Origin of the sequence: Enterococcus caccae ATCC BAA-1240 (genome assembly GCF_000407145.1) — a bacterium.
GTDB lineage: Bacteria > Bacillota > Bacilli > Lactobacillales > Enterococcaceae > Enterococcus_L > Enterococcus_L caccae.
On sequence record NZ_KE136474.1, the window covers coordinates 57,672 to 173,014 of the forward strand.

Below are 115,343 nucleotides of genomic sequence, written 5' to 3' on the forward strand. Positions count from 1 at the left end.
ATACGGTGCTGCTTGTAAATAAACCGCCGGAATTGATGAAATCACTGGTAAGTTTGATCCAGCAATACTGATATTTTGAGCAAAACCGAAGAATAAAGCTGCGCCCATCGCACCTAGTGGATTCCATTTACCAAAAATCATCGCTGCCATCGAAATAAATCCTTGTCCAGCAATTGTTGTAACAGCAAAACGTCCAGCAATCGTTTGTGCAAAGACCGCTCCTCCGATTCCGCCTAAAAATCCAGAAATCAAAACGCCAGCGTAGCGCATTAGATACACATTGATTCCTAACGTATCCGCTGCTTGAGGATTTTCCCCCACTGAACGAAGACGTAACCCAAAGCGCGTTTTAAACAACACAAACCATGAAAGAATCGCGACTAATATTGCTACAAATGCAGGTAATGTTGTTTGTTTGAAGAATAAATCTCCTAAAATTGGAATATCCTTCAAAATTGGAAATGAAAAATAACCAAACGATTCAGTGATTGTATCTGTTTGACCTTTTCCATAAATGACTTTGATCAAGAAAATGCCTAAAGCTGGTGCCATCAAATTGACAACCGTTCCACTGATAATATGATCCGCTCTTAAATTGATCGTTGCTACTGCATGAAGCAGTGAAAACAACATGCCCACTACACCACCGACTAAACAAGCTAGCCAAGGCGTTGCTGCACCAAATGTTTCAGCAAACGTCAAATTAAATACGACTGAACTAAAAGCACCCATAACCATGATACCTTCTAGTCCTACGTTTACAATACCACTACGCTCAGAAAATGTCCCGCCCAAAGCCGTGAAGACCAAAGGAGTGGAATAAACCAACGTTTGTGTAATAATCGGCGCTAATACAGCGATTAATGCAATATTCATTAGATTTTTCCTCCTTCTTGACTTGTTTGGTCTGATTTTCCATCTAATTCTTCAACGATTGCCACTTCTTTTTTATTGCCTGAAGCTTTCGCTAACACAAATCGGATAAGATAACTGATTGCCACAAAGAAAATAATCGCAGCAATGACAACATCCACTAATTCGATTGGAACACCTGCACGAAGCGGCATTCCTTGACCACCAAGTTTCAGTACACTGAAGAGGATCGCCGATAAGAATATTCCGACCGAACTTCCTGCCCCCAGCAAGGAAATCGCCATTCCATCAAATCCAATACTCAAGGAAGATCCTTGAACAAAGAAGTTGCCGAATGTTCCTAAACCTAGAACAACGCCACCAAGACCAGCTAGTGTTCCAGAGATCACCATTGACATCACGATTGTCCGTTTACTACTCATCCCAGCATATTCTGAAGCGAATGGATTCAAACCAACTGAACGAATCTCGTAGCCCAATGTTGTCTTCTTCATAAGGAACCAAATCAACACTAAGAAAATAAGGGCCATAAAAATCCCGATATTCAAACGAGAGCCACTACTCAACTCTTTCAAAAACCCTGTCCGCAAACTAGCATTTTCTCCAATTACTTTTGTTATCCCTTTATTAGTCATCAAATCTTTTGACATCACATTATTCACAATATGCGTACTTGTATAAAGAAAAACATAATTCAACATGATCGTAACAATTACTTCACTTGTCCCAAAGAAGGCGCGCAATAATCCCGGAATTGCAGCTGCCAAGGCACCAGCTAAAGCACCAGCGAGAACAGCTAACGGCAAAACAACCATCCGAGGAGCATCTGGCATAGATAAAGCCACCCAAATACTTGTCACCCAGCCACACAACGCTTGACCTGAAAGTCCGATATTAAAGAATCCAGCTGAATTTGCTACTGCAAATCCTAAAGCTGTAAAAATCAGTGGTCCAGCTGTTACGAAAATTTCACCAATACTCTTGGGGCTTTGAAAAGCAGTCTTAAGCATCGCTTGATAGCCCGTAATCGGATCTTGCCCTGAAATTAACATAATAATTGCACCAAGAATAAAACCCATCAACACTGATAATATAGGAACTAAAATATTCCGTAGTTTTTCTGATTGATTATTCAACTGCCTCACCTGCCTTTTGATTCAATTCGGCTCTAGCTTCTTCTAAAGAATAACCAGCCATCAATAATCCTAACTCATTTTCACTTGTTTCTTTTGGATCAACGATGCCGACGATCTTTCCTGCATGAATAACAGCAATACGATCCGAAACATTTAAAATTTCATCTAATTCAAAACTAACGACTAATACCGCTTTATCTTTATCTCGTTGTTCAATCAAACGTTTATGGATGTATTCAATCGCTCCAACATCCAATCCACGGGTTGGTTGAGAAACAATCAATAAATCTGGATTACGATCGATTTCTCGAGCAATGATTGCTTTTTGCTGATTTCCTCCTGATAATGCTTTAGCAGGAACCACTTCATTTACTGTTCGTACATCGTATTCTTCGATCAATCTACGTGCATATGAATTGATTTGATTATAATTCAATACACCATTTTTACTTAACGGTTTTTTATAGTATGTTTGTAATGCAATATTTTCAGCTAATGTCATATCCAGAACTAATCCGTATTTGTGACGGTCTTCTGGCACATGTCCAACACCTGCCTCTGTGATTGTACGAGGATTTTTATTCGTGATCGCTTCCCCTTTAAGTTCAACCGATCCGCTTTCTGCTTTCCGCAATCCTGTCAAAGCTTGGATCAATTCGGTTTGACCATTACCATCGATCCCGGCAATCCCAACTACTTCACCTGCACGTACATCTAAGCTTAAACTTTTGACCGCTTCTAACCCACGACTTTCTTTAACGACTAGATCTTTAATTGAAAGAACCACTTCTTTAGGTTCGGCCGCCTTCTTTTCTGTTTTAAATGAGACAGAACGCCCTACCATCATATCTGCTAACTGTTGCGAAGATACGTCTTTAACATTCACTGTATCGATACTTTGCCCTCGACGAATCACGGTACAACGATCGGCTACCTTTTTGATTTCATCTAATTTATGCGTAATCAAGATGATCGATTTGCCCTCTTGAACAAGCCCACGCATAATGTCAATCAATTCATCGATTTCCTGAGGTGTTAAAACTGCAGTCGGTTCATCAAAAATCAATACGTCCGCCCCACGATACAACGTTTTCAAAATTTCCACACGTTGCTGTGCACCAACCGAGATATCACGAATGTAAGCACTTGGATCTACTGACAACCCATATTGCTCAGAAACCCGTTTGATCTCTGCTGTTGCTTTTTTGCGATCTAACACACCAGCATTCGTCGGTTCGCTACCGAGAATAATGTTTTCTGTTACCGTAAAGGCATCTACCAACATAAAGTGCTGATGGACCATTCCGATTCCTAAACGATTTGCTGCAGTTGGTCCATTGATCGATACTTTTGAACCATTCATAAAAATTTCACCTGATGTTGGTTCCAGTAAACCTGATAAGATATTCATCAAGGTTGATTTACCTGCACCATTTTCTCCAAGCAATGCGTGGATTTCTCCTGGCCGGACAGTTAAATTAATATTATCATTGGCCTTAAAAGTTCCGAACTGCTTCGTGATATTGCGCATCTCAATTACATAGTTTTCCTGAGCCACATTTTTCACTTCCTAACAATTTAATCACTTACATTTACATCATCTATTAATACGGGACTTCTAAAAAAATTAAAGTAGCTTTTAGGCTCTTAAAGAAAGAAAATGAGTGATTTGATCATTCGTTTTCTTTCTTTAAAGGCTTAATAAAATCTTAGCGCTGCTACAAACGCAGCGCTAAGCAGTAAGTTCTATTCTTTTACGTCTTTTGGTACTTCTGGAACAGTGATTTTTTCAGCGATGATTTCTTCTTTCGCTGCATCAACAGCTTTTTGTGCTTCTTCTGACAAATATCCTTTTGTCAAATCAACACCGCCGTCTTTCAAACCGTATACTAAGTGTTCGCCACCAGGGAATTTATCTTCTAATGCACGATTAGAGATATCTTGTACCGCAGCTCCTACACCTTTAAGAGTTGATGTTAAAGTGAAGTTATCTTCTTTACCGTCTTTTGTTTTGTATTTACCTTCTTTGTCTTGGTCACTATCTACACCAATAACCCAGACTTTGTCTTTCGAACCAGTTTCATTCAAGTCTTTTGCTTCTTGGAAGACACCTTGTCCTGTACCGCCTGAAGCGTGGAAAATAATGTCTGCACCTTTTTGATACATAGAAGCAGCTAATGCTTTCCCTTTAGCAGGATCACCAAATGAAGCAGCATATTCGATTTCAACTTTGATTTCTTTGTTCAATTTTTTCGCAGTATCGACAACACCTTGGTGGAAACCAGCTTCAAAACGGTCAATAACCGCGCCTTCTTCACCACCGATAAATCCTACAGTGTTTGTTTTTGTTGTATGTGCTGCTGCTACACCAGCTAAGTAAGAAGCTTCTTGGTCTTTAAATGTAGCAGATACTACGTTGTCTTTTCCTTCTATAACACTATCTATGATACCGAATTGTGTATCTGGGTTCGCATCTGCTGCTGTACTGATAGAATCAGCTAATAGATAGCCAATACCAAAAACTGTTTTAAATCCGTTAGAAACTGCTGTATCAATGTTTGTTACATATTCTGAAGCATCGTTTGATTGAATATAATCAAATCCTTCTGCTCCTTTTTTAAGATCATGTTCTTTCCCCCAAGCTTGTAAACCTTCCCAAGCTGATTGGTTGAACGAACGGTCATCTACCCCACCAATATCAGTAACGATAACAACGCTATGATCAGCGTCCCCACCTGCTGATTTTCCACCTGTTGAATCTTTTTTACCTCCACCACATGCCGCTAATGCAACTGTTAATGCTAGTGCAGTCAAGCCAAAACCAAATAATTTTGCTTTTTTCATCTCTGTAAAGCCCCCTAAAATAGTTTTATATTTTCAACAGCCGGATGACTGAATGAAACAAGATAATAGTGAAACAACTCTCTCTTCGGTCGTCTTGTAGTTTTCAACATCAAATCACTTTGTTCATTGTGTTTCTAAGCAAAGCGGAATGAACCGCTCAGACCTCGAACAACCAAAGTAGGTACCTTTTTACATCAACTCTTTTCATTCGTTGTGTATCAAGGCAATTAGGAAAATGATAGAAAGATGTTTTTTATCTTTCTAGCATTTTGTCTATTTGCTGAGAGGTTTGGTTCATGTAGCTGGATCTTGCAATGCCACATGTACAGTAGTGTAGCTAGATCTTATAAATCTTTTTCCGTAAATGCATACGGCAATAACTCACCGACAGTCGTCTCTTTCGTTACGCCATGTTCGCCAACTAAAGTAACTGGCATTTCAGGCGCGCAAAATTCAGCCATCACTTGGCGGCATGCGCCGCACGGAGAGATCGGATCAGGTGTATTTCCTGCAATTACTAAATGATGGAATTCACGTTCACCTTCTGAAACAGCCTTGAATATGGCCGTTCGTTCTGCGCAATTTGTCAATCCATAGGATGCATTTTCGATATTGACGCCTTGATAGGTTTTGCCTTCTTTGGTAACCAGACACGCTCCCACTGGAAAGTGAGAGTACGGCACATAAGCTTTTGTTAATGCATTATCTGCGATAGCTAACCATTCTTGTTTTGCTGTCATTTGTCCGCCACTTTCTTCTTTAGATTAATAGCCTACTCCTGTCGATCCTTCCATGATCGCAACCCCAGCACTTGTTCCGATACGTGTTGCTCCTGCATCGATCATCGCTTTAGCTTCAGCCTCATTATGAATACCACCTGATGCTTTAACGCCCATATCTGGTCCCACAGTTTCACGCATTAATTTAACATCTGCAACAGTGGCTCCACCAGTTGAAAAGCCAGTTGATGTTTTCACAAAATCTGCACCTGCTTCTTTCGCTAGTTCACACACTTTGATTTTTTCATCGTCTGTTAACAGCGCTGTCTCAATAATCACTTTGACTAAAGCTTTCCCTTTAGCTGCTTCAACAACTGCTTGAATATCTTTCAATACTTTTTTGTATTGCTTAGATTTCAACGCACCTACATTGATGACCATGTCAACTTCTGTTGCACCATTATTGATTGCATCTGTCGCTTCGTATGCTTTTACTTCCGACGTGTTGGCTCCTAAAGGAAATCCAATTACTGTACAAACATCAACTGATGTTTCCGCCAAATGTTCTTTTGCTAGAGCAACCCAGCAAGGATTGATACAAACTGAAAAGAATTCATATTTTTTAGCTTCTTCAATAATCCGTAAAACATCCTCTTCTTTCGCGTCTGCTTTTAAAATAGTGTGGTCAATCATTTGATTTAATTCCATTATTTTTTACACGTCCTTTATGCTGTTATTATATCATGAATCAGCTCAGGTTCAGTCCCAGAACTGCCGATTTCGATATTTTTATATAAAAGTTCTTTTACATTCTCAATTGATTCTGAATTGGCATAAATAGTTAGCAATGATTCTCCCGCTTCTACTGGCATACCAACCTTTTTATGCAACTTAATGCCTACTGCATGATCGATTGAATCTTCTTTCGTTGCTCGTCCTGCTCCTAAAAGCATCGCTGCAATTCCAATTTCATTTGCTACAAGCTTTTGAACAACTCCAGATGTTTTTGCAGGTAGCTCTATCTGATAGTTCGCAGTCAGTAAACGCTCTGGTGTGTCGATGATACTGTCGTCACCACCTTGATTACGAATCATTTCTCTGAATTTTTCCAACGCTTTGCCGGATTCTAGCGCTTCTTTTAACATTGCTCGAGCTTCATCTAATGTCTCGGCTTTTTTAGCTAAAACAACCATCTGGCTCCCTAAGATATAGCACATCTCCATTAAGTCTTCCGGCCCTTTACCTTGAAGAGTTTCAATCGCTTCAACAACTTCTAAACTGTTTCCAATTGCTTCCCCTAATGGTTGGGACATATCTGAAATCACTGCCATTGTTTGACGATTGGCTAAACGTCCGATCCGCACCATCGTTTCAGCTAAGCGACGTGCTTCATCAATATTTTTCATGAAAGCACCTTCACCTGTTGTTACATCTAATACGATTGCATCAGCGCCTGCTGCAATTTTCTTACTCATAATCGAACTTGCGATCAACGGAATTGAATTGACTGTGGCCGTAACATCACGCAATGCATATAGTTTTTTATCGGCCGGAGCTAAATCACCAGATTGACCAATGACTGCTACATGACTTTCATTTACTAAACGAATAAACTCTTCATCTGGAATTTCAACATGAAATCCTGGTATCGCTTCTAACTTATCAAGTGTACCGCCTGTATAGCCAAGCCCTCTACCAGACATCTTAGCCACGCTAGCACCAACACTTGCAACAAGAGGTGCTAAAATCAATGTCGTTGTATCGCCAACTCCGCCAGTAGAATGCTTGTCTACTTTGATTCCTTGAATCGACGAAAGATCGATCATCTCACCAGAATTGGCCATCGCCAACGTCAACGTTGTAATTTCTTCATCCGTCATATCTTTGTAAAAAACAGTCATCAAGAACGCACTCATTTGATAATCCGGAATATCGCCTTTCGTGTAACCAGAAATAATAAATTGAATTTCTTCGTCTGTTAATACCTGTCCATCTCGTTTTTTCTCAATCAAATCGACCATTCTCATGCTTTTCTTCCTCCGAATCAATCCCCAAGGATGTATTATACACTAAAATCATTCAGGTTAAAACCTTTTAGTAAAACAGTTTACTAACGCTTTCATATTTTGAAAACGCTTATAACACGAACATTAAATCAAATTACTCCGATTGTCAATCGATTTCGTACTATTTCTTAAAATAAATGTTGTATCAAAAATTTTATTCGGTACTTTTTTCTCTGGATCGTTGATTGACTCTACCAAAAATTGTGCTGCATAAAAGCCAATATCAAAGCTTGGTTGATAAACGGTCGTTAAGCCTGGAACTAAATATTCCGATATTTCTAACCCATCAAAACCGATAACTGAAATATCTTCTGGGATTTTCTTACCGCACTCTTCTATTGCTTGATAAGCCCCCATTGCCATTTCATCATTTCCACAAAAAATAGCAGTAAGTTCTGGATTTTTCAGCACATTTTTAGCCGCTGTATACCCACCGCCTAAATTCAGATCGCCATTACTCATATATTCTTCTCTGACTGGGATACCATGATCCTTTAGTGCATGCTGATACGCAGTCACTCGCTCTGTCAACTGATAATAACCATCATTTTCTTTCAGCATAGCAATGTGCCTATGCCCTTGTTCAATCAGCGAACAAACAGCTTGGTAAGCGCCCTCATATTCTTTGACAATCAAACGACCATTTTCCCGAGGGTTGATCCCACGATCGACCAAAATCACTGGAACTTTACGTTTTTTCTTATTCCGCAGAATGTGATCCTCGGGTAAAATATTCGGTGTTGCAAATATAATCCCATCAACGGAACGATGAACTAGCTCTGTGACGTATTGCGTCGCCTTGTCTTCATCATGCTTAGAATTACATAGCAAAATCATATACCCCAAGGAATTCAAATACGTTTCCACTCCTTCAATCACTTTGGCAAAGAAAAAATCGGTCACATCAGGCACGACCATGCCAATTGTTTTCGAGTGTCGAGTGATAATGTTGGATGCAAAATAATCCGGTTTATAATCATATTCTTCTACCACGGCTAAAACCTTATTTCTTGTTTCCTCACTAAAACGACTACCTTTATCATTGATGATCTGCGACACTGTTGTTACTGAAACTCCTGCCATATCTGCAATTTCTTTAATCGTCAATTTCATCCTTCATTCTCCCTTTATTGACAAGACCTACCAAAAAATGTCAACGTTTTCAAAATAGATTTTGAATGACTCTAGTTTAGCAGAAATTTATAGAATAGAATAGCTTAACCAAAAAATCCCCACTACTTCGCGACAAAACAGCCTGATCACCCACCCATTCTCGACATCCACTCAACCTTTGTCAGCAAGCGAGTTAAACTATTTTTACCAGTTATTTGTCAACATTAAAAACCCCGGAATCCAACAAGTGACAACTCCTTCAAAAATCGCAAAATACAACACTGGTTTGCCTATTTTCTTTTTCAACACATACTCAATAAATCCTGTCAGCCATAAAATCCCCCAGGATAACCAAATCAAGGCAAAACGCCAATCACCATCTACAGCATAGGAAATATAAGCTGCCGGAATTGTATTTACTGCAACAAACAAGGCAAATATTCCATAGATACGCATATCCAAATCAAAGACATAGATCAAACCGACCATCAAATAAGTAAAGGCAAATAAATAGCCTGTTCCAGCATCATAATAAGCACCTCTGAACAAATAAATCGTATTAATGATAAATGATAAACTCCCTGTCATCAAATTGATCAAGCCTGTCGATTTTTTGTCTACCCCAGCCAATCCGCAATACCCATTACTGATCAACGTGATTGCGACGAACAATAACCCTACTCCTAACACAGCATTCCCTCCAATAATTTATCAAAAAGACAATTTACTACTGGATCATTTTACTTTAAAACATTGAAAAAAACCACCTTATTTGATAGATAGTTACTCTTTTATTGACAGAGCCTAACGCACATGTTAAAGTCTTCAAAATACTTACTGAACCTCGTCAAACTAGAAAGGATGATAATGTGAAACGGGAACTTGTTAAAACTCTCCCTAAAATTGAACTGCACTGCCATTTAGATGGCTCTATCCGACCTGAAACGTTACGAAAGATAGCTGAACAGCAAGAGATTTTACTACCTGTAGATGATGCAGCGTTAAAAGAGTTATTAATCGCACCCAAGGATTGCCAAAGTTTAAATGACTATTTAGAACGCTTTGATTTAGTTTTAACTTGTCTGCAAACCGAAGAAGCACTAAAAACAGCTGCTATCGATATCATCAGTCAAGCGGCAGAAGAAAATATCCAGTATATCGAAGTCCGATTCGCACCTTCTCTTCACACCGAAAAAGGACTCTCTTTGCCTCAAGTCATTTCTGCTGTTTTATCTGGGCTAGAATATGGCCAACAAGCATTTGGTGTAAAAAGCAACGCCTTATTGTGCGGTATGCGCCATGAAGAATTAAAAGATATCGAAAAGATCGTTCACTTGGCTGAAGAATTCAAAACAAACGGGATAGTCGGATTCGATTTGGCTGGCAATGAAATTGATTTCCCTCCTTACACTTTTGAAGAGACGTTAACTTTAGTGGATCACTTAAATATCCCGTTAACGCTTCACGCTGGGGAATGTGGTTGCGGCAAAAATGTTGCCGATGCAATCCATTTAGGCGCTAAACGGATTGGGCACGGGATCGCTTTAAAAGACACACCCGAATATTTTTCGCTGTTGCATGAAAAAGGGACTTTGATCGAAATGTGCCCTACGAGCAATTTCCAAACAAAAACTGTTACTCATTTAGAGGATTACCCTTTTCAAACATTTCTAGATAACGGTATTAACATTTGCATCAACACAGATAACCGAACAGTGTCTGATACAACCTTAACGGATGAATTTATGAAACTCCACGAATGGTACGGTATTACCTATGCCGATATGGAACAATTGAATCACAATGCAATCAATGGTGCTTTTATCTCTGATAGTGAAAAACAGATACTTCATGATCAATTGACGAATAGCTATTGAGTCAACTAAAAAAGGTAGAATGACGCGTAACTCGATCATTCTACCTTTTTGTTAAACCTTAAATCTACTAAGGTTTGACAATTCCCGTTTGATTCACTCCAATAATTTGCCAATCGTATATTCTAGCTGTTTTTCCATTTTGTTCTGCTTTTTCTAGCGATAGTTTGGCATATCTAGCTTCAACCAAACCGATTGCATCTTTACTACTATTGGATGTATTCCCTCGATGTTGAACAACTGTTAGCCAATTTTTTCCGTCACTACTCACAGAAATATCATAATCTCTGGTATTCCATTCTGGACTTTCACCGCCTGCTCCTGCATGAAATAGCTCAAAACCAGAGATGGTTTTTACTGCACCTAAATCAGCGATCATCCATGGTTTATCGTTGGCATTATCACACCACTTCGTTTTGATGTCTCCATCTAAAGCAAAGCGATAACTTTCTTGATCATTTGTATAACCAGAACCTTGAGTAGCAGTTGTTGTTGGTAATGTAGAGAGATTTTCTATTTTGATGCCAACATTTGGTTCATAGACATGGAGATAGTTTTCCTTGATCACCACAGTTTCCCCAGAAGCATTTGCAGCAGTTGCTTTTACGGTATAAACACCTGGTTCACTAAAAGAAAATGTGACTTCTTTACCTGATGCCGTTTGCGGCGTTGCTCCAATCACTTCCCAATTGACGGTTTCTGTTGATTTAGAAACAGTCGCTGACAAGTTGATTGTTTCCCCTACTGGAATCAACGTACTGCTGGCATTAACTGCTATTTCTGGTCTTTTCAATGCTTCAAATGTATAGACTGCTGAAACTCCTTTATGTTGCTCTTCTCGACCATAATAATCGACTGGAATTACCCGATAGATGGCATCCCCTCCCATTCTCTCTTGATTTAATACAGTATAAGAATGGTTGGCTGTTTCTCCTTCAAACTGTAATTGACCGTTGATTTCCCGATAAATACGATAAGAAGCTGTATTTTTCCCTTTCGTATCCCAAGTCATTCGAATGCTTTCAGTTAAATCATCTACCACTGTTTTTCCAGAAAAAACAAGATTATTAATAGCACTTACTGGTGTTGCCTTTTCCTTGCCAAGCTTTAATTGTCCTAAATAGATCGTAGCAGACCCACTTTCATTTTTTTTCACATTCAGCCCTACGGATGTCACGGTTTGACAGGCTGCAGGTTTTAGCGAGTAAGTTGTTTGTACCCAACCGTTCACTAAAGCTTGTTGCTGACCTTGAATGATTAGAGGTTGTTCTTTCCCTTTTAATTCTAAGACCAACGAAGCTTCATCGGCGCCTTTGGTCACCACTGTTGCTGTATCGGATGCGCTAGCTTTCAATTGGGACGCATATAATTTAACAAAGGTTTGTTGTTCCGCTGTCATTTCTCCAGATAACTTGATTGATGAACCGCCGTTAAAAGCATCCTCATGACTAATTGCGGCTTCAAGTTTGTTGCCCTCTTCATTATCGATGACCCAACGGTATGTCGGCAAAACATCTTGAATACTACGATTATTAAAAGTTCCTTCTTTCACTTTAGCTCCGCTTTGATAAACAGCATCCCCATTGCCCACATTAAAATTCGTTACAAAGGGTAGGCTTGTTACAGGTGTTTTTTCTACGTAATAGCGGGAAACCCCTTGCCACTCATTTTTAGGACTTTCCACAGCACGAGGATCGCCTTGAGGATTTATCCAAAGTAGTTTTTCATTCTCCCAGTATCGTTCAATATCATATTGACCACCATCGCGTAATGTCCAATCTGGACAATAAAGACCTAAAGAAACTAATGGCTGTCCGTTCTCCCCTAAAATACTGCTTGGTTTCCGTCGACTATTTACACCATTTGCTTGCACATCAATTCCAGCAAACAGATCATAAGGATCACGCTTCAATTGAACCGCTTTTTCTCTAGATGAAGTGAGTTCCTGCCAACGAAAATCAATAAACATCTTATCAGAAACTCGTTTTTTTCCTTCTTGGAAGTATCCTTGATTTTTGTCATTCAATGCACCTTGCCAGTTGACCTGTCCATTCGGAAGCATAGAATCATACCAAATAATTTGTTGATTTTTAGGTTTACGCGTTTGTAAGTAGCTCATGAATTCTTTCATTGCAGTAGCAGTTTGCGAATCAACATTGGTTTCTTGATTAATAAACCAGCCATCAAAACCATAAGCCGCCGACATTTCCAACAATTTATCGGCCATTGGAAATGCACCCTTTTGATCCTTTTGTACAAATTGCGTTACCCATTCCGCTTTACCACCATAAGCTTCAGGCGGAAAGAAAACCGTCCCAACTACTGGCACACCATTACGATGGGCTGAATCGGTAACATCACCACTCGGCGGAACAATAATTCCTTCCCCAGAAGACCCTGCCCAAGCCACCAATGTGTCTACATATTGCCAATTAGTAAAATTATAAACAGCTTTGTCTGTTCCTCCTTGAGACGGCGTTCCTTTCGTATGTCGGTTCACAATTGCAATCGATAGTACTTTGGCCTCCGTACTTTGATTAGCATTCATTTTTTTCCCTTGCACCCGAGCAGCTAAAGGAACAGTAGATACATTGAATGGCGCATCCGGATCGCTTTTGGGACTCCATTTTAACAATGTTTCTGGGAATAAAGCTGTAGATTCTGGTACCTGATCAAACAACGGTATGTTCGCTTCCCGGCTCGTCTTCAGCTCGACTGACTCTGCATACCCCTTTGGCATAAAAAGCACATTTGCTCCAAACGTAAGAGCAAGCACAGTACTCGATAAGCCAATCACACTTTTCCACGTTTTTCTTTTCAATGAATGAACCTCCTTAGTCATTTGCTCAAAAATTTCAGCATTTTTTATTCTCCTACAAAATGTTAACGCTTTCTTTCTGTTTTATAAATAGACAAACTATAGCATTTATATCAAAAAGTATAGATTTTCTTTGCACATTACCAACAACAGTTGAAGTACAAGTAGCTATTCAGCCTCACTCTATTTATTTAATTTCATGAAAATGAGAAGAAAATCCTTCCATTAATTTGGTAAGCTCTACTACAATGTCTTTTTCAGTTTTCGCCGCAGGCTTATCACACCAGACCGCTAAAGCGGCACCTTTCATTTGTGTTTGGTTTTCTAGTGGAACTTGCTGACCTGAAGAAAAAAGGTTTGGGTGCCATTGTTGCTTTATTTTTGCTGCAGTTGGATACGTATAGCCAGCATTTTCCCCCAACACATAATATAGATAATTATCGTTGAAATTAATTACTGAATAACCTTCATCCAAAAATATTTGCAGCGGTGCCATTTCTTTTTGCCACTTCGTCCAATACGTAATCTCGACTTCCTTCGTTAAAGTGGAGGTTTTACCCTTTCTGAAAAAAGCGTCATTCCAAACTCTGGGTGTAAAACCACGTGCTTTAACAAAATTGGCAATTGTGTTGACATAAGATTCAACTTTTTTAATTCCTTCATCCGCTAAGCTTGGGTACTGTTTAATTTGATTGAAATCAATAAATTCATCTGCACCGATATGAAAGTAACGACTATCCTCAAAAAGTGTCAAATATTCGTCGTATAATGAAAGCACAAATGCTACAGCTTCTTCATTTGTGATATCTAATGCAGAAGGAACTTTGGCTATTTCCATCTGAGACTTTTCTATTGTCAACTGCCACTCTGGATACTCTTTTAATAGCTGATCCATATGTCCAGGTGTATCAATATCTGGAATAATCTCAATCGATAAAAATGTAGCATAGGCAATCAACTCTTTTATTTCATTTTTTGTCAGAAAATTTTCCGAAACAAGTTGAGGATATTTTTCTGATTCAATCCGAAATCCTTCATTTTCCGAAAAATGTAACTGTAAAAAGTTAAAACCATATAAAGCCATTTGCTCCAAAATCTGGCATAGCGTTGGAAGGGAAAAGTATTTCCTGCCGATATCCAACATGATGATCCGATCGGTCAAACGCTCACAGAATTTACCGGATTGGATTTTCCTTCCTATTTTTACTTGCTGCACAACATACATCATCCCACGAAAAGCAATCAATGGATTATCCGCTGAAATCACAATTTTTTCAGCGGATTCAATCACAAATGTATCATCTAGCTCTGATAAAAATTTCAAACGAATATCTGCGAACTCAGTTTTCTCAACAAAACAAATCTGTTTACCGAACAACTTCATGTAAATATGCGCTATTCTTTTTTTTTCACCAAGAAAAGCTTCATCTAGAAAAATGTAGAGATCGTTTATGTCCGTTAAAGACACAGTGTTACGTGCTGCCCAATCACGCATATTGTTCCTGTGCCAATAACAGACACCCAAACGTTCCGCTATTATCGCCTAAATCACAACCGACAATGTACTCCTCCAACGCAGGCAATGCCACGTAGTTGCCTAATTGCTGTTCTAAAGATTCGCGAATTTTCGGTAAAAGGTGGGTCTGTTTCATTACGCCTCCGCCTAAAATAATTTTTCCAGGAGAAAGAACTAACGTATAGTTCATCAAGGCTTGTGCTAAATAAAAAGCTTCCACCGCCCAAACATCGTGATCCGGCTCCAGCAACTGCCCCTTAAGACCCGTTCTTTTTTCTAAAGCGGGGCCTGCCGCAAGCCCTTCTAAACAATGATCATGATACGGGCAAGTGCTTTCCAAAGTATCTTCTGGGTGACGTTGAACAGAAATATGCCCCATTTCAGGATGACTAAACCCTTGTAGAACAGTCCCATTTACCACGGCACCACCACCTACACCCGTACCAACAGTTAAATAGATACAACTTTGCGTATCTTTCCCAGCACCTAGATGCATCTCACCATATGCTGCCGCATTGACATCCGTGGTCCAAGCAATCGGGATATCATAACGTTCTTTTAATGCGCCCAGAAGGTTTACGTTTTTCCAACCTGGTTTTGGTGTGGACGTAATATAACCATACGTACTTGATTTGCGATTCACATCGATTGGTCCAAATGATCCTACACCCAAAGCCTTTAATTCATACGCATCAAAAAAAGTAAAAACTTGTGCTAATGTCGCTTCTGGTAATGTCGTCGGCAAACTGATTCGTTCAATGATTTTCAGTTCTTCATCTGCAACAGCACAAACGAATTTTGTGCCACCCGCTTCGATCGATCCATAATAAGCCATTTCAATCACATCTCCTTCTTATCGTTCAAATCCTATCGTGTGAATTTCATAAGCCTTCATTTTTTTCGGTATCTGCTCTTTCTGTTTTTCTTCCAGCAAATTCAATAAGTCAGGTTCATTACTATCCAGTTTCTCAATTTTCACTTCAGCTGATTTTCCGCTCATGTTAAACCCTCTAACAACCAGAGTTCGATTGTCTTCACTGTTTTTTAACGCCGTTACAGCAAATGTTTCTCCTGCAATCATTAGGTATGCATCTTTGGCTTTCAACGATCCTGAATGTCTACTTGTTGCTTTCACGCTAAACGGGATTTGTGCTGCATATGCTCGTTGATACGTAACATAGCGTTGCGCTTTTTCACCATGGAAATCAACACCATAGTTGAACGTATGTGTCCCTAAACATTGTGCTTCTGGTGTTGGGAAATAGCCCCAATCCCCCATTTCTCCTACAGCTCGTAAGAGCGTTAACGCAATTGTATTTGTTTCAGGTAGAATTTCGTATTCATTCAATCCAAAATTGGAAACAGTGATTCCTGACGCATCATCATGTATATTGACAAAGGCATGTTGATGTTGAGGGTTTGTTGGATTCTCCCAGCTTTTACTAACTTGATTCGGCCTTGTAACTACTTCATAAATACTATCAGCTTCGTGCGTTTCAGCTTGAATTCCAGTTGGAAATAGCATACGCAACCGGTGATCCTTCATTTGATTGTCTAGCGTTGTTTCAAAACGTAAATGAGTAGAATCTTTTTCCATTGTCACTATGGTTTCAATTGTTAGTTCTTGTAATTTTTCTGAACGTCCAGCGTTACGATAACGGAAATCCACTACTGCTTTTTGCTCTTTTTCTAATAAATCATCTGCTGATTTTGGAATCATCATGCGTTGAATGATTTTGATTTGTGCCATGAACGCTTCATCTTTTATAACGGATATTTCCGCTGGGCATCCGCTAGATAGAATAGGGCGTGCTCCTTCTGGTTGTTTAAAAATATATTCATTGCCAATATCACCTGTATTTTCAATCGTTAGCAGCTTGTTATAGATTCTACCTGTTGCTTTGTCTAACACGGCTAAAGTTCCATCTTCATTGATCGTTACATTCAAACAACTATTTTCTAATCGATATTTCTTCAAATCCTTGATCATTGATACGTTCTCTTTCGCTTTGGATCGCGTTTCTTGTAATGCAAAAGTATTCCATGAAAAGGCTGGCATATTTGCGATCCGCATTTCAATATCAATATATTTAGCCATATAAGGAATTCTAAAACGGTCTTTTGGTAAATCATAACCGAAATGAACTTCTGGTGTTGATATACTCGCGGGAATGACCTGCCCATGTGTATCGATCACTTCAAATATTGGTGTCTCACTTTCAGCCAGCGCTTCCCACAGTTCGTGAGGGGTTCCTTCTTTAAATGGTTTCCGCTCGATTTCTACTTTGACTTTTACAATTTCTGACTTTTCATAGCCAGATGTATTAAACACGACAAATGGATGACTTGTTTCAGGAAATATTTCTGTATCGATTGCTTCAACTAAATGCGTCAAGGCTTCTTCTGCTAAAAACTTCCCGACTTCATTTGCTTTTTCAAATCTCGGCATCATTTCTCGATGAACTTCATCCACGGAACAACCACAAATGCTATCATGAGGATGATTTTGTAGTAATAGTTTCCAAGCATAATCTAGTTGATCATGTGGATACTTTTGCGTTAAATCATACGCCATCGCAACTAGTGGTTCCGTTATATTTTCTAATTGCCGTTCCACTTTAGTATTCCATTGTTTTAAATAAACTCTTGCTGACGCTGTATTCGCTAAAGTAAACCAGCCATCAGTTTCTTGACTTGTCAGCTCTCCATGAACCATGCCAACTTTTTCTGGCAAGTCCTGTTGCATTTGTTTCAAATACTCATCAAAATTTGAGTGGATAAATTCATACTCAGGAAACAACTCATTCGCTAGCGCGATTGCTTTTGTAATGTTTTTTTGAACAGGTTGGTGATCTACGCCGTTCATCATCAGCAAATGATTTGTAGAAGCAAATTTTTCAGCTTCTGCTAATTTTTGTGTCCAAAAAGCTATAGCCGCTTCTTTTTCAGCTGGTATTTCATTACCATTACTATACCAATTAGCAAATAATAAGCCTAAAACGGTACTTCCGTCTGGACCTTGCCACCACATTTCAGAGTATTGAGATGTATAATTTTCATCATCCAACACTTCATTATTAAAGCCGACTGGTTTTACGCCACGACCAAATGCCGCTGCATCCAAACCAGCTTGTTGCATCATTTGCGGTGTTTGTCCCATGTTGCCAAATGTATCAGGAAAATACCCCAATTGAACTGCTGATCCCCACTTATCCGTCTCTTTTTTTCCAATCAGCATGTTGCGAACATTGGATTCGGAACTAATCAAAAAATCATCTTGAAGGATATAAAATGGACCGATTCTCAACTTTCCAGCCGTGATTGCTTTTTGAACGGCCGATTTTTGCTCCGGTCTAACTTGTAGATAATCATCTAAAATAATCGTTTGTCCATCCAAATGAAAGCTATCAAAATCTGGATCATTTTCAGCTAATTCCAGTACATCATCCATCAGTTCAACTAAACGCATATGGTGTTGTTCATAAGGCATGTACCATTCACGATCCCAGTGAGAATGGGAAATGATATAAACTTTTTTCTTCATGATTTTATACTCCATTTCATTTTTTATCGTGCTACTCGAATATCAAAGTAATCCATTACTAGCTCACAGAACATCATGTTTGCCCAAGAAAACCACTCACGTGTATAGTTTGAAGGATCGTCTACATCAAAGCCTTCGTGCATTAAGTGTGTCCCACCATCATTTGCCACTAAGGAATCCAAAATGCGGGCTTTCTCCGCCTTGTCTTGTGTCGTCATCCCTTCCATTGCAAGTGCAATCGGCCAAATATAATTTTCAGGGGTGTGGGAGCTACCAATTCCTTTCGCATATTTACCTTCGTAAAAATAAGGATTCTCTTTACTTAAAACCGTTTTGCGTGTCGCCTGATATACGGCGTCATCGATCGTCGTATATCCTAAATAAGGTGCAGAAAGTAAATTAGGAATATTGCTGTCGTCCATGATACTACTGTTCCCTAACCCATCTACTTCATAGGCATAAACCGTTACGCCTTGTTGATTATCCGTTTTTCCATACTTTTGGATGCCATCATTGATTTGATTTTTCAGGGAAACCGCTTGTTTAACCACTTCTGGATCAGACAAAATTTCTGTAAATAGTTCTTCAATATACCCTAAAATAACCACTGCAAACATATTCGACGGCACTAAATAACCGTAACAACAAGCATCATCACTAGGACGGAAACCAGACCAAGTCATCCCAGTTTTACCAACCACACTCCCTCTCCCTTCATTTGGAAGAGTATCTTCTAATCGAGTGGTATCGCGTTCAAACGTATACAGCGAAGACTGATGTTCTTGCTCCGTGGTAAAAACTGTCAAGATCTTTTTAACCCCTTCAATAAAATTGGTATCGAATTGTTTCGTGTACCCTGTATTTTTATATAATAAATACGCGAGTTGAACAGGATAGCAAAGTGAATCGATTTCATATTTCCGCTCCCAGATCCACGGGTCCATTTTCGTATGATCTGTTTGATGTCCCGCACTATTTGGTGTTTCATTAAACGCATTTGCGTAAGGATCGATCGTGATATAGAAAAATTGCCGTTGCACTAAGCCGCAGATCATCTCTCTAAGTTCTTCATCTTCTTTTGCAATCACTAAGTAAGGTCGAACTTGTGCAGTCGAATCTCTCAACCACATAGCAGGAATATCACCTGTTAGTAAAAACGTCGTACCATCCTCTTGTTTTTTTACAGTCGTAGTCAATGTATTCGCAAAGGCAGCATTGAAATTTTCAGCCCATCCAGCGTGATCTTCTCCGCATAAGTGTGTGATTTTATCCATAAACTGCTGTACAGAATTCGGTATTTTAGTATAAGTCATGATTTCCTCCTAAATAGTTGATATATCATTTCACAACGAAAGTATATGCTAATGAAAGCGTTTTGTCTACTGTTTTTATTATTTTTTTTAAATTGAACTCTTTTTCTTTCTATGGTAAACTACTAATAATGATATATCATTTTATGATTAGGAGAATGACAATGTCCAAACCACTATATAAAAAAATCATTGAGGACTTATTAGACGCAATCGAATCTGGTCAGTTACCAATAAATGCTCAACTTCCTACTGAAAAAGAACTCTCTCAAACATACAATGTTAGCCGCATCACCTCTAAACGAGCCTTAACAGAGTTAGAGAGTCAAGGGTTGATTTACCGTATCCAAGGAAAAGGAAGTTATGTCCAAAAACAGACGGCCAAAAATAAAAAAGTTTCCCGTATTTTGTTCTTGATTCCATTTGCAAACGATCTTTCACTTGGAAATTTTAACGAGGGCCTAGCCCCAGTAACAAGTCAACGTCATTATGAAGTTATTATGTCCTCGGCAGAATTTTTGATCAACAAACAGGCCACCGATATCATTGAAGATTTCGACGGTATGATTTACTATGCGCATAATACCGAAGACTTTTTAGATACTCTATTTGAGCTGTCTATTCAGCAATTTCCAGTAATTATTTTAGATAAAAAAATCCATGATCTACCTTATCCAACGGTTCAATCCGATAACTTTTCAGGTGGCGCCATGGCAACTAATTATTTAGCTGCCCAAGGTCACCAGCGAATCGCTTATATTTTTGGTGAATCAACCTTACCCCAATCAGTACGTCAACGTTATTTAGGCTATATCCATGCAACAAAAGAGCAGCACTTATCTTTTCATACAGCATTAACAGACAGGAATGCTTTTTTAAATGCCGATGTCATGACTTATCTCAAAGAAAATGATATTACAGGTGTTGTCTGTGAAAATGACCTCGTTGCTATTTCCCTAATGAATCAGGCCAAACGAGCAAACATTGATATACCAACTCAACTTTCCGTTATCGGCTTTGATAACATCCAAGCTGCATCCTTGATCGACCCAGCACTAACGACGATTGCTCAAGATTTTAAAGGGATGGGAAAACTTGCCGGTACAATGCTAATTGAATGGATTGAAAAGCAAGTGATTCCAACAGACCAACAAATACCAGTCAAACAAATTATTCGACACTCAACAAAGGAGAATTAATGCATGAACTCAACATTGATCGATACTAGACACGGAACTGATAACCAACACTCTTTTTCAAATGGCAACTGTTTACCATATACTGGTGTGCCATTCGGCATGAATTATTTCGCCCCACAAACCAACGGGGACAACGGCAGTTGGTGGTTCAATCCTCGTGATCGAATCTTTCAGGGCTTCCGTTTAACTCATCAGCCTAGTCCATGGATGGGCGATTTTAGTTATCTCGTTATGCTGCCTTTTAATGGCAATCTAAATGAGACAAACGTTTTTCACGCGCAGTCTTCTTACCGACCAGATGAAAGCGTTTTTAACCCTAGTTATTTAGAAATCACTGCACAACGCTATCAGCTAACCACTCGGATGATCCCTAGTATGTACGGTGGTGTATTGACGACAAGATACACACACAAAGATGCTAAGCTTTTACTCTCATTACCAGGAAAATACCAACTGACGATTGAAGATGCCCATACCGTTTCTGGCTCTATCATCAACTATGCAGGGTGTGAGGACAAAGAGTTTTCGTTTTATTTCACTATGTATTTCAAACAACCGCTAACGACTGAAACATCTTCAGAACAAGCAGGAACAGAGGATTGCCTCGCCTTTTCATTTGGAGATATCAAGGAACAAATAATCCAGTTCGGCACTTCTTTTGTCAGTTTAGAACAAGCCAAGTTGAATTTATCACGAGAACTTGACTGGCAACCAGAAGATTACCTTACACACTCACAAGAACAATGGGCATATTATTTAAATAAAATCGAGATTCAAGATAAAAACCAGCAACGTCGCTCAACGTTTTACCATAATTTCTATCGCGCCTTTTTATTTCCACAAACATTTTATGAGAAAAATTCTGATAATCAAATTATTCATTATGATACGTTAGCAAAGGAAGTAAAACCTGGATTTCTTTATACAAATAACGGATTTTGGGATACTTATAAAACAGTTTATCCATTGTATTCCTTGATTGCTCAAGAAAAATACGCTGAAATGCTGGAAGGTTTTTTGAATAGTTATCGAGAAAGTGGCTACTTACCTAAATGGCTCTCGCCAGATGAACGAGGGTTGATGCCTGGAACATTGATCGATGCAGTGATCGCTGATGCTGCTGTGAAAAATATTCGACCTGATTTGATACCTGAATTTTTAGATGCCATGATCAAAGGTGCAACGATCCAAAGTGAAAATCCTAATTACGGTAGACAAGGAACAAATGACTACTTAACTTACGGCTATGTTCCTACTACTTATCATGAGTCCGTCAATCATACATTGGACTATTGTTACAGTGACTTTTGCATCAGCCAAGTGGCAAAAGTTTTAGAAAAAAAGACAACTGCTGAACACTATGAAAAACAAGCAAAGAATTATTTAACTATTTTTGATCCCGATAGTGGCTTTATGCGCGCAAAGCAAACAGATGGCGCCTTTAAAGATGCTTTTGACTCGCATCGATGGGGTGGTGATTACGCTGAGGGAAGTGCTTGGCAGAGTAGTTTTGCTGTTTATCACGACTTTAAAGGCTTAATTACAGCTTATGGAGGACCAGATAAATTCTTAGAAAAATTGATTGATTTATGTAACCAACCACCTAGTTTTAACGTCGACGGATACGGATTTGAAATCCACGAAATGAGCGAAATGGCTGCGACTGAATTTGGACAACTGGCAATTTCTAATCAACCAAGTTTCCATCTGCCATACCTGTTCAGTTATCTTGGAAAACCTGAATTCGCACAGCCTTTGTTAAAACAATTAATGATTCAAGAATTTAATGATAGTCCCACTGGGTTCCCTGGTGATGAAGATAATGGTAGTATGGCTAGCTGGTATATTTTTAACTCGTTAGGATTTTACCCTGTCTGTCCTGGTTCAGGTGAATACGTGATTGGAATACCTTTGTTTGATAAAACCGTTCTTCATTTATCTAACGGAGAAACGTTGACGATTTCAACTAGTCCGAATCAGGACCAACAACAATTTATTGATCATATTCGTTATAACGATGCTTTACACGAAAGCTTAGTTTTTGAGCATGACTCATTAATGAACGGCGGTACAATCGACTTTACTTTAGGAACCGTGCCTAGACCTAGAAAACGCAAAGAAGAACAGCTTCCGTTTAGTATTTAACAGCGTAAAGAGACCTAGAAACGTACTTCTGGTCTCTTTTTTTCATCTGTCTATCATCATTATTCTTCTCCTACTGAATCATAATGATGTTTGTATTTTTCCCGAAATTCTTTTGGTGTTAAATCGTTCATTTTTTTAAAGATTTGAGAGAAATAAGTGCTATTATTAAAACCGATTTTATCAGCAATTTCATTAACATTATCATCTGTATAAAGCAATAAATTTTGTGCTTTTTTCATGCGATATTGATTTAAATATTGTGAAAAACTCTTCTTGGTTTCTTTTTTAAACAACTGTCCCAAGTACATCACATTGAGATGCAGTGATTGTGCTACACATTTCAATGTCAGTTCACTTGTATAGTCCGTACGTATCTTATCAATCACTTTTTGAACATTTTCTGAATAATCATAAGCGATTTTTTCTCGAGTAATTTGCTTAACCGTCGTGGATAAAATCTCTCGTAATTTATCAGCATTCGAAGAATGATTGATATCATCTAAAACTTGTTGATATTCCCCTTCATCCAAGTGATTAAAGCGACGGTAAATATCCATAAAAAGCATAAACGTAATATGGCGAACATCTTCAGGACGTGCACCTATTTTTTGTGTTTTAGTAAAAATCTCAGCGATCGTAGTCTCAATCGTAGTAAAATCACCCACCATCAATGTTTTGTTAAAATTGATGATATCTGCTGACAAATCGAAGTCATCTGAAAAGACAGAATATAGCAGATTTTTCCCAGTAGCTTCATAAAACTTGTAGCGCTGCAATGTTTGATTCGCTTTCTCATAACTATCTGGAACATCCTCCCAGTCACTAACCGTTTCGCCCACACTAATCAGCCAACTATCATCTTCATCTGTTTGCAACGGATTTGCTGTTAAGAGTTGATTCAATTGATATTTACCGCCTTTAAAGATATGTACGAGCACACTCTTATCCCCTAAATTACGTGAAAAGAATAAAGATTGTTGTTGTTCTTCCAGCCACTTAACAACTTGAGCTTTTTTTTCACGTGTGACTTCTACTAACAATACTGTCCAATCTGATTTTTCTGCCGTATCAACTAGTTGATTCAGTTCTTCAAAGTTATCTTTATCAATTTCACCGTTGACCCATTGTGACAATAAAATTTCACTATATAAGCCGTTTCTTGTTTCTTGCTGATTACGATTATCCAAACGTTTTTTAGCTTTTCTCACGCTTTTTAACAGTTCCAGTTTATCTACAGGTTTCATCAAATAATTGATTGCGCCCAGTTGTAGTCCACCTTTTAAAAAATCAAATTTCTGGTAACCAGAAAGAATCATAAATTCAAACTGCTTTGCTTCATTTTGAGCAGCTTCAATAAATTCTAATCCTGTCATTTCCGGCATCGTAATATCGGTTATTACAAGATCGATCGACTCCATTTCCATCAAGGTTAATGCTTCTTTTGCATTTCGGGCTGTCCCTTTGATAGAGAATCCTTCTGCTTCCCATGAAATAATCCTTTTCAAGCCGTTAACGATCATATATTCATCATCGACTAACAAAACATTGTAATTCATTTTCTCACTCCCTTATTACGAACTACTGTGACTGTTTGTGTTGATCTGATTTAATTTTGAGAAATGGACTCGTCAAATGAAAGTTCGATAGCGATTCCTTTCGACTCATTTTGGGTAATCGTCATCAAAAATGTCGGCCCAAAATAGGCTCGCAAGCGTTCATTCACATTTTGTAACCCGATGGAATCATGTAATTCAATCTGCTGAGTCTTTAATTTGCTTTCAATCAAAGCCAATTTTTGCGGAGATATTCCCTTTCCGTTATCTCGAATCAATATTTTTACTTGCCCATCAATTAAATGAGCTTTCACGCTGATTGCATTGTCATTGCGAGAAAAATCGATCCCGTGAACAAAATAATTTTCAATCAATGGTTGAATCGAAAATTTGGGTAAAACCAGCCCTTTCAACGCTTCATCAATTTCAAAATGATACGCTACTCGATCTGGATACCTCATCTGATACAAATAGACATACTTTTCACAAAAACTCAGTTCTTTTTCCAATGTTGTAGTTTTAGCCTGATCCGTATTATTCCGCAATAGCGTTGAAAATGCATACACTACATCAGCTAGCTCTTCACTGCCTTCACTTAATGCATACATGCGGATATACTCCAATGTATTGTATAAAAAATGTGGGCTGATTTGGGACTGCAATGCGCGCATATGCGCATCTTGCTGCTTGATTTCTAATTTATAAATATCCGCAATATACTGCTCAATATTATCCAACATCGTGTTGATTCCTCTTGAAAGCTCTTTTAACTCAAACTGAGTCTCTTGCTCATTGATCCGTGTATTCAAGTCTCCTTCAGAAACAAGCGCCATCGATCCCATAATAATATCGACTTGCTGAGAATACTTCGTAAAGGTTCGATAAAGCAAATATAAAAGTAATAAAATCAGCACCAAACCGCCCAGCATCAGAATCCGTAAATCAAAAAGAACTTGCGTCAGGACCTTTTTCTTAGAGATCGTCACTAAAATATCAAAACCACTCGTCGTTTTCAGATGCTCCAGTATATTATTTTCTGCCAACTTCTGAATTGGCAAAGCAGATGTTTCTTTCATTTTTTGCTGAATTAGTTGTTGGTCTAATACGTTGTTTTGTTCCGTATAAGTCAATAATTGATACCCTGTGTTTGAAAATACATACGCTGATAATCCATCGAATGTCGTTAGATGAGTCAAACTATCGATAATGTCTTTTTGAGAAAATTCAATATAAAAACTGCCCAACACTTCTAAAGTCACTGGATTTGTGATTGGATAGGCCAAATAAAATTTATTATTTAGACGTGGCGTTCCCTCTATCTTCTTACCACTCTTATTTTCAGCACTAGAAAGATAATAATCATTATAACTGTTCAATACGATGATAATCGATTCGATATTATCATACATCGTATAGAAATTTTTTACTTGACCAGGCAAAAATAGATAGTTCCCTGTTTCTAACTGTTGATCATAAGAATAATTCAAGTAATCTGAAATCGAAGTATCCATATAACGATTTAAGTTGTTGATTTTATCTTGGTTTTCTGTCAAACCATTCATCATTGTTTTTCCTTGCAAATTCTTATCATTAATTGAACGGCTAATCGTGTCTACAGCTTCTTGCGCTGTAATTTTCCCTCTTCCCATCGATTGCCAATAGGTATTCATACCAATACTGACCATGCCAATCAAAATCAAAGATACAAGAATCAACGCATAATTTTTCAGCAAACGGTTCAGTAATGTTTTTTCATTAAGGAAAGAAGGTTTTTGTTTACGCATGGAGTTCCAATCGTTGATCGATTGTTTGTCTCCACGATTTTGTTGCAGTGAAGCTCCAAATTTGAATCATGGAAAACGTACCAAATAAAATCAATCCTTTAAACTTCCACGTGATGAATAGAATCAAACATATGCCAATCGCAATTTTTAAAAGATTGGTAAAATTTGATAATGTCGAAATAAATGCTAACTTCAATAAATTTTTTAAATCGATTTCATAATAACTGTCTAATAATAATGTGTATTGAAAAGTCACAACTGCATAGATCATTGCAAAGACTAAGAGGAAGTCAATCATCAAAAATGCCAATCCTTGGATTTGAACAGATAAAAATAAATTATAGGCTAAACCTGCTAATACCAAAATAGTGCCATAAAAGAGAATATTTCCTCTGACAAAATTCTGCTTAAAAGAACTCCAACCTTCTTTTAAGGTAATATCTTTGTAATTAAATTGATGACTGATAAATAATTCATTGATTGTTTTCAGCGCTGGACCAATCCCCGCTACAAGTAAACCGCAACAGCTGAATAACCAAAAAAATAAATTTAACTTTACAATGACCCAGATTTTAATGAACAATGTTTCCAACGCTTTTCCGACCATCTAACTCTTCCTTTCTACTTCTCTATTAGTATAATAAATAACTATTCAGGATATTCCAAATAAAAAACTACTGCCTAAAATAATAGTACGCAGTTTAAGTCAACTATTTTTTTAAAAGAACCAAGTAAAAACGATGTAGTATCGATTCACTTGGTTCCAAGGGTTTATACTTGTTTTATTTTTTCAAAAACTCATCGTATTGTTTTTGCATTTCAGCTAAAACTTTTTCGTAACCAGCGTTAACAAGCGCTTCTTTTAATTTAGGGACTGTTTCTTCTGGGTCAACGGTTCCTGTATTTAAACCATCCAAATATTGACTCATAACATTGGCGATATTACTCATTTCTGTTTTCACATTTGATGTCACGAAGTTAAAGCCTAAAATCGGAGATGTTTCTGCTTTCGCAATTGATTCATCACGCTCTTTGATCATATCATCTGTGATCGTATCTTGGGTGTATAAAATTTTGTTATTTCCTGTATTCCATGCAGGTAAATGAGTGTTAGGTTTATAACCATCTAACAACTTGATTTTTCCCTCTTTATCAGGAATTTTTTCCCAAGCTTCGCCTTCAATTCCCCAAACTAATCCATTCAGCAATTCTGGATCACTATTGATTTGACCTAATACTTCTACAGCTTTTTCTTTATTTTTAGACGTATTTGAGACTACAAAGTTGGCCATTCTTGCTTGATCACTTGATTTAAGTGGTGTAGTAAAGGCTTTAGATACTAATTCTTGGCCAGCAGCATTACTTAAAATCGTATCACCATAATCGTAAGGACCTTGTGTTTCTTGACGAATAAACCATGTGTTTCCTTCTAATGGAAACTCCGTATTACTTGTTGCTGCATCAGATGGAATATATCCTGCTTGATACCATTTGTGCATTGTTTTCAGCACGTCCATAAAGTCTTTGTTTTCGTATTGGTTGATGATTTTTTTAGTATCCCCATTTAGATCGACAGCAAATGGATAGTCATTTCCAATCGGGAAATCAAAATCCCCTTGCGCTTTAAACCCTTGACCAATCGCAAATGCTGCGATATTCGGTTCTTTTTCATGGAATGTTTTTAACACACTTTCAGCATCTTTATATGTTTTGATATCATCGATCGATAAATTATATTTATCTAAATATTGTTTGTTAAACGTCAACACTTGTTGCGAGTATACATTGCCGTTCACTGGAAAGGCATATAGTTTACCGTCTACTAAATTCCCTTTGATATAGGCTTCATCTAATTGATCATAGGCATCTTTCGCAAACTTAGGTGCTAGTTCAGTTAAATCCGCAAAGGCTCCTTTTTGTGCATTTGGTACATAACTATCTGCAAATGCAATATCATAATTTTCACCAGAGGACACAATAACGCTCATTTTTTTCTTGTAATCGCCCCACCCAATATACTGAATATTTAGTTTAACACCTGTTTTCTCTTCAATTTTCTTGTTGGCAACGTCCATCAATGCATCATAATTATCAGGTTTATCCCCGATTTGATACATCAATAACGTATTTTCATCTGTTTTTTTGCTGCTCCCGTCAGTTTTTTCTTTACTCCCTCCGCCACATGCTGTCAACGCACCTAAAAGAACAACTGCTGCACTTAAACCGACTACTTTTTTCCACGTCTTCATTCCTGTTCCTCCTCGTAATTTAAAATAGTAACAACGTTCCGCTTCGCTTCACCTTGTACTTTTCAATATCAGTTCATTTTATTCACGGTGTTTCAAAACAAAAGCTGAATGAGCTAATTTTTTATTCCTTCACTCCGCCAATCGTTAATCCTTTTACAAAATACTTTTGGAAAAACGGATAGCTGATTGCAATCGGTAATGTCGAAATAACCACGATCGCCATTCGAGCTGATTCTCCCGGTATTGCTGCCATCCCACCAGATAATTGACTGCTGGCTCCGGCATTTTGGGTCAAGTATTGAATATTATTTTGAATCTTCATCAACAAATATTGCAGTGGAACTAAACTATCTTTTTGAATATATAAGAGTGCATTAAACCAGTCATTCCAATACCCTAAAGCCGCAAACAAACTGATTGTTGCAATTCCTGGCACTGCTAACGGCAACACGATTTGAATAAAAATCCGCATCTCAGAAGCCCCATCGATTCGTGCTGACTCAATGATCGAATCAGACACTGAACGTTTGAAAAAGGTTCGCATCACAATAATATTAAACGGACTGACTGCCATTGGCAAAATCAACGCCCAAATCGTATCTTTCAACTGAAGTAAATTTGTCATCACTAAGTAATTCGCCACCATACCTGGTGAAAATAACATGGTGATCAAACAAAATACCGTAAAAAATCGGCGAAACGGAAAATTAGATCTTGAAATCACATAAGCGTATAGTGAAGTCGCTGTACTGTTGATCAACGTTCCGACTACGGTGACTAAAACAGTCACAAACAAGGCTTGGAAAATTTTATCCTGCATCTGATCGAATAAATAAGTATAACCAAAAAAACTAAATTCCTGAGGCCAAAAACTATAGCCGTGAGCTGCTAATGCTGTTTCATTACTAAGTGAGATTGCCACAACAAATAGAAACGGCAAAACACAAGATAGAGCGAAAACGGCAATCAGCACATTAAAAAATAAATTGACAGGTCTATTAAACGAACGAATTGTTACTTTTGAAACTGGCTTTTTCCTCAATGTTTTCACTCCTTCTTAGAATAATGCCGAATCATTGTCAAAACGACGAACGATTCCATTTGTGATCATTAGTAAGACAAATCCAACTGTTGATTGATACAAACCAGCAGCCGCTGTCATTCCGATATCTCCTGTGGCAGTCAAGCCATTAAAGATATACGTATCCAAAACTGACGTGACCTGATACAGTGAACCTGAATTTCTCGGAACATTATAGAACAGACCAAAATCCGCTCTAAAAATATTCCCAACAGCCAAAATCGTCATAATCGTCATCAATGGTAATAATTGAGGAATCGTCACATTCTTGATCTGTTGCCACTTGCTAGCACCATCCACCATCGCAGCCTCATAATAAGTCGGATCAATTCCCATAACAGAAGCAAAATAAATGATACTATTGTAGCCGATCCCTTTCCATGTTCCGATAAAGACTAAGATAAACGGCCAATATTTTGCTTCACTGTACCAATTGATTGGTGTGCCTCCACGACTTGAAATCCACTGATTGAAAATCCCTTTATCTGGACTTAAAAAGGCATACACAAAATACCCAATAATAACCCAAGATAAGAAATACGGTAACAGAGACATTGTTTGATAGACTTTTACCAAACGCTTATTCCGCAATTCACTCATCACGATTGCAAAAAATACAGAAATGACAAGGTTTAATGTAATAAACGTCACGTTGTACAACACTGTATTTTTCGTAATCAAGAAGGCATCATTAGAAGAAAACAAAAACTTGAAATTATCCAAACCAACCCAAGGGCTCTCTTTTAAACTAGCAATGAACCCATCTGGCGAAATATGGAAATCCTTAAAAGCTACCACATTGGTCAATACTGGAATGTAAAAGAAAAAAATCATCCAGATCATCGCTGGAATCGCCATTAAGATCAAGGCTTTATATCGCCATATGTTCGTAAAAAAAAGCGAGCTCTTTGACTTCTTCTTCATTTCCCCAACTCCTTTCATCAAATTGTCTACAACAGAATTGTAGCGCTTTCAACAAAGAATAAAAATAAACAAAATATAGATATTCTTATAGAAAATATAGATGTTACGAATAATAAGGCATATACTCTATTGACCCAATAGTTTCTCTTCAATATGATACAATCACCTTATCAACTCGAACGGAGGAAATAACATGCAAATTTATCAAAATACCAAAATTGCCGGCAACCAGACTTTATATATTTCTGGTCAAACACCAAACAAAGATGAGTACACACCTCAAAATATTGAAGATCAAACTGAGTTTGTTCTCGAAAAAATCACAACTGCTTTGCATGAACATAATTTAACCGTAGAAAACCTGGTTAAAATCACGATATATATTACCGACGTTTCCTATCTATCAGGTGTTAGAAGTAAATTGGCAGAATTTGTAGGCGAGTCAAAACCTACTTCTACGTTAGTTGTTGTCGCTGGATTGATCGATCCAGCTTTTAAAGTTGAAATTGATGGAATTGCTGCCTTTTAAGTATCCGATTCATGCTGTTTGACAAGAACGAAACAAGGATGGGACAGAAGCTTATTTCCGAAGGGATTACTTCTGCTTCCACCGTTTATTCGCATTTAGGGTGTGAAACAAAAGTGATTTTTACTTTTGTCCCACACCCACTTCGTTTATTTATGTTTTTTTTGATACACAATATATCCTAGTAAGCCAACTAAGATAATGCCCATTCCAGCTACCACCCACGGCCAATAATTGGTTGGTTGTTTTACCACCTCTACAGCTTCTTTGTTAAATTTCTCTGCCTCTTTTTTCTCGACATCAAACTCTTTTGTAAATGCCCACTTCTCTTCACCACTTGTAACAGTTAGCTTAAGAGTATACTCTCCAGCGCGTATTTCTTCATTTTCTAAAGAGATATTATAATCAAATACAGAATGAGGAGCCATTGCTAATTTTTCCTTTTTTGTTGTATAAATTAGTTTATCTTTTTGATACACATTCGCTTCAACAGTAGCCTTTTTTAAGGTTGTACTTTGAACATTTCGTAATGTGGCTAAAAAAGCTGTTCGACCATTTACCAGACCTGCCTGAACATCGCCCAATTTGACTTCTGGTTTTATTGCGTTGTCTGTTTCGCTTAACTTTACACCAATCGTATAAGAAAACCGATTTGACAATTGGACACCAGAAACACTTTTTTGTTCTTTATTCGCCTCATTTGAGTTCTCAGAAGTCTCTTTATCTTTCACTTCTTGAACGAAAAATCCACCTAAGATTTCTCCATCGAAAGAATCCTTTGGCATCTTTAAATGAAATATAATCTCTTTTTCTTCTTTCGCATTCAAGGTAACGATTTGTTTCTTCGAAACTAAATCGGTAAAACTATGTTTCATTGTTTTATCTAACACAGGATTATCAACACTATAATCGACCATTCCATTATTATTCGTGAAAGCATCTCTAGGAGTGACCGCAATAGTTGATGGTTGATCTGCGTAATTTATCAGTTTTAACTTTAACTCTTGCTCTTCTGATGGGTTCATATGTAAATCAAAATAGCTAACATCCGACTTTTGATTCTCTGGTAAAACTGCTTGAACTGAGTAAGACATTTCTTCAGCAAAAGCTGTGCTTCCACAAAATAATCCCGCAACAAAAATCACACTTAAAAATGCTATTATTTTTTTCATTATAATTATTCCTTCCTATGTTCTAACGTGACTGGTTTATGTATAGATAAATTCGAAACAAAAAGCTGCTCTTTGTTTCAAATTTACCCTGCTATTTTGATAACGAACACTTGCTATGTCTAATTAGACTCTCTTTTATTCTTGTCCTGTTTCTGCATCAACTAAGTTCCAGTTAATTTCGCCTGCGTAATCTCCTGCAACAATTTTCTTATTCATCGTATAAGCAAATGTCATTATTGTATTAGAAAGCCCAATCGTATTAACTCCTAACCCTGTTGTTTCTCCGTCAGAAACAATATTAGTTCCCACTTGATCGATGATTATTGAATCATCTGACAATGTTTTAGGTGTTTCTTGACCTAGAATTTTTGTTCCTTCAATTATTGGTGATGTAAGTTTTTGTTCTTTATTTTCTGTATTCACAAACTCTGATAATTTCACATTTACTGTCCATTTTTCATTAGAACCTAGCAAGTCTACTACTTGTCCAAAAATAAGTCTACTACTTTTCTTTGAAGACTTGATTACTGAATTGATCGCTGTCATCCCCGCATCATCTGTTGTTACGACATCATTTAAATCAAAATCAAAGTTCACATTGTCTGTAAAACCTGTTAAATACAAATCCCCACCTTTAACAGATGCTTCCGCTTTTGTTGTTGCTTGTTTTGAATGTGTGTCTTCTTCTGCATGTGCTGTTACTGCAAACATACTTCCTACTGCTAATAGAATCATTCCTGCTGTTAATTTACTTGTTTTCATAATATAATTCCTCCTAATGTGTTTAACTACTTAATTATTTTAGCGATAGACATTAATAGTTCTATCGTTTTAAAACGATAATAATGAACACTTGCATCTTAAGGTACATCCATCAGATTCCAAGAGATCGTTCCTTGATAATGACCTTTCGTCATGTTTGGAGAAAGCTCAGCATAAATTTTTTGCTCGCTTTTTTCTCCAAAAGTCAAGTCTTTCATTCCTTTGTTGGTAATAACGATCCCGTCTTCCAAAGATTGTTTTTGATTCCCTTCTTCAAAGAACAGAGGTAATACATCGCCAGATTCATTTTTAACTTGACTCGATATTTGCAACGACCATGAATTATTACCACTGCGTGTATCTTGAATTTTTATACCTAAATCTTCTGCATACCTTTTTTGTTTTTCTCGTTTTAGCATCCATTCTCCAAAATCCAATCCTTCAGTAACATCTACAATAGTCAACATTTCTTTTGGTTGAATCTTAGGCAGTTGGATTTCTTGCTCAACTTCAACACTTTCTTCTGTCTTGTCTGTTCCAAAAGCTGAAGTATGGACAATAATTGGTTTATCTAATTTAGATGAATCTTTAGCGGCTGTTGCTTTCACTCTTATTTGATATGCTTCTTGAGGTAAAATATCCTTTTTAAAACGAGCAATCGCCATTCTACGATAGTTTTGTTTGACTTGCTGACCATCCGTTTCCGAAACGATCCCACATTCCACTTCGCTATCAGGTAAAGGCTGATTATTTTTATCAAGAACCTGAATTTCTTCAAGGTCGAGCCCTTCTTCTTCTGGAAAAACATATTGTACTTGTTTCCATGTACCAGAATCAGTTTCTTTGGCTAATGCAGTGTTACCAATCTTGCCCTCAAAAATAAGTTCTTCTTCTTCTTTGATTTCTTTAGTTAGTAGCTGCCCTTCTAAGTATGGTTTTGGAAAATTAGTAACCGTTCCTTCATTCGCTAAACTGATTTCACTTTTTACTAGAGGTTTTGTGCTACTGCCTTTTTCATAAAAACTTGCTTTGTTCACAATCGATGCTAATTTCACACCTAAACTTTCTTCTTTTACAATGGCATCAAAGCTAAACGTGATCACTTCATTAAGAGCCATTGCCCCGTCATAGATCATTGTATTCTCTTTGATTTGAACATTCGGTTTAGGATCTCGTTTATTTTCGATATGCACTGATGTTTCGTCTAGTGTTAAGTACTTAGAAAATTCATTTTTCCATTGAAAGTAAATGTTCTTCCCTCTATTTTCTAGATATATTTCATAATGTAATCGATCGCCCGGATGAACTTTTGAGAGCAAGCCATTCGTATTCGTGACCGTAGAATCAAAAACATATTTTGTATCCTTTGATACGATTCTAAACGTACGTGTGATTTTTTCAGACAAGTTACCATTACTATCCTGAGCTAGAAAAGTCAGTGTATGTTTGCCCGTTTTGTATACTGACAAATCGATTTTATCGAGCGACCATTCCTGTTTTTCGCCAGGGTTCTTGTTTCCAATCTCTTCAAACTTTGTATAGGGTTCATCATCGATTGCATAAAGCATATCAACGGTACTACTTCTAGCAGCTTCTACCGTACCGATTACTTTTTCAATGTCTTTACCTTCAAGTAAGCTGGCAGGGATATCTGATTGTAGACTGATTTTAGGTTTGTCTATTTCATCCAAATGAATCGTATAAGCCATCGTGCGTGTTTCTTGCGGTTTCACTTTTTGTTTGTTCCACATCATAGCAATCGCAGCATCTGAATAATGATCGACGATTTCACCAGGCTGACCGTTATTCTCTTCTAATCCATGAACCTCGCCACCGATGATTGATCGGCTCTTAAAGAAATCCCCAGGTTCTGCATAACGATACCACCAATGAATTCCAATGCTCAAATCTAAATATGTTCCTTTGGCTGCCCCCCATTTGTCTGGATTAGCACCATCATTAGTTGCCTCTCCAACTTTAAACATCAGCTGATACGGAGCATTTTCAATTGAAAGCCCACGACCATTTCCAATATACGTAACCTCTCCACTGTCTCTACCATTCAACTTAGTATCGACGATTTCCGAAAACCCAACATTCATTGGTTGTGGATCGCCTAACAAAGGTTTGTCCACGCGTTTCATCTCGAATTTTTTTTGAATGTCTCCAGTTACAGGATTTGAACTTAGCGTCACACGGACGACAACCTTATAGGAGTAGATTAGATTGTGATCAAGCGTGAATTCTCCATACCCTCTGATTTGGTTGTCTTTGACTGAAACTGCAGTCAATGCAACCTTCTCAATAGCTGAATAATCTCCTGCTTTTTCAAAAGAGTAAAAACGAATTCCTCTACCATTCGAAGAGTTACTTTCATTTCGGTAATCAATTCGCTGACCATTTTCATTGGTTAAAAAAATATTAGTTAAAAACAAATCCTCTTCTGTTGCAAAACCGTAAGACAATTGACTCCCTGATAACAAAGTAGTAGATAATGTTGTTTGCTTATCAAGTTGGAGCTTCCAACCAGCATCTCGATCTGCCGCAATTTCGCTCATCAAATCACCTGATCGTGTTTCTGCTTTGCGTGCTTGTTCCGTTGTCGTTGAGGACTCTGAGCTTGAATCTGAATCTTCTTTAATACTGTTCGGCGATTCTAAACTGCTTTCAGTTTCTGACGATTCAGTTGTTTCAACTGTTGAAGATGTTTGCGAACTTGTTTGGTCAATAACTTCTGTTTCGCTGCTCGTCGCTTCTGTCGTACTTGCTTCAGTAAAACTTTCATCTAACTCTAGTTGATAAGCGACCGTTTCTTGATTTTGTTCTATTATAATTTCTTGCTCTTTTACTTGGTTAGCATCAAAGAATAATTGAAAAGGTACTGTTCCTTGATAGATAAATGAAATACTATGATTGTCTTCATCGCTAGTCAAATTTATGATTGTTTGTTCCTGTTCTAAAGTAACAACATCAATTACTGTATTCGCTTTAATGGTTACTTCTTGCCCCGAAACAACTTGAGGTAAGGTAACTACGGCTTGTTCTTTTTCATTTTTATGTATTTTGAAAATGTTTGTTTGCTCACCTAGTACTTCGGCGAAAACATTGATTGGACTTTGACATAAAGGACTGACGACTAAAAACATAACGACTATCCACAAATTAAAACGTTTCATGAATCTCACTTAACCACCTCTTATTTGTCAAAATTTATTCTGCTTACAAAATATAAAAGAATCCAGCCCCAACTGCAAGATATTCTCGTATTACAATAATTTGCTTATTTTTAATTTTTTAATATGAAAAATATTTAAACCCGTTTATAATGACTACTATAAAGGTGGGATCGCTATGTTAATGACTCAATTAATCAAAAAAAATGAACAGATAAAATTGGATCTATTTACTAGGATTGTAAATAGCCCAATGATTGAAGGCGAGACGTTACAAACACAGTTGTCTCTAGCAAAAAATCGCCTCTATCATTTTGTATTACAACTCAACAGAGATCTAGCAATCTATCAAATACCAATAACCATTCATTACAAAGAAAATAAATATATAGCAGAAAAAAACGAAGGTAGCCATCATCCCTCTCTCTTAATTTATGAATTGATTCAACATTACTTAAATGCTTCTGCTATGTTTCAACTGACTTATCTCTTTTTACACGAGGAGCAAATCCCGATCACTGATATTGCTCAAAAATTACTATTTTCTCAGTCACACACCTATTATGTGATTCGTCAGGTAAATCCTTTTTTGAAGCAATTCAGTTTAGAATTGACGGTTGCGAATAAGACCGTTTTTCTGAAGGGGCGTGCTTCTGATATTTTTATCTTTCGCTTTTTAGTCTTTAGTTTCCTATTCTTTTATCGTTCACCGTATCCTACAATAGAATTAGAACGTCAAAAAAGTATAGAGAACGAGAAAACGCTCCCTTATGCAAAAGAAATGACTTATTCTGAGCTTCATAGTCTAAATTCTTTTTTCTATGTTCTAGAGCATACACCCACCGATTTAGATCGGTTAACAACAGAGATTCAATCATCCTCTGTCTTTCCATTAACAACCATTTTTGAAGCAAAAGAAAATGAGCTTGATCATGCTTTTTTACTATTTTTCTTACGGATCTTTATTCCTAGACTATGTACCTTTGATGAAATGATTCGCTTAGGTGAACATTTAGAAAATATGATCGATTTTGATTTAGCGATGCTCGCTAAACAGATGTTAGATGCTGTATTCGATACTTTTACATTGGAATCCTTACCACGTCTTTATAAAAACTATTACGCTAGCCTTTATATTTTGACCTTGCATCTAAGTTATATTCAGTTTTTTGGTCATGATTTAAAAAATATCTTTTATTCACAAGCCTTGACTACTAAGAGCATTCAAACTCATGCTGCTTTGTATGAACAGTTGGTTGCTTTTTATGAGCAATTCCAACCGGCAGTTCCCTGGTCGAAAAAAGAAGAAAGCAAGCAAGTATTGATTGATACGCTTTATCTGATCGTTCTAGGAGAACATCAGCAAAAAGTTATGATTTATATCGACTTTGGTGGGAATATCGTTGCTGAATTAGCATTAAAACGAAAACTGATGAAAATCCTCAACCCTGATACCTTCATTTTCACAACAGATGACACGATTGCGAATGTGATCATTGCAAATTATGTGGCACCGATTGAAAGACCCGACACTGCTTTTTTACTCGTGGAAAACTTTAATGAAGCAGGAACTTGGAAAGCTATTTATACTCAACTTTTACAGCTCGTTAAAGAATAATACGCAAAAAATCGAGACAATCATTTCGACTGTCTCGATTTTTTATTTTTCTATTCAACACTACGCTTCTTTAACACTTTTTAAAATATAATAGCCTTTGTCTTTTGTCACAATTTCTACATTACCAAAAACTTCTGCCATTTTTTTCTCAGCACTTGGTGCACCTTGTTTTTTTTGGATCACGACTGTCAGGGTTCCGCCGACTAAAAGTCTTGGATAAGCTTCACTTAAAATTTCGTGAACGACTTTTTTCCCCGCTCGAATCGGCGGATTGCTAATAATTGCAGCGTATTCCTTTTCATGAACATCGGCATAAATATTTGAGGTATGGATATCGACATTTTCAACGTGATTTTTCTTTGCATTCTCTTGCGCTAAAGCCACCGCACGTTGATTGACATCGATCATTTCTACCGGTCTACCACTTAATGAAGCCAACGATAATCCGATTGGTCCATAGCCACAGCCAACATCAAGTAGCTTGCCTTCTGGTAACTCTTCCCAATCAAAAGCATCGATCAACACACGGGAGCCAAAGTCCACTGTATTACGGGAAAATACTCCGCTATCCGTTAAAAATTGAAACTTCTTCCCTCTTAATTCAAACGACCACTGCTCTAAATCATGCGCTAGATCTGGATTTTCTGTATAATAATGATTATTCATTTTCTTCTTCCTAACTATTTTCTTTTGTCATCAGTCTACCTTTTATTTCACGAACAATCAAGGCAGCAAGTAAGTCATAACCCGTTTTAGAAAAGTGAAGTCCATCTGCTTGTAAAAATTCATCTGTGCCGGGGTAAACAACCATTGCTTTGTATACATCGATGACAGGAATTTCATATTTTGCTCCGATCACTTTTACTCGTTCTACGTATTCCCGAATGCGCTCATCATCCCGAGTGGGTTTTCTAGCACAATCCACATAAGGCGGTGTGAGTAGAATAACTTTTTCTTTTCCGATTTTAGTGATCATTGTTTCGATATTTTCTGCGTATTGCTCTAAAGGAACTAAGTTATCCGCGTTTGTGTCATTAGCGCCGAAAAAGATTGTTACAATATCCGCTTGTTCTGCTAATACTTCCTTTTCCAAACGTTTCATGGCATCTTGTGTCGTGTCTCCTTGCATCCCAGCATTTACGATCATGACTTCTTCATAGTTTTGCGCTGCTAGGTCTTCTGTAATTAGGTTTTGTAAAATCGGTGTGATAGCTTCATCACCATATCCTGCTGTGATGCTATCTCCAAATAAAACGATTTTTTTCATCAGTTATTTTCCTTTCTCGACTTGTTTTCTTTGTTTATCATACCATTGAAAAGGGCCTTTTGCCGAGGCAAAGAATTATTTTAGCATTAAAAATAAAACAACCTCTCCCCCTATCCAATCATACTATTCACATTTAACTACTATCCTTAGAAATTGACTAATTGTCACAATCATATTGAAACAGTAATTTTTCCATTATACAATAAAGTTAAACGAAATAAGATAGGAAAACATAAGTATGAATAAAAGAAGAGTACTAGGACTCGCCTCGCTATTATTTTTAATTGCGCTTGGCGGATGCCAAAAGACAACTGCACTAAAAACAAAAGAATACGATCTAGCTATCATTGATTCAAAAAACATCACAACCTTTCTTGAAAAAGACGATAAACTAGAAAAAGTGGAACAACTTAAACGAACAGACGGAAATCTAAATTTTTGGCGCAACAATTTCTGGGAAATGGATAATCATTACTACACAAAAACCTCTGAAAATCCCAAACTTGACGTTTCCTTAGCAAAAATTGGTCGTGACTTATCCATTAACCTTGTCAAAGCAAAAGGAAATGATGCCTATACTTCAAATGTGGATGGAGAATTTTTTTATACTACTGCCTGTTTTAGTGATCGAACAGAATTTTATAAGTATGATAAGAACTTGAAACTTCAGCTAAAAAAGGAATTCCGTAAAAAGGAAAGTATCCTAACCAATCAACTAATTCCTCTAGGAGATTATCTCTATGTTTTATGTGGCTATACTAATCCTGACGATGGATCAAGTAAAAATATGTTAGTGAAAATGACGAAAGAATTTGAAGTGGTCGAAGAAACTGACCTAGGTGATGAAACGAGTGCCTATATGAGAATGGCTCATTTTCAAAATAAACTTTATATTACAGAAGCCAATGCCAGCGTGGGGGCAAATGGTGAACCAGGAGAAGCCAATCGAGTACTTGTATATGATCTAGCGACAAAAAATAAAGAGTATCTCACTTTGACTTATCCTTATCCGATGGAAATATATGTAGATGAGCCAAACGAAAACCTGATCATTCGCCACTATGAGCTATATGTAAAAAGCTATACATGGACCGTTTATAACTTGAAAGAACAATCTGAATCGTTCATTCATTTTCCTGAATATGAAAAATTGGAACAAGAAAAACATATAAATCCTCCATTTTTCACTCAAAAAAATGGTTATTACTATTTTATGTTCGATGATCAACTCACTAAATATGATCCTAAAACGAATACACCTACCAAACTAGACTTGTCAGCCTATGATTTTGAAGATACAAGTGCTTTGATTATGAATAAATAAGAATACACAACAAAACTCTACTTTAACCACTCAGTAGGGTTTTGTTGTTTTATGAAAGATGCTATAATAAGCACAGAAATAAATGTTGGCTTTGGTGGAGGAACCGATGGACGATAAAATGAATTATTACCCCATTTCACGGAAGGAATGGCAGGGCTTCTATCATAACGGCAAAGCGCCGCTGACAGAAGAAGAATTAGAAGATATTAAAGGCTTCAATGATCAAATTTCATTGCAGGATGTGCAGGACATTTACGTGCCGCTGACCCACCTGATTCATTTGTATATGAAAGAATTTGAGTCTTTAACTGTTAGCAAAGGGCTATTTTTGCATGAATATGTACCTGTTCCACCTTTTATCATCGGGATCGCTGGTAGTGTGGCTGTTGGGAAAAGTACCACCGCTCGCCTGTTGCAGCTGATTTTATCCAGAACCTTTAAGCGCCGCAATGTCCAACTGATCACGACGGATGGATTTTTGTATCCAAATAAAGTATTGGAAGCAAAAGGCATCATGGATCGTAAAGGATTTCCTGAAAGCTATGACATGGAAAAGTTGATCGACTTTTTAAATCAAGTCAAAAATTGCCAAGAAGAAATCAAAGCACCACTTTATTCTCACAGCGTTTATGATATCGTAGAGGGCGAATATGAAGTGATCCAACAACCAGATATTCTGATCGTTGAAGGAATCAATACACTACAATTGCCAGCCAATCAGCAAATTTACGTCAGCGACTTCTTTGACTTTTCCGTCTTTGTAGATGCAGAACCGAAGCTGATTGAAAAATGGTATCTTGAACGATTTGGCGCCTTACTTGATACGGCCTTTCTTGATCCAGATAATTACTATTATCAATATGCGATCGGCAATCGTGAAGATGCCTTTGCAATGGCTAAAGAAGTTTGGAAAACAGTGAATTTGAAGAACTTAGAGGAATATATCTTGCCAACTCGAGGCAGAGCGGATATTATACTTCATAAGACTGAAAATCATATTATTGATGAGATATTTATGCGTAAATACTAGTTCGTGAAGCTAAATCACAAAGTAACACTTAATTTGATTCTAAAAAGGTCAAAAATTCTTTTTGACCTTTTATTAGATAAATCTAAATGGATAGGGGTAATAAATGTGACCAATGTTGCCGATTTGACAACTGTCGAAAAAATTATTGTTTTAGACTTTGGTAGTCAATATAACCAATTGATTACTCGACGTATTCGTGAATTTGGCGTGTTTTCAGAATTATTGAGCCACCGAATCACAGCGGATGAAATTCGCGAAATGGCACCAAAAGGAATTATTTTCTCTGGTGGCCCAAATAGTGTTTATGATGAAAATGCGTTTAGTATCGATCCTGAAATTTATGAATTAGGCATTCCAATTCTAGGGATTTGTTACGGTATGCAACTGATGATGCATAATTTAGGTGGGAAAGTTGAGCCTGCTGGCAACCGTGAATACGGCAAGTCAGAGTTATCACTTTTGATTCCTGATTCACCTATTTTTAAAGGAACACCTGAAAAACAAATCGCTTGGATGAGTCATGGTGACTTAGTCGCTGCCATCCCTGATAGCTTTGAAACGGTGGCAACTAGCGCAGATTGTCCGTTTGCAGCAGTTCAAAATACAGACCGCAACTTGTACGGTGTGCAATTCCATCCAGAAGTACGTCATTCTGAATATGGTAACGACTTATTACGTCACTTTACCTTTGATATTTGTCATTGCGAAGGCGACTGGACAATGGGCAACTTCATCGAAATGGAAATCAACAAAATCCGTGAACAAGTCGGCGATAAAAAAGTTCTACTTGGCCTTTCAGGCGGCGTGGATTCAAGCGTTGTTGGTGTGCTTTTACAAAAAGCTATCGGCGATCAATTAACATGTATCTTTGTGGATCATGGTTTATTGCGTAAAGGTGAAGCAGAACAAGTAATGGATAGTTTAGCTGGTAAATTCGGCTTAAACATCATTAAAGTAGATGCGAAAAAACGTTTCTTAGATAAATTAACGGGTGTTTCTGACCCAGAAGAAAAACGTAAAATCATTGGAAATGAATTTGTGTATGTTTTCGATGATGAAGCGACAAAACTTGACGGCATCGACTTCCTAGCACAAGGTACCCTTTATACAGATATCGTAGAAAGCGGAACTGAAACAGCGCAAACGATCAAATCTCACCATAACGTGGGCGGATTGCCAGAAGATATGCAATTTGAATTGATCGAACCGTTGAATACTTTATTTAAAGATGAAGTTCGTGCATTAGGAATCGAATTAGGCATGCCTGAAGCGCTAGTTTGGCGCCAACCATTCCCTGGTCCTGGTTTAGGGATTCGTGTACTTGGTGAAATTACTGAAGATAAATTAGAAATCGTGCGTAACTCTGATGCGATTTTACGTGAAGAAATTGCCAACGCTGGTTTAGATCGTGATATTTGGCAGTACTTTACTGTGTTACCTGGCATCCGTAGTGTGGGTGTGATGGGTGATGGCCGTACGTATGATTATACTGTGGGGATTCGTGCAGTGACTTCGATCGATGGGATGACAGCTGATTTTGCTAGAATTCCTTGGGATGTGTTGCAGAAAATTTCTGTTAGGATCGTGAATGAAGTGGATCATGTGAATCGAATTGTTTATGATATTACGAGTAAGCCACCTGCTACTGTGGAGTGGGAATAAAAAGCCAACATAATAAGGATGGGGAATGCCGATAAATCAACGTTTTTCAACTTATGAAATGCTTGATTTCCATTGAAAATGATATGGTTCCCTACCATTTTCCCTGCCAAGTAATCACTTGACAGGGATTTATTTTTTTGTTCTACATTTTATCTAGCTTTAATATTTTCAATACATATGAGGTAGCCTGCAAAATCTCTCCAGCGCTTCCTGTCTTCTGGCGAACCGAGCTTGTTTCTCCAGCTAGTGTCTAAGTCTAGCTGTTCACCCAACTTATGAAATACTTTTAAGTTGATCATAAATGTATTGTGATAGCTAGTTCTTAATTGATCCTTTTCGCTTTTCTCTTCTCTAGAAAGATAGTTCCAGTTAACTCTCATACTTACATAAATTAAAGCAGAATCTATGACTTCTTTCCATAACTCATGCAAGTATTCATCATCGCATTCCAGTACATAAAAAATAGAGTTATAAATACCTAATGCTTCTTCGAAAGATATTGAATCATTTTTTTTGTAGATAAACTTTATAATCAAACACCAAATCATCTCCTTTTTGTAATAAAATAACCATGATGATAAATTTGAACTTTTTTAACTACTTTATCTAATTAAAGTACTCCTTCTATATAGATGAAAAATCTCTAAAAGATGGGGGTATAAAAAAGGAAAGTAAAAGATAGTTTTAATACTTTAACTATTTCTAAAAATAAAAATTTAACTAATTTAATTTTGAGTATACTTCAAAATTCTGTAATTGCATTAATTCAATTACAACAGAAGCTTTATCATACTTCCATTGATTATAAATTGAGAATTTCAATATCTTTATTTTTAGATGATGCGATTTCCCTAATAACATAATTTGAATCCATTAAACTTCTTTCCAAAATATATTTTGCAGTTTTCATATCAATCTTCCATATCATATCCAATCCATGAATTAATTGGCTTTTCACATAGGAATTGTCTTCATTAATGATTCTTATAAATCTGGTGGTTATTGTTTCTACGTATTCTTCAACATTTAAAAGTGTTATCAATAGATGAACAGAATGCCAGCGGAGATTTAGAGATGTAGAATTAATCCATATTAATGAGAACTGGAAAAATATCCCCAACATACTTGATGAGGTTTCTAATTCGTCCTCTTTTACAAGGTAACTTTTAATTAATTTACATGCTTCTATTTGTGATCCTTCATCATCATATGAAGACAACTCATTTAAAATAGAAACCCATACATCCTTTTGAAATAAACTCAAAAGTAAATAGTGAGCAAATACTAATATCTGTTTTTGTACATAAGAAAGCATTGACTCATATGCATCAATATTTTCACCAATATCAACCAATGCCTCTACCACCTGATTATTCCTATCAATAATATTTTTATCAACTCTACACAAAGTATATAATAATTTATATGCTTGAATTTTATCATTCACCGTTTGCTTAGAATCAAGTATTGTAGTTGCTGTTGTTTTAAAGATATCATCTCTTATTTCTTGCGAAGAAATAGCTCCTTCAATAGAAAAAATATTTTTGATTATAAGGAATGGAGAATCCGAATAACCTGCGTAACTTCCATTTTCCCCTTGAGTTTTATTTCTATACTTTATAGTTGCTAATTGTTTCTCTAGAAATAGAGTATTAACAGATTCACTTTTTTTCGTTTCAATTAAATACTCTAATTTGTAAAACTCAGGCCATTTCTCTTGGACTTTGCTATTCAAATCTTGGAGTTCTTCACCACTAATTATTTGTCCAAGCTCACAACATAAAATTTTGATATAATGATTCTGAATTGAACTCGACTCATCTTCTAATAAATTTATGACATATTCATTTAATTTTTTTATTACCACATAATCTACGCTACTATAGTCCACGGAGCTACATAAAAATTCAATTGCACTATCATGGTACCTCACACTGTTACTTTTCAGAATGGAAAGACAAAACTCTGTTAGGTAATTTTGATCCACTCTATCTTTAATATGTTTTAATGCATGAAAAATATAATTTTCCAGATTTACAATACTTGATTCAGAGTTCTTCCAACCATTTAATTGAATTTCTAATTTATTCCATACATTAGAAAAGTCATGATCGTTTAGATAATACCCTATTTCTGATATTGCTAGTAATTGTGCAACCAATTTATGATGGTTTAGTATTTTATTCTCTGCGTAATCATATATTTCCTTAGCTTCTTCTTGAGTAAGTTTTTCCACATGGTTTGAAAACGTTCTAGCCATTCTGTGAACTTTCTTTTTATCTAATGTCATGATTGTATTCTTAAAATTTAATTTAAACATTCCCCATTCATCATTTCGAACAAACCACTCATAACTCAAATTTTGAATAATAGAGTGGAGACGTGTTAAATGAGTCATTGATCCAAAAATCATTGCTTCAAAAAAAATATCAGCTATTGAATTTATATAAAGAGATCTATCCCCTAAAAATGTTTTTGATGAGTAGGATTCAATATCCGACTTTTGCCTATCTTTTTCAAGTTGTTCTAATAAATTTTTTTCATGTCTATCTATATTCGGATAAAAAACGATAGTTTCCATCTTATTTAGCTCAATTTGCCCAAAATTTTGATCAGTAAACTCATTCCTCCTTTCATGATACAAGTTAATTTGATTACGTAAATCAATTAATACATCTTGAATAAACCACTCTTCTAATTTATAGGATACCGAATCTCTATAAACCTGCTTCAATATTTCTATACTTTCTGATAGATTATTCTGATAATATTCGCCGATCGCTCTCCATCTCAGTTTAACTACTTCAAAATAAGTTTTGGGTAATAAGTTTTGTAACATTTTTAAATACGCCGCTACTTCAAAATTATCATAACTGCTTCCTTCAAACATAATTGGAAGAAATGTTGAGCAATAATAATCTATATTCCTATTTGAAGATACATCTTCTGTTTGTTCTTTTTCACTTCCCAAAAACATACTAATAAAATATTGTCTGCATTTGTCTTTACTAATCTTTTTACCATTCATTAATAAAACATGCGGGACACTAATACTTTCATCTTTTGCTTGTTGATCACTTTCATCATTAGCTTCCTCTAGTAATAAATCGTTACTTGGATGAATCACATTTCCAGATCCATATGCTCTATATACTGATAAAATATCCTCAATCAAGTCTGTAGTCCCTCTCTGGATAAAATCCTCAAAAGAATGAATATTTTTATTTTTAGGAGCGTTAGCATAAAGTAACCTCTTTTGAAGTGATGTTTTTTCCTTTGAATTTTGCTCACAAAAATAATAAAGAGAAGGAATGTTATTTTTCAAAACTTCATCAACTTCATTTTGTACTCCTTCCGGTACTCCATCCCCGTTATCAATCAAGAAAATACAAACATCTGCACTTTTGAGACGCTGGATATAATGATTATAAGCACTAGTTGAAGAAGTCCCTGCTTCTTCAAATAAATATATTTGAAAAAGGCCTGTTAATTCTAACAGCTCTTTAATTGCCTTCCTAGCCAAATTATATTTTATAGAAGCTTGATCATCACCAGTTTTAGAACTAATAAAAACCCTTAATTTCTCTCCTATTTGAATCATTCATACCCCTCCAATTTTATCTATCTTAATCTTCCAATCTATCATAAAAAGAAAAACTGAACCATTAAGTTAATATCCTTCCTACTACGAAATGTCACCTGAGCAAAAATATAATTATTTAACATTTTTAACAAATATCCGTATGAACATAGATTTGGATACTTTAAGAACTAAGTTACTAATTTTAATTAAATTTTTTTCATTGAGTAGTTTAGTGCCAAAATATAGTGCTACTATTAAAAGGAGTGGGTTTTACCAGTAATATAGAGAAAGTCATAACTTAAAGCATTCAAAAAAAATTGATTTCGAACCTTATGTACTTAATAAATTAATTTATAGACTAAACTTTGTTTTTTTTTGCTCATATTCCTGGATACTAGATACAACTTTAGTTCTAGAATCATTTAGCTTATCATACAGATCAAGAACTTTTTTTGTAGGACTCCCCAATCCTTCTGAAGAGAGAAAAACTTGTTCTTGAACTTGGTTATTATATTCAACTCTATATTTTTCTAAATCTATGTCGCTGTTTACACCTGCAAAACGACCATAAAAATAAGTTTTAATATTATAACAATTTTTTTGAAATTCAATAAACCTATCATTAACATCCTTTGATAAAAATATCCTATTTTCAATTAAAGCATCATCAAAATTTTTATATGCTTTACCCCACTCTTCATCTAATCTATTCAATTCATCTATTGAAATAGGAAAACCTGCTGATAAATTTGATATAGTATTTTTAAATAATAAATCTGGATGTGTCCCCGTGTAAGGTGTTCCAGGATAGTTTGCTACTAATCTTTCTGTTGTGTTATACAAAATATTCATACATTTAGACATATTTTGTATAGATTTAGTAATGAACTCTCGATTATTCATAAGAATATCATGTTCATTTTTTTTATTATCTGCTTCACTTTTTCTGCTTATTTCTAACTTTAATTCACGAAATCGATTTTCATTGTTTAGTTTGGTTGTTTTAATCATAAAAAAATTCGTTGCCAAACTAGTGATCAAAGTACCTACCAATGCTATTACAGCACCAATTACCACGCCATCATTTTCCATAATATACCACCTTTTCTATATAGAAAAACATTTCTATCTTTACATTTGTTGAAAAATCAACTAAATATCAAATCAATTATATCAATAATTTTCCAATTAATATATAAACTTGTCGCATTTAGTCACCATATTTATACATTTCTAATTCTTAAACTGTTCCGTAATTTTTTTCTAAAAAGTTTGAATTTGTTACAACTTTTAAAACCATTTAGACTTAAAAAAACGATTTACGCTTTATTAAACATGTCACCTTCCCCTTTATTAGCACATACTCTTTTTCTTTACAAGATAATTCTTTAACCTTCTCTTGTTCGTTATCGTCCCTTCTATAATGCTCTTATAATATTTTTAATTAAAAAACTACGATTTATAAAAAATCGCAGTTTATTCATCATCAAATATTGTATTATTCATCTCTGGAAAATCCAACAATTCAGAAACTGTCATATCAAGTCCTGTAGCTAATTTATGCAAAGTTTTCAACTTAGGGTTTTTGGTCTTCCCTTTCATGATATTATCCACAGTAGACTGCGTTATACCTGATAAAGTCGCAAGTTTATTGATTGATATATTTCTTTCAGAACATAAATTTTTAAGCCGTAATCTAATTACATCAGAATAAGTCATAGCTCTCCTCCATTAACCTTGTATAGTTAACTCAAGTATAGCGAATGAAAATATACAATATTAACGTTACAGGGTTATTTTTAGTATTACTCATCATCAAAAAGCGTTTCATTCATTTCTGGAAAATCTAACAGTTCAGAAACCGTCATATTTAATCCCATTGCTAATTTATGCAACGTTTTTAGTTTGGGATTTTTAGTATTCCCCTTCATAATGTTATCCAGCGTAGATTGAGTCATCCCTGATAACGTTGCAAGCTTGTTTATTGAAATTCCTTTTTGTTCACATAATTTCTTAAGTCTAAAAACAATAATTTCTGAATATGTCATAATATCCTCCGTTAACCTTGTACAGTTAACTGAAGTATATAATATTTCCGTGTAACGAATTAACCGTACACGGTTGACACAGGATAATTCTTGTGATAAATTAACCTTATAAGGTTAAAAATATCATTAGGAGGTTCAACATGGCTCACCCAGTAAAAATGATCACCTACCAAGATCTACATAAACTAAATCATTCAATCCAACAATTAAAGAACTGGCACGAAACATTCAGTTTACTAAAAAACAAACCCCATACTCACTCTATTCCCGATAACCTCTTCTATGAGCATGAGCGAATACTAAAAACATTAACTCAAGAAACACACAAACTTAAAACCAAAGAAAAACTGAAAAACATTTTGATTTAAAATCCTAGCCGCAAAATGGGATTTTAAAGTTCATCAGTATTAGCCGAACTGATACTGATGAACGATAGATTTAAACAAGTAGTTGGCTATCTAACTACTTGTTTTTTGAATACATTTTGATTTAGAACGACGTCCATCTAATTTAATACAACTCAACAAAAAAACTACCAAGATTTTATCTTAGTAGCATTTTACTATTATATACTTCAAATAAAAAAACTAGTTTACTATTTACATCAGAAAGCCCCTAATCTATTATCAACTTTCCGCCATACACATTATGTATTCAAAAATTATCTAACGTTTTACCCTGATCGTCTAAAACTTGTGTCACTTTCTTTCCAAACTGACCTTTCACCGATTCCTGTAAACCGCTAGTCGCTGTTGAAATTGAAGCTTTCGCTATTTTCTCTTCTGCTTCGCCTAAACGTTTCACTTTCTTTTTCTCAGATTCCTTTTTCTGTACAAGCGCACGTCCAATTGCCCTAGCTGATACCTTTTGCATATTCTTTTTGTACTCTTTCCAAAGTTTTTCTACCGCTTCAAGCAACTTTTTTCCCCCTTTGTCTCTTAGGTATTTTTGAGTTCTTAGATATTTTTTCTATACATTCGTTCCGCTTCTTCTTCTTGCAGTAAAATCTTCTTTTTTTCTTGATTTAATGCCGTAAGAAACGCTTCTTCTAATTGTGCTATTTCATTACGCGCATGTTCAAAAGGTTCATTTGTCTCTGCAAAAAGTTGCACTGTATGATGTATTTCAGAAAGTGTATTTTCAGCTAATTGTTGTCCTTTTCGCTGGAAACTTTTCACTGCATCTTCTTGTTCTTCTAAGATTCGCCTTGTTCTCTGATAATCGTCCATATATTGTTCTTCTTTATCCATCAGGCTTCCCTTCTTCCATAACTATGCAAGTTGTCGAGCTAATTCTTTATCTCGTTGGACTAACTCAGCAATTTTTCCATTGATTTCTTTTGTTAAAGTATCAAATTTTTGTCCTATTTGTTTTGCTTTACTTATTTTCTCTTGGAATTCTTGCGTTGGAGCACTCACCATTGTTTGTTCTGTGCATCCTGCAGATTGTAGGGCTTCCATCATCTCTCCATGAGATAAGCCAGGTGTGCTACTTCTCACTCGTGATAGTCCTTCTTGCCAAGTCTGTTCTAATTCTGAAATACCATTTTTGTATATTTTGATGACATTTTCCATCGCCATATCAAACTTAGATGAGGCAAGTTTAACAATGGCTAGTGCTTGACTATCATCAAGGTAAATTTGTTCATTCCCTGAAAGCCCACCACCACTAGCTGTAAATTTCTTTCTTAATTTGTTCAACTTAGTAAAGCTATTTATTTGCATTTGTAACCATTCGTTTTCTTTTTTTAAACGTTGGTATTCGCCTTTACTACCACTATTTTGAACACCATATAATTCCAGTCGGCGCATTTCTCTTTTATTTGCAATAATGCTTTGTGCTAGAAGTGTTTGTTCGATTGAAATTCCACCATTTAAATCTGAGTAAACAGCTATATCTCCATATTTATCTATATAATTCCCATTTTTATCAAGCTTAAATTGATCTCGAGAATGCCCTGCAAGTTTCCATCCTGCATTATCAATCCCGATACTCAAAAACGGAATTTTATGCTTCCCTCCAGTCAAAAAACCACTTGTAACTGCATCGGAAGTGTCATATAGATTAACAATGAGTCCTTTGTAATTTTTCACTTGACTATCGCTCAACCCAGATCCTGCAGCGCCGTAAGTAAAGGCATTGTAGTTTTTCAAAACAGCTACATATATTGCTTCTGCTCCACCCAAAGAATGACCCGTAGTCGCTATAATGTACCCCTCACTTTTTGGAAAACGCTGTTCAATAATATCTGCGTAGTTTAAGGCGGATTGAAAAGCCCCGTTAGCATGTTTGTCATTTAAACCAATTTCACGAGCATCTGTTTTCATATCTTGCCAACCGTTCGTACCAGCGTATGCAATGGTTATATCTTTTTTTATCACTGATTCTGGATATCCTGATATTTCTTTTAACTGATTTATTTTTCTACCTTTATACTCATCTTTAATTTCTCCTACCACCATTGCTTGCATGCTGTTTTCTTTAGGCTCTTTTTCATTTCCAATCACATTTTTATTCGTATCTATTGTATCTAAAATAATATAGTTAGGATCTTTTGAAAGCTCATTAACTTTTACTGTTCCATTTTCAACATCGTAAACTTCCCCAGATAACGTTAAATTTTGATCCATTATTTGATTACCCCCTCATAATATACGATATCTTCTTCGGGCATAATTTTAGCTGTCTTTTCTGGCTTCTCTTCAATATAATAAGGACCATCACCAGAATGAGTACTTACGGTATACATTAGTTTGTTAGTTTCTGCAGATACTTTATCCAGAAAGATGTCCTCTTTATATACATCATTAATCACAAAGTACACTCTTACTGTATTCATTGGCGTAACAACAAATTTTGTAAATTCAACTTTATTAATTTTTGAATACTCTTTAAGAGCATCTAATTTCTCAAAATATTGGCTTTCGCTTAGACTACCGTTTCCCTTATTAAATTCTTTAAATATTTCTTGTTCTTTCTTTTCATCAACTGTATAAAGAACATAATTATTATAGAGATAATTTGCTAAATCGGCTTGAACAGCTAGTAACTCTTTTTTTTCTTTCTCTTTATCCATATACATTTTCCCTCCAATTCCTAAAACCAAAACAATAATAATGCCAAATAAAATAGTCCTTTTCAATCTATTTCCACCACTTCCGTTTTAACATATCGACTTGATTTCCTCCGTAGTATATAGTAAACAATCTAGTTGTTAATCATTTTTAACATAAAATAATTATACCATATCATTTCATTCTTAAAGCACAGTTATATATATATATTCAAATTTAAGTAGATTATATTATAGACATTAAGTTCCTACGTGAACATTTTAAATTCCATAAATTTATAATAATAAGATCATTTTTATTTACATGTTATAATATTAATAAAAAACTCTTTCTTTTCGTGCAAAACAAGTAGTTTATTTATTGATGTGATTTTAAAAAAATAGTGCTCTGAGAAGGAGGAACAAACATGAAAACGAAAATGCCTGAAATTCTTTCTTTCATTTCAGAAGAAGCTGTTAGTAGAAAAATGACCAGTGAGGAAATTGCCGTTCACTTTGGTTATGATAAACATCACTTTAGTCGGAAATTTAAAGAAATAAATGGATTCAGTGTTGCTGAATTTCTCTCTAGTTTAAAAGTTGAAAAGGCGATCTTTGAACTTGATGAAGAAAAGCGAATACTCGACCTACAAGAACGTTCAGGTTTTGAAAGCAGCGGTAGTTTTACGAATACGTTAAAAAAATATACAGGAAGTTCTCCTAGAGCGTATAAACGGAAATGAGTGAGCTTTTTGACGAAATGGGATTTTAAAGTTCATCAGTATTAGCCAAACTGTTACTGATTAACGATAGTTTTAAACAAGTAGTTGACTATCTAACTACTTGTTTTTTTTGCAAAATATCTGCAGACGGATGCGAATATCCTATGATGTTTACACAAAGCATTTTAATATATAACACAACTTAATTTCAGCTCAAAAAAGGCTAGAGAGAATTCCTCTAAACCTCATAACAACCATTTTTGCTACTTTATAAACAGTCCCTTCCGTGTTAACTATTTGTAACTAATCTGTTGAGAAAATCTAAAAAATGAAATTATACATCATCTTTAGAACCAATTAAATTCCATATTGAACGAAAAACAAATTGACAGAGAAAGCGTTTCATAATACAATTATTTTCCAATCATAATAATAAGGAGTTGTTACTTAATGAAAAAATTTATGTTGTTGTTGTTGTTTGTTGCCGTGTTTTTACTCCCCTCGTCAAAAAAAGTATATGCTGATGATTTAAGTAGTGTTATGGATCAGTATGCACTAACTGGAAAAGAGTTAGATGAATTTGAAAAAAATGAACGGAATGTATCACGTTCTTCTCGATCATCAGTCCCTCAAAAAACGGAAACTGAGTTAAAAGAGCAATACGCTTCTTTGCTAGAGAGCGGGTACTTAGGTTCTGATGTAACCTTTGAAATGTATAGAGAATTAGCCACTGCTACCCCGCCAATTGATCCTGTAGTTTCAAATGCACGCTCAGTTGCTGGAAATCCACAACCCGGAGATATTATGATTACAAATGGGACTTCATTCGGGGGACTAACTGGTCATGCTGGAATCTTTCTGAACAATGGAACTATTTTAAGTATACAAGGTGGGGGATACACGCCTGCTGCAATGTCCATTATTGATTGGGCAAAAAAATATATGAGTAAAAAAGGACAATGGACTAAAATTTATAGACCTGCCGCTAAATATAAACCCAACGCAGCTTATCAGTGGGCTATAAATAATTATAGAGGAAAAAATTATTCATATGGAATAAATACAAATATATGGTCTAAAAATCCAACCTATTGCTCTAAAATAGTTTGGCAAGCTTATTGGTATTCTTCTGCTGCCGCTCAAGTAGGAGGTATGAAACAACCATTAATAGTAAGTCCGTATGATTTACCAGCATATTTTAACTCAAGACCTGCTCATGTAGGAACGTGGTCTGCATAGTTTATAAACAATGTAGTTAAAAATAAGAATGAAGAAGGATAGTTAAACTATGAATATATTAAGATTTTTTTTTATTACAGTTTGGGGAGTTCTTGCTTTTTTAATTTCATTTAGCGTATTACGCATAATAACTAAAGCAAGTTATCATGATTTTTCTGGTAACGGTACAATTATTTATGCTACTACTGGTATAATTTATGTGATTATAACGATCATTTTATCTATACTCTATTCAAAAAAATATTTATACTTTTTAGTTTTGCTATCCATACTTTGCTTTGTTTCCCCTTTTCTATTAATTTATTTGCTCAACAATTTCAAAATGTAATATAAAACCAATCGTCTGAAATTATAGTTAAGTTAATCTCAGACGATTGGTTTTTGCAAAAAGTTAATATAATTTATTCAATATTTTTTTTAATTACAGATATCTGTGATGATAACACTTTGATAACAGTCTAAAAAAACTCTTGATTCAAAACAATTCAAACACCATCAAATCCTTTTATAATCAGTTAAATTACTTTATTGAATTTCGTTTATTTTTGAGTGGAATAAAGAGCCAACATAATATAAATGGGGACTGCCGATAAATCAACGTTTTTCAACTTAGAAATACTTGATTTTCATTAAAAATGATATGGTTCTTACCTTTTTCCCTACCAAAATAAAACCCTGCTAAGATGATTCTTGGCAGGGAATTTTCGAGCATATTCTTGGTCTTCATCAGAAAGATTATTGTTATAACCAACATAGCATTTTTCAATGGATTCTTTCTGTTGTAGATTTTCAAAAATGGGAATCATACATAACTGCTTAGACCAAGCATCATTGTCATGATTATTCACTGCTTTTAATAACCACATTAAATTTATTTCTGGTGAGTCTTCAAAATATGATAGTATGAATTTACATATTCACTTTTCGGATAACTAGGAAATAGCTTAAGAAATGTGCTTTTAGGATGTGCTGCTATACCTCAAGTTTCATCAATATAATGTGCTAAAAATTCTAGAAGTATCGTTTGATGATACTTTACCCTTAAAATATGCATGAACTTCTTGCATTAGTATGCATCAAGGCGAAAGTTGGTATCCTTAAATCTTCATTTTCAGGATCATCATAAAATTCAATTGTATATTCAGGAAATTTTTCATAGTACCATGACATCCCTTCATAACTACTTTTCATTTTTATCCAAGAGTCAGTATCCTTGATACAATTAAATACTCTTTCCTTTGGATAAGGGATTAAGCCAAATCTAAATTCCCATAATTTTTCGATATCCTGAATTTCAGCTTGTTTATTGATCGAAGTATTTTTCGCACTTTTTCGAACATAAATTTGATTAGGTTGTACGCTTTGAGATTTTTCTTTAAGATAAAAAGGTACGCTTTGAGATTTATGAACTACTAAAATGTCTAATTCTGTACCAACTCCATTGATTATTGTTCTTAACCCCAACGCTGGAATATAATCTCCTGCCCATTTCTTACTATGAATAAAATAGAGATAATTTTCCTAAGTCCACCTACCTAAATACTTTTCAACTCCTTTTATTTCAACAGGATTATCAGATATTCCCATTATTAAATAAGCTTCATGATTACTCAGATTATTTGCCATACAAATTATGTCATGTAATAAATCATTTTTCTTTTTATTTATCTCTGCCTTGTCTTGACCTTCATAAAAATAAGGAAACCCCTTTCGAAGAACAAAAGGTGTATATCCTCCTTCTAATATCTACATCCCGCTGTCACGCTTTTACTTTAGCGTTGTTTTGGGCGGGTGGTTCTGGTACACTGTTAGTAATTTCTTGGTTAAACTATTGCCGATAAGGTGAAGCGATTACATAGGATTATTTTGGAGGATAAAATATGAGTTCAACAGTTACTTTCTATATTACTCGACATGGGGAAACATTACTTAACCATTTACATAAAGCACAAGGTTGGGTAGATTCCCCATTAACTGAAAGAGGAATCCAAGCAGCCTCACAACTAGGACTGCAACTGAAAAATGTCCAATTTTCGGCTGCATTTTCCAGTGATACAAATAGAGCTTTACAGACTGGAAAAACCATATTAACTGCACAGGGGCAAAATGAACTACAAGTTATTACTGATAAAAGGCTCCGTGAGTGGTGTTTGGGCTGCTGGGAAGCAGAAAATAATGATAAGTTTATTTCCAGTATGATGAATGAATTACAGATACAAAATGATTTTTCAGAACTTAATTTCCGTCTGCCGGAAGTTCAGGAGATTATTTATAAATCCGACACAACAGGTATGGTTGAACCGTTTCATATGATTACGGATAGATTGGAACGTTTTCTCAAAGATACAGGTGATAATTTTATTCACTTGAATAATCCAAGCATCCTGATTGTTACTCATGCTTTTGCTATTAAAACATTGCTATATTTGTTTTCAAAAGAAATGTTGCGAAAAAAACCTAAAATCAAAAATGTCGATATTATTACTATTAAATGGGATGGTAAAAGTTTTTCTATCCTTACATGATAAGCATAATACGCCTTTGCGGCTCAAGGCGATAATACGCATTAAGAAAGGAACTGGAAATATGGCGCAAGATGTTTCCAACAGCCAATATGGAAATGTGAAATATATTGAAAAGGACAATGTCGCACTACTTACACAGAAACAGAAATGCAGTTATGATCCTTTTTAAGAGACTAGTCTTGAACATATCTACTTTTTATTAATTCAATGGACATAATCACATAGCCTTTTTTACAAATTCTTTTTCATGTTCTTTTCTGCCAAAAATACCCGCAATACTAGCAAAAACCATCGAACTAGTGTATTCTTATGCTTTTCTATCAAAACTTTGCAGTAATAACATGTCGTTAACTCTGTATGGCCTATCGTCTTGTCTAGTCTCAAACGTTCTATAACCTAGCCCTAAATCTCTAAAATATTCTGGATCTGTTTTTAATTCATGAACTATTCTTTGATTTTTGAATCATTTGTCATTCACTATCTATCCGCCCTCCTTCTGATCGTTATTGAGATACTCTAAGAACTCTAGCACTTCTACACCTTCACTTTTGCAAACTGCAGCAAGAGTCGATTTTATGTATCTGCAATAATGAATAATCACGAGGAAGGGTTATTATGGCATTTCAAATTGAACTAAATGAACAAGAATTATCCGTTCAAGGAGTACAATTTCAGACAAAAAAAGAATATACCATAATAAAGAACTCTTTAGGTTCAAGTATGTACGAAGGCTTCGAGAGACAACAAAAGACATGATTCAGCTTCTAAAAGACACTCCTGATGGAAAAAAATCTAACTTTATATTTCTGGGAATATTAACTCATGACTAACTCTTATAACTATATAGGTACAGAAAATCTTTACACTTCTCCTAATTCAAAGGTTTAAAAAAATTCTTCTACTATTACCGATTTAGAAAAATGACATGTTACTGAACATTTTTTTGCATCTAACAGTATAGCTGAATTAGCTGAAAAGCCTATTTTAGTCAATTTGGTGTGATTCATTCTAATCTTAAACTTTTGAAGAAAGTTATCTTTGAAAACCTAGCACCATTTTGATACTAGCTCTTATAAACTAACTGCTTTTTACACTATTCAAGTTAGCTTAAATCCCTTTAAACTGGTGATCTCCAGCTTATAGATTCTATTAGTTTATCGAGTGAGCGTGATACAAAAATCCTTGGAAATCCTTATTTATAGGGATTCTCAAGGATTTTTATTTAAAGGAGGAACAAACATGAAAACGAAGATGCCTGAAATTCTTTCTTTCATTTCAGAAGAAGCTGTTAGTAGAAAAATGACCAGTGAGGAAATTGCCGTTCACTTTGGTTATGATAAACATCACTTTAGTCGGAAATTTAAAGAAATAAATGGATTCAGTGTTGCTGAATTTCTCTCTAGTGTAAAAGTTGAAAAGGCGATCTTTGAACTTGATGAAAAAAAGCGAATACTCGACCTACAAGAACGTTCAGGTTTTGAAAGCAGCGGTAGTTTCACGAATACGTTCAAAAAATACACAGGTAGTTCACCTAGAGCGTACAAAACGGAAATGAGTGAACTTTTTGATGATATGAAACGTTTTGAAACGGATGATAAGGATCAGTCGATAGCGCATTTTGAAGAAAAGAGTCATTCTTTTTGCACCGTAACGATTGAAGTACCTGATGGATTTGAGATGGGGATCCTATTTATTGGGCTTTTCCGGACACTGATACCGAATCATATGCCTATATCCGGATTAGCTACAAAAAATTTAATCGGAAATAAATTGAAAAACATTCCAAGTGGAGACTATTATTTATTAGCTTGCGGGATAAGCCGTTCCAATAATATTTTCTCTTACTTTAACTTAGGCAATAGTTTACGAGGTAAAGAAGATGAAAGATTATCTTTCCCGAATTGTTCTGGAAATCATTACACGATTAAGCTGAGAGAACCAATACCAGAAGACCCGCCCATATTAGTGAATGTGGGAAAACTTTTGATCTCCCGTTTAAAGAACACAATCTAGAATAATATTATTCGACCGTGAAATGATAAACTAATCGTCAGTTGATGGAATGAACGAAACATTCAGTTCACTAAAAAACAACACCCAAAATCACTCTATTCCCGATAACCTCTTCTATGAGCATAAGCGAATACTAAAAACATTAGCTCAAGAAACACACAAACTTAAAAGCAAAGAGAAACTGAAAAACATTTTGATTTAAAATCCTAGCCGCAAAATGGGATTTTAAAGTTCATCAGTATTAGCCGAACTGATACTGATGAGCGATATATAAAGCTAAGTAATTGAACAGGCAACTACTTATCTTTTATTTTAATCTTTAGTCGTTCAAAAAGCCCTGCCAAGATTTTTTCTTAGCAGAGCTTTCACTATTAAAAAAATTATTCAATTTATCTAACACTATTGTTTATACTGAAAATTTCCCATATATAAAACATCGTAATTCCTCCTCAACTTAAATAAAAATTCTGCCTCATAATTTCATGTGAAGCGCATGAGTTTTACTATAGTATAAAATACACAAAATCGACTTTTTTCTATATAGTCTTTTTCAAAAATCGTTCAAGATATTTTTGATGGCTGTCATGAATATCTTGTAATTCAAGAACTTTTAATACTTTCAATACTTGATTTGCTTTTTCAATTCCTGCACTTCTTTCTCCTTCTGCGATTAGAAGAATTCCTTTCAAAAAATTCAATTTATTTTTCTCATAAATTTGCTCTGGTTTGTCCAATAAACTTTCTACTTTAACAATAAATTTTTTTGCTTGCTTGTACCCTTCATTTTCTATAAAAAAGATAATAAGATTGAGCAGCAAGAGTAACAATTCATTGGTATTTCTAAATATATGTAGTTCCGTTTCAAGTCTTTTTTGCGCACCTTTCACCAATAAGCTTACTTGCTCTACGCTGAAGCAAAAAAATACATTGTTAAAAAGTGACACATCATAATCAAACCACACATCAATATTGATTAAGTAATTCCAGAGAGAGTCAACGATTTTTCTAGAATACTCTTTTTGTTCTATTCTTTCTATGTGTAACTTACAAATACTTATATTATGTGCATGTCGAGTAATGTAATTGGTCTTATACTTTTTTTCTTCTGATTTGATGAGTGTATCCAATTCAATGACACTAGCACCACGGACAGCACTTTTCAATTCCTTTAAAAATTGACGTTGACAATTATCTTCCGATTTATCTTTCATGCTAAGAAATTCTTGATAACTCACACTTAACTTATTTAATAAATCATACAACTTTTGAGAAGATATATCCGAGTTACCTCTTTCAAACTTAGATATAAATGAAACAGATATCGTATCATCTGATAAGTCTGCTAAGGAAAGATTTCTTGATTTTCTAATATACCGAATTATATTTCCATTCTCCATAAATAACCCCTTTTCAGATTTTTTTTACACTATAGTGAAAAATACCAACTAAAGGAAATAAATACCTCTACTATTATAAAAGTACCTTGAATTAGGTGACTTGGCAACTAAAATTTAAAAGAAATGAGGAATGGATTTGCAAAAAATCATTACAGCAGAGCAACTTTGTAAGGAGTATAACAATGGTTCAAATACCGTAAAAGTATTAAAAAATATTGATTTGGAAATTTATGAAGGTGATTTTACAGTAATAATGGGAAGCTCAGGTTCTGGTAAATCAACTTTATTGTATTGTTTGAGTGCAATGGACAGTATCTCATCTGGTGAAGTGAAATATCAAGATCAAAGAATGAATAACATGAATGAGGTTGCGATTTCAAAAATTCGGAGAACAGAGATGGGATTTGTGTTCCAACAGATGAATCTCATTAGTACACTTTCTCTTTTTGAAAACATTATTATATCAGGCTACTTGAAGAAAGAGTCGAAAAAAACAGTTCACTCTAACGCGATGAGCTTATTAAGTCAAGTGGGATTAGACACATTTGCAAAAAGGCTTCCGTCTGAGATTTCAGGTGGTCAACAACAGCGAGTTGCTATCGCTAGAGCACTTATTAATAGTCCCAAAATATTATTCGCAGACGAACCTACAGGTGCTTTAAATTCAAAATCAGGTAAAAATATATTAGATACTCTTTCTCACTATAACAATAATGACAATCAGACTATCCTTATGGTCACGCATGATCTAAAAGCATCATTAAGAGCGAATAGAATTATCTATCTTAATGACGGAGAAATAGAAGGAGAATTAGCACTAGATAAATATGCTGCTGAAAATATAGATATGGTAGAGCGTGAAAAAAATGTATTGAATTGGTTACAAGGAATGGGGTGGTAAGAGCATGCGCACATTTTTGCTACTACTTAGAAAAAATCTATTCAAAAGAAAAGCCTTTGCGTTTTCGATAGTAGCGTTATCAACCATTGCTGTTATTTTTTTATTGACAACACTAGGTTCTTTGTCTGAGAATGGCAAAACTTATGACACTTCTTATGAAGCTTCCAAATCGCCAGACTTACTTTTTAGCTTTTCCCAAAATAATTATCGGAAGAGTTATACAAGTGAACTAAAAAAAATGGACAATATTAAAAACATTGAAACAATCGAAACATACTCTGGATTATTAGAAGATGAAAAAAATGGGGATACAAATGTTCTACTTCGTTCACAAGGAATTAACACTTTTCGAGTAGAGGATGGCGGGAATGGTACATTAAACGTCAATGAGACCTATGTCCCTATCTATTTAAAGGATTCCCTCTCTCTTAAAAAGAATGACACTATTGATGTTAAGCTCAATTCCCAAACTATTCAATTAAAAATTGTAGGCTTCTTTGAAGACACGGTGTTTGGCTCACCAATAATGAGATATAATCAAGTTCTTATTAATGATGGAACTTATGATCAGATTTCAAAAATGGATGCAAGTGAGAACATTATAAAAAACTTCTTCATCCAAGTGAATTTCAATAAACCACCACTTGACGAAGACTTCACAGCTTATGTTACGAATAAAATGGAAAATTTTGAAGGAACAGAAATAGCAGATTTTATCTATGATAAAACATTTACTAAAAAAGCCTATGTGATGATTCCAACAGTTCTCTCTTTAGTTCTTTTACTTGCAACAGCCTTTATTGTTTTGGTTAGTTTTTTTGTTTTAAGATACGCAATCTTAACTTCATTAGAATCTGACTATACTCAAATCGGTGTTATGAAAGCATTAGGCTTTACCAATAGAAAAATAAAGTATCAATTTATGATCCAATTTCACGTATTAATACTTTTGGGAGGAATTTTGGGACTACTAGTATCTACACAAGCCATCCCAAGATTAACGAGTGTATTTTTAAATTCAAATGGTATTATCGGAGATAATTCCGTTCCATGGGGACAAATGATTGTATTACTAGCTGTCTTTATTTTATTAAATTCACTCATCATACTATTTAGCTTAAGAAAATTAAAAAATATTACTCCTGTTAAAGCACTTAGAATGGGTCAACTTTCAGATGGAGATAAAGGAAAGAAGAGTATCTCTTTAGAGCGTCTAAGTATTTTACCGCTATCTATTAGCATTTCTATCAAACAATTATCTACAAGGTTTAAACAATATACATCACTAATGCTCGTTGCATTTTTCTTTAGCTTTTTATTACTAAGTGTTCTAACATTATCCAAAGCTTTTGAAAAAGAGAATGAAGTATTCAAACTTCTTGGCATGCCCAAAAATGATGTAGTATTACAGATTGCTGAAACTACAGAGGATAAAGAGGAAACAATAAGACAATTAGTTAAACAAATTGATGAAAAATATCCAGTCAATTCCTACAGTTCTTTTTTTCAGACAAGTTTAAAAGTAGAAAAACAATCAATGGTTGCTCTTGTATATGGTGATCTTAAAAACAAAGTTGATTTAAGTGCGGGGCGTTATCCTAAAGCTGAAAATGAGATTCTTATTACAAGTAACGTGAGCGAACAATTTAATAAGAATGTTAATGATACTTTAAAGGTATCCACTAAAAAGGACAATTCAGAGGACTTCAAAGTAGTTGGCGTGTACCAAAGTGTTAACAATGTTGGGTTTACTATTCATATGCTAGATACTGGGTATTCTAAGCTAAATAAAAATTATTCTCCTGTTCAATATGTTGTTGATTTAGAGAATGATTCAGATGTATCAAATACAATCAAACAATTTTCTACAAATAAGGACAATATTAATATAACAGATGGTTTAAAAAGTAATAAAAACTTGATTGAAACAATACAAACAGGTTTGTTATTAATGACACTGGTTGTATTGATTTTGAGTTTCTCTATTTCGTCCGTGATCATTCTCCTCTTGAGCACAATTTCAATTAATAGGGAATCATTAGAATTGGGGATCATGAAATCATTGGGCTATACATCGGCTCAATTACGTTGTCAATTTGCTACCAGATTTGTTATGGCGACAACATTTGGAACAACATTTGGAATCATTTCAGCCTTTCTTGGCGGAAACAAAATGTTTTCTACGCTTCTTTCAATGGCAGGTTTAACTAGTTTAGATCTAAAATTTTCAATTGGAAATTTAGTTTTTGTAGTATCGTTTTTCGTATTTGTTAGCTTCTTATTTAGTTATGTTTCCTCACGAAAAATAAAAAATGTAAATGTAAAAAATTTATTAGTAGATTAAAGGAGAGAATTTGGGTTATGTTGGGTTATTTAAAAAGTTTTTATACAAGGTTAGCATTTATAATGGGAGTAGTAATGTATGTTTCATATGCTTTGCCAACTGGTAATTGGCAAAATACATATTTAATATTTGTTTCGTTATTCGTTGCAATTTTCCTACCATTTTTTACTAAAATAAGTGAGAAATTAGAACGATTTGCAGTGTTACGAACTGGAAGTATGTTTTTAGGTAAAGTGATTCGCTTTCTATGGCAATATGCATTTAATTACTTTGCTTTGACCATGGTTATTATTGGCGGTATTGTAGATACTGCTAACCTACAATTTGTTGGAGGATTGTATGGTGCTATTGCACTAACTTCATTTGCTTCTCAAGGATTACAGTATGTAATGTTAGCATTAGCAAATAAAAATATTGGTGATCGCTATTTGAATATTACACTTGCCTTGAGTTTTAATGTCTGTATTAGTGCCATTGCGTCATTAGGATATATTCCAGTTCAACTATTTTTTGTGGTTACAGGTATTCTCTTAGGAATAATTGGTGCAGTATACAGTTTGGTTACAGATTTAAAAGGTATTTTTTCAAAAAAATCTGGAGTTGGTGTTTTCTTTGGAACGTTCAATCCTGCTCATGTTTCACATATGAAAATTATAGAACAATTTATTCAAGCGAGAAACTTAGAGAAGGTTTATGTACATCCAACTATCGTTCCAAAGCTTCACCAAGCATTATTGGATGAAGGGATTATTAGAATAGCTAAAATGAAAGATGGTATGAGAATTTATGAAAAAACTGAAAAAGCTGATTTTCATATTGATTACTTTCCAACTGGAAATATTTTCTTTGAAGCAGAAAATAGAATTGCTATGTTGCGAAGTGCTGTCTCAGATGCAAATCTAGAAAATAAAGTTGAAGTTTTAGCTATGCCTGATCTATATATTGATAAAGGTTTTCATGGAATTATTAAGCACATTAAAGATAAACATAAAGGCAAAAGAATTTATGGTCTTCATGGTAGTGATTACGGTGGAATGTTGGTGAGAACTATTTATGATGAAACATTCTTAACACCGTATACAATAGTGCGAAAAGACACTATTTCAGCTACAGCAATTAGAAATGGTGCCCAGGGTATGACTTCCAAGACAGTAACTGAAATACTGAATATTCTAAAGGATGATTCTCATGCAAATGATGGCGATATATTTGAATTTTCAGGTGTACGATATATTTATTCAACTTCAAAATTGATTGAGTTAGACTAGCTATGGAGGAAAAAATGACTACAACTAAAGAAATACTTCTACCAAATAATTACACACTAAAATTATATAAAAGAAAATATTTACCTCAAATTTCTGACTTCGTAGCAAACATTTATTTTACTCAACATCATTATCAATTTGATGAAGATATCGAAACCCTAACAAATGAATTACGAACTCAAGATGAAGAACTCAGTAAGCAGTCAACAATCTGTTGTATTTACAATATAGAAAAAAATATTTGTTGTACTGGACGACTTGTCAAAAGAGTTCAACAATTACCATTTGAAATAGAATTTGACATTAACTTAGACTTGTTTCAAGATAAATACTCTGACATCTATGAATTTGCAAGGTTAGCAAGTGGAGAAAAATCTTCATTTAGACTTGTTAAGATTCTTACAACGCAGCTATTTAGCAGTGTTGATTCAAATAGTACTATGGTTGTTGCTAGTTTAGATCAACTGGTTTATAAAAAGTTATTACGATTAAAGTATCCTGTGTTTAAGTTAGGAAAAGAGAGATATTATATGGGATCAGTAACTGTCCCAGTAGGATTTGATTTGTCAAAAATTAAAATGATGGAGCGAAGTAGATATGAAAATTGATTTATTCCATGTAGGAATTGCAACCTGCATATTGAGCATAAATAATCAGGTTAAAATTGCTATTGATCCTGCTCTATTTAAGAAAGGTACTAAATTAAAATTTAAGTCTTTTGAATCTGAACGCTTGGAAAATCCAAGTTTTGATAGTGATACTTTTGAGGATATTGATATTTGGTTGATTAGTCATTTTCATGAAGACCACATAGATATACTTGGAAAAGAAAAAATATCCCAAGACTCTTTGGTTCTTAGCAATAAAGATTCTCTAACATTTTTAGCAGATAAAAATGTTAAAAAAATTGGTTGGAAAGAAAAACATGTTTTTTCTAAAGATAATATCACTGTAGAAATTCAGGCTATCCCTGCGTATCATGCTAACTCGTTTTTAATGAGAAAATTAGTTGGTAAAGTCAATGGGTATCTATTAACTGTTACCATTGATAGTGTCGTACAAAAAATTTATTTCACTTCTGACACTGTATTTCATAAAGACATTATCAAAGCTCTTCCTCAAAGTATTGATATATTAATTGCAAATTTAGGAAATGTACAAGCAAACAAGACTGGAGGCCCTCTGACTATGAATATTTCAATGCTTGATAAATTTGTTGATATTCTTAGTCCCTCTGTCATTGTTCCTGTTCATATAAATGATCTATCCCACTACGAAACACAAGAAGTAAGTGTCACAGAAGCAGGGTACAAGGTACTTGAAACTGGAAAATGGCATACGCTAATCAATCAATATTCTATGTAATAAACAATAGTATTTTTCATTTTATTCAGCAAACATGTAGGTTTTTCATCAAGCATATTGAAATCTTGTAAGTCGTTCAACATTTGATTCTAGCTCATAGCAATGATTTTGTATGAAAAAATGACTATTATCGTACCCTACACAAAATGAATGATACATTTAAACAAGTAGTTAGCTAACTAACTACTTGTTTTTTGAATTAAAATGGATTCTATATCATTCCGCAAAGAATATACACTCTCAGCAACTTATCAAACTACTTTTCTCATTTTTTGAAAACAGCTAAAAAACATAGTATAATGAATAATCACGAGGAAGGGTTATTATGGCATTTCAAATTGAACTAAATGAACAAGAATTATCCGTTCAAGGAGTACAATTTCAGACAAAAAAAGAATATACCATAATAAAGAACTCTTTAGGTTCAAGTATGTACGAAGGCTTCGAGAGACAACAAAAGACATGATTCAGCTTCTAAAAGACACTCCTGATGGAAAAAAATCTAACTTTATATTTCTGGGAATATTAACTCATGACTAACTCTTATAACTATATAGGTACAGAAAATCTTTACACTTCTCCTAATTCAAAGGTTTAAAAAAATTCTTCTACTATTACCGATTTAGAAAAATGACATGTTACTGAACATTTTTTTGCATCTAACAGTATAGCTGAATTAGCTGAAAAGCCTATTTTAGTCAATTTGGTGTGATTCATTCTAATCTTAAACTTTTGAAGAAAGTTATCTTTGAAAACCTAGCACCATTTTGATACTAGCTCTTATAAACTAACTGCTTTTTACACTATTCAAGTTAGCTTAAATCCCTTTAAACTGGTGATCTCCAGCTTATAGATTCTATTAGTTTATCGAGTGGGCGTGATACAAAAATCCTTGGAAATCCTTATTTATAGGGATTCTCAAGGATTTTTATTTAAAGGAGGAACAAACATGAAAACGAAGATGCCTGAAATTCTTTCTTTCATTTCAGAAGAAGCTGTTAGTAGAAAAATGACCAGTGAGGAAATTGCCGTTCACTTTGGTTATGATAAACATCACTTTAGTCGGAAATTTAAAGAAATAAATGGATTCAGTGTTGCTGAATTTCTCTCTAGTTTAAAAGTTGAAAAGGCGATCTTTGAACTTGATGAAAAAAAGCGAATACTCGACCTACAAGAACGTTCAGGTTTTGAAAGCAGCGGTAGTTTCACGAATACGTTCAAAAAATACACAGGTAGTTCACCTAGAGCGTACAAAACGGAAATGAGTGAACTTTTTGATGATATGAAACGTTTTGAAACGGATGATAAGGATCAGTCGATAGCACATTTTGAAGAAAAGAGTCATTCTTTTTGCACCGTAACGATTGAAGTACCTGATGGATTTGAAACGGGGATTATATTTATCGGACTTTTCCGGACACTGATACCGAATCATCTGCCTATATCTGGATTAGCTACAAAAAATTTAATCGGAAATAAATTGAAAAACATTCCAAGTGGAGACTATTATTTATTAGCTTGCGGGATAAGCCGTTCCAATAATATTTTCTCTTACTTTAACTTAGGCAATAGTTTACGAGGTAAAGAAGATGAAAGATTATCTTTCCCGAATTGTTCTGGAAATCATTACACGATTAAGCTGAGAGAACCAATACCAGAAGACCCGCCCATATTAGTGAATGTGGGAAAACTTTTGATCTCCCGTTTAAAGAACACAATCTAGAATAATATTATTCGACCGTGAAATGATAAACTAATCGTAAGTTGATGGAATGGAGGAAATAGTTATGAGTTTAAATGTAAAGAGTGTCACAGTAGGTTTACCCGTAAGTAATTTGGAGGAATCTGCAAGTTGGTATGAAAAACTTCTTATGAGTGATGAGAAAATTAGCCCTGTTGAAGGCATTATTGAGTATCAAATTGGTTCGGTTTGGCTTCAACTTTACGAAGAAAAAATTAATGTTTCAGAGAACGGTTTCCGTATAGAAGTGGAAAATTTAGACAAAGAATTTGAACGTTTAAAAACACTTGGAGTAATAACTGACGAAGTGATTGAGGATGTACCAGGTGTCATTCGCTACGTTGATTTCTCTGATCCAGATGGCAATAAATTATCTTTCTTATGGTTGTATCCTCAAGAATAGATTTAAATAATACTTATTTAATGAATATCACACTAAAACGACGGATAGATGATTCGTCGTTTTTTAATTTTAGAAATAATGCTTGAGTGGATTAGTGCAAATGGTGACTATTTAGAATGAAGGTAAAGATCTCTCCTAACACTACTATGGAAATCTACGTCTTTTTAACTCTCTACCGTTTTCTCGCAAGTACGCACCACGTAGTGTATCTAAATGGATTAAAAGACCAAAATTTCTCAGCTTTTTCAACATAATTCACGACTTGCTCAGCAAGAATCATCATTTCCCACTTATCATCAGGGAAAAGCTGCTTTATTCCGTCTTCGTCAAAATAATGGTGAGGAACGCCTTCTTCTATTCCCATCTCTAACACAAATGTATCTTTTTCGATTTCTTCTCCCTTGCCATACAAATCCGCTTTTGTCGATTTGATCGTTCCTAAAAAATAGCCATTTGCTATAAGCGAATCGTAAATGCAATCAATCGCTTCAATTATTTTATCCAAAGTATTATGCTGAAGAACTGCCCAACTAAAAACACCATGCAAGAACTCCTTCTCGCTCCACGGATAGTTTTCCATCGAGGTTAAGGCTTCAGCATAGTTGATGTGATTTTCTTCTAATTTTTTCATTGTCAGTTCTATTGCTTTACTAGAATTATCGCTAATAAAAACCTCACAGCCCATTTTCCCCATCACTACACTGTGACGTCCTCCACCGCAACCTAGATCCCAAACCCGTAGCTCTTGCTGATTTGGAAATTCTTTTGCTAACAGTTCTATGAACTTAACGACTTCAGGCTCAGGTGCTAATTCTATGTTTTTTTGATCATAAAATAGTGTATTCCAATCTGCCATATTCTTCCCCACTTTCTTTAGATTTCCATATGTTATGCACTATAGCATATCATATTAGCTACTCATACTTTCCTCAAACTCTTTATTTTAAGTGAAATTTTCGCTTTTATAGAAGGTGATCTTGAGGCAGTCAGAGCCAAACGAGATAAAAAATGGGATCGCTGGAACAAAGCAAAAATCATTTTGGACTTTTCATTGGCAGCTGGTGTACTTGTTGCAATCAGTTCTTTTCTATAGATTTGGCTTTCGTAAAATTGCAATGCACTTATCATTATGGTTTTAGTATAACAAAAAATAGTTGATAGTTACTTAACTAACTTGTATCGCCCTCAAAAAAGTTAGACCATTGAAAGCCAAGCAATTACACTTAACTCTCAATGGTCCAGATTTATGGGGTAGGTACATAACATCAATAGTTTACGTTTTTTTTAATACAAACAAATGTCTAACGCTCTCTATTCCATTCGTTCGTAAAATAATTAAATCAATGTAAAATAATACGAATAAGATCGCAAAATAAGAACCCATAGAATCAATTGAAAGATAAGTAGCCCAATTTTTATCATTCTATTATTCCTCAAAGATATAAACGATAAATGATCAATTCTGGACTCTCTAAAAAAGAATTCAAAAACGACAAAAATCAACGGGAAAACCCAAATAATCATTTTCCCCCCCATATTATCAGGCTGATTGAATAAGTTTAAATGGATTGGTACTGACCGTGGAAGTCTAGAATAAAGATAAAAATTAAGCAGTAGCAATACTGCTGCGATTCCCCAGTTGAATTTTGTGATTAAACTGTACTTCTTTAATAATTTTCCAGTCATTTGTTACTCCCCCTTTCTAACAATCATGACAATACTTCACTCTAAAAATTCAGATAAATCTATCGTTGTATACTCATTATCATTCATAAATTGCTCAATATGACCATGATAAACAAAAATAGTTGTAATTTTTTGGTGCTTTAAGAAATGAAGTATATTTCTAACTACAGTATAGTCTAAATTTGCAAGAGTTTCATCTAATAATAATACATCTGGCTTGCTTAACAACGCACGAATCAATTTGATTTTCTGCAATTGTCCACTACTCAAATCCATAGTAAATGGTGTTACTTGCTTCGTAAGCGGTACATCAAATTGGAAAAGTTCAATATAATAGTTTACTTTATCTTTTTCCCACGTTCCTAAGCCTTTTGTTAGATTAGAAAGCACATCACCTTCAAACAAGAAATTTTCTTGTGGTACATATGCGATGTTCTCCTTCTGTTGTATAGCAATACTTCCTTGATAATTTTCATGATAGTAAAGTAAGCACTTCAATAAAATAGACTTTCCAGAGCCATTCGGTCCTACTATCCTAATAAAATCTCCCTCATATACATCAAAATTAATTTCTTTATTAAACAATGGCTTATTTTCAACATATGGAATCAATTCAGCTATTTGGATTTTTATCGATTTAGCTAACTTTAAATAATTATATTTACCTAACAGATACACTGGATTAGCAAAACTAGATTGTCCGATCCTCTCGATTGAAGCTCTCATTTGAGCATACATGGCTGGAAGATTAAGCATCTTTCCAATCGGAACAAATAACATAGAAACATAACTATTGAACGCGATTAAAGAACCAATAGTAAGCTGATTATTTATTACCATGATACTTCCTAAAAATAGTGTTAACAATGGGGTTACTACAGTTAATAGACCAGATATATTATTAAAAAAAGATAGAATAGTATTTGTGGATATATTACTTTTTTTTACCTGATCAATATTGGCTTTAAATACTTCTTGTTCTTCATCTTTCAACTTATACAAGTCGATCAACAATTTATTTCGAACATAGCTATTTAAAAATCCAACCAAAGTATCTCTAAAAGCTTGAACTTTTCTTGTTAATTTTAAAACCTTAGTTGAGGTCCATACTGAAGCTACTATAAATACAGGTATAACTAGCAATGCAATCAATGTTAGTTTAAAGCTCAATTGAATAAGTACAATTACATAGACAATGACTAACAAAAAATTTGGAATACTATTTAAAGTAATTGAGAGTAATTGATTCCCTATTTCCTCACAGTCATTCGTAATCGTATTTATAAACAATCCATTTTTCTTTGAATTATCTTTTTGAGCAAGGAATACTCGGCTTAATGATAGACGTAAATCATAAATCACTTGTTGCGTCCACCTTGAAGCATAATAGCTTACTCCTATGTTGATTGGGATCTGGATAGAGACAAGGAATAATGTCAATAATATGATGTACTTCAAATTATTTATATGTTGATTTATAAGGACATCATCAATAATAAATTTAGTTAAATACGGGTAACAAGTACTGACTATAATTTGTAATATGATCAAACCACTTAACAATAGCAATATTCCTTTATACTTAAACATAATTTTTTTCATATCAACTTCCATACTCTCACCCCTTATGAATGCCTATGTAGCTAAATCTTAAATCCGTATCCACTAATTTAATCCAGATTATATTACTTGAAAAAGAACTGCCAGAATCGCCAGTTCTTTAAATTTTTATTATCCTTCCACTATTGAAGATAGCGTACTTCCATTTCTAAATTTTTTTGCACCATTTTTCAATAACCTCTCAGGTAATTCCTTAATTTTACAACAAATATATTGGTCAACTTCTTTTGCAAACGTCTCTCCATAAAGGCTTTGAGCTAACATCACGATATTTAAATATTTAAGATCATACCTGATAGACTGTACGTTAAAGGTTATATTAGCATTTTCGAGGATTGGATCATCAGGTACAGGTACGCCCAATACATAAGCAACTGCCGCTATAACAGCATACTCTACAATAGCAGCAACATTCCCAGCAATCGCCACATTCACCGCTGCAATCATCCGTGGTTCCGCCTCTTCATATTTTGTTAAACGTTCAAACGATGCTGGCATTTTTTTATATTCTGTCAATAAATCGATAAATGCTCGAACGGATTTCGTTTTCGATATATTGGCTAATCGATCATCATTAAAAAATTTATATTCCTCATAGATATATCCTTCAGTGGATATTTGTATATTGAAATTATTTTCATTTAAAAACTTTTCCTTGTTTTCTAAAAAAGAATTAAAATCATTAGAGATAGCATCTGCCAAACGCTCCATTTTTTGAGTTTCTTTATTTAGCGGGATGCAAAATAGTTCCTTTTCTACCCCCATTTTATTATCTTGCACTAAAGACCTGTTCATTTTTTATTCCTCCTTTTATCGTTTTACTTTTCAAATAATACTTAATCATAACTTCATCAAAAACTTTATTATAATTTTTTTTAATAGTTGCTTGGATATCAGCATCATTGTAGATAAGTTGGCAAGCCTGACAAGGATGAACAATGTCACTATCAATAATCAAGTTGGCATTCCATTCCAATGATTGATATAGTATAAATTCAGGTCCATCTACCCAAATCCATATTTTAACAAAATCCATAAACTGCTTCTTATAAATTTCAGCTAATTGCCCATGTACATAGTGCTCTTCACGCAACTCTGGGATTGTTTCCATAGTTAATCCACAACAACTGACAATTTTTCCATAGGGATCAATACCTGTATTTGTAAATATGTTTTCACAACCAACAAACTCTCTTCTTTCTTTATTTTTCAAATATAGATTTTCACTTTGTGAAATTGTCTTATTTTCATGAAATGGGATCCACACATTCTGCATAATTCCAATAGGATTATTGGTAGCTTCGTTAAATTGAACGATCTGTTCATTTTCAACTAACTCTTTTGTTTTGAATATCGATTCCGTACTTCCTTCTACAATGACAACTGTTCTGATGCCGTTTGTTGCACAAGCAATTGCAGCATTAATAACAGATTGTATGGGGACAAATTTTTGATGATCATCTCCAGTAGAAAAATTAATTTCTGTTAATCCAGCATTACTAGCTTCTTTTGCTGTTTTTACAGCTTTTTTTAAGTTTCTTCCCCAGTATCCATTAGTCACACACCTAGTCATTAAATTAAGTTGAGTTGCATGCTGTATTGCACTTATTAGTGATTCACCTAGTAGAAAACATTCTCCTCCTGTAAAATAGACTGACTTAAGGTTAGGAAATATCTTATCTGACTCATCTATATAACTTATTATATCGTCATCGCTTAATCTTTCTTTTCGTGAAGGGTTACATTCATAGCAACATTCTTCACAAGCTGCTGTACATTTAAATGTCGTCATTATAGTTATTGCTTCTGGGAATACAAGCTTCATAAAACACCTCCGTTATAAACAAATACACTCTCAATCAAAATAGCGAGTAACCAACAATTGACTTGTCTTTCACCGACCTTTTAGGAAATACTCTACTTTTTAATACCTGTAGTCTCAACAATTTCCCAACCAAACAATTCAAGAAATAAATTCATGATTTCCCCTCCCTTTTAAATGTATTTACTTATATATATCAGTATAGTAAGATGTAAAGAAATAAGGTTTCTATGTCGGGTTTTTCGTCCTATAAGGAGATGATGCACATGCATTCAATTAACACTACATTTAAAAAATTACGAACTGAACGTACTATCAGTCAAGCTGATTTAGTCAAAAACATTTCTAATAGAAGCACACTTTCTAGCTTTGAGCAAAAAGGAAGCAAAATTTCATTTGACCTACTTAGAAGATACCTTCATAGAATGAACATTACTTTAGAAGAATTCGAGGATTTGATACACGATGAAGTACAATTCGAAAAAAAAGCCCTCTCAAAAAAGATGTTGTCCCTTTACTACAATAATGATTTTGAAAATCTGCAGACTTATTGTGCATTATGTGAAGAAAAGTACAATAAAAACAAAGACTTTTTCTACTACCATCTATATGCACAATACATTTTTATTTTGGATACTAAAGAAGTCATTAGCCTTTCTGACAGTAAAAAAAAAGACATACAAGCTCATATATATGCTTATTTAAACAAGATTGAAAATTGGGGGAAATTTGAGTTTTCATTATTTATAAATCTCATGTATCTTTTTGATGATGACTATATATTGCTAATCCTAAAAAATATAAAAAAATATGCTATAGCTCATCAAACAATAACAATAAATTATCAATTGTATTCAAAATTTATGATCAATACTTTTCATCTATTTGCATATAGAGGCTGTCTCGAAAAAATTATAACCGAGTTAGAATTTTTTTCGAAAGTATTAAACCATGACAATCTTCGAGAAAAAATTCTTTGTAATTATTTTAAAGGAATATATCTAGCATCTACTAGTGACACCACTCTTGGATTACAATTAATAGATTCAACTATAACTGTTTTCGAGCAAATTGGATTCAAAGATTATGCCGATGAATTAAAATATTCAAAATCAATCTATCTAGATAGAAATAAAAAACCTTAATAACATATTTTACAAAAAATATTATAAAAACATCCTACAAAGTAAATACTTTATTCATTAAGAAAATCAACACTATCTAAATATTCATAACTAGATTGCCATAAGTACATTTTTAGATCTCATCTTAGACAATTAGTTAGCTATTCACCCCCATACTAAAGTTGTTTCTTAAACAACCAGAGCAAAACAAGATAAAAAAGGGAGCGCTGGAATTAAAAAATCGTTTTGAGCTTTTCATTAGTAGATGGTGTACTTTCTGCAATTAGTTCTTTTCTATGGATTTGACTTTCGTAAAATTCTTTAGAAAAGTTATAGAAAAAACAACGGAGAAGACCATTGGTTGATTGGTCTTCTCCGTTGTTTTTTCGTATATGTTTTATCACAAATGTTTTATTCTCTTCTCTATCTCATTCCTAGTTTTTCTAAACATATTCATAACCTCTTCTTCTGTTCCTGTCGCTTTAGCTGGGTCTTCTAAGCCCCAATGAATGTGCTGAACAGATTTAGGAATGACAGGGCAATTATCCAAAGCATCTCCACATAAAGTAATCACTACATCTGAAGAATTTAGAAATGCTAGGTCAATGACTTCTGATTTATTTTGGCTAATATCAATGCCAATTTCTGCCATGATTTGAACCGCTCTTGGATTAAGTCCATGTGCTTCAATCCCTGCACTTCTAACTTCCCATTCTTTTGAATCTAAAATTGATTTTGCTAACCCTTCTGCTAGTTGACTGCGACAAGAATTCCCTGTACATAAAAAATAAATTTTTTTCATTATGATCATGTCTCCTCTTGAGTAAAATATTTGTTTTTCCATTTCAATGCTACGTTTACTAAGGCGATTAATACAGGTACTTCAACAAGTGGTCCAATAACCGCAGCAAATGCTTCTCCAGAGTTAATCCCAAATACTCCCACAGCCACAGCGATAGCTAATTCAAAGTTATTACTTGCTGCTGTAAATGAAAGAGAAGTTGCCACTGGATAACTAGTGCCCATTTTTTTGGATAGTAAAAATGATACAAAAAACATTAAAACAAAATATAAAAGCAGTGGTATCGCTATTCTAACAGCATCCATTGGCAATTCAATAATTTTGTCTCCCTTAACAGAAAACATTGTAACGATCGTAAATAATAAAGCAACTAATGTGATTGGACTAATTTTAGGAAGGAAGACTGTTTCGTACCATTCTTCTCCTTTTGCTCTTGTTAAAATAAAATGCGTAAGGAATCCCGCCATAAATGGAATACCCAAATAAAAGAAAACACTTTTAGCAATTTCTCCCATTGTAATACTCAATGTATGTGCTTCTAAACCAATTACCTTTGGTAATACCGTTAAAAAAAGATAGGCAAAAATAGGATAGAAAATAATTTGGAAAATAGAGTTAAACGCAACTAGCCCTGCGGTATATTCGGTATCGCCTTGCGCTAACTCACTCCATACGATGACCATCGCAATACAACGTGCTAAGCCAATCATAATTAGGCCCGCCATATACTCAGGATAATCTTTCAAGAAAATCACGGCTAATAGAAACATTAAGATAGGCCCCACGAACCAATTTTGAACTAAAGACAATACTAGCACTTTCCAATCTTTAAAAACGCGCCCAATTTCATTATACTTAACTTTTGCCAAAGGTGGATACATCATTAATATCAAGCCAATCGCTAACGGAATGGATGTTGTGCCATAAGACATGCTTTCCATTGCTTTAGGTATGCTAGGAAAAACGTAGCCGACACCTACTCCAATTGCCATTGCTAAGAATATCCACACGGTAAGATACTTGTCTAATATCGACATCTTTTTTGTTACACTATTCATTCTTATTCATCCTCCAACTTCTACCAACCGACACATAGATGAATATCTATGTGTTAGGCAAAAAAATATATTTTTCTGCTCTCTATTATTTTATAACGTACTAGCCATTTAATCATTCAGCTATATTATCACTCCATTAGAGCATGTGAAGCCTTAACAGCTAAATGATTTTCTGTTATACATTATTTTTCTGACAAATGCAATTATCTGAGTTAAAAAACAACTGATTGAATTCTGTCATGAATACTTTTAACTCATCTTGATTTAAACTGTAGTGATGCCACTTGCCTTTCTTCATCACCTCTACAAAGCCAGCATTTTCTAATATTTTCATGTGATGAGATAAAGTTGGCTGGGTAAAATCAAAATGGACTAAAATATCACACGCACACATTTCACCGCATGAAAGTAGATCAATAATCTTCATTCTTTTAGGGTCAGTTATTGTTTTCAATTTCACTGCATAACTTTCATAATTCAATTTCTTCACTTCCTTTTTACTTCAATTCTAAATCGTTAGATAAACAGCTACCATTAAAAAATATCAAATAGTCGAGCTATTAGTCGACAAATAGCTACATGATTTAAAAATATTCCCACTTCACATAGATACACACCTATGTATAAAGTTAATATAGAGGAACATCTATGTATTGTCAATAGATATTATCATTTTATACTCATAGCATTATTTAAACTACTAACGACAAAAAAACTACTCAGATTTTATCTTAGTAGCATTTTCTTATTTATATAATTCAAATTTAAAAACTGAATTACTCTATTCATGATTTATAACAGTGTTTGTGTCATTCATTATTAATTCGTCAAAATCAATTATCGTTAATGGTTTTATATTTAATGAGCCATGAGCAGTAATAATAAAGTTTGCCTCATCAGAATTCATTTTTTCTATAATTCTTAAAAGTTGTTCCACTTTTTCAGAATCTAGATTACTAAATGGTTCATCTAAAATATACCATGATCGTTTTAGGCTTAAGATTGACAAAACATACAATAATCTTCTTTCCCCTCCAGAAAGCAGCCCTATTTTTTTATTTTTGATAGCAGATATACTTAGTTCTGAGCGATATCTTTTTAAAAATTCATAAAAGCTTTCAACTGTTGAACCGTTTAATTTTTGAATAAATTTTATATATTCAAAAACCGTAAGGCGATTATAAAAGGTGAAATTTTGACGCATGTAAATCACACTACCGGAAATCTCAACATTGCCATTTTGTTTGGAAGGAATTCGTAACTTTGATATATAATCTAAAAGTAACGTTTTTCCACTTCCATTCTTTCCTTTTAAATAGTTAATACCTTTGTGAAATTCATAGTCGATAACTTCATCTATTTCTTTAATATATAGTTTTTTAATTTGAATCACTAAACTCACCTACTTTCCTTAGATAACGGTCTAAAGTATACAATACTTGGAATACTTATTAGAATTAAAACAAAACTTAGAACGACATATGTACTTGGAATTATTCCTCTTATAACTTCATCCATAATATTTCCCAGAATATTGAGAGGATTGAATTTGTTAAATGGTGTATCAAACCCTAAGAGTATGAAGAATAAAAAAATGCACATATTACATATAGAAGACACCGTGGTCGCATAAGCATTTTTTAAATAAGTGAGATTATAACCTAAAAATGCAATAGGTATAGTTACGATAAGGGAAAGCATAGATAATCCTAGTAATCTAAAATAACTAAATTGGAACAGTAAATAAGGAACAAAATTAAAAATTGCCAAACATACGATAGAATATATTACTTGAGTTAATAGCAATCCGAAAAAGAACTCAAATGGAATCCATTTTATAGAAAATATAATGGATATTACCCCTGAATCTTTTTCATTCAAAGCATGTAAACCAATCCCATAAATAAAAGAATTAAATACAATATATATCCACCAGTACGTCAGAACATATTCAGAATTAATATTTGAACCATTAATTACAAGCATGATACTGGGCAATGCTAAAGACCAAAAAAAAGATAATTTATCTTTAAGAAGTAATATAATATTCAATTTACATATCGTTAAACAGCTTAACATAGGGCCTCCTACTACTTATTATTTTATGGAAACGGAAGATAAGTGATTGATTTATCCAATGGTGTATTTATTACATCCGAAACAAAATCAATACTGCTACTTTTATAATACTCAGGATTTATGTGTGGGAACCAATTTTCATCATGAATCTTCACTACTTTTAAATGTGCAATCTTTTCATTTGGATAAAATACTGCAATTAAAGGCACCATCTTTAATTCAGTATTACAATATGCAATAAATGAATCGAAATCAAAACTACTATCTATATTTTGGTTGCTATCTTTGGCTATCTTTTTTGGAGCAGTTCCATCCAATAAGTAACTATATAGATTAATAAACTCCTTTGTTTGAAGAGAGTCAAATTTTGAGTGATATAAGTCTTTTTTGTTGTCAATACTATCAAATAGGCTACTATTAGAATTGTACTTACTAAAATCAGTCGCAAAATATTGTAATGCCTCAATTTGACTTTTAATTATCGCAGTTTGCATATTATCAGAAGTTCCTAAACCTATACATTTGTTATCACCATATCCGATACACAAAATCACATATATTCTATTGGATAGAGAGATATTAAAATATCTAATCGTATCCACATAATTTTTCAAATATATCTCTGTTTTTTCGAGAGTAATATCTTTCCCAAGTATTATTTCTGGGGATACGTTTTTTGATAAATAGCTAGTAATCAAGCTCTGTCTTTCAAAAAACTCAAAAAACGATGTTTTTATCACATCACTAGAATTGGTATGAGACGCCATACCACATGAGTCTACAAATCGATCTTTGGCAATAAATATTCCAGAAGGAAACTTTTTTGTTGCACGTTTCACTAGTGAACTCGTATAGATATCTAAATTTTTAGAAACATTTGTATTAATAAGTACTTCTCTTTCGAAAAATTCTCCAAAAATTTTCTTTAAGTTGCTGGATCTGTTTTCAAAACCAACCTCATATGCTTCTACTATTCTCTTTTCTTCCCTAACCATATAATTATTAAAATGATGATTTAGAAACATTCCTCTCTGAGAAAAAATTTCTGCAGAATTTTGTAAAAAACCTCGCACTTTTATCAAACCTCCTCAAATCAGCAAACAGTCCATTGGAGCACTATTAAAATCTATTCCCTTTAAAATTAATTGCTTTGTAGATAGTAATAAATATTCTTTCGACGGTATACAATTAAGCAAATACCTTGATACCAGTTTAACTGTTTTTTCATTATCACACTGACTTTTCCCCAAAAGGACAATTTCTGGTCTTTGTATTTTTTCTTCTAGAACTAAGTTTTGTGTGACTGAATCATAATTGTGACATAAATATTGTTGTGTGTGATTACTGAGATAGTTAATATAATCATAGATGGCTTCTATATTTTGACATGTATCAGAATAAAACTTTGAATTAGGATTTTTATAATGCTGCCATTCTGATAACTTGTTTTCTAAAATGGCTTTTTCAACAGCTACTTCTATCGAATTCTCGCATGCAATTCCACAACCAGTAATTTGTTTATTACTAAAGCTGATAACAATTACAGTATAAAAGTTTGATAAATTTCGGATTGCAAATATTTTATGCTCTATTGCTATAAAGTTTAAATCTCTAATTAGTTCTAATTCTTTAGGCGATAATTGGATTTGCAATCGTTCACCATCGCTGGTATACCAAAATAAAAAAAGTTCATTTTTTTCAATCAATTCACTTAAACCTTTATATATTAGTTGGCTTGACATTGTACCTGTTGCCGTTCCTGTTGTGTCAATATATCCATAAACATCGTTTTCACCATAAGTAATGTGTACTCCTGAATCAGTATAACCTCCAATACCTAGCCTGAAACGTTCTAAGTATTCACTATAACTTTTTCTAATGGATAGCTCTTTAGTTCTATTTATTGCTGTACCATCACTCGGAAAGTAGTAATTACCTATTTTTAGTTTCTTCCCATTTAAATAGAATAATTTCCATTTATTAATTTCAAAACTGTTAGAAACACCATATTCCTGATAAATTTTAGAGAATATATTAATCACCCTCCTAACCAATAATAGAATCTGATTCAATTAAATAAGCTAATTTTGGATTTATATTCATATCTTTTAATATTCTTTGATGATTTAAACAAACAGGAAGTAGTTTTTTTTTCACATTTCTGCAAGCAGCTTCCCTTACATTCATAACTTCCTTAATTCCCATAAATAAAGAAGAACGACCATATAGAATGATACTGGAGTCTATATCTAGCAACCAAAATATGCTAAATAAGCCTGCAGTATTTTCCGTTACAATTGGATCTTTTCCTATTTGTACTATTTGATTTTTTTCGAAGTCAAACATGTAAGAACCACGCTCCATATCGGACGATGAATTCCCAGCAAAATACATAACAGGGAAACATAAACTAAATTGATTAACTTCTATATATTTCCTTAAATTATAAAAAATCGATGTCAGCGCCTCATACTGACAGTCTACTACCTCAATCCTATTAAGAACAATATCTGGTGTTCTGATTTTTGAACCCTTTGACATTTCTTTTTTTTCATTGAGATCTATCTTTCTTTTTGGCAGTGAATATTGGTACATTTTCTGGATTTTTTTCTCTATCTCTCTATCTACTAACTGAGAGCCGAGCTCGTTCCAATAATTTTTATTCATAGCAATCACACATTTCCCACAAATAGCAAGTATCATAACTAAGAGTGTTACCAACTAAATCAATTTTTAATACATCATCAACTTCACTTATAACATCCTCTTCTAAATTAAAATCTTTGTTTAATTGGCTAAATACAGGCAACCAATCTTCAAGTTTTAGTAAGCCATTGTATTCATATGTTCCTTTTTCTTTGTAAAAAAGATCTACCATAACCTGAAAGTTCAAATTATCTTTTCCTGTCTGACTTCCTCTTAAGTAAGACTCAATACTATAGAAAAAACAGAGTGGACAGGGATTCCCCCATAATGGAGAATAATAATTACTAAGATACACTCCGTGACCATACGGAAAGATAAACTTATATATATTCGAACTATCTTTTTTTATCAGTGACACAATTTCTTTTAATTGTTTTAAACTAAACGGGTTTAAACTTACTATTACTAAATTATTTTCTTTATCAAATAGTTCAAATTCTTTTAATTCTTGTGAATCAACATTTCTATCTTTCCAAAATATATTTACTAGATCATTAAAAGAATCATCATTTGAAAAGAAAGTGATTTCTTCTTTTTTTGTTAGATACTTAGTCTGAAATGGTTTCAGAATACTATATGATAATAAAAATTCAATCGAACTTTGCGCTAAATCATGACTACCAAACATAGTTATCATGTCCTCAAAACTAATTTTTTCTATTTTATTAATTTCCAAATAGCTAAGAAATTCAATTAATTCGGCACTTTTAGTTGCAAAAGAACTTTCTCTAGTTTGTACAATTGTTGTTTCTTCTTCATTTAAGGAATAAATCAAGTATGGCTTAACTTCAAATTCCAATGATATCACTCACCTTTTAGACATAATGAACTATCTTAGTACAGATGTCAGCTAATTTTCATATATATAATTAAAACCAGAGAGAAGTAAAAAAACTTCTCTCTGATAATTAAATATCTTACTACTTACCAATTTCCTCAAGTGTAGCTGATCCTGACCCACAACAACAACAACAGCAACAGCAACATCCGCCGCCACCGCCACCTCCTCCGCCGCCTCCATTGCTATTACCTTTACTCAAACTAATAGATGTGGCAGAAAAGGATACGGAGTCAAAACCATGCTTTCTGAAACTTGAAAAATTATTTGTAGAAAAAAGTGTTTCTTGAATCTTTGATTTATTTTTGCTTGAACTTACCATATTAACTCTCCTTTTTAATCTCATTTTAACTAAAGCGCTTTCGTTGAAAGTAATATACCATAGAAAAAACAAAAAAAGTGATTTCTTACAAAAATGTAAGTTTTTCACTTCATTTGATTTGAATTATATTCATAAAGAGTTGTTATAAGTTATTTTTATTTGATTGAGGAAAAATATATAATTGAACAATTTTATCTAATGTATTACGCTAAAAAAACTAACCAAAAATGACCTATAAAATTCTTATTTTCACGGTAAACTATTAAATAGCATTTTAAAGTTAATCAATATTAACCCAATGAATACTGATTATCAATAAATAAAGACAAGTAGTTAGATATCTAACTACTTGTCTTTTCGATTAAATGTTAATATCTAGATTTCACCTTTAAATGCCTCCCTAGATATAATACAAATTCTCAGACGGATAAACCGCATCACTCGTAACATCCAAGCCTAACTCTCTTAACGTTTGCTCGTCATTCTTGCTCAACATCACGGTAGAATGTGCTTGGACACCATTCAATTCAGATAATTTGTCATAGGCTAATTGTGCTGTCGGGTTTGTCACAGCGCTGATTGCTAAGGCAATCAAAATTTCATTGGCTTTTAAAGCCGTTATTTTACTGTGAAGATCTTTTCGTTTCATCGTTTGAATGGTTTCAAGAATCACTGGGGATAGCAATAAAATTTCATCCGATATATTGGCTAATGTCTTAATAGAATTTAAAATAGCAGATGAACAAGAATCCATTAAACTGCTGGTTCTCCCTGTTACAATGCGACCATCTTGTAACTCAAACGCAATAACCGCAGGTGTATCATTGCTTTGGTTTTGTTCTCTTAATTGCTCTGAATACTCTCTAGCAGGAAGCACCGCTTTGCGGTCTTCTTTTTTAAGTTCGACTTCTTCCATGATCAATTTAATCCGATTGACTGTTTCTTCATCGATCAAGCCTTTTTTAAAGTCACATTCTGTGGCAAAACAGCGACGAATAATTTCTTGCTTAGAGGCTTCTTTTACAACATCATCGTCAATGATCCCAAAACCAACACGATTCACACCCATATCCGTTGGTGATTGATAGACAGATTCCTCACCTGTGATTTTTTCAATGATTCGTTTGATTACAGGGAATGTCTCCACATCGCGATTATAGTTAACTGCTACTTTTTGGTATTTATCAAAGTGGAATGAATCGATCATATTGACATCTTTTAAATCCACTGTTGCTGCTTCATACGCAATATTTAAAGGATGTTTCAACGGAACATTCCAAACTGGGAAGGTTTCAAATTTTGAATAACCAGCAGTCTTACCGTTACGGCTCTCATGATAAAGTTGATTCAAACAAGTGGCTAATTTCCCACTACCAGGACCAGGTGCTGTAACGACTACGATTGGTTTTGTTGTTGGAATATAATCATTTTTACCAAAGCCTTCTTCGCTGACGATTTTTTCAAGATTTGATGGATAATCTTCAATCGCCCCATGTTTATAGACTTTGATATCTCTTCTTTCTAACTTGTTGATAAACATTTTTGTAGATGGTTGTCCATTATAGCGTGTAATAACCACACTATTAACTGCTAAGCCGTATTCTCTCAACTCATCGATTTGACGTAAAATATCCATATCATAGGTAATGCCATAATCGCCACGAATTTTGTTTCGCTCGATATCGCCTGCGTAAACGCAAATTAAAATCTCAGCTTGATCTTTTAATTTCTGTAATAGTTTAATTTTTGCGTCTGCATCAAAGCCTGGCAAAACGCGTTTGGCATGCATATCCCCGATCAATTTACCACCAAATTCTAAATATAATTTATCATAGTGATCAACTCTTTCAAGGATATATTTTGATTGTTCTTCGATGTACTTTTGTGGATCAAAACCCATTTTTTTCACGTGAGAACCCTCCGATATTTGTATACTGCCATCTATTATAAACTTATTTACGGCTGATTACGATAAAGAATTTCATTTTAATTTTGAAAAAAGCCCACTATCTTGTCAGATATTTTCGATATATAAAACTTCCCACTAGAAACAAGATGGCCAACAGCTTAGATACAACACCACTATACAAAAACAAACAAACTGGAATCACAACACTGACTCCATAATAAACCCATTTAACAAATAACTTACCTGCAAGTCTTTCTGCCTTATTTTCTGGAGAACTTTCATAGCTTTTAGTATCTAGTGGATTTCTTGCTAAAAATAAGCCGTTTGACTTCTCAATAAGTATTGCAAATAACAAAACTACCAAACTAAATACAATTAAAAATAACAAGACTTGGTCCTTTGAAGAAAATAGTCTGTCCATCTTGAACCTCCTTTAACCTACATCTATTTTTACATTATTATACAGCAAAATAAACCTATGTACCTTTACTAGCAAAGGTGGCACAGGTTTATTTTATGATCGAACTTTTTATACTTTATTCCCTACTATATAATAGGAGGTGTTCCTTCCGCATTCCCAACAATGGCATCAATTTGAATCAACGCATCCTTCGGTAACTCAGATACGCCAACCACTCTTCGTGCAGGAACTCCATCTGAGAAAAATTTTGCATACACTTCATCTACAGCGTCCATATCCTCAATATTTTTCACAAAAATATTGACTTTCACTACATCAGCCAGTACATGATCTACACTTTCGATGATCGCTTTGATATTTTCCAAACATTGTCCTGTTTGTTCTTTGATACCACCTGAAACAACTGCATTTGTCTTAGGATCGATCGGCAATTGAGCTGATAGATTATTGTAATGAGAAAAAGCAACAGTCTGGGTTGAAAATGGACATTTTGGTGCCTTTTCAGTATTATTCGCCTCGATAATCAACCCATGTCGATCTTCGATTGCTTGGGGCGGCGTACCATCTCCGTGTGAAACGACTGCTTCAATTTGTACATCAGCGCCCATTGGTAAATCTTTTACCGACACAACTGTCCTGGCTGGAACATATCCTACTGTTCGAGCAATCGCTGAATCTGGGAAAAAGGTTGTATAAACCTTATTCACAGCATCCATTTTAGACAAATCTTTAAGGAAGATATTGATTTTCACAATGTCATCCAGAGGAACATCAATACTTTCTAAAATTGCTTTGATATTTTTTAAACATTGTCCTGTTTGCTTTTTCACACACCCAGCTACCACTCTACCTGTTTTTGGGTCGATCGGTAATTGAGCTGAAAGATTGTTATAGTGAGAAAATGAAACGGTCTGTGTTGATAATGAACTACTCGGTGCATTGGATGTATGGTTCGTCAGTTTGATCAAATCACCTGCTTGTGGTGCATTTGGAATCGTTCCTTCACCATTTGAAACAAGTGCTTCAATTTGAACTAAAGCGCCCGTTGGTAAAGCATCTACCGCCACAACAGTTCTTGAAGGTTGATAGTGTGTGAAAAATGATGCGTACACCTCATCTACCGCATCAACGTCTGTAATATGTTTAACAAATACGGTGATCCGAACAATATCACTCATTACATGATCGATGCTGTCTACAATAGCTTTGATATTTTTAAAACACTGATTGGCCTGTTCCTTGATACCACCTGCAACCAATTGACCAGATGCTGGCTCGATCGGTAATTGGGCAGACAAGTTATTATAGTGAGAAAAAGCGACGGTTTGTGAAGCTAGTGGATGTTGCGGTGCCTTTTTTGTATTTCTTGCTAGTACTGCGTTGTCATTACTCATATTCTTATGCCTCTTTTCTTTTCATTACATTCAAATAAAAACGATCCTACTTACAAGGGATTGTTTGCGCTTTCAATTCTAAAAGGCATCAATCGCTACTTTTTATAAGTGTACTATTTTTACTATCCTGCTTGCATTATAAAAATCATGACAAATTGACAAAAATGATATCACTTATTTCAGTCTACAATAATAGCGCTAACATTTCAATAACGTATTTTGAACTTTAGAGCGTCATAACTCTTACTTTTTTTAATGAAGGTTGATTTTCAGCCTTAAAAATGCAACAATTCTTCTATAATCAGAGTCACAGCTAAAAACTGACTCATTTTAAAAATGTTAGGAGCAACTTCTGAATGATAAAAAAAGAAGACATGCCGCTTTGCGATGTAGCAACGACGGTTCAATTAATAGGCAGCAAGTGGAAAACATTGATTATCCGAGATCTAATAACAGGTCCGAAAAGAAATTCTGAATTAAAGCGATCTTTAACAGGAGTCTCTCAAAAAGTGTTGACTGAAAGTCTAAATTCAATGATGCTAGATGGAATTGTGGAACGAATAGATTTTCAAAAAGTGCCTCCTCACGTTGAGTACCAATTAACACCATTAGGCGAAAGCTTACTACCTGTCATTGAATCAATGAGACAGTGGGGACAATTTTATAAACAACAGCTTAGCTAGATAGTTACAAATTAGTGCCTACTTAACATTTTTTCAAAAGTTGTCTATACTTTTATGAAAGAGAAAAACGATTAAGGAGGACTTTTGAATGAATAATGAAACAACAACTATCGAAGCAGTTCATACTACTGTTGAGCAAACTACACTGAACGGTGAATCGGTTTTAAGAGTCGTAAAAAAAGACAAACTGATGGAATTTGATGAAAACACTTATGCAAAATTAAATGATTCAACTTTTCATAACGGAATAATCGAAGTTAAAATGTTGAGCCGATTATTACCCGATGCACCAGATTTTGCACGAGGATTTATTGGCATTGCCTTTCGAATCAATGAGGATGATACAAAATTTGAATCTTTCTATGTAAGACCTACCAATGGTCGGATTGACGATCCTGTCAGAAAAAATCGTGGCGTTCAATATTTTTCCTATCCTAAATACACGTTTGATTATTTCCGAAATCTTGGTATTACTGATTTTGAGGGTCCAGCTGATATTGGTCTTGATGAATGGATCAGCTTAAAAGCTGTGATCAACGGGGCTAAAGGAGAATTTTATCTAAACAATAATGAAGAACCTGTTTTAGTCGTGGAAAATATGAAACACGGGGCTGATATTAGAGGTAAGATCGGCTTCTTTGTTGATATTGGTACAGAAGCCTTTTTCAAGGATTTAAAGATTACAGCACTTGATTAAACCAAATCGGTTTAAACACACATAAACCCCTTCTTTATTTTCGAATAAACAAACATAAAAACCGTGAATCCTTCGATACAACCAAAGGACTCACGGTTTTTTTTCATCATTACAAACTCATGCACAAAGCGAATTATTTCATTCCTATCTGTCCATTAGTTCGATATCATAGTGATACGTTGAGTATGGCTAAGACTCTGAATAAGGAGTTGATGCGATAAAGATATATCTGCATCGCTTTTGTCCTGCTTTGTTTTACAGAAAAGGCTCTCCTTGAAGGATTGGTTAAAATATATCGTTTCTAATATAGTAAAAAGACCGCTATCTTCTCGGCTAAAGTAAGATAGCGGCAATATCATAAACATTATTCGAGCTTTAATCAAAACTCAACTAAGAATCAGTGTTATCAGCACTGGCTTTTTCCATATAAAAATACGTACTTTACAAGATTTATTATAGCCAGCCACCAATACTATGTCCAGTCTGTTCATTACAGCCGCTACTATTATAACTTTCTAGAATGTGGGCAATCTCTTCAAAATCACTTTGACAACGCTTTCTTTTTAGTGTATATTTGCTTTGTAATGGATAGTGATTATTAAGTTAAGCTAAACCTAAACAACGCCTTTTTGGCTTTTGTTTGGGCTTTTTCTATTTTCAGTCCCTTTATTCAGGAAAACGGAGGTCGGCTATTTTGGAAATTCTAAAAATTTTAAATAATAATGTGGTCATCGTTCGAAATGAGGAAAGTGAAGAAGTGATTCTTATGGGTAATGGGTTAGGTTTTCAGATGAAAGCTGGTGCAGAAGTTGATGAAGCTAAAATCGAGAAGGTTTTTAAGCTTGAAAATCAGGTTGAATCAGAACAGATCGAACAATTATTTTCAGAAATTCCCGAAGAAATCATTGAAATCTCCTATAAAATTTTATCTCAAGCAAAAAAAACGTTGGATAAAGAACTGAATGAATCCTCTTTTATCGCAATTGCCGATCACTTACACTCCTCTATCCAACGGACGAAGAAGAATATTCAGGTCAAAAATTTTTTATTATGGGATATCAAACGTTTTTTCCCAGTTGAATTAGAAATAGCACGCTCGGCTATTCAAATGGTCAATCAGCAATTAGATGTAGCGTTGACCGATGACGAAGCGGGTTTTCTAGCTTTGCATATCACCAATGCTCAACTCGACAGTAATCATGAGGATGCAATCAGTCTGACGCAATTGATCGAAGAAATACTAACGGTCATTAAATATACACTTAGAATTAATTTCGCCGAAAATGATATTTACTTTCAACGATTTATCACACATTTAAAATTTTTCACTGAACGGGTGTTAAAAGATAACGCGGTTAAAACATCTGAAGATAAAGTTGAAAATGAATTATTCATACTTGTTACCAAACAGTATCCAGAAGCGTTTGAAGCTACAAAAAAAGTCGCTGAACTGTTAAAAAATCGACGCAATTATACAATATCAAAGGATGAACAGGTGTATATCACCATCCACTTAGCTCGAATCATCGATAAAACAAGTTAATTAGAGAGCTTCTCTCTTAATCTAAATTATATACCGAAAAGGAGCGTAGGAAATCAATCGCCTGTGGAAAGGTCCTGGATCGTGACATTAAGTTGGCGAGACCTCTGAATAAAAATAACTAAACATTTGGAGGAACGAAAATGGGTAAATATGAAGAACTTGCAAAAAAAATTGTCAAAGAAGTTGGAGGCAAAGAAAATGTCAATTCTTTAACCAACTGTATCACACGCCTTCGCTTTAAATTGAAAGATGAAAGTAAAGCAAATACCGAAGTCTTAAAAAATATGGACGGTGTTGTGACAGTCATGCAAGCTGGTGGACAATATCAAGTCGTGATCGGAAATCATGTGCCTGATGTTCGCAAAGATGTGGATGCTGTATTAGGTGTGCTAGAAGCTCCGACTGAGTCTGGGCCAAAAGGAAATTTATTTGATCAATTTGTTGATATGATTTCCTCTATTTTCCAACCGATTTTAGCACCACTGTCTGCAGCTGGTATGTTAAAAGGGGTTAATGCCATTTTAATTTTCGCTTTAGGGGCTGGCTTTGCGGAGTCGTCAACATCGGCTATTTTTAATGCGATGGGTGACGGATTATTCAAATTCTTGCCAATCTTTATTGGTTACACAGCAATGAAAAAATTTGGCGGATCACCCTTCCTTGGAATGTTGATCGCATCAAGTTTAGTCTATCCTGGATTTTTAGAAGGTGCAGCTACTGCTCAGTTTGCTGAAACAGGAGGGCTTAATTTCTTTGGTATTCCATTCTCTATTCCGCCTGCTGGTTATGGTTCTACGGTTATGCCGATTATTGCAGCGGTGGCTTTTGCTGCCTTTTTAGAAAAGCAATTAAGAAAAGTTATTCCTGACGTTATTAAGTTATTTATTGTGCCATTTTTAACAGCGCTTATAACGATTCCTTTAACATTCTTAGTGATCGGACCAGTCATGAATACTGTTTCTGACGCTTTAGGAAATGGCTTACTTTCTATTCAAAGTTTCAGTCCAATTTTATTCGGTGCTATTCTTGGTTTCTCTTGGCAAATTCTTGTTATGTTCGGTCTACATTGGGCACTTATTCCATTTGCCATTATCGCGTTATCTCAAGGTGACCCAACATCCTTATTAACACCATCAGGTAGTGTGAGTTTTGCTCAAACCGGTGCGGTATTAGCGGTTATGTTGAAAACTAAAAATGCGAAATTAAAAGAACTATCGATCCCCGCTTTTATTTCAGGTATCTTCGGTGTAACTGAACCGGCTATTTATGGTATCACTTTACCTAGAAAAAAACCTTTCTGGGCATCTTGTATTGTTGGGGGTGTTACTGGTGCCATCGCTATGGGATTAGGGATGCAAGGCTATCAAATGGGTGGCTTAGGAATATTCCGCTATCCAAGTTCTATCTCACCAGATGGCGATGTTAAGTTTGCGATTTACGCAATGATTTTGGATGCGTGTGCTCTAGCAGCTGGTTTTGCAATAGCTTGGGCTTTAGGTTTTAAAGATGATGAACCAACAATTCAATTATCAAAAGAAGAAGCAAAACTTGCCGCAACAGGACACAAAAAGAAATTAGCAAAAGATGATGTTTTTTCTCCTGCCAAAGGAAAAGTCCTTCCTTTAAGTCAAGCAAGAGACGCTGCATTTTCAGAAGGAATCATGGGTAAAGGTGTCGTGATCGAACCGACAAACGGCGAAATTGTAGCACCCTTTGACGGAACTGTGATGACGCTGTTTCCGACAAAACACGCGATTGGTTTAATTTCAGATGACGGAACCGAATTATTGATCCATATTGGAATTGACACTGTGCAATTAGAAGGTGAAGGATTTGAATCATTTGTTGAACAAAATGCACGAGTTAAAAAAGGCGACAAATTAGTAACCTTTGATATTACAGCGATCGAAGAAGCAGGTTACAGTACACAAGTACCGATTATTATTACAAATACACCAGATTATACAGATGTGATTGCAACTTCTGAGACATCGATCACGCAAGGGGACCTCTTAATCACTGCAATCATTTCAAATTGATTGTTTTGAATCAAGACCAATTTTATTTATAAAGGAGTAGAAATACATGAGTTTTCCAAAGAATTTTTTATGGGGCGGCGCAACAGCTGCCAACCAATGCGAAGGAGCATGGAATGAAGACGGTAAGGGGGACTCGATTTGCGATCATAATCGCGCTGGAAGTCGAACAGCAAATACACATCGGACATTCGATTTAGAGATCGATACAGATCAATATTATTATCCTAGCCATACAGGGATCGATTCTTACCATCGCTATAAAGAAGATATCGCTTTATTTGCAGAAATGGGCTTTAAAGTGTACCGAATGTCGATTGCTTGGTCACGAATTTTTCCTAATGGAGATGAAGAGACACCAAATGAAGCAGGGTTACAATTTTATGATGAGGTCTTCGATGAATTAGCGAAATACGGTATTGAACCGCTTGTAACGATTTCTCACTTTGAATTGCCTTTTCATTTAGGGAAAACTTATGATGGCTTTTTAGATAAACGGACGATTAGTTTTTACGAAAACTATGCAACGACTCTATTTGAGCGTTATAAAGATAAAGTAAAATACTGGCTAACATTCAATGAAATCAATTTTGGGACAATGGATCATGGCAAACGAATCAATGGTTTATTTAATCGTGAGTATACTGAAACTGAACAGTATCAAGCCTTACACAATGTCTTTTTAGCTTCTGCTAAAGCTGTTGTTGCAGGACACAAAATCAATCCAGACTTTAAAATCGGCTGTATGTTAGCCTATATCACCATGTATCCGAAAACTTGTCGACCAGAAGATGTGTTAAAAACGCAGCAAATCAATGAAAAGTTCAACTTTTTCTGTGGGGATGTACAAGTCAAAGGACAGTATCCTTATTTCATGAAACGTTATTTTGAAAAGAACAATATTCAGGTAGAAATAACAGAAGAAGATAAAGCCTTGTTGAAAGCTGGAACTGTTGATTATTATACGTTTAGTTATTACATGACCACTTGTATTACAGATGATTTAGAAAAAAGGAATGATAAAACAGGTGGCAATCTGTTTGGCGGCGTCTCAAATGAATACCTTGAAACCAGTGACTGGGGTTGGCAAATCGATCCCATCGGACTGCGTTATACCTTAAACCAAATCTATTCTCGCTATGAAGTACCGTTAATGGTCGTAGAAAATGGTCTTGGAGCTTTTGATGAAGTAGAAGCGAATGGTTCGATCAATGATGATTATCGGATCGATTACTTCAAACAACATATTATTGAAATGGAGAAAGCGATTGATGATGGTGTTGACTTAATTGGGTATACACCTTGGGGTTGTATCGATTTAATCAGCGCTGGAACTGGTGAAATGAGTAAGCGTTATGGGTTTATCTATGTTGATCGTGACGACGAAGGGAATGGTACACTAGATAGAAGCCGGAAAAAATCATTTTATTGGTACAAACAAGTGATTGAATCAAATGGTGAAAATCTCGCCTAGTGAACATTTTCTCTCTCTGATTTTCTAGAAAAATAAAAACTGTGTGAGTAGTTTTCCAAGCGAGACTACTTACACAGTTTTTTTAAGCACATCAATTGTAATTATACTAAAATCTGCTATCTTACACTTAAGGAGAGTGAAGGAAATGAAACAACCAGTAACGTTTATTTCAGTAACAGAACATGCTAAAAAGCAAATGGATTTTTATGTTGACGTTTTTCCAAACACTACGATTCAATCCACAACTTATTATGATGAGTATCCTGAACGTGTCTTGAATGGACAACTAGATTTAAATGGGACATTACTCTATTTTTTAGAAATGGGACCTGAAAATCCCGTTACGCTTGGTTGGAACCTCTCATTATTTGTAGAAATGGATACTGAAGAAGAATTTGACCGAATCTTTTCAGCACTTTCTGCTGAAGGTGTTGTGATTATGGGACCTGAAGCAGCTGGCAGTTTCAAAAAAGTGACGTGGCTGACAGATAAATTCGGTGTCACTTGGCAGTTCGTATTTGCTGATAAATAAAAAAGCCGTGGCTAGAACATAACTTTACAAGTCACATCCCAGCCACAAGAAATCCGAATAAACGGTGGGGCAAAAGCGTTCAGCCCCTCTACCTTATTTTTCTAATTCAACTATTTTTTTGTTTTAGTACATACGCGCCTATTAAAACTAAGGCAATTACTGCCAAACCAGCAATTATAGCCACATAACTATCTTTACTTCCGGTCTCAGGCAACTGCCCTTTTGAAGCGGCAGAATTATATTTTGAAGCAGTTAAAAGAATCTTTTTAGCTTGGGGTTGTTCCTTTGCTTCTTTTACTGGTATTTGTTCACCTTCTGCATACCCGTTTGGTTTAATATCCTCTTTTACAGGTTTGTTTTGACGTACATCTACCTCTTTACCAGAAATTGATGGTTCTAGTGATGGAACTTCTGTTACTTCAACAATTTCTGGTTCAATTGGTTGGATTTCTTCTAATTCAGTAGATTCATCGTCGATTGTTTCAACTTGTTCATCAACGTAGATTTCAGGATATTCTTCTTTCGCTTTGTTCCACTCTTCTTCTTGGCTCTCTTTCGCCTGTTCTTCCTCAATTGGTTGGATTTCGCCTAATTCTCCAGATTCATCTTCAATAATTTCAATTTGTTCACCAACATGGATTTCAGGACGTTCTTCTTCTGGTTTATTTAACTCTTCTTCTTGGCTCTCTTTCGCCTGTTCTTCCTCGATTGGGTGGATTTCACCTAATTCTCCAGATTCATCTTCAATAATTTCAGTTTGTTCACCAACATGGATTTCAGGACGTTCTTCTTCTGGTTTATTTAACTCTTCTTCGATAGTTTCGTTCGGTTGTTCAGGATCAAGAGGTGTGATTTCCTCTAACTGTCCTGATTCATCTTCTATAATCTCTTCTTGTTCCACCGGTTCTTTTATTTGCTGGTTTTCATCTCCTGTAGCATTACCATCTAAAAAGACATTCTTGACTTGATGCGTTGCCGTTTCATTTGACGCTTTTTCATGCAAAATTTGGTAATCGATTTGACAATCGTTCGTGAAGTTTTCTTGCTTTTTCCCTATTTCTGTTATTGTTGCCGTGTACATGATCGTAAATGAAGTTAAACGCGCTTTTTCGCGATAAAGACGGATAACAAAAGTATTATCTGCTCCAAATGCTACTGTGCCATATTGTTGATTTTCAAATTCTGTCAAACTTAGTGTCGTCTGGCCTAAATAATTATCAATAGTAAACATAAAACTATCTTTATTCAGTACCTGTCCGCCACCAGATTGATCTGTCAAAACAATATCATCAGCTAAATCACTTTTATTTAAATTTGCATTTAAAAACCAACGGATTTGACCTGATTTCCCTAAAAGGTCTCCTGTTTTATAAAAGAAAGGTTTCTCCCCTTCCACACCACCGTCTGTATGTCCTTTGACGACAATATTTGGTACAGTGATTGACGTACCAAGGTTTGCTGGAATCTCTTTCACCGTATTTTCTTCAACATTATTTACACGTACGCCAAAAGTAAACTCACCACGTACACGATCTAGCTGACTCACTTTCTCGTTAAATATGCAAATTACTTTATCTTTATAAACACGAGTTACACCTAACCCATTCAAATCAATTTCACGTGGTGTGTCATCAGATTCTACAAGTCCTTCAAGCTCTTTTGGCAACGCTAGAGTCAATGTGTCTCCAGCCTTTAGCTTTAAATCAGATTTTTCACTAAAAGACACACGAATAGAGGTCAATTCTCCATCCAATAACTCTGTTTTATCAAAATGGATCGAATCAACAAATCCGCTATTCCTTAATTCCGCTGCCGATGACTGTTGGCTAAATCCAACTAATCCTAAGAAACCTACAAATAGTACAACACACCATAACAATTTTTTTAACATCTTTTATACATCGTTCCTTTCTCGTGATTGATATAGACCAATATGTATTCTCTATTGCATTAAAAAGCAACTTTTCTGATGTTAAACAATAAATGACTTCATGTCAAAACATATCCATTTTAGATTAAATTATAATGATTGTTATTTTTAGCAAAGAATCTTACACGGTAGCATTTATTAACAGTTAGGTTCTATCGAATAGAAATATATACCCTTTTACTTTATTCCCTTGCAACTGACTGTATCTCTTTTCAACTCTTACCTGTTTAAAATACATCTTTAATTCTTCAAGCGCTGGTTTTAAGATTTTCTGATCGATTTGGCCGACTTGATAATTGTTAGGAATCCCTAGCAAAAAGGTCAACGTTTCAAGTGACACCTCCCAGTACCCTTTTTTTTCAACCTGTTTTAATAAGCGATAAAGATTTTTAGCATACTTCTTTTTCAGCGAAATAAATTCATCTAAAGAAAAACATGTAGCATTCGTATTGACCTGATTTAAAAGACAAGTGAATTTAGGGTTAAAAAAAGCTGAGATGGCTTTCTCTTCTTCCAGAAATGTAAAATCCTCAAAAATCGTAAAACGCTCTAAACCAACTTGGTCATCCTCTGTATACATATGAATATAATTAGATTCGATCAGTTTTTGATACATACTATTTAAATCCTTTAGAAATCTAGTATTGGATGTTGACGTATAGTGCGCTAACCGTTTTAATTCATCCCACTTCAAATAAATTTTTTCATATTGTTCCTCTTTTGTTTTACTGAGTATAGAAAAAAACAAGTTAAATTCATTGGCATTAAACGCCCCTAGCGAAACTGTATTTAATTCATTTTTATATTTTACATAGTCGGTCATCCCAATTCCTACTTCCCATTGCTTATTTGAGGGTTATTATAGTCAGTTTGACCTCATAAAGCAATCACTACATACAAAAAGGTACTGATTATCTATCAAAATCTAGCTATTTTCTCAAATTTAATTAGCCGAGAAACCTTTATATATAAGGGGTTTATTTCCTTAATCAATGTTCTTCACATTTAATTACGCAGACACAAATTATAAGTGATGCTATTCTTTGGTTGTAATTTAAACACACAACGGAAGGATGTTTTTTATGAGTAAATCAATTATTATCGTAGGTGCAGGTCCAGGCGTTGGCTATGAAACAGCCAAAAAATATGGTTCTGAAGGGTATAAAGTAGGATTGATCAATATTTTGGAACCTGTTTTAGTCGAGTTGAAAGAAGAACTAGAGCAAGATGGTATTACTGTTTATTATGAAACTGCTGACGCAAGCAACACAGCAGAATTAAACCAAGCAATCGATCGTCTAGTTACACAGCTCGGCGGTTTAACTACTTATTTCTATAATGTTCCTGGTCCTTTAGGTAAATCATACATGCCGATGACGGAGGCGCCCGAATCGTTATTTTCTTTATTTTTACAATTAAGAGTCACTTCTGTCTTAACTTCTGTTCAACATGTATTGCCTTATTTAGAAGAAAGCCATGGTTCTGTGTTGATCTCTAGTGGGCAATCTGATCGTATTGCTTACCCTTATACTGGTATCATGGGCACTGCCCAAGCTGCTTTGAAAATGTTGATGACTCATTTAAGTCAAGAACTAAAAGAAAAGAATATTTTTGTCGGCTACTTTCCACTAGATAATCCACCTTTGATCACGGATAAGAAAAAAGAGGCTAAAAGGGAAGATCTACCTGGTGGGTTTGAATTAACAAAAGAAATGAGAATCACTGCTAAAGATGTGGCAGAAGAAATTTTCAAAGAAGATATACTTAGAGAAAATTTTGATGTTCGGATCAAAAAAGCATAACTTTCCCTTACTATCTAAAAGTGTCCATTAAGTTGGATGCTTTTAGTTTCTAAAAAAAATACATAAGAAAGAAGCCTATAAAAATGACAAAAAAAAAATTAGCTCTCTCAGTTCTAAATCTCGTATCTGTTCGTGAAGGACAATCAACTAAAGAAACAATCCAACATATGGTCGACTTGGCTCAATACACAGAAACTTTAGGTTATGAAAGATATTGGATCGCAGAACATCATAACATCAATGGGACAATCAGCTCTGCAACCTCGATGCTGATCAACCATACACTAGAACAGACTAAAACGATTCGTGTCGGTTCTGGGGGCGTAATGCTTCCTAATCATTTTCCATTAGTCGTGGCAGAACAATTCGGAACACTAGAAACGATCCACCCAAACCGCGTTGATTTAGGAGTAGGACGTGCCCCTGGTGCTGATCCTCATACAGGAAACTCTTTACGACGGGCACTTTTGAATGGCGCTGATACTTTTCAAGATGATATTGCCGAGCTATTACGGTATTTCGGTCCAGAAGAAAAACAAGGAGAAATAAAAGCATATCCCGCAGTCAATACCAAGGTTCCTCTTTATATTCTAGGATCCTCTACCAGTTCGGCAAAATTAGCGGCAAAACTTGGATTACCTTACTCGTTTGCTGGACATTTCCCAAATAATGAAATGGGTGTCGCTCTTGCTACATACAGAAATGAATTTCAACCGTCTGAGTATTTAGACAAGCCTTATGTCATCATTGCATTAAACGTCATTGCAGCTGAGTCAACCGAAGAAGCTCATTATGAATTAACAACTATGCAGCAAATGTACCTTTACGCAATTAGAAACCAAATTCAACCATTGCAACCACCCGTGACTTCTATGGATGATTTATGGAGCCCAATGGAAAAACAATATGTAGACTCAATGTTTGGATTGACTTTAATCGGGGATAAAGACGCCTTAATACCACAACTACAGTTATTTCAAGAGCACTTCCAAGTCGATGAACTCATGGCTACTAGCTATTTGTACGATTTTAAAAAACAAAAAAATTCTTTTAAACTATTAAAGGAAGCTGTAGACGCGTTATAATTTTTCTTGTCTAAAACGATCATTCGTTAGTAAACCTTGTCTTATACAGCAGTGTTCAACGCAACAAAATAAAGGGGATGCACAAAATTGCTGTTCCAATTTTTGTGAATCCCCCTTATTTCCGAAGCCTTCAAATCCTAGTGCTTTAGCACTTAGAAAATAAAGGTACCCTGTATTGTGTATCCTATGAGTTGTTACTGCTCCACCGTTTATCCGAATTCCAAGTGGCTGAGATATAACTCTTCGAGTTATGCCTCAGCCACTTTTTTATATGGGATACTATTTACGTTTTTCCTTTGATAAAAGCTGAATTAACTCTTGTTGCTGTTCAATTACTTCTACCAGTCGTTCGTTCAATTCTATTTGACGACCTCTTTTCGTTCGACGCACTTTCATTTCTACCCATTGACTATTTTTAAACATACGAACCCCTTCGACTAGATGTCCCACTAAAATAATTGCAACGGCACTACTACTCAATCCAACCAGCCAATTCTTTAAGTTAATCAACTGTTCCCACGTTTCCTGAATAAGATTTGGAATGCTCGCAATATTTTTAGTTGATTGAATCAACTCTTTCAATTGCTCTAACAGCGAAAGCACGCTTGGAATCAACTGATCTAAAGTAAATGTGGATTGTCGGAAAATACTTGAGAGTTCCTGTTGAAAACGATTGAGCTCTTCTATACTCAAACTATTGATTCGTTTATCAATCACTATATATGTTTGATACGATTCCATTGTCATTTTTGTTAGGAGTGTTACAAGGACAACTACTAAACATAAATAACCACTCACAACTAATTTCTCACTCAAATGCCACTGGTCATTTTTTCTTAGTCGCCATAAAAAATAACCAATGAGTATTAAGCCAGCTAAAACAACAATACTTTGAAAAATAACCAACATCGTTAACTGAATAACTACCTGATTAACTTTGTCCAAAAGTCCTGCTTGCCAGTCTTCAGTTGAAAAAAAAGTTAATACATTATTGACGGTGATTCGAAAAGAGCTTCGAATGATCTTTTCAATAAAATGTTGTTGATTGATCACTAAGAATAGTATTCCCGCTAGATACATCAGACTTCCTAGATGAACAATCGCTCTTAATCGAACTTTTTTAGTAAAACGTTCTCCCTCTATCATAAATCCTCCTCAAATGAACAACTGAATAAAATATAATTCCACTATATTATTATAACAAAAAAACAAATACTAATATACTTTTTCAAAAATGCCTCTATCGAAAACGCTATACTATTTATTTGATTATAACTTTAAACTACGTTAAACTTTTATAAAGCTTACTTTAGCTTACTTTATTCTATAATTCTATTTTTTTAGATATAGCTTTTATTTCATAAAAAAGAAGGAGCGATAATTAATGTGCACAAGTATTACGATGGCAACGAAAGATCAGACTGTTTTATTAGCTAGAACCATGGATTTTGCAGTTATTCTGGATGGCGAACCAACTTTTATTCCACGAAATAAATTTGTATTCGTTAATGACGAAAATTATGATCAAAAAAACGAATATGCTTTTGTCGGAATGGCACGACAAGTCGATAAAGAACACTTCGTTTTCGCCGATGGCTTAAATGAAAAAGGCCTTTCTTGCGCCGCTCTTTATTTTTCAGGATATGCTGATTATAATAGTCAAGATACTACTAAAAAATATACCTTAGCACCTCATGACGTTGTCCCCTTTTTACTCTCTACATGTTCAACGATTGAAGAAGTAACTCGTACCATGGAAAATGCTCAAGTTGAAAATACAGCCTTAGATTTTCTAGGAATCGTCTTACCTCTTCATTGGGTCATCACGGATAAAACGGGGAAAAGTATTGTCATTGAATACACAGAACAAACATTACACATTCATGAAAACACGATCGGTGTTATGACCAATAGTCCTGATTACAAATGGCATACGACAAACTTAAGAAATTATATTGGGCTTCAACCTAAACAAAAAACAGAAGTTCATTTAAAAGATATGGTCATGAAACCCTTTGGAGAAGGAGCTGGGGCCTTTGGTCTTCCAGGTGATTTCACTCCACCATCAAGATTTGTCAGAGCGGCCTTCTTGAAAGCTTGCTTACAGGATGTCCAAACAGAACTAGATGGTGTTACTGCACTGTTCCATGTGCTTGCTAATGTTGATATCCCTAAAGGTGTTGTAAAAACAACGCAAGCTTATGACTATACGCAATATACTTCTGTTATGGTCAACAGCTCATTGAATTATTATTACAAAACATACAATAATCAACGAGTTCGCTGTATCCAATTAGAAAACGAAGACTTTGATGCTACTTCTGGAAAAATCTGGTCTAATGGTGATTCTGAAGATATTTTATATCGAAATAGCAAAAAATAATCGCTTTAAAAAAAACAATTAACGGGAGTGACACACCACACTAATTTAGTGATGTGTCACTCCCGTTAATCTTTTCTGGCTCTTTATCTATTTTTTATTCGGAAACCTAAAATCAAACTAAATAGAAACAAACTCAGCATTCCAGCCAATAAATTCACTGTATTTTGCTCTACTGCTCCCGTTTTAGGTAGCTGTGCTTGCGCTTGTTCTCGTTGTTGCGGTTGTGCTTTATTTACGTTATTTATTTCTGGCTCAATTGGATCTGTTTTTACTTTTTCATAAATATACGTTATTTCCTTAGGTTGCTCTGTAAAAATTCCTGTATCATCCCCAAGTACTTCTTTTAACTGATAACCTGCGATTTCCTTATCAACTTCATAGTTTGTTCCAATGTCTCCTGTTAAAGTAATACTTGGCTTTAACGTCGTTCCATCTTGATCTTTGAAATTGGTAGTAACACTTGATAGCGTAGGAACATGAATGATGGTTGTTGTCACACTGTTAGACTGTAATGTAAACGGTTGTTGTGCTAAACTAGTCACACCTTCTAAGGACACATTTTGATCAATTGATGCTTGATTGTTCCCAGTTACTTTTACTTGATAAGTAAATGTTATCTTTTCATTTTCAGGTATCTCAGTAAAGGAATAGGCAAACTCCCGACCATTCCAAGCACTATCGTCAATCGGAAGGTCATTGATCTTGGTCGTATTAGGAAGATAGTCAACTCCTTCAGGCAAACTGTTTTTGAGAACACTTTCTCCGACTTTTCCCCCGTTATTTTCTGCTGTTAAAGTATACGTCAAAATATCGCCAACTTTAGCTTCTGAATTACTAACCGTTAGCGGCATCTGAAAATCAGGTGCTACAAAAAGATTTTGTTCGGCTAAAGATAATGGAATCGGTGAGAATGGCTTGATGCCGCCAGCGCCATCTGAAGTCTCACCAGTGAACAAGCCTGGCAGATCAACATGACCAGTGATACTCCCTACTTTTACTTTAAAATAGTAGTATACCTCCATACTGCCTGATAATGACCCTTTAAAAGGAAGATTCATTTCATTTGGAAAATCAGGCATAATGCTAGAAAGACCTTCATCACTAAGATGGGTTGGAGGCAGATCGTTGGAACCAACATAAAATGATTCTGCCGCATACTCCAAACCTTCATTGAACCAAAAAATAATATTATGATCATAAATCTCTTGATTATTATCGAATTCTTTTAGTTGATATCTCATAGAAAAAAGATACGTTTCACCTATCTTTAATGGTGTATTCGCGTCTATTGGCTGACCATCTTCTTCGAGTAGTTGATACTTTACCGCTACTTCCCCTGGCATACTGATTCTATCTGCTCTTGCTAAAGAATCGGGTTGAGGCAATTCAAAAGCCGCTACATGGTCAACGTGAGTAAAAGTCATTAAGATAAACATGATTAGGACAGCTAGTATGCTCGTCCATTTTTTTTGTTTCATTTCTAATGTTCTCCTTCTAAAATACATTTTGATGAACATTGACTTTACCACACTAAACCTGTCTTTACAATTCAGTTTTTACCAGGTAACAGCTTATTTTGATTCATCGCTAAGTAAAATCATCAGCTAATGACTTCTTTTCTTTTCCTGACAGTCTCTTTCAGCAATTCTGTATATTCTTTTTGGTATTTTTTCAAATACGCTTTCAACGACTCTTCTTTTTCTTTTGACCAACTCGGATCATTTTTTATTCCGTTTCCAGCCTCATCCACTTCAACAGTTGCACCATATGTCACGCTTGGATCATTATCCTTTGCAATAATGACATATCGTTTATTGCCTTCTTTGACCTCAACAACGAGTTTACCTTTTCTAGCAATGACCCATGGATGACGCTCAGATAATGGAATAGGATTGAACCCTGTCTCAAGAATATACGTTGAATACAAGACATCTGCTTCTTTTAAAGCATAGCTCCCTGCGTATTTATAATCATCCTGCTTCCAAGAGTGTGCTGCAAGATTCTTTAAATAGCGTTGTTCATCCATTCTCAACTTACCGTTAAACCCTACATAAATCACAGCAAGTATTCCAATTACGATCAAAATTCGCTTATAGTATTTGTTCCATTTCACTTTTTTAGATAAATCTTTTGCCATTTCTGTATCCTCCCGTAATAAATTATCAAGAGAGATACCGAACAAATTACTGATTGCTACAATCGTTTCTAAATCTGGATAATTTCTTCCGACTTCCCAACTTGAGACAGTCGAACGCGAAACATTTAATAAGTCACTTAATTGTTCTTGTGTTAATTCTTTTTTTAGTCGTTGCTCTTTGATTTTATCACCTATGTTCATAGTATCGCCTCCTTCTTTTTTTATTATCTTGATAACTTATAATAAAAGATAGCCACTTTTCGTATCATACTGAAATGTTGCACTGATACAATTCGTATCATGTTGATTTATCAAGGTTTCAAGGAATCAGCACCTCCATATTATAGCAAATAAATACGCAGGCTATTTCCTGTTTAAATAAAAAAAACTACGATCAAAAACGTGTAAAATTCACCAATTTTTGATCGTAGTTTCTCTGTTTCTTACTATTCACTATTAGTCCCTTACACATTCATCTTTCTGCCAGCCATCCATTTGATCATCTCAGGATCTGCATGGGAGAAGAATTGGCTTTCCCCTTCATTTAATGTAGCAATTGCTGCTTTGTCTTCTTCTGACAGTTCAAAATCAAATACAGCCAAATTTTCAGCCATTCGCTCTGGTTTTACCGACTTCGCTAGAACAACAACCTCTTGCTCGATCAACCACCGAACAATAACTTGCGCTACAGATTTATGATATTTATCGCCAATGGTCGTTAGGATTTCATTTGTAAAAATCCCATTTTTGCCTTCTGCAAATGGCGCCCACGCTTCAGGGTGGATTCCTTCTGCTTTTAAGGCTTCGATATTTTTTGTTTGCTGATTGAACGGGTTGATCTCGATTTGATTGATTTGCGGCACTACTTTATTGAACTCAGCTAAATCAACTGCGCGATCTACTGCAAAGTTTGAAACACCGATTGCACGAATTTTCCCAGCTTCTTGCAGTTCCTCGATTGCCCGCCATGCACCATAAACATCATTATACGGTTGATGTAATAATAATAAATCAACATAATTCAGACCTAATCTGTCCAGAGACCGCTCAAAAGATTCCTTGACTCCTTCATAAGAAACATTTTCTACCCAAATTTTAGTGGTAATAAACAGTTCTTCGCGAGGAATACCCGAAGCTGCAATTCCTCTACCGACTGCTTCTTCATTCATATAAGATTGAGCTGTGTCAATGTGACGGTAACCTACCTTGATGGCATCAATCACTGCTTGCTCAGCTTCTTTAGAATCTGTGATTTGATACGTACCGAAGCCTAAAATAGGGATCTCTATTTCGTTATTCAATTTGACTGCTTGCATTTATCTTTCCTCCATCTCTTTTTGGTTCTATGAGTGTCTAACAACTTCACTATAAACTATGGAGTCAGCTTCATAGCAAGCTGTTTATTCTTACTTTTTATGATTTACCTTCCAAAGCTCTTCAACATTGTCTGATGTGACTTCTCCTGTTTTGAACTTGGCGATATGCTCATCATACGTATCGATTTTGTATTGCAATAAATCACGCGTTTTGGTCATTTCTTCTAATTTTCCAGTGATCTCTTGGAGTTGGTCTTGCAAAATCTGTTTTTGTGCCTGCTCAACATTTCCCCCAAGTTGAGAAAGTGTAGCGAATTCGATCAAAGACTCGATAGAGACTCCTGCATGACGTAAACTTTTTGCTAAATAAATCCAATTCAGGTCTCTTGTTGTATAGACACGGTAGCCGTTTTTATCCCGTTTGATTGGCGGAATAACACCCACTCGTTCATAGTAACGAACTGTGTCAGTCGTTAAGCCAAACATTTCAGCTGCTTCTTTACTGTTCAACTTGATTTCCTCCTTGCTTACTTATCCTAAACTTGAATAATCATGATTGATGATTTCTAATAATTTAAACGTATCATGCTCAAATTCAAATTTCAAAATACAACAATTTCCTAATCGGTCTTTTTGATCCACTTCACTAGTATGCGCCCAGTTTCGCATAAATTGACGGCAAGCTGCGCCATGAGAAACCGCTAAAACTGTTTCTCCAGCTTCGTTCATGATGTCCATCAAGGTTTCGGACACTCGTTGTCTAAATTGAACTTCTTCTTCTCCGCCAAATCCAGCGAAGAAATCACCATATGGTAATGGTGGATTCAGTGATTCACTCTCTGATTCAAATCGTCCAAAATTCCATTCTTTCAAGCCTTTTACCCTTTTATACGATTGGTCAGTAACTTGTTCCAACGTATCACTTGCTCGTTCAGAAGTAGAAGCGTATGCGCTATCAAAAGTAATGTTACGATCCTTGAAATAGATTCCTGCAATTTGTGCTTGTTTAATGCCTTTTTCTGTAAGTGGAGAATCACACCAGCCTTGAATTTTTTTCTGTTGATTGAATAATGTTTCGCCATGTCTCATCAAATATAATGTTTTGGTCATAACCTTGTCCTCATTTCTATTCGTTATGTTTACCATAAACCATGAAGTGAACTCCAAGGCAAGTAAAAAAGCTGAACTTTTCTTGTTCAGCTTTTTTACTTATTCGAGCAATCGGCCTTCATCATGCCAAGCGCCATACATTTTTTCTGCCTTTGTATTTTCCAGAAATTTATCCAGGCGTTTCTCAAATAATTCCGGCTGATGTTTATAATTTTGAATCGTATCGATGCGGATACGGCGATATAGCTCTGGAAAACTTAGGAAGATATCATAGACTTCTGGATTTTCTTTGAGTCTTTGTTCTATGATTTCATCTATTTGAAAAGAAGCTTCCGTCATATCTGGTAGAACTTTTCTACCTTGTTCTGTCATCAATCCTAGTCGTTCTAGACGACGGATGCGTTCTTTGTTTAATTCCGTCCAAGGACTTTTTTTCGCTCTGGGTGACAGACGTTGTGCGGTTTGGGTATCAGAAATTTTCTTTTTGATGCCATCGATCCAGCCGAAACACAACGCTTCTTCTACAGCATCTAAATATTGGATTTTATTAGGTTCAGGTTTGATGCTGACAATGACCCAGCAGTACTTTTCAGTTGTGCTGTTGGTCTTTAGCCAGGTTCTTAGTTCTTGTCTAGTGGTTATAGGTAACAGATTATCGATTTCCATTTAGACGACTCCTCTTAGTTGATTAGGAGTATTATACATGAATCTAACTAAAAAAAGAAAAGACTTAAGGCGTTGCAGCTACTTGCCATAAAATCGCGGCTTTATATTTCCCTTTTTGAATGATTTCATTGGAAAATATATTTAACTGCACGCCTGTATTCTTCGACTCCCAGCTTTTGCTGATATTGTATTCTCCAGATTCTGAAACTGTTCCAACTTCAACAGGTTGTGCTTCACCTTTGTATAGTGGCACTTTCGTTGTATCATTTACTTTATACCAAATTGCTCTTGATAAGACTTCACTTGGATTTTCTTCGCTTGTTAATGGTTGCTCTAATGTTGCAGTCAAAGTCCATGATGTTTTGCTATTTCGTGTATCGCCAATAATCAACGGAATATCGTATACAGGTTGTTCTTCTTTAATAAAGGGACGAGTTAAATAGGTATCACCAAAGTTTAAACTTGATGGGAATGATTCAATAAACAACTTTCCTTTAAACTTGTAATATACAGAAACACCATCGATTTCAATTGGAATGGACGATTCTGCACTAGGAGATTCTGTCAATTCATACTGTTTTTCCTTAATTCCTTGAACGGCTTTTTGGACGACAACTTCTTTCGTTAAATCTTTTATCTCCCCTACATTGCCCATCAACTCAATCGGCTCACGCAATTGTTTTCCTGCTTCGTTCAAAAATAGAATTCGAATCGAAGCATCATTGATCTCCATTTCAAGATTGAGTACTAATTTACTATTGGAAGTAGTAACTACCATTGAATAGATTTTAGATTCTGGAATAATGCCAGGCGTTGGTAGTTGAGTAAGGTTGACTAAAATCATGTTTGCATCCAATTTTTCATAATTGCCAGCCTGATCGAACATCCATAATTCTAACGCTGATTTATTTATGATTGTTGTTTTCAATTCACTCTCTGTTTTAGGATAATCCTTTTTTTTCATGCTAAAATGATTTCCTTTTAACAAAAACGTCCCATCCGTCACGACTTGATCGTTTTCCTTTTTAACAAAAATCGGTACTTTAATTATCGCTTCATTGCCTGCTCCATCTTTGGCGATCAATTCGAAATTAGCTGGCCCTAATTGTTTCACTTTACTTTCGATTTCTTGATCTGGTTTTAGCGAAACGGTTATTTCTTCTTCAGATGAATAATCATCACTTAATGCGCTTACGAATTGTTTATAGTCGGTCGCCTCTAAAATTTTTGAGGCGTCGCCTTGACCAAGTACGGTTAATTTTCCAACTCCAGCTGGTGGAGCATCGTCTATTGTATAAGAAACAGAAGAGCCTTCTATTTGCATATAGTTACTTCCTGAAAGATTACTGGTAACAGTTGGTTTAGCCAACGATTGGAACCCTTCATTTTTTATTTTAAAGCTCACTTCTACCTCTTTATTTTCAACCGAAAGATCCGCTAAGTTCACCTTTAGAGAGCTTTCAAAAATGGTAGGCGTCACACTTTGTCCATTCACAACAAGTGAACCTTCTTGATATACTTGACCACTAGTTAGACCGAATGTTATAACAGGTTTTAACAAATCTCTTATTCCACCATTGTATTCTCCTGAATAGTGTACCATAAGCTCTGAACCATTCCTTACTACATTGTCACTATTCATTACATTTCCTGCCAAATCAAGGACACTCAATGTATCTTCGTAATAGATTAAGCCAGGAACACTGGCAAATGAAACCATCGCACTTTCAGTTTTCCCTCCTGTAGATCCTGTAAAGCCCCAATAAACAGAATCCGTATCAAATGTTGAGCGGGGTATTATTGCCTTTACAGGTTCTAATCCGTCAAGTTGATATTCCAGCTGTCCATTATTTGATGCATCCCATGGTGACCAAATAATACTGAACTTTCTCCATGTATTATCACCCAACTTGAAGCTCGGATACTGTACTGAATGATGCTTCAACGCCAAAATCTTATCCCAACTGCCAAGTTTATATTCTTCTATTCGATCTGGAAATGTATATGCAACATGCCCAAAACCATTATTCAGGTCAATACCATTATCATAATAACCATCACCAATTTGATTATACGTATCAAATTCAACAGCCAAACTTTTTTTCATTGATTTAAGTAACTGGGGAGGATCATAATAAGAACGGATTATGTTAGGATATACGCCCAAAGCACCACCTAAATTTTTATCGAAAGTTATTGTTGCACCTATGTCATTATGCATAACAAACGTCACACCATCAGCATCACCGTCAATTTTTATAAACATCTCTGCAATAAATTTTTTCGTTAAATTCAATTTCATGTCATCTGTTGAAAAAATAGCCCCTGTTTGATTATTCTCATTTTCAGTGATAATTACTTTATTATCTACTATCTTACTTTTTGCTAATGATGGTATCTTAAAAAGTCCCTCTAACGGAATTCCTGGAACTGTACTATCAGAGAAATTACTTCTATTATGGATAAGGTCAGAGTGATTCTGTTTTTCTCCTGATATCGCTTGTATTTTCGTTGAAGGACTTGTAACGATAAATAAACACAAACTAAATAGCATACCAAATCCGCACATCAGCGTTATTTTTATTTTTTTCATGCACTGCACCCTTTCTATAAGGATTTATAATTTATCTCTTCCTTTTAAATATGAATAACCCTATGCTAAAACAGATCGTAAGTAGTGTTATTATTACTATGAGCCACCTAGCATTAAAGTTACGAGGGGTCTTTTTCTGAGTAGGTTGTTTAATTTTTTGTGCTGCTACTTTCGATAACGTAAAGTTTTTTACCCAAGTCCAAGTCCAGCCATTTTCAGTAGTGATTTGAATATTCGCTGTATATTCACCTGCGGTTATTTCTTTATCAGATAAAAAAACAGGCAAATTAATCATTGAATTCGGTGCCATTCTCATATTATTTTTCTGTAATTCAAATAAATTTTTTGTTTTTCCTTTTTCGTTGATACGGATTTTTGCTGTCATATTTTCCAAAAAAATCCCTTTTGTATTAGATAGATTCACAAATAATGTATAGCTTCCTTCTTTTAATTTTAGGGCGATATCATTTAATTTCAGCTCAGGTGTTACTTTTTTTACATCTGATTCATGGAGCAGCACACCAATCAAAAAGGCGAATTTGTTAACAATTGCATTTTGTTCCGTTTGCTCTTGCTTTTCTTGAAGTACGGGTTTCAACTGGATGCCACCTGCAACATACCCTTCAAAATTAGTTACTGGCATAGTTAGGTCAAATGCAATTACCTCACTACTATTTGCTGGAATCACGACTTCATCCGGTCCTTTGATAATTTCGGCTAAATCATATTTTAGTGACGTATCTTTTTTTAACTCATTCGGTCCATATTCAATAACACCATTCCCATTTGTTTTAGCACTATTGATTCGAATCTCGATGTTCATTGCTTGATCCGATGTATTATTTACTTTTAAATGGATCGTTTGAGTTTGGCCTGCTTTCATTAAAAGGTCATAGTAACCAACTTCTTTATCAACTTGATTTTCAGGAAATAGAATTTCATAGGAAAATCCACTGATCTCATTGGTCGTATCTTCTTCCGCAAAACTAATACTAGGATATAGAAATAGAAACAAAATCGCTAATAGTCCCAAATAGATTCTCTTTTTTTCCATTGATTCCTAACCTCTTAATTCATTTTTTAATGAACAACTTATAACAATAACTCTCTACCCAACCTATATTCATGCAGTTTTATTTTTTTCTAGTTATTAAGGTTGTAAATCATCTAACGTCCATGTTACATACCCTGTAAATGACTCTCCTGCTGCTTGATCTGCTTTGGCATCTGTTACAACTAATTTAGCATCTTTAATCAATGTTGCCACGCCGCCTTTAACATCATTCGCTGCTTTTTTCTCTAAAACAGCTTGACCAGTTGTTTCACCAGCTACTAAAGTCATTGCTTTCACTTTACCATCACCAAGTGTAATTCCTGCATTTGGATCTAGTGTTCCTAAACTTCCAGAAGCTTCTGGTTTATTTGGGATGTAGTCATTGTCTTCACCAATCGTGTCGCCGATCGTGTATGATTGTGCATCACTTAAAGCGAACGTTAATTTTGAAGCCAATGATTTCGAACCGTCTGTTGATTTCAGTTCAGATAAGCTAGCTTTTAACGCCCAAGGAGTGGATACCGTTTTTCTGTCATCATTGACAATCAAATATTGGTTACTTTGGATCACATTACTAAATGTTGCTGAATTTCCAACAGCTTTTTGTTCCCCAAATTGAAAACTTGATGGTTTCCAAACAAGTGCTAAGTTATCTTTATATGGTTTGTTTTCCCCTTGAACTGTTGGTTCATCCGATTTAAAATTGACCCCAACATCTGTTTTATCATCAAAAGATTTCGCATCCGCTGTATTTGCAAATAACAACAAAGTTGCTGCTGATAATAAAGTAATCATTACTGTTTTTTTCATTTTTATACCATCCTTTAATAGCATAAATATAGTTTGGTGACAGTTACTGTTATAAGTTGTTCATAAAATTATTTTAAAAGTTCTATTTGCTCTCGTAAGAGTGTGAATAAATAAGTAATCAAGCCTAAACTAGTTAATGTAATAAACAGTAAGCTGAAATTTAGAAGTAATCCTTGTTTCTTTTTTCTTAACTTTTTTATTAGAAATACATCTCTTGCCAAAGTGGTCAAAAATACTAATAGCGACACAATTGCAATGCCTCCCAATATAAAAATCCATAAATAATCAATCATTTTGTTTCCCCATCCTATAATTTAGTTAACATAATATTTTTCAAACTATAAACTCCGACTAAAATAATAAGCACTGAACAGCCTATAAGTGTCCAAATCAAGGAAGTGATTAAATCCCCTGTAGAAGGCAGCTTGCCTTTGTGAGTAATCGACAGATTTCCTTCTGGTAAATACAAACCTTCGATAATCGGTTCCTTAAGCGTCGGGGCTTCACTTTTAAAAAAAGTGATCTTTAAATCTGTTGTATCAGATTTACTAACTGCTTCTGCGGATCCCCACGTTTCACCTCCCAAGATTGTAGTCAGAAAAAATACTAATACAATATATTTTTTCATCTTACTTTCCTTCTTTCTTTTTTCTTTTTTTCCGTCTTTTCTTCCATGCTATTTCCATTTTTTTTCTTCTTACTAGAAGTGATAGCGTAATTATTCCCATTAGAATAAAACATAAGATCGTAGCTCCTTTAATCCAAATCGGTGTAATAATTTTAAAGCTACTTTCCTCATTCATCTTTTTTGCTTGTTCAGCTGTAATCTCGAACTCTTTTTCAAATGACCACTCAGAATAACCATTGTTTGCATTCATTGTTAAAATATACGTGCCAGCTTTAACTGAACGCGTTCCCCAATCCATTTCAAAATCAAATTTACTGTTAGGAGCCAACATATAATTGTCTACTTTCCTTTTCTTTAAAACAGTTTCTTGGCCTTTTTCTCTGACTTCGGCTATTATTTCCAACTCTGAAAGAATTTTCGACTCTGGATTTTGTAATGTTGCTAAGATCATTTTTTTCCCACGTTTAAGTGTTGATTTCGCATCTAAGATATTTAATGTTTTTGAATCTTTGTAATCATCGCCCGTTTCAGATGTAATCAGTCCGATTCTATAAGCGAATTTACTAGATACTTGTTTTTCATCGTCTGAGTCGTCTTTTTCAAAAACCAATGCGCCCATCTTGACGCCTTTATAACTGTCTTCCGGTGGCGTTACTTTAAATAAAACCTCTTTTTCTTCATACTTCTCAACGGTTAAACTAGGAGTTTCTACTTTGACTATAGAAGAAATTGGCTGCGATAAGGTTGTATCTAATAAGCGTTTATCCTCTGTATATTCAATCGTTCCGTTGTTTCCGGTAAAAGCATTGGTGGTATACATTTTCACCTTGATTGGTTCTTTTTGGGTACTTTTCACTTTTACTTTTAAAACTTGCTCTTCTCCAGGCACTGTTTGGACATAAAAGTAATTTTTGTTTGGATCAATTTGCTTTCCGTTTAAAACAGCTGAAACGGTATAACCTAAATTGGATGACTCTTCCGCTAAAACTATGTTAGGAAATAAAAACAGAAACCAGATTATCATCAAAGTTAGATAGATTAATTTATTTTTTTTCATGTACTTTTTAAATGCTCCTTACTTTAAATAGTTAACGTGTCGTTTTGTCTGTTGCTTCAATATACATATCCATGTAGTATTTTCCATCGGCTTCTAAATAGATTTCCTCCGCTAAATCAACACCTTCTTTTTCTGTCCATTCTCTCTTGAACAATTGACTCTCTTTTTGCGCCTCTTCTTCTGTGTCAAAAGGACCCTTTACTTCAAAGAGCTCCTCTTCCTCATCGTGCAGTCTATTTTTATAAGCTCCCCAATTCGCTAAAATGAAGATGATATAAACTAAACTTGCAGCTAAAATAAAGAGGATGAAAAAAATAATGCCACATAAATTAATAAATAAAGCCAAGCAGTAACCTACATTTAGAAACAAGAAAAACTGATAGTTCGACTGCTTTTTCTTCTGAGTTAGGTAAATAAAATAAGTAAAAAATAGTGTCAGTGACATGAATAAAAAGCTTAAAACAAAATAGAGAAATAATTCCTGCCAATTCTCATTCAAAAAAGATAGCAATCGCAGAAACATCGATAAACGCTTATCTATATAAAAGTATGCTTCTTTGTAAAAAGAATAAAAATCAACTAAATAGATTACCCAAATACAAGCAAGTAGCCCTTCTAGGAAATAGAATTTCCAAGGTATTCTCTTTGTTACGGCTGTTTTGTCCATTACTGCATTCAGTCCTTTATCGTTTTTTTTATTACATGTCACAACATCAAATACTTAACATATACCCTTTAGATCGTACGGTTTTTATAAAAATCGGTTTTTTTACATTTTTTTCAATTTTTCTCCTTAAGTGATAAACTATATTTGCAATTCTATACTGCTTATTTTCTTCAGAATCATCTTTCCACATTTCCTTGTATATCATGTCATAACTAACGGCCATTCCTGAATGACGTAATAACAGCTCAAGCAGTTGAAATTCTAATTTGGTTAAGACAACTTCTTTAGTCCCTCCTATCAATACACTGACATTAGTTGGAATCAACTTTAATAATTTATCGTTAGAATGAACTTCCGTTGTACTGATACCTTTCTCTTGCTTCTGATTGATTCGAAGTAACGCATTTTCCATAATAAAAGTAATTTCTTTTGGTCCTCTATTTAAATCAAAGACTTCGTCTGCACCTAATTGTAAATAAACAAGTTTGCCAACTGAGTTTTTGGAGACTGTCATGATCCAGATATAACAAGCCGATTTCCTTTTTATCTTAGAAATCAATTCACAAATCATACTTAAATGATTGATATCTTCTTCTAAGATAATAATTGCATGTACTGTTTCTAGCGCCTCTAAGTTCGCTGTCATTTCAATGATTTTATGTTTTTGGTTGATTTCCTCTATGTTGATGTTGTTTCCTGTAGCTTCTCCTAAAGAGAGCATTCCTATGTTGCACATTTTTATCCTTTGCTCCTTTTTCTATGTATTATGTCCAAAAAAAACTTTTTTTATATCGAATCTACAAAAATAATAGTATATTATTTCATTTTATTTTGTTTTCAATATCGTCACAGCCTGGAGAAGTTATTGAAATTCTACTTTTTTGGAAACAAAGATATTCTGATAGGCGCTCAGCAAACATCCATGTTATGATAGTGGCAAGATTTTGAAAGGGGTTGTTAGATACGACATGGAAACTATTTTTATGAAGAAAAATGAAACCCTTCGTTTCGAATTGTTAAAACAACTTCTATACGCTAAAAATGGGGCAACAACACAACAAATGATGAATTTGTTCACTATTTCCAGTAAAACCTTTTACCGTTATAAAAAACAACTTAGTGATGATCTAAACCACGTTTTTACACAAAAAGAAGTCACAATCAAAAAAAAGAAACTCCTTTATCTCATTGAATTAGCCCCTTCATTGACCTTTAGTTACGTTCTGGACACTATGAGGTTGTATTACATAAAAATTTCACAAAAATTTTCGATTCTTGAAGCTATTCTAAGAAGGCATTATATTTCTGTGGAATCACTAGCTCAGGATTTAAACTTAAGTCCATCCCATGTTTATTCAAATTTAACGTTTTTAAATAAACTTTTACGCCCATTCGATCTAAAAATTTCTTTCTCCTCTTCCCTTTATAAAACAAATATCCAAGGCGCTGAACAAAATATTCGTGTTATGGGGTTTGTGTTGTTCTGGATCGTCTATAGAGGGTTAGAATGGCCGTTTGTAAAAACTCCTAGTATTTATCAAAATTTGCCGTCGCCTGTAAATAATCAAAGGCTTTCTCCTTCACAACAAACTAGACTTAGGTATTTTCAAAATGTTACCTACTGGCGTGCACTATATAGAAAGGAACCTTTGACTCTTTCAAAAGAATTTTCGGATTATCTTGTCCATTTTGAGAAAGTAGCTCCAACTAGATTGTTTTCAGTTTTAGAGCACATAGATTTTGAACAAGTAAACGAGAAGGATGAAGCATACTTCTTTGGTTTCTTATCAAGATTTCTTATTGCTAATATTGACTCTGTTGAAGAAAAAAGACGGATTGCTCAAGCTTTGATTCACTCAAAATTGCCACTAGCCAAGTTGAGCAAACATATTTTAGATAAGCTTTTAACGACTTACAAAGTCAAATTATCTTCTGACAACTATTTAGAAAATTACTATTTCCTGATTATTTCTTTGCTCTACATCCGCTTTATTGGCATAAATTTCAGGCTATTCCTTGTTGATGATACTAGTGATTCTAAAGCAAAATGGTTTTCTTCAGATGAATCATCCTACCGTGCCTTTGTAAAAGAAACGCTTCTCAAAGAACCTTTGCTACGTAAATACATGAATGCTGGGCTCATCTCGTTTATGGCTAAATTTTTCCATTCTATTTTAAAAAGCGGAGAACGAGAGGCTACGTTACGAATCTTCATCCAGCATTCTATCAATCATTTTATTTATGACTTCATCAAGAATAATTTACTTATTATTTTTGGAGATTCAACCTTAGAGTTTACCTTTGATGTAAATGAAGCCGATGTGATTATTTCAGATGCTTTTGAAGGAGAAGAGTCTAACGAAAGAACATTTCATTTTGAACATTCACATGATGAATCCTCTTGGAAAGAGCTGATTCTTTTTATCAGCGGAAAAATCTATGCATTGCATAATACTTGATCAGATTTCACTGTAGAAAAACACTTTTTAGCCTAAATATAACTGGCGATTATCATAATGTTCGACAATTTTTTTCTCTATCTCATCAAGTAGCAATGCAAAGTCTGAACTATTCGAAAAAGAAGAAATAAAGATTTCTTTAGCTCTGGTATCCTTTTCCATTAGCTGAATGTCTGTAACGATAATATCTGGAGAGGCAAACTGATTTTTGACAAATTCTACCTTATCACTGAAAAGTAATTTGATTTTCTGATATATAATAGGACCTACAAATATTTTCGAATTCTGAATTAGAATTCGAACTTTTGGAAAATCGACTTGCGTAAACTTTACTAAAATCGTATATGTAACCAAATAAGTATAATCCGTCAATGTTTCTTGAGATGTATATTTTTTGATTGCTTTAAAAAAAGAACCATACTCTGTTTTTGTAATTAATTCGTCAATAACATTTCGAATTTTTAGTTGAATTTTTTTCTCAGTCGAATCAGCACAGAAAAAGGTTTTTTCATCATAAATATAGTAGAACATTCTCGGATCAATAAAACAGGTCTCCATTAGCAAATGCATCATATCTAGCTCTTTTCTGATTTTCCAATAAACAAGTGGTGTGCTGTTTCCTTGAAAAAATGTCTCAATCAGTTTTTCAGTTAACATCTGACTATATCTTACTAATTTGAAATTTTCTTCACTAAAAAATTTTTTATGTTCCTCTATCACGAATACCTCTTCATCTACCAAACGCTCTTTATAAAGCAGCAGTAAAGCGGCACTTGTTTCATTCCAGGCTTGTCTTTCTGGGCGATTTTTCTTTAAGTGGAAATACTCAAAAAATACCTTTGTATATTTTCCTTCCTGAAATTTTTCAGATAAGTCGGATAAGATGGATTTTTTCACGACTTTTTTTTGACTGATACGAATACTGCTGATATAAATCAGCAAACATATCTTCCTTTTATTTATACAACTCATTTTTTCCCAGTCTGTTATTCGCTCACTAAAATACTCACTGATCTC

The 115,343-nt window shown here is 34.7% G+C and carries 104 protein-coding genes and 1 pseudogene (2 of these 105 cut by a window edge); 33 read left to right on the plus strand and 72 right to left on the minus strand.

The features are described from left to right. From I580_RS10770 to I580_RS10810, 9 genes are all read right to left on the minus strand, one after another. Positions 1–876: the 5' portion of an ABC transporter permease gene (locus I580_RS10770; protein WP_010770607.1), read on the minus strand. It extends 87 nt beyond the left edge of the window; the window shows 876 of its 963 coding nt (coding positions 1–876); its start codon is at positions 874–876; its stop codon lies beyond the left edge, outside the window. Beyond that, a complete protein-coding gene (locus I580_RS10775) occupies positions 876–2,009 on the minus strand; it encodes an ABC transporter permease (RefSeq protein WP_010770606.1) in 1,134 nt (377 codons plus the stop codon). Before I580_RS10775 ends, I580_RS10770 begins: the two co-directional genes overlap by 1 nt. Further along, positions 2,002–3,567: an ABC transporter ATP-binding protein gene (locus I580_RS10780; RefSeq protein ID WP_010770605.1), complete on the minus strand. Its 1,566-nt coding sequence runs from the start codon at positions 3,565–3,567 to the stop codon at positions 2,002–2,004. Before I580_RS10780 ends, I580_RS10775 begins: the two co-directional genes overlap by 8 nt. A 188-nt stretch (positions 3,568–3,755) precedes the next feature. Continuing rightward, positions 3,756–4,853, minus strand: coding sequence for a BMP family lipoprotein (locus I580_RS10785; RefSeq protein ID WP_010770604.1), 1,098 nt, complete (start codon positions 4,851–4,853; stop codon positions 3,756–3,758). A gap of 344 nt (positions 4,854–5,197) precedes the next feature. Beyond that, positions 5,198–5,593, minus strand: a complete 396-nt coding sequence (locus I580_RS10790) for a cytidine deaminase (protein WP_010770603.1) — start codon at positions 5,591–5,593, stop codon at positions 5,198–5,200. Between the two features lie 24 nt (positions 5,594–5,617). Next, positions 5,618–6,280: a deoxyribose-phosphate aldolase gene (gene deoC / locus I580_RS10795; RefSeq protein ID WP_034859988.1), complete on the minus strand. Its 663-nt coding sequence runs from the start codon at positions 6,278–6,280 to the stop codon at positions 5,618–5,620. Between the two features lie 17 nt (positions 6,281–6,297). Further along, complete coding sequence (locus I580_RS10800) at positions 6,298–7,599, minus strand: pyrimidine-nucleoside phosphorylase (protein WP_010770601.1); 1,302 nt, start codon at positions 7,597–7,599, stop codon at positions 6,298–6,300. A 123-nt stretch (positions 7,600–7,722) separates the two neighbouring features. After that, positions 7,723–8,751, minus strand: coding sequence for a LacI family DNA-binding transcriptional regulator (locus I580_RS10805; protein ID WP_010770600.1), 1,029 nt, complete (start codon positions 8,749–8,751; stop codon positions 7,723–7,725). 204 nt (positions 8,752–8,955) lie between these two features. Next, positions 8,956–9,441 (minus strand): AmiS/UreI family transporter, encoded by a 486-nt coding sequence (locus I580_RS10810; protein ID WP_010770599.1) that lies wholly within the window; start codon positions 9,439–9,441, stop codon positions 8,956–8,958. Positions 9,442–9,620: 179 nt separating this feature from the next. Here I580_RS10810 and add point away from each other — a divergent pair, with 179 nt between their 5' ends. Next, positions 9,621–10,628, plus strand: coding sequence for an adenosine deaminase (gene add, locus I580_RS10815; RefSeq protein ID WP_010770598.1), 1,008 nt, complete (start codon positions 9,621–9,623; stop codon positions 10,626–10,628). A gap of 67 nt (positions 10,629–10,695) precedes the next feature. Here the strand turns inward: add and I580_RS10820 are convergent, their stop codons facing one another. The 5 genes from I580_RS10820 to I580_RS10840 form a co-directional block, all read right to left on the minus strand. Beyond that, complete coding sequence (locus I580_RS10820) at positions 10,696–13,446, minus strand: endo-beta-N-acetylglucosaminidase (protein ID WP_010770597.1); 2,751 nt, start codon at positions 13,444–13,446, stop codon at positions 10,696–10,698. Positions 13,447–13,630: 184 nt separating this feature from the next. After that, positions 13,631–14,938, minus strand: a complete 1,308-nt coding sequence (locus I580_RS10825) for a family 20 glycosylhydrolase (RefSeq protein WP_010770596.1) — start codon at positions 14,936–14,938, stop codon at positions 13,631–13,633. Beyond that, positions 14,931–15,794 carry an ROK family protein gene (locus I580_RS10830; RefSeq protein ID WP_010770595.1) on the minus strand — a complete coding sequence of 288 codons (864 nt, stop codon included), beginning with the start codon at positions 15,792–15,794 and terminating at the stop codon, positions 14,931–14,933. Before I580_RS10830 ends, I580_RS10825 begins: the two co-directional genes overlap by 8 nt. A gap of 18 nt (positions 15,795–15,812) precedes the next feature. Further along, positions 15,813–18,503: an alpha-mannosidase gene (locus I580_RS10835; RefSeq protein WP_010770594.1), complete on the minus strand. Its 2,691-nt coding sequence runs from the start codon at positions 18,501–18,503 to the stop codon at positions 15,813–15,815. 23 nt (positions 18,504–18,526) lie between these two features. Continuing rightward, positions 18,527–19,816 (minus strand): glycoside hydrolase family 125 protein, encoded by a 1,290-nt coding sequence (locus I580_RS10840; protein WP_010770593.1) that lies wholly within the window; start codon positions 19,814–19,816, stop codon positions 18,527–18,529. 161 nt (positions 19,817–19,977) lie between these two features. Between I580_RS10840 and I580_RS10845 the strand changes: the two genes are divergently transcribed. Further along, on the plus strand, positions 19,978–21,012 hold the full coding sequence (locus I580_RS10845; RefSeq protein WP_010770592.1) for a GntR family transcriptional regulator: 1,035 nt from the start codon (positions 19,978–19,980) through the stop codon (positions 21,010–21,012). A 3-nt stretch (positions 21,013–21,015) separates the two neighbouring features. Then, a complete protein-coding gene (locus I580_RS10850) occupies positions 21,016–23,157 on the plus strand; it encodes a GH92 family glycosyl hydrolase (RefSeq protein ID WP_010770591.1) in 2,142 nt (713 codons plus the stop codon). Positions 23,158–23,216: 59 nt separating this feature from the next. Here I580_RS10850 and I580_RS10855 read toward each other — a convergent pair whose 3' ends face one another. From I580_RS10855 to I580_RS10880, 6 genes are all read right to left on the minus strand, one after another. Further along, a complete protein-coding gene (locus I580_RS10855; RefSeq protein WP_010770590.1) occupies positions 23,217–24,713 on the minus strand; it encodes a response regulator transcription factor in 1,497 nt (498 codons plus the stop codon). 50 nt (positions 24,714–24,763) lie between these two features. Next, positions 24,764–26,494 (minus strand): sensor histidine kinase, encoded by a 1,731-nt coding sequence (locus tag I580_RS10860; RefSeq protein WP_010770589.1) that lies wholly within the window; start codon positions 26,492–26,494, stop codon positions 24,764–24,766. Continuing rightward, positions 26,487–27,101: a YesL family protein gene (locus tag I580_RS10865; RefSeq protein WP_010770588.1), complete on the minus strand. Its 615-nt coding sequence runs from the start codon at positions 27,099–27,101 to the stop codon at positions 26,487–26,489. The genes I580_RS10860 and I580_RS10865 overlap by 8 nt, the downstream gene beginning before the upstream one ends. A gap of 175 nt (positions 27,102–27,276) precedes the next feature. Then, the gene (locus tag I580_RS10870) at positions 27,277–28,743 is read right to left on the minus strand and encodes an ABC transporter substrate-binding protein (RefSeq protein ID WP_010770587.1); all 1,467 of its coding nucleotides are present in this window, start codon (positions 28,741–28,743) and stop codon (positions 27,277–27,279) included. 121 nt (positions 28,744–28,864) lie between these two features. After that, complete coding sequence (locus I580_RS10875) at positions 28,865–29,785, minus strand: carbohydrate ABC transporter permease (protein ID WP_010761726.1); 921 nt, start codon at positions 29,783–29,785, stop codon at positions 28,865–28,867. A gap of 15 nt (positions 29,786–29,800) precedes the next feature. Continuing rightward, positions 29,801–30,766 (minus strand): ABC transporter permease, encoded by a 966-nt coding sequence (locus I580_RS10880; RefSeq protein WP_390621159.1) that lies wholly within the window; start codon positions 30,764–30,766, stop codon positions 29,801–29,803. Positions 30,767–30,941: 175 nt separating this feature from the next. Here I580_RS10880 and I580_RS10885 point away from each other — a divergent pair, with 175 nt between their 5' ends. Next, entirely contained in the window at positions 30,942–31,277 is a 336-nt protein-coding gene (locus I580_RS10885) for a RidA family protein (RefSeq protein WP_010770585.1), read from the plus strand. Between the two features lie 146 nt (positions 31,278–31,423). On the opposite strand, the gene I580_RS10890 is transcribed toward I580_RS10885, so the two are convergent. The 3 genes from I580_RS10890 to I580_RS10900 form a co-directional block, all read right to left on the minus strand. After that, complete coding sequence (locus tag I580_RS10890) at positions 31,424–32,446, minus strand: WxLIP family cell surface protein (protein WP_010770584.1); 1,023 nt, start codon at positions 32,444–32,446, stop codon at positions 31,424–31,426. Between the two features lie 135 nt (positions 32,447–32,581). Beyond that, on the minus strand, positions 32,582–33,208 hold the full coding sequence (locus I580_RS10895; protein ID WP_010770583.1) for a WxL domain-containing protein: 627 nt from the start codon (positions 33,206–33,208) through the stop codon (positions 32,582–32,584). A 98-nt stretch (positions 33,209–33,306) separates the two neighbouring features. Further along, positions 33,307–36,384, minus strand: a complete 3,078-nt coding sequence (locus tag I580_RS10900; RefSeq protein WP_245558629.1) for a COG1361 family protein — start codon at positions 36,382–36,384, stop codon at positions 33,307–33,309. 175 nt (positions 36,385–36,559) lie between these two features. On the opposite strand from I580_RS10900, the gene I580_RS10905 reads away from it, so the two are divergent. Beyond that, entirely contained in the window at positions 36,560–37,999 is a 1,440-nt protein-coding gene (locus I580_RS10905; protein WP_010770581.1) for a helix-turn-helix domain-containing protein, read from the plus strand. 60 nt (positions 38,000–38,059) lie between these two features. Here I580_RS10905 and I580_RS10910 read toward each other — a convergent pair whose 3' ends face one another. After that, on the minus strand, positions 38,060–38,665 hold the full coding sequence (locus I580_RS10910; protein ID WP_010770580.1) for a class I SAM-dependent methyltransferase: 606 nt from the start codon (positions 38,663–38,665) through the stop codon (positions 38,060–38,062). Between the two features lie 10 nt (positions 38,666–38,675). Then, positions 38,676–39,266, minus strand: coding sequence for an SGNH/GDSL hydrolase family protein (locus I580_RS10915; RefSeq protein ID WP_010770579.1), 591 nt, complete (start codon positions 39,264–39,266; stop codon positions 38,676–38,678). 238 nt (positions 39,267–39,504) lie between these two features. Here I580_RS10915 and I580_RS10920 point away from each other — a divergent pair, with 238 nt between their 5' ends. The 3 genes from I580_RS10920 (at position 39,505) to guaA (ending at position 43,282) form a co-directional block, all read left to right on the plus strand. Further along, complete coding sequence (locus tag I580_RS10920; protein WP_010770578.1) at positions 39,505–40,590, plus strand: hypothetical protein; 1,086 nt, start codon at positions 39,505–39,507, stop codon at positions 40,588–40,590. Positions 40,591–40,696: 106 nt separating this feature from the next. Beyond that, a complete protein-coding gene (gene coaA, locus I580_RS10925; RefSeq protein ID WP_010770577.1) occupies positions 40,697–41,620 on the plus strand; it encodes a type I pantothenate kinase in 924 nt (307 codons plus the stop codon). 105 nt (positions 41,621–41,725) lie between these two features. After that, positions 41,726–43,282: a glutamine-hydrolyzing GMP synthase gene (gene guaA / locus I580_RS10930; RefSeq protein ID WP_010770576.1), complete on the plus strand. Its 1,557-nt coding sequence runs from the start codon at positions 41,726–41,728 to the stop codon at positions 43,280–43,282. A 149-nt stretch (positions 43,283–43,431) separates the two neighbouring features. Here the strand turns inward: guaA and I580_RS17265 are convergent, their stop codons facing one another. The 5 genes from I580_RS17265 to I580_RS10955 all read right to left on the minus strand — a co-directional run bounded on the left by I580_RS17265 (position 43,432) and on the right by I580_RS10955 (position 48,913). Beyond that, positions 43,432–43,818, minus strand: a complete 387-nt coding sequence (locus tag I580_RS17265) for a hypothetical protein (RefSeq protein ID WP_010770575.1) — start codon at positions 43,816–43,818, stop codon at positions 43,432–43,434. Between the two features lie 266 nt (positions 43,819–44,084). Then, positions 44,085–46,883, minus strand: coding sequence for a hypothetical protein (locus tag I580_RS10940; RefSeq protein ID WP_010770574.1), 2,799 nt, complete (start codon positions 46,881–46,883; stop codon positions 44,085–44,087). Positions 46,884–47,216: 333 nt separating this feature from the next. Beyond that, a complete protein-coding gene (locus I580_RS10945; protein WP_010770573.1) occupies positions 47,217–47,957 on the minus strand; it encodes a hypothetical protein in 741 nt (246 codons plus the stop codon). 384 nt (positions 47,958–48,341) lie between these two features. Next, complete coding sequence (locus tag I580_RS10950; RefSeq protein ID WP_010770572.1) at positions 48,342–48,584, minus strand: helix-turn-helix domain-containing protein; 243 nt, start codon at positions 48,582–48,584, stop codon at positions 48,342–48,344. Between the two features lie 86 nt (positions 48,585–48,670). Beyond that, on the minus strand, positions 48,671–48,913 hold the full coding sequence (locus tag I580_RS10955) for a helix-turn-helix domain-containing protein (RefSeq protein ID WP_010770571.1): 243 nt from the start codon (positions 48,911–48,913) through the stop codon (positions 48,671–48,673). Positions 48,914–49,053: 140 nt separating this feature from the next. On the opposite strand from I580_RS10955, the gene I580_RS10960 reads away from it, so the two are divergent. After that, positions 49,054–49,281: a hypothetical protein gene (locus tag I580_RS10960; protein WP_010770570.1), complete on the plus strand. Its 228-nt coding sequence runs from the start codon at positions 49,054–49,056 to the stop codon at positions 49,279–49,281. A gap of 286 nt (positions 49,282–49,567) precedes the next feature. On the opposite strand, the gene I580_RS10965 is transcribed toward I580_RS10960, so the two are convergent. The 4 genes from I580_RS10965 to I580_RS10980 are packed head-to-tail and all read right to left on the minus strand — an operon-like array spanning position 49,568 to position 51,989. Further along, positions 49,568–49,831, minus strand: coding sequence for a hypothetical protein (locus I580_RS10965; RefSeq protein ID WP_010770569.1), 264 nt, complete (start codon positions 49,829–49,831; stop codon positions 49,568–49,570). A 38-nt stretch (positions 49,832–49,869) separates the two neighbouring features. Continuing rightward, positions 49,870–50,163: a hypothetical protein gene (locus tag I580_RS10970; RefSeq protein ID WP_010770568.1), complete on the minus strand. Its 294-nt coding sequence runs from the start codon at positions 50,161–50,163 to the stop codon at positions 49,870–49,872. 21 nt (positions 50,164–50,184) lie between these two features. Then, entirely contained in the window at positions 50,185–51,543 is a 1,359-nt protein-coding gene (locus tag I580_RS10975; RefSeq protein WP_010770567.1) for a Tle-like phospholipase domain-containing protein, read from the minus strand. Next, positions 51,543–51,989, minus strand: a complete 447-nt coding sequence (locus tag I580_RS10980; protein ID WP_010770566.1) for a hypothetical protein — start codon at positions 51,987–51,989, stop codon at positions 51,543–51,545. The genes I580_RS10975 and I580_RS10980 overlap by 1 nt, the downstream gene beginning before the upstream one ends. 404 nt (positions 51,990–52,393) lie before the next feature. Between I580_RS10980 and I580_RS10985 the strand changes: the two are divergent. Then, positions 52,394–52,728 (plus strand): annotated as a pseudogene (locus I580_RS10985) (helix-turn-helix domain-containing protein); the annotation flags it as partial. A gap of 409 nt (positions 52,729–53,137) precedes the next feature. After that, a complete protein-coding gene (locus I580_RS10990) occupies positions 53,138–53,926 on the plus strand; it encodes a C40 family peptidase (protein ID WP_010770564.1) in 789 nt (262 codons plus the stop codon). Positions 53,927–54,967: 1,041 nt separating this feature from the next. Here the strand turns inward: I580_RS10990 and I580_RS17270 are convergent. Further along, on the minus strand, positions 54,968–55,390 hold the full coding sequence (locus I580_RS17270; protein WP_010770562.1) for a hypothetical protein: 423 nt from the start codon (positions 55,388–55,390) through the stop codon (positions 54,968–54,970). Positions 55,391–55,806: 416 nt separating this feature from the next. On the opposite strand from I580_RS17270, the gene I580_RS11000 reads away from it, so the two are divergent. Further along, positions 55,807–56,451, plus strand: coding sequence for a histidine phosphatase family protein (locus tag I580_RS11000; protein WP_010770561.1), 645 nt, complete (start codon positions 55,807–55,809; stop codon positions 56,449–56,451). A 307-nt stretch (positions 56,452–56,758) separates the two neighbouring features. Here I580_RS11000 and I580_RS17455 read toward each other — a convergent pair whose 3' ends face one another. Next, a complete protein-coding gene (locus I580_RS17455; protein WP_081630663.1) occupies positions 56,759–56,899 on the minus strand; it encodes a DUF3850 domain-containing protein in 141 nt (46 codons plus the stop codon). 167 nt (positions 56,900–57,066) lie between these two features. Here I580_RS17455 and I580_RS16970 point away from each other — a divergent pair, with 167 nt between their 5' ends. Both I580_RS16970 and I580_RS11005 read left to right on the plus strand, forming a co-directional pair. Next, entirely contained in the window at positions 57,067–57,207 is a 141-nt protein-coding gene (locus I580_RS16970; RefSeq protein WP_010770553.1) for a hypothetical protein, read from the plus strand. 483 nt (positions 57,208–57,690) lie between these two features. After that, complete coding sequence (locus I580_RS11005; RefSeq protein WP_016249801.1) at positions 57,691–58,464, plus strand: helix-turn-helix domain-containing protein; 774 nt, start codon at positions 57,691–57,693, stop codon at positions 58,462–58,464. Positions 58,465–59,000: 536 nt separating this feature from the next. On the opposite strand, the gene I580_RS11010 is transcribed toward I580_RS11005, so the two are convergent. Continuing rightward, complete coding sequence (locus tag I580_RS11010) at positions 59,001–59,861, minus strand: helix-turn-helix domain-containing protein (RefSeq protein WP_010770559.1); 861 nt, start codon at positions 59,859–59,861, stop codon at positions 59,001–59,003. Positions 59,862–59,991: 130 nt separating this feature from the next. On the opposite strand from I580_RS11010, the gene I580_RS11015 reads away from it, so the two are divergent. The 8 genes from I580_RS11015 (at position 59,992) to I580_RS11045 (ending at position 67,883) form a co-directional block, all read left to right on the plus strand. Then, positions 59,992–60,762: an ABC transporter ATP-binding protein gene (locus I580_RS11015; protein WP_034859984.1), complete on the plus strand. Its 771-nt coding sequence runs from the start codon at positions 59,992–59,994 to the stop codon at positions 60,760–60,762. Between the two features lie 4 nt (positions 60,763–60,766). Beyond that, the gene (locus I580_RS11020; protein WP_010770557.1) at positions 60,767–63,106 is read left to right on the plus strand and encodes an ABC transporter permease; all 2,340 of its coding nucleotides are present in this window, start codon (positions 60,767–60,769) and stop codon (positions 63,104–63,106) included. A gap of 17 nt (positions 63,107–63,123) precedes the next feature. Beyond that, on the plus strand, positions 63,124–64,374 hold the full coding sequence (locus I580_RS11025; RefSeq protein WP_010770556.1) for a hypothetical protein: 1,251 nt from the start codon (positions 63,124–63,126) through the stop codon (positions 64,372–64,374). A gap of 14 nt (positions 64,375–64,388) precedes the next feature. After that, positions 64,389–64,982: a hypothetical protein gene (locus I580_RS11030; RefSeq protein WP_010770555.1), complete on the plus strand. Its 594-nt coding sequence runs from the start codon at positions 64,389–64,391 to the stop codon at positions 64,980–64,982. After that, a complete protein-coding gene (locus I580_RS11035; protein ID WP_010770554.1) occupies positions 64,972–65,739 on the plus strand; it encodes an MBL fold metallo-hydrolase in 768 nt (255 codons plus the stop codon). The genes I580_RS11030 and I580_RS11035 overlap by 11 nt, the downstream gene beginning before the upstream one ends. 325 nt (positions 65,740–66,064) lie before the next feature. Next, positions 66,065–66,205: a hypothetical protein gene (locus tag I580_RS16980; protein WP_010770553.1), complete on the plus strand. Its 141-nt coding sequence runs from the start codon at positions 66,065–66,067 to the stop codon at positions 66,203–66,205. A gap of 483 nt (positions 66,206–66,688) precedes the next feature. Beyond that, complete coding sequence (locus I580_RS11040) at positions 66,689–67,462, plus strand: helix-turn-helix domain-containing protein (protein ID WP_010770552.1); 774 nt, start codon at positions 66,689–66,691, stop codon at positions 67,460–67,462. Between the two features lie 64 nt (positions 67,463–67,526). After that, complete coding sequence (locus tag I580_RS11045) at positions 67,527–67,883, plus strand: VOC family protein (RefSeq protein ID WP_010770551.1); 357 nt, start codon at positions 67,527–67,529, stop codon at positions 67,881–67,883. A 172-nt stretch (positions 67,884–68,055) separates the two neighbouring features. Here I580_RS11045 and I580_RS11050 read toward each other — a convergent pair whose 3' ends face one another. From I580_RS11050 to I580_RS11075, 5 genes are all read right to left on the minus strand, one after another. After that, positions 68,056–68,739 (minus strand): class I SAM-dependent methyltransferase, encoded by a 684-nt coding sequence (locus I580_RS11050; protein WP_010770550.1) that lies wholly within the window; start codon positions 68,737–68,739, stop codon positions 68,056–68,058. 479 nt (positions 68,740–69,218) lie between these two features. Then, complete coding sequence (locus tag I580_RS16510; protein ID WP_010770549.1) at positions 69,219–69,569, minus strand: DUF1648 domain-containing protein; 351 nt, start codon at positions 69,567–69,569, stop codon at positions 69,219–69,221. Positions 69,570–69,605: 36 nt separating this feature from the next. Next, positions 69,606–71,183 carry an ABC transporter transmembrane domain-containing protein gene (locus I580_RS16515; RefSeq protein WP_010770548.1) on the minus strand — a complete coding sequence of 526 codons (1,578 nt, stop codon included), beginning with the start codon at positions 71,181–71,183 and terminating at the stop codon, positions 69,606–69,608. A 117-nt stretch (positions 71,184–71,300) separates the two neighbouring features. Further along, a complete protein-coding gene (locus I580_RS11070) occupies positions 71,301–71,984 on the minus strand; it encodes a hypothetical protein (protein WP_010770547.1) in 684 nt (227 codons plus the stop codon). Further along, positions 71,959–73,014, minus strand: coding sequence for a radical SAM protein (locus I580_RS11075; protein WP_010770546.1), 1,056 nt, complete (start codon positions 73,012–73,014; stop codon positions 71,959–71,961). Before I580_RS11075 ends, I580_RS11070 begins: the two co-directional genes overlap by 26 nt. A gap of 263 nt (positions 73,015–73,277) precedes the next feature. On the opposite strand from I580_RS11075, the gene I580_RS11080 reads away from it, so the two are divergent. Further along, the gene (locus I580_RS11080) at positions 73,278–74,156 is read left to right on the plus strand and encodes an Rgg/GadR/MutR family transcriptional regulator (protein WP_010770545.1); all 879 of its coding nucleotides are present in this window, start codon (positions 73,278–73,280) and stop codon (positions 74,154–74,156) included. A gap of 379 nt (positions 74,157–74,535) precedes the next feature. Here the strand turns inward: I580_RS11080 and arsC are convergent, their stop codons facing one another. From arsC to I580_RS11140, 12 genes are all read right to left on the minus strand, one after another. Then, positions 74,536–74,937: an arsenate reductase (thioredoxin) gene (gene arsC, locus I580_RS11085; RefSeq protein ID WP_010770544.1), complete on the minus strand. Its 402-nt coding sequence runs from the start codon at positions 74,935–74,937 to the stop codon at positions 74,536–74,538. A gap of 5 nt (positions 74,938–74,942) precedes the next feature. Beyond that, positions 74,943–75,995, minus strand: coding sequence for an ACR3 family arsenite efflux transporter (gene arsB / locus I580_RS11090; protein WP_010770543.1), 1,053 nt, complete (start codon positions 75,993–75,995; stop codon positions 74,943–74,945). A 175-nt stretch (positions 75,996–76,170) separates the two neighbouring features. After that, positions 76,171–76,476: an ArsR/SmtB family transcription factor gene (locus tag I580_RS11095; RefSeq protein WP_010770542.1), complete on the minus strand. Its 306-nt coding sequence runs from the start codon at positions 76,474–76,476 to the stop codon at positions 76,171–76,173. Positions 76,477–76,776: 300 nt separating this feature from the next. Further along, on the minus strand, positions 76,777–77,388 hold the full coding sequence (locus tag I580_RS11100) for an ATP-binding cassette domain-containing protein (RefSeq protein ID WP_010770541.1): 612 nt from the start codon (positions 77,386–77,388) through the stop codon (positions 76,777–76,779). A 709-nt stretch (positions 77,389–78,097) separates the two neighbouring features. Further along, positions 78,098–79,147, minus strand: coding sequence for a YcaO-like family protein (locus tag I580_RS11110; RefSeq protein WP_010770539.1), 1,050 nt, complete (start codon positions 79,145–79,147; stop codon positions 78,098–78,100). A gap of 15 nt (positions 79,148–79,162) precedes the next feature. Next, positions 79,163–80,116 carry a YcaO-like family protein gene (locus tag I580_RS11115; protein WP_245558628.1) on the minus strand — a complete coding sequence of 318 codons (954 nt, stop codon included), beginning with the start codon at positions 80,114–80,116 and terminating at the stop codon, positions 79,163–79,165. A 4-nt stretch (positions 80,117–80,120) separates the two neighbouring features. After that, entirely contained in the window at positions 80,121–80,741 is a 621-nt protein-coding gene (locus tag I580_RS11120) for a hypothetical protein (RefSeq protein WP_034859983.1), read from the minus strand. Continuing rightward, entirely contained in the window at positions 80,734–81,579 is an 846-nt protein-coding gene (locus I580_RS11125) for an McbB family protein (protein WP_010770536.1), read from the minus strand. The genes I580_RS11120 and I580_RS11125 overlap by 8 nt, the downstream gene beginning before the upstream one ends. Before the next feature lie 121 nt (positions 81,580–81,700). After that, on the minus strand, positions 81,701–81,940 hold the full coding sequence (locus tag I580_RS16775; RefSeq protein ID WP_010770535.1) for a hypothetical protein: 240 nt from the start codon (positions 81,938–81,940) through the stop codon (positions 81,701–81,703). Positions 81,941–82,340: 400 nt separating this feature from the next. After that, positions 82,341–83,849 (minus strand): DUF1846 domain-containing protein, encoded by a 1,509-nt coding sequence (locus tag I580_RS11130; RefSeq protein ID WP_010770534.1) that lies wholly within the window; start codon positions 83,847–83,849, stop codon positions 82,341–82,343. A 97-nt stretch (positions 83,850–83,946) separates the two neighbouring features. Beyond that, a complete protein-coding gene (locus tag I580_RS11135) occupies positions 83,947–84,270 on the minus strand; it encodes a hypothetical protein (RefSeq protein ID WP_010770533.1) in 324 nt (107 codons plus the stop codon). Between the two features lie 125 nt (positions 84,271–84,395). Continuing rightward, complete coding sequence (locus I580_RS11140; RefSeq protein ID WP_010770532.1) at positions 84,396–85,664, minus strand: RidA family protein; 1,269 nt, start codon at positions 85,662–85,664, stop codon at positions 84,396–84,398. A gap of 356 nt (positions 85,665–86,020) precedes the next feature. Here I580_RS11140 and I580_RS11145 point away from each other — a divergent pair, with 356 nt between their 5' ends. The 6 genes from I580_RS11145 to I580_RS11170 all read left to right on the plus strand — a co-directional run bounded on the left by I580_RS11145 (position 86,021) and on the right by I580_RS11170 (position 92,629). Next, on the plus strand, positions 86,021–86,347 hold the full coding sequence (locus I580_RS11145; protein ID WP_010770531.1) for a winged helix-turn-helix transcriptional regulator: 327 nt from the start codon (positions 86,021–86,023) through the stop codon (positions 86,345–86,347). 88 nt (positions 86,348–86,435) lie between these two features. Continuing rightward, a complete protein-coding gene (locus I580_RS11150; protein WP_010770530.1) occupies positions 86,436–87,044 on the plus strand; it encodes a hypothetical protein in 609 nt (202 codons plus the stop codon). A 694-nt stretch (positions 87,045–87,738) separates the two neighbouring features. Next, positions 87,739–88,587 (plus strand): BglG family transcription antiterminator LicT, encoded by an 849-nt coding sequence (gene licT, locus I580_RS11155; RefSeq protein WP_010770529.1) that lies wholly within the window; start codon positions 87,739–87,741, stop codon positions 88,585–88,587. A 140-nt stretch (positions 88,588–88,727) separates the two neighbouring features. After that, positions 88,728–90,626 (plus strand): beta-glucoside-specific PTS transporter subunit IIABC, encoded by a 1,899-nt coding sequence (locus tag I580_RS11160; protein ID WP_010770528.1) that lies wholly within the window; start codon positions 88,728–88,730, stop codon positions 90,624–90,626. A 46-nt stretch (positions 90,627–90,672) separates the two neighbouring features. Continuing rightward, positions 90,673–92,097, plus strand: coding sequence for a glycoside hydrolase family 1 protein (locus I580_RS11165; RefSeq protein ID WP_010770527.1), 1,425 nt, complete (start codon positions 90,673–90,675; stop codon positions 92,095–92,097). Positions 92,098–92,242: 145 nt separating this feature from the next. Then, the gene (locus I580_RS11170; protein ID WP_010770526.1) at positions 92,243–92,629 is read left to right on the plus strand and encodes a VOC family protein; all 387 of its coding nucleotides are present in this window, start codon (positions 92,243–92,245) and stop codon (positions 92,627–92,629) included. Between the two features lie 106 nt (positions 92,630–92,735). Here the strand turns inward: I580_RS11170 and I580_RS11175 are convergent, their stop codons facing one another. Both I580_RS11175 and I580_RS11180 read right to left on the minus strand, forming a co-directional pair. Next, complete coding sequence (locus I580_RS11175) at positions 92,736–94,520, minus strand: collagen binding domain-containing protein (RefSeq protein WP_010770525.1); 1,785 nt, start codon at positions 94,518–94,520, stop codon at positions 92,736–92,738. Positions 94,521–94,704: 184 nt separating this feature from the next. Beyond that, complete coding sequence (locus I580_RS11180) at positions 94,705–95,382, minus strand: replication initiation protein (RefSeq protein WP_010770524.1); 678 nt, start codon at positions 95,380–95,382, stop codon at positions 94,705–94,707. A 259-nt stretch (positions 95,383–95,641) separates the two neighbouring features. On the opposite strand from I580_RS11180, the gene I580_RS11185 reads away from it, so the two are divergent. Together I580_RS11185 and I580_RS11190 are read left to right on the plus strand one after the other, a co-directional pair. Continuing rightward, complete coding sequence (locus tag I580_RS11185; protein ID WP_010770523.1) at positions 95,642–96,361, plus strand: SDR family NAD(P)-dependent oxidoreductase; 720 nt, start codon at positions 95,642–95,644, stop codon at positions 96,359–96,361. An 83-nt stretch (positions 96,362–96,444) separates the two neighbouring features. Further along, the gene (locus tag I580_RS11190) at positions 96,445–97,446 is read left to right on the plus strand and encodes an LLM class flavin-dependent oxidoreductase (protein ID WP_010770522.1); all 1,002 of its coding nucleotides are present in this window, start codon (positions 96,445–96,447) and stop codon (positions 97,444–97,446) included. Positions 97,447–97,725: 279 nt separating this feature from the next. On the opposite strand, the gene I580_RS11195 is transcribed toward I580_RS11190, so the two are convergent. After that, positions 97,726–98,592, minus strand: coding sequence for a hypothetical protein (locus tag I580_RS11195; RefSeq protein ID WP_010770521.1), 867 nt, complete (start codon positions 98,590–98,592; stop codon positions 97,726–97,728). Positions 98,593–98,830: 238 nt separating this feature from the next. Between I580_RS11195 and I580_RS11200 the strand changes: the two genes are divergently transcribed. Next, on the plus strand, positions 98,831–99,829 hold the full coding sequence (locus tag I580_RS11200; RefSeq protein WP_010770520.1) for a linear amide C-N hydrolase: 999 nt from the start codon (positions 98,831–98,833) through the stop codon (positions 99,827–99,829). 83 nt (positions 99,830–99,912) lie between these two features. On the opposite strand, the gene I580_RS11205 is transcribed toward I580_RS11200, so the two are convergent. The 14 genes from I580_RS11205 to I580_RS11270 all read right to left on the minus strand — a co-directional run bounded on the left by I580_RS11205 (position 99,913) and on the right by I580_RS11270 (position 112,603). Then, complete coding sequence (locus tag I580_RS11205) at positions 99,913–101,307, minus strand: MucBP domain-containing protein (RefSeq protein WP_010770519.1); 1,395 nt, start codon at positions 101,305–101,307, stop codon at positions 99,913–99,915. Positions 101,308–101,429: 122 nt separating this feature from the next. Next, entirely contained in the window at positions 101,430–102,167 is a 738-nt protein-coding gene (locus I580_RS11210; protein WP_010770518.1) for a helix-turn-helix domain-containing protein, read from the minus strand. 263 nt (positions 102,168–102,430) lie between these two features. Further along, complete coding sequence (locus I580_RS11215; RefSeq protein WP_010770517.1) at positions 102,431–103,282, minus strand: aldo/keto reductase; 852 nt, start codon at positions 103,280–103,282, stop codon at positions 102,431–102,433. 90 nt (positions 103,283–103,372) lie between these two features. Continuing rightward, a complete protein-coding gene (locus tag I580_RS11220) occupies positions 103,373–103,792 on the minus strand; it encodes a MerR family transcriptional regulator (RefSeq protein WP_010770516.1) in 420 nt (139 codons plus the stop codon). A 21-nt stretch (positions 103,793–103,813) separates the two neighbouring features. Then, on the minus strand, positions 103,814–104,392 hold the full coding sequence (locus tag I580_RS11225; RefSeq protein ID WP_010770515.1) for a histidine phosphatase family protein: 579 nt from the start codon (positions 104,390–104,392) through the stop codon (positions 103,814–103,816). A gap of 99 nt (positions 104,393–104,491) precedes the next feature. Continuing rightward, the gene (locus I580_RS11230) at positions 104,492–105,058 is read right to left on the minus strand and encodes a YdeI/OmpD-associated family protein (RefSeq protein WP_010770514.1); all 567 of its coding nucleotides are present in this window, start codon (positions 105,056–105,058) and stop codon (positions 104,492–104,494) included. Between the two features lie 64 nt (positions 105,059–105,122). Further along, the gene (locus I580_RS11235; RefSeq protein ID WP_010770513.1) at positions 105,123–107,651 is read right to left on the minus strand and encodes an L-type lectin-domain containing protein; all 2,529 of its coding nucleotides are present in this window, start codon (positions 107,649–107,651) and stop codon (positions 105,123–105,125) included. Between the two features lie 31 nt (positions 107,652–107,682). Then, the gene (locus I580_RS11240) at positions 107,683–108,705 is read right to left on the minus strand and encodes a WxLIP family cell surface protein (protein ID WP_010770512.1); all 1,023 of its coding nucleotides are present in this window, start codon (positions 108,703–108,705) and stop codon (positions 107,683–107,685) included. 96 nt (positions 108,706–108,801) lie between these two features. Continuing rightward, complete coding sequence (locus I580_RS11245; protein WP_010770511.1) at positions 108,802–109,515, minus strand: WxL domain-containing protein; 714 nt, start codon at positions 109,513–109,515, stop codon at positions 108,802–108,804. A 68-nt stretch (positions 109,516–109,583) separates the two neighbouring features. Then, on the minus strand, positions 109,584–109,808 hold the full coding sequence (locus I580_RS11250; RefSeq protein WP_010770510.1) for a hypothetical protein: 225 nt from the start codon (positions 109,806–109,808) through the stop codon (positions 109,584–109,586). A 14-nt stretch (positions 109,809–109,822) separates the two neighbouring features. Then, a complete protein-coding gene (locus I580_RS11255; protein WP_010770509.1) occupies positions 109,823–110,143 on the minus strand; it encodes a hypothetical protein in 321 nt (106 codons plus the stop codon). A 1-nt stretch (position 110,144) separates the two neighbouring features. Next, complete coding sequence (locus I580_RS11260; protein ID WP_010770508.1) at positions 110,145–111,200, minus strand: WxLIP family cell surface protein; 1,056 nt, start codon at positions 111,198–111,200, stop codon at positions 110,145–110,147. A 31-nt stretch (positions 111,201–111,231) separates the two neighbouring features. Further along, the gene (locus I580_RS11265) at positions 111,232–111,867 is read right to left on the minus strand and encodes a hypothetical protein (RefSeq protein WP_010770507.1); all 636 of its coding nucleotides are present in this window, start codon (positions 111,865–111,867) and stop codon (positions 111,232–111,234) included. Positions 111,868–111,913: 46 nt separating this feature from the next. Further along, a complete protein-coding gene (locus tag I580_RS11270; RefSeq protein WP_010770506.1) occupies positions 111,914–112,603 on the minus strand; it encodes a DNA-binding response regulator in 690 nt (229 codons plus the stop codon). A gap of 247 nt (positions 112,604–112,850) precedes the next feature. On the opposite strand from I580_RS11270, the gene I580_RS11275 reads away from it, so the two are divergent. Beyond that, complete coding sequence (locus I580_RS11275) at positions 112,851–114,326, plus strand: helix-turn-helix domain-containing protein (RefSeq protein WP_010770505.1); 1,476 nt, start codon at positions 112,851–112,853, stop codon at positions 114,324–114,326. Between the two features lie 27 nt (positions 114,327–114,353). Here I580_RS11275 and I580_RS11280 read toward each other — a convergent pair whose 3' ends face one another. Beyond that, positions 114,354–115,343, minus strand: the 3' portion of a protein-coding gene (locus I580_RS11280) for a helix-turn-helix domain-containing protein (RefSeq protein ID WP_010770504.1). 525 nt of this gene lie beyond the right edge of the window; only the last 990 of its 1,515 coding nucleotides appear in the window; its start codon lies off the right edge, out of view; it ends in the stop codon at positions 114,354–114,356.

What these genes read in the sequence shown, in the direction of transcription:
- I580_RS10785 (WP_010770604.1), bottom strand. Translation starts at nt 4,853, where the DNA reads ATGAAAAAAGCAAAATTATTTGGTTTTGGCTTGACTGCACTAGCATTA.
- I580_RS10895 (WP_010770583.1), bottom strand. Translation starts at nt 33,208, where the DNA reads ATGAAAACAAGTAAATTAACAGCAGGAATGATTCTATTAGCAGTAGGA.
- I580_RS11080 (WP_010770545.1), top strand. Translation starts at nt 73,278, where the DNA reads ATGCATTCAATTAACACTACATTTAAAAAATTACGAACTGAACGTACT.
- I580_RS10955 (WP_010770571.1), bottom strand. Translation starts at nt 48,913, where the DNA reads ATGACATATTCAGAAATTATTGTTTTTAGACTTAAGAAATTATGTGAA.
- I580_RS10960 (WP_010770570.1), top strand. Translation starts at nt 49,054, where the DNA reads ATGGCTCACCCAGTAAAAATGATCACCTACCAAGATCTACATAAACTA.
- I580_RS10950 (WP_010770572.1), bottom strand. Translation starts at nt 48,584, where the DNA reads ATGACTTATTCTGATGTAATTAGATTACGGCTTAAAAATTTATGTTCT.
- I580_RS10850 (WP_010770591.1), top strand. Translation starts at nt 21,016, where the DNA reads ATGAACTCAACATTGATCGATACTAGACACGGAACTGATAACCAACAC.
- I580_RS11180 (WP_010770524.1), bottom strand. Translation starts at nt 95,382, where the DNA reads ATGACCGACTATGTAAAATATAAAAATGAATTAAATACAGTTTCGCTA.
- I580_RS11040 (WP_010770552.1), top strand. Translation starts at nt 66,689, where the DNA reads ATGAAAACGAAGATGCCTGAAATTCTTTCTTTCATTTCAGAAGAAGCT.
- I580_RS10905 (WP_010770581.1), top strand. Translation starts at nt 36,560, where the DNA reads ATGTTAATGACTCAATTAATCAAAAAAAATGAACAGATAAAATTGGAT.
- I580_RS11160 (WP_010770528.1), top strand. Translation starts at nt 88,728, where the DNA reads ATGGGTAAATATGAAGAACTTGCAAAAAAAATTGTCAAAGAAGTTGGA.
- I580_RS10975 (WP_010770567.1), bottom strand. Translation starts at nt 51,543, where the DNA reads ATGGATCAAAATTTAACGTTATCTGGGGAAGTTTACGATGTTGAAAAT.
- I580_RS16515 (WP_010770548.1), bottom strand. Translation starts at nt 71,183, where the DNA reads ATGGAAGTTGATATGAAAAAAATTATGTTTAAGTATAAAGGAATATTG.
- I580_RS10970 (WP_010770568.1), bottom strand. Translation starts at nt 50,163, where the DNA reads ATGGATAAAGAAGAACAATATATGGACGATTATCAGAGAACAAGGCGA.
- I580_RS11025 (WP_010770556.1), top strand. Translation starts at nt 63,124, where the DNA reads ATGTTGGGTTATTTAAAAAGTTTTTATACAAGGTTAGCATTTATAATG.
- I580_RS11020 (WP_010770557.1), top strand. Translation starts at nt 60,767, where the DNA reads ATGCGCACATTTTTGCTACTACTTAGAAAAAATCTATTCAAAAGAAAA.
- I580_RS11210 (WP_010770518.1), bottom strand. Translation starts at nt 102,167, where the DNA reads ATGAACATAGGTGATAAAATCAAAGAGCAACGACTAAAAAAAGAATTA.
- I580_RS10945 (WP_010770573.1), bottom strand. Translation starts at nt 47,957, where the DNA reads ATGGAAAATGATGGCGTGGTAATTGGTGCTGTAATAGCATTGGTAGGT.
- I580_RS16510 (WP_010770549.1), bottom strand. Translation starts at nt 69,569, where the DNA reads ATGACTGGAAAATTATTAAAGAAGTACAGTTTAATCACAAAATTCAAC.
- I580_RS11045 (WP_010770551.1), top strand. Translation starts at nt 67,527, where the DNA reads ATGAGTTTAAATGTAAAGAGTGTCACAGTAGGTTTACCCGTAAGTAAT.
- I580_RS11075 (WP_010770546.1), bottom strand. Translation starts at nt 73,014, where the DNA reads ATGAAGCTTGTATTCCCAGAAGCAATAACTATAATGACGACATTTAAA.
- I580_RS11150 (WP_010770530.1), top strand. Translation starts at nt 86,436, where the DNA reads ATGAATAATGAAACAACAACTATCGAAGCAGTTCATACTACTGTTGAG.
- I580_RS11240 (WP_010770512.1), bottom strand. Translation starts at nt 108,705, where the DNA reads ATGGAAAAAAAGAGAATCTATTTGGGACTATTAGCGATTTTGTTTCTA.
- I580_RS10940 (WP_010770574.1), bottom strand. Translation starts at nt 46,883, where the DNA reads ATGATTCAAATAGGAGAGAAATTAAGGGTTTTTATTAGTTCTAAAACT.
- I580_RS10865 (WP_010770588.1), bottom strand. Translation starts at nt 27,101, where the DNA reads ATGGTCGGAAAAGCGTTGGAAACATTGTTCATTAAAATCTGGGTCATT.
- I580_RS11265 (WP_010770507.1), bottom strand. Translation starts at nt 111,867, where the DNA reads ATGGACAAAACAGCCGTAACAAAGAGAATACCTTGGAAATTCTATTTC.
- I580_RS10880 (WP_390621159.1), bottom strand. Translation starts at nt 30,766, where the DNA reads ATGAAAGGAGTTGGGGAAATGAAGAAGAAGTCAAAGAGCTCGCTTTTT.
- I580_RS10900 (WP_245558629.1), bottom strand. Translation starts at nt 36,384, where the DNA reads ATGAAACGTTTTAATTTGTGGATAGTCGTTATGTTTTTAGTCGTCAGT.
- I580_RS11275 (WP_010770505.1), top strand. Translation starts at nt 112,851, where the DNA reads ATGAAGAAAAATGAAACCCTTCGTTTCGAATTGTTAAAACAACTTCTA.
- I580_RS11015 (WP_034859984.1), top strand. Translation starts at nt 59,992, where the DNA reads ATGGATTTGCAAAAAATCATTACAGCAGAGCAACTTTGTAAGGAGTAT.
- I580_RS11235 (WP_010770513.1), bottom strand. Translation starts at nt 107,651, where the DNA reads ATGAAAAAAATAAAAATAACGCTGATGTGCGGATTTGGTATGCTATTT.
- I580_RS10805 (WP_010770600.1), bottom strand. Translation starts at nt 8,751, where the DNA reads ATGAAATTGACGATTAAAGAAATTGCAGATATGGCAGGAGTTTCAGTA.
- I580_RS11190 (WP_010770522.1), top strand. Translation starts at nt 96,445, where the DNA reads ATGACAAAAAAAAAATTAGCTCTCTCAGTTCTAAATCTCGTATCTGTT.
- I580_RS11135 (WP_010770533.1), bottom strand. Translation starts at nt 84,270, where the DNA reads ATGGACAGACTATTTTCTTCAAAGGACCAAGTCTTGTTATTTTTAATT.
- I580_RS10825 (WP_010770596.1), bottom strand. Translation starts at nt 14,938, where the DNA reads ATGCGTGATTGGGCAGCACGTAACACTGTGTCTTTAACGGACATAAAC.
- I580_RS10840 (WP_010770593.1), bottom strand. Translation starts at nt 19,816, where the DNA reads ATGACTTATACTAAAATACCGAATTCTGTACAGCAGTTTATGGATAAA.
- arsC (WP_010770544.1), bottom strand. Translation starts at nt 74,937, where the DNA reads ATGAAAAAAATTTATTTTTTATGTACAGGGAATTCTTGTCGCAGTCAA.
- I580_RS10990 (WP_010770564.1), top strand. Translation starts at nt 53,138, where the DNA reads ATGAAAAAATTTATGTTGTTGTTGTTGTTTGTTGCCGTGTTTTTACTC.
- I580_RS11170 (WP_010770526.1), top strand. Translation starts at nt 92,243, where the DNA reads ATGAAACAACCAGTAACGTTTATTTCAGTAACAGAACATGCTAAAAAG.
- I580_RS10855 (WP_010770590.1), bottom strand. Translation starts at nt 24,713, where the DNA reads ATGAATTACAATGTTTTGTTAGTCGATGATGAATATATGATCGTTAAC.
- I580_RS11205 (WP_010770519.1), bottom strand. Translation starts at nt 101,307, where the DNA reads ATGAAACAAAAAAAATGGACGAGCATACTAGCTGTCCTAATCATGTTT.
- I580_RS16980 (WP_010770553.1), top strand. Translation starts at nt 66,065, where the DNA reads ATGGCATTTCAAATTGAACTAAATGAACAAGAATTATCCGTTCAAGGA.
- I580_RS11050 (WP_010770550.1), bottom strand. Translation starts at nt 68,739, where the DNA reads ATGGCAGATTGGAATACACTATTTTATGATCAAAAAAACATAGAATTA.
- I580_RS11010 (WP_010770559.1), bottom strand. Translation starts at nt 59,861, where the DNA reads ATGGAGAATGGAAATATAATTCGGTATATTAGAAAATCAAGAAATCTT.
- I580_RS16970 (WP_010770553.1), top strand. Translation starts at nt 57,067, where the DNA reads ATGGCATTTCAAATTGAACTAAATGAACAAGAATTATCCGTTCAAGGA.
- I580_RS11225 (WP_010770515.1), bottom strand. Translation starts at nt 104,392, where the DNA reads ATGACCAAAACATTATATTTGATGAGACATGGCGAAACATTATTCAAT.
- I580_RS10910 (WP_010770580.1), bottom strand. Translation starts at nt 38,665, where the DNA reads ATGAATAATCATTATTATACAGAAAATCCAGATCTAGCGCATGATTTA.
- I580_RS11200 (WP_010770520.1), top strand. Translation starts at nt 98,831, where the DNA reads ATGTGCACAAGTATTACGATGGCAACGAAAGATCAGACTGTTTTATTA.
- I580_RS10860 (WP_010770589.1), bottom strand. Translation starts at nt 26,494, where the DNA reads ATGCGTAAACAAAAACCTTCTTTCCTTAATGAAAAAACATTACTGAAC.
- I580_RS10800 (WP_010770601.1), bottom strand. Translation starts at nt 7,599, where the DNA reads ATGAGAATGGTCGATTTGATTGAGAAAAAACGAGATGGACAGGTATTA.
- I580_RS11185 (WP_010770523.1), top strand. Translation starts at nt 95,642, where the DNA reads ATGAGTAAATCAATTATTATCGTAGGTGCAGGTCCAGGCGTTGGCTAT.
- arsB (WP_010770543.1), bottom strand. Translation starts at nt 75,995, where the DNA reads ATGAATAGTGTAACAAAAAAGATGTCGATATTAGACAAGTATCTTACC.
- I580_RS10830 (WP_010770595.1), bottom strand. Translation starts at nt 15,794, where the DNA reads ATGGCTTATTATGGATCGATCGAAGCGGGTGGCACAAAATTCGTTTGT.
- coaA (WP_010770577.1), top strand. Translation starts at nt 40,697, where the DNA reads ATGGACGATAAAATGAATTATTACCCCATTTCACGGAAGGAATGGCAG.
- I580_RS10890 (WP_010770584.1), bottom strand. Translation starts at nt 32,446, where the DNA reads ATGAAAAAAATAATAGCATTTTTAAGTGTGATTTTTGTTGCGGGATTA.
- I580_RS11215 (WP_010770517.1), bottom strand. Translation starts at nt 103,282, where the DNA reads ATGCAAGCAGTCAAATTGAATAACGAAATAGAGATCCCTATTTTAGGC.
- I580_RS11070 (WP_010770547.1), bottom strand. Translation starts at nt 71,984, where the DNA reads ATGAACAGGTCTTTAGTGCAAGATAATAAAATGGGGGTAGAAAAGGAA.
- I580_RS11255 (WP_010770509.1), bottom strand. Translation starts at nt 110,143, where the DNA reads ATGAAAAAATATATTGTATTAGTATTTTTTCTGACTACAATCTTGGGA.
- I580_RS11030 (WP_010770555.1), top strand. Translation starts at nt 64,389, where the DNA reads ATGACTACAACTAAAGAAATACTTCTACCAAATAATTACACACTAAAA.
- I580_RS11140 (WP_010770532.1), bottom strand. Translation starts at nt 85,664, where the DNA reads ATGAGTAATGACAACGCAGTACTAGCAAGAAATACAAAAAAGGCACCG.
- I580_RS11195 (WP_010770521.1), bottom strand. Translation starts at nt 98,592, where the DNA reads ATGATAGAGGGAGAACGTTTTACTAAAAAAGTTCGATTAAGAGCGATT.
- I580_RS10845 (WP_010770592.1), top strand. Translation starts at nt 19,978, where the DNA reads ATGTCCAAACCACTATATAAAAAAATCATTGAGGACTTATTAGACGCA.
- I580_RS16775 (WP_010770535.1), bottom strand. Translation starts at nt 81,940, where the DNA reads ATGGTAAGTTCAAGCAAAAATAAATCAAAGATTCAAGAAACACTTTTT.
- I580_RS11250 (WP_010770510.1), bottom strand. Translation starts at nt 109,808, where the DNA reads ATGATTGATTATTTATGGATTTTTATATTGGGAGGCATTGCAATTGTG.
- I580_RS10980 (WP_010770566.1), bottom strand. Translation starts at nt 51,989, where the DNA reads ATGGATAAAGAGAAAGAAAAAAAAGAGTTACTAGCTGTTCAAGCCGAT.
- I580_RS10915 (WP_010770579.1), bottom strand. Translation starts at nt 39,266, where the DNA reads ATGAAAAAAATCGTTTTATTTGGAGATAGCATCACAGCAGGATATGGT.
- I580_RS10835 (WP_010770594.1), bottom strand. Translation starts at nt 18,503, where the DNA reads ATGAAGAAAAAAGTTTATATCATTTCCCATTCTCACTGGGATCGTGAA.
- I580_RS11005 (WP_016249801.1), top strand. Translation starts at nt 57,691, where the DNA reads ATGAAAACGAAGATGCCTGAAATTCTTTCTTTCATTTCAGAAGAAGCT.
- I580_RS11000 (WP_010770561.1), top strand. Translation starts at nt 55,807, where the DNA reads ATGAGTTCAACAGTTACTTTCTATATTACTCGACATGGGGAAACATTA.
- I580_RS11145 (WP_010770531.1), top strand. Translation starts at nt 86,021, where the DNA reads ATGATAAAAAAAGAAGACATGCCGCTTTGCGATGTAGCAACGACGGTT.
- I580_RS11120 (WP_034859983.1), bottom strand. Translation starts at nt 80,741, where the DNA reads ATGAATAAAAATTATTGGAACGAGCTCGGCTCTCAGTTAGTAGATAGA.
- I580_RS10870 (WP_010770587.1), bottom strand. Translation starts at nt 28,743, where the DNA reads ATGAAGACGTGGAAAAAAGTAGTCGGTTTAAGTGCAGCAGTTGTTCTT.
- I580_RS10790 (WP_010770603.1), bottom strand. Translation starts at nt 5,593, where the DNA reads ATGACAGCAAAACAAGAATGGTTAGCTATCGCAGATAATGCATTAACA.
- I580_RS11270 (WP_010770506.1), bottom strand. Translation starts at nt 112,603, where the DNA reads ATGTGCAACATAGGAATGCTCTCTTTAGGAGAAGCTACAGGAAACAAC.
- I580_RS11260 (WP_010770508.1), bottom strand. Translation starts at nt 111,200, where the DNA reads ATGAAAAAAAATAAATTAATCTATCTAACTTTGATGATAATCTGGTTT.
- I580_RS11230 (WP_010770514.1), bottom strand. Translation starts at nt 105,058, where the DNA reads ATGGAAATCGATAATCTGTTACCTATAACCACTAGACAAGAACTAAGA.
- I580_RS11165 (WP_010770527.1), top strand. Translation starts at nt 90,673, where the DNA reads ATGAGTTTTCCAAAGAATTTTTTATGGGGCGGCGCAACAGCTGCCAAC.
- I580_RS10920 (WP_010770578.1), top strand. Translation starts at nt 39,505, where the DNA reads ATGAATAAAAGAAGAGTACTAGGACTCGCCTCGCTATTATTTTTAATT.
- I580_RS11245 (WP_010770511.1), bottom strand. Translation starts at nt 109,515, where the DNA reads ATGAAAAAAACAGTAATGATTACTTTATTATCAGCAGCAACTTTGTTG.
- I580_RS11175 (WP_010770525.1), bottom strand. Translation starts at nt 94,520, where the DNA reads ATGTTAAAAAAATTGTTATGGTGTGTTGTACTATTTGTAGGTTTCTTA.
- deoC (WP_034859988.1), bottom strand. Translation starts at nt 6,280, where the DNA reads ATGGAATTAAATCAAATGATTGACCACACTATTTTAAAAGCAGACGCG.
- I580_RS10885 (WP_010770585.1), top strand. Translation starts at nt 30,942, where the DNA reads ATGCAAATTTATCAAAATACCAAAATTGCCGGCAACCAGACTTTATAT.
- I580_RS11035 (WP_010770554.1), top strand. Translation starts at nt 64,972, where the DNA reads ATGAAAATTGATTTATTCCATGTAGGAATTGCAACCTGCATATTGAGC.